89 protein-coding genes, 1 tRNA gene, 1 other RNA gene and 3 pseudogenes are annotated in these 104,080 nt (G+C 41.4%); 79 read left to right on the top strand and 15 right to left on the bottom strand.

The features are described 5' to 3' along the window. Positions 1–1,812 (top strand): DctP family TRAP transporter solute-binding subunit (locus tag I4V84_RS01635; protein WP_195991107.1); only part of this gene is annotated, 1,812 nt, incomplete at its 5' end. A gap of 119 nt (positions 1,813–1,931) precedes the next feature. Here I4V84_RS01635 and I4V84_RS01630 read toward each other — a convergent pair. Beyond that, a complete protein-coding gene (locus tag I4V84_RS01630; RefSeq protein ID WP_195991106.1) occupies positions 1,932–2,525 on the bottom strand; it encodes a LysE family transporter in 594 nt (197 codons plus the stop codon). Positions 2,526–2,832: 307 nt separating this feature from the next. Here I4V84_RS01630 and pap point away from each other — a divergent pair, with 307 nt between their 5' ends. Then, positions 2,833–4,308 carry a polyphosphate:AMP phosphotransferase gene (pap, locus tag I4V84_RS01625; protein ID WP_173736625.1) on the top strand — a complete coding sequence of 492 codons (1,476 nt, stop codon included), beginning with the start codon at positions 2,833–2,835 and terminating at the stop codon, positions 4,306–4,308. Between the two features lie 29 nt (positions 4,309–4,337). Here pap and I4V84_RS20240 read toward each other — a convergent pair. Then, a pseudogene (locus I4V84_RS20240) lies at positions 4,338–4,388 on the bottom strand (DUF6783 domain-containing protein); the annotation flags it as partial. Between I4V84_RS20240 and I4V84_RS20235 the strand changes: the two are divergent. Next, positions 4,365–4,472 (top strand): annotated as a pseudogene (locus tag I4V84_RS20235) (DUF6783 domain-containing protein); the annotation flags it as partial. The pseudogenes I4V84_RS20240 and I4V84_RS20235 overlap by 24 nt on opposite strands. A gap of 100 nt (positions 4,473–4,572) precedes the next feature. On the opposite strand, the gene sigG reads toward I4V84_RS20235, so the two are convergent. Then, a complete protein-coding gene (sigG, locus tag I4V84_RS01620; RefSeq protein ID WP_148461856.1) occupies positions 4,573–5,352 on the bottom strand; it encodes an RNA polymerase sporulation sigma factor SigG in 780 nt (259 codons plus the stop codon). Between the two features lie 144 nt (positions 5,353–5,496). Beyond that, entirely contained in the window at positions 5,497–5,754 is a 258-nt protein-coding gene (locus tag I4V84_RS01615) for a YlmC/YmxH family sporulation protein (RefSeq protein ID WP_118583926.1), read from the bottom strand. Positions 5,755–5,955: 201 nt separating this feature from the next. Between I4V84_RS01615 and nrdR the strand changes: the two genes are divergently transcribed. Continuing rightward, positions 5,956–6,405, top strand: coding sequence for a transcriptional regulator NrdR (gene nrdR, locus I4V84_RS01610; RefSeq protein ID WP_118583928.1), 450 nt, complete (start codon positions 5,956–5,958; stop codon positions 6,403–6,405). Between the two features lie 324 nt (positions 6,406–6,729). After that, positions 6,730–9,279, top strand: coding sequence for a leucine-rich repeat domain-containing protein (locus I4V84_RS01605; protein WP_173717101.1), 2,550 nt, complete (start codon positions 6,730–6,732; stop codon positions 9,277–9,279). A gap of 180 nt (positions 9,280–9,459) precedes the next feature. Here the strand turns inward: I4V84_RS01605 and I4V84_RS01600 are convergent. Together I4V84_RS01600 and gdhA are read right to left on the bottom strand one after the other, a co-directional pair. Next, positions 9,460–9,723, bottom strand: a pseudogene (locus tag I4V84_RS01600) (transposase); the annotation flags it as partial. 207 nt (positions 9,724–9,930) lie between these two features. Beyond that, positions 9,931–11,265: an NADP-specific glutamate dehydrogenase gene (gene gdhA, locus I4V84_RS01595; RefSeq protein WP_195991105.1), complete on the bottom strand. Its 1,335-nt coding sequence runs from the start codon at positions 11,263–11,265 to the stop codon at positions 9,931–9,933. 245 nt (positions 11,266–11,510) lie between these two features. On the opposite strand from gdhA, the gene I4V84_RS01590 reads away from it, so the two are divergent. The 25 genes from I4V84_RS01590 (at position 11,511) to I4V84_RS01470 (ending at position 33,791) form a co-directional block, all read left to right on the top strand. After that, on the top strand, positions 11,511–12,728 hold the full coding sequence (locus I4V84_RS01590; RefSeq protein ID WP_148461853.1) for an aminotransferase class I/II-fold pyridoxal phosphate-dependent enzyme: 1,218 nt from the start codon (positions 11,511–11,513) through the stop codon (positions 12,726–12,728). 140 nt (positions 12,729–12,868) lie between these two features. After that, positions 12,869–14,233 carry a citrate/2-methylcitrate synthase gene (locus I4V84_RS01585; RefSeq protein ID WP_195991104.1) on the top strand — a complete coding sequence of 455 codons (1,365 nt, stop codon included), beginning with the start codon at positions 12,869–12,871 and terminating at the stop codon, positions 14,231–14,233. Positions 14,234–14,235: 2 nt separating this feature from the next. After that, complete coding sequence (locus I4V84_RS01580) at positions 14,236–15,096, top strand: patatin family protein (RefSeq protein ID WP_148461851.1); 861 nt, start codon at positions 14,236–14,238, stop codon at positions 15,094–15,096. A 155-nt stretch (positions 15,097–15,251) separates the two neighbouring features. Further along, complete coding sequence (locus I4V84_RS01575; protein WP_173770260.1) at positions 15,252–15,755, top strand: YqeG family HAD IIIA-type phosphatase; 504 nt, start codon at positions 15,252–15,254, stop codon at positions 15,753–15,755. Then, on the top strand, positions 15,752–16,255 hold the full coding sequence (locus I4V84_RS01570) for a shikimate kinase (RefSeq protein ID WP_148461849.1): 504 nt from the start codon (positions 15,752–15,754) through the stop codon (positions 16,253–16,255). The genes I4V84_RS01575 and I4V84_RS01570 overlap by 4 nt, the downstream gene beginning before the upstream one ends. 136 nt (positions 16,256–16,391) lie before the next feature. After that, a complete protein-coding gene (gene efp, locus I4V84_RS01565) occupies positions 16,392–16,949 on the top strand; it encodes an elongation factor P (protein ID WP_118583940.1) in 558 nt (185 codons plus the stop codon). A gap of 245 nt (positions 16,950–17,194) precedes the next feature. Further along, positions 17,195–18,202 (top strand): aldo/keto reductase, encoded by a 1,008-nt coding sequence (locus I4V84_RS01560; RefSeq protein ID WP_173717105.1) that lies wholly within the window; start codon positions 17,195–17,197, stop codon positions 18,200–18,202. A gap of 216 nt (positions 18,203–18,418) precedes the next feature. Then, positions 18,419–19,411 carry a BMP family protein gene (locus I4V84_RS01555; protein ID WP_330602517.1) on the top strand — a complete coding sequence of 331 codons (993 nt, stop codon included), beginning with the start codon at positions 18,419–18,421 and terminating at the stop codon, positions 19,409–19,411. A 209-nt stretch (positions 19,412–19,620) separates the two neighbouring features. Then, positions 19,621–21,132 carry an ABC transporter ATP-binding protein gene (locus I4V84_RS01550; protein ID WP_331479196.1) on the top strand — a complete coding sequence of 504 codons (1,512 nt, stop codon included), beginning with the start codon at positions 19,621–19,623 and terminating at the stop codon, positions 21,130–21,132. After that, entirely contained in the window at positions 21,132–22,184 is a 1,053-nt protein-coding gene (locus tag I4V84_RS01545) for an ABC transporter permease (protein WP_187566159.1), read from the top strand. Before I4V84_RS01550 ends, I4V84_RS01545 begins: the two co-directional genes overlap by 1 nt. Beyond that, positions 22,184–23,125: an ABC transporter permease gene (locus I4V84_RS01540; protein WP_173719435.1), complete on the top strand. Its 942-nt coding sequence runs from the start codon at positions 22,184–22,186 to the stop codon at positions 23,123–23,125. Before I4V84_RS01545 ends, I4V84_RS01540 begins: the two co-directional genes overlap by 1 nt. Before the next feature lie 8 nt (positions 23,126–23,133). After that, entirely contained in the window at positions 23,134–23,889 is a 756-nt protein-coding gene (locus I4V84_RS01535) for a MerR family transcriptional regulator (protein ID WP_148461844.1), read from the top strand. A gap of 59 nt (positions 23,890–23,948) precedes the next feature. After that, the gene (locus I4V84_RS01530; protein ID WP_195991103.1) at positions 23,949–25,214 is read left to right on the top strand and encodes an amidohydrolase family protein; all 1,266 of its coding nucleotides are present in this window, start codon (positions 23,949–23,951) and stop codon (positions 25,212–25,214) included. Positions 25,215–25,355: 141 nt separating this feature from the next. Further along, positions 25,356–25,705, top strand: a transfer-messenger RNA (tmRNA) gene (gene ssrA / locus I4V84_RS01525). 215 nt (positions 25,706–25,920) lie between these two features. Next, complete coding sequence (locus I4V84_RS01520) at positions 25,921–26,058, top strand: hypothetical protein (protein ID WP_226855393.1); 138 nt, start codon at positions 25,921–25,923, stop codon at positions 26,056–26,058. Between the two features lie 6 nt (positions 26,059–26,064). Beyond that, positions 26,065–26,676 (top strand): VanZ family protein, encoded by a 612-nt coding sequence (locus I4V84_RS01515; RefSeq protein ID WP_118587503.1) that lies wholly within the window; start codon positions 26,065–26,067, stop codon positions 26,674–26,676. 96 nt (positions 26,677–26,772) lie between these two features. Further along, on the top strand, positions 26,773–28,065 hold the full coding sequence (locus I4V84_RS01510) for a hypothetical protein (RefSeq protein ID WP_195991102.1): 1,293 nt from the start codon (positions 26,773–26,775) through the stop codon (positions 28,063–28,065). Positions 28,066–28,130: 65 nt separating this feature from the next. Beyond that, positions 28,131–28,460, top strand: coding sequence for a hypothetical protein (locus I4V84_RS01505; protein ID WP_195991101.1), 330 nt, complete (start codon positions 28,131–28,133; stop codon positions 28,458–28,460). Between the two features lie 329 nt (positions 28,461–28,789). Further along, complete coding sequence (locus I4V84_RS01500) at positions 28,790–29,266, top strand: hypothetical protein (protein WP_195991100.1); 477 nt, start codon at positions 28,790–28,792, stop codon at positions 29,264–29,266. 204 nt (positions 29,267–29,470) lie between these two features. Then, on the top strand, positions 29,471–30,406 hold the full coding sequence (locus I4V84_RS01495; RefSeq protein WP_195991099.1) for a GTP pyrophosphokinase: 936 nt from the start codon (positions 29,471–29,473) through the stop codon (positions 30,404–30,406). Between the two features lie 10 nt (positions 30,407–30,416). Then, on the top strand, positions 30,417–30,638 hold the full coding sequence (locus tag I4V84_RS01490) for a hypothetical protein (protein WP_156331260.1): 222 nt from the start codon (positions 30,417–30,419) through the stop codon (positions 30,636–30,638). Continuing rightward, on the top strand, positions 30,631–31,164 hold the full coding sequence (locus I4V84_RS01485; protein WP_195991098.1) for a hypothetical protein: 534 nt from the start codon (positions 30,631–30,633) through the stop codon (positions 31,162–31,164). The genes I4V84_RS01490 and I4V84_RS01485 overlap by 8 nt, the downstream gene beginning before the upstream one ends. A gap of 62 nt (positions 31,165–31,226) precedes the next feature. Beyond that, positions 31,227–31,610, top strand: coding sequence for a VOC family protein (locus tag I4V84_RS01480; protein ID WP_195991097.1), 384 nt, complete (start codon positions 31,227–31,229; stop codon positions 31,608–31,610). Positions 31,611–32,091: 481 nt separating this feature from the next. Next, positions 32,092–32,835: an NB-ARC domain-containing protein gene (locus I4V84_RS01475; RefSeq protein ID WP_195991096.1), complete on the top strand. Its 744-nt coding sequence runs from the start codon at positions 32,092–32,094 to the stop codon at positions 32,833–32,835. Further along, positions 32,745–33,791 carry a hypothetical protein gene (locus I4V84_RS01470; RefSeq protein WP_207748607.1) on the top strand — a complete coding sequence of 349 codons (1,047 nt, stop codon included), beginning with the start codon at positions 32,745–32,747 and terminating at the stop codon, positions 33,789–33,791. Before I4V84_RS01475 ends, I4V84_RS01470 begins: the two co-directional genes overlap by 91 nt. A 61-nt stretch (positions 33,792–33,852) precedes the next feature. On the opposite strand, the gene I4V84_RS01465 is transcribed toward I4V84_RS01470, so the two are convergent. Then, entirely contained in the window at positions 33,853–34,212 is a 360-nt protein-coding gene (locus tag I4V84_RS01465) for a hypothetical protein (protein WP_195991094.1), read from the bottom strand. Between the two features lie 90 nt (positions 34,213–34,302). Continuing rightward, complete coding sequence (locus I4V84_RS01460) at positions 34,303–34,917, bottom strand: helix-turn-helix transcriptional regulator (protein WP_195991093.1); 615 nt, start codon at positions 34,915–34,917, stop codon at positions 34,303–34,305. Positions 34,918–35,198: 281 nt separating this feature from the next. On the opposite strand from I4V84_RS01460, the gene I4V84_RS01455 reads away from it, so the two are divergent. The 5 genes from I4V84_RS01455 to I4V84_RS01435 all read left to right on the top strand — a co-directional run bounded on the left by I4V84_RS01455 (position 35,199) and on the right by I4V84_RS01435 (position 41,896). Then, positions 35,199–37,046 (top strand): hypothetical protein, encoded by a 1,848-nt coding sequence (locus tag I4V84_RS01455; RefSeq protein WP_195991092.1) that lies wholly within the window; start codon positions 35,199–35,201, stop codon positions 37,044–37,046. A 17-nt stretch (positions 37,047–37,063) separates the two neighbouring features. Beyond that, complete coding sequence (locus I4V84_RS01450) at positions 37,064–37,498, top strand: hypothetical protein (RefSeq protein WP_195991091.1); 435 nt, start codon at positions 37,064–37,066, stop codon at positions 37,496–37,498. A 224-nt stretch (positions 37,499–37,722) separates the two neighbouring features. Then, complete coding sequence (locus I4V84_RS01445; RefSeq protein WP_195991090.1) at positions 37,723–39,459, top strand: leucine-rich repeat protein; 1,737 nt, start codon at positions 37,723–37,725, stop codon at positions 39,457–39,459. Positions 39,460–39,700: 241 nt separating this feature from the next. After that, the gene (locus I4V84_RS01440) at positions 39,701–41,164 is read left to right on the top strand and encodes an AAA family ATPase (protein ID WP_195991089.1); all 1,464 of its coding nucleotides are present in this window, start codon (positions 39,701–39,703) and stop codon (positions 41,162–41,164) included. A gap of 30 nt (positions 41,165–41,194) precedes the next feature. Then, positions 41,195–41,896, top strand: a complete 702-nt coding sequence (locus I4V84_RS01435) for a hypothetical protein (protein ID WP_195991088.1) — start codon at positions 41,195–41,197, stop codon at positions 41,894–41,896. 74 nt (positions 41,897–41,970) lie between these two features. On the opposite strand, the gene I4V84_RS01430 is transcribed toward I4V84_RS01435, so the two are convergent. Continuing rightward, positions 41,971–42,144 (bottom strand): helix-turn-helix transcriptional regulator, encoded by a 174-nt coding sequence (locus tag I4V84_RS01430; RefSeq protein WP_195991087.1) that lies wholly within the window; start codon positions 42,142–42,144, stop codon positions 41,971–41,973. 155 nt (positions 42,145–42,299) lie between these two features. Between I4V84_RS01430 and I4V84_RS01425 the strand changes: the two genes are divergently transcribed. Continuing rightward, positions 42,300–43,304: an MBL fold metallo-hydrolase gene (locus I4V84_RS01425; protein WP_195991086.1), complete on the top strand. Its 1,005-nt coding sequence runs from the start codon at positions 42,300–42,302 to the stop codon at positions 43,302–43,304. A gap of 51 nt (positions 43,305–43,355) precedes the next feature. Here I4V84_RS01425 and I4V84_RS01420 read toward each other — a convergent pair whose 3' ends face one another. After that, complete coding sequence (locus I4V84_RS01420; RefSeq protein ID WP_118584275.1) at positions 43,356–43,589, bottom strand: hypothetical protein; 234 nt, start codon at positions 43,587–43,589, stop codon at positions 43,356–43,358. A 197-nt stretch (positions 43,590–43,786) separates the two neighbouring features. Here I4V84_RS01420 and I4V84_RS01415 point away from each other — a divergent pair, with 197 nt between their 5' ends. The 6 genes from I4V84_RS01415 to I4V84_RS01390 all read left to right on the top strand — a co-directional run bounded on the left by I4V84_RS01415 (position 43,787) and on the right by I4V84_RS01390 (position 50,388). Further along, entirely contained in the window at positions 43,787–44,464 is a 678-nt protein-coding gene (locus tag I4V84_RS01415) for a response regulator transcription factor (RefSeq protein WP_195409831.1), read from the top strand. Further along, a complete protein-coding gene (locus I4V84_RS01410; protein ID WP_195991085.1) occupies positions 44,464–45,981 on the top strand; it encodes a HAMP domain-containing sensor histidine kinase in 1,518 nt (505 codons plus the stop codon). Before I4V84_RS01415 ends, I4V84_RS01410 begins: the two co-directional genes overlap by 1 nt. A 188-nt stretch (positions 45,982–46,169) precedes the next feature. Further along, positions 46,170–46,787 carry an imidazole glycerol phosphate synthase subunit HisH gene (hisH, locus tag I4V84_RS01405; RefSeq protein ID WP_195991084.1) on the top strand — a complete coding sequence of 206 codons (618 nt, stop codon included), beginning with the start codon at positions 46,170–46,172 and terminating at the stop codon, positions 46,785–46,787. A gap of 2 nt (positions 46,788–46,789) precedes the next feature. Next, positions 46,790–47,548 carry an imidazole glycerol phosphate synthase subunit HisF gene (hisF, locus tag I4V84_RS01400; protein WP_195991083.1) on the top strand — a complete coding sequence of 253 codons (759 nt, stop codon included), beginning with the start codon at positions 46,790–46,792 and terminating at the stop codon, positions 47,546–47,548. Between the two features lie 530 nt (positions 47,549–48,078). Continuing rightward, a complete protein-coding gene (gene ung / locus I4V84_RS01395; protein WP_195379442.1) occupies positions 48,079–48,765 on the top strand; it encodes a uracil-DNA glycosylase in 687 nt (228 codons plus the stop codon). 3 nt (positions 48,766–48,768) lie between these two features. Continuing rightward, positions 48,769–50,388, top strand: a complete 1,620-nt coding sequence (locus I4V84_RS01390; protein ID WP_148461838.1) for a polysaccharide biosynthesis protein — start codon at positions 48,769–48,771, stop codon at positions 50,386–50,388. A 177-nt stretch (positions 50,389–50,565) separates the two neighbouring features. On the opposite strand, the gene I4V84_RS01385 is transcribed toward I4V84_RS01390, so the two are convergent. Continuing rightward, a complete protein-coding gene (locus I4V84_RS01385) occupies positions 50,566–54,816 on the bottom strand; it encodes a 2-hydroxyacyl-CoA dehydratase (protein WP_195991082.1) in 4,251 nt (1,416 codons plus the stop codon). 453 nt (positions 54,817–55,269) lie between these two features. On the opposite strand from I4V84_RS01385, the gene tgt reads away from it, so the two are divergent. The 7 genes from tgt to I4V84_RS01350 all read left to right on the top strand — a co-directional run bounded on the left by tgt (position 55,270) and on the right by I4V84_RS01350 (position 63,936). Beyond that, positions 55,270–56,427, top strand: a complete 1,158-nt coding sequence (tgt, locus tag I4V84_RS01380) for a tRNA guanosine(34) transglycosylase Tgt (protein WP_173717455.1) — start codon at positions 55,270–55,272, stop codon at positions 56,425–56,427. Between the two features lie 117 nt (positions 56,428–56,544). Then, on the top strand, positions 56,545–56,844 hold the full coding sequence (gene yajC / locus I4V84_RS01375) for a preprotein translocase subunit YajC (RefSeq protein ID WP_118584184.1): 300 nt from the start codon (positions 56,545–56,547) through the stop codon (positions 56,842–56,844). 239 nt (positions 56,845–57,083) lie between these two features. Beyond that, positions 57,084–58,166 carry a 3-isopropylmalate dehydrogenase gene (leuB, locus tag I4V84_RS01370; RefSeq protein ID WP_195991081.1) on the top strand — a complete coding sequence of 361 codons (1,083 nt, stop codon included), beginning with the start codon at positions 57,084–57,086 and terminating at the stop codon, positions 58,164–58,166. Between the two features lie 68 nt (positions 58,167–58,234). Beyond that, positions 58,235–59,908 carry a dihydroxy-acid dehydratase gene (gene ilvD / locus I4V84_RS01365; RefSeq protein WP_195991080.1) on the top strand — a complete coding sequence of 558 codons (1,674 nt, stop codon included), beginning with the start codon at positions 58,235–58,237 and terminating at the stop codon, positions 59,906–59,908. Positions 59,909–60,011: 103 nt separating this feature from the next. Next, a complete protein-coding gene (gene ilvB / locus I4V84_RS01360; RefSeq protein WP_195991079.1) occupies positions 60,012–61,694 on the top strand; it encodes a biosynthetic-type acetolactate synthase large subunit in 1,683 nt (560 codons plus the stop codon). Continuing rightward, complete coding sequence (gene serC, locus I4V84_RS01355; protein ID WP_148461832.1) at positions 61,691–62,773, top strand: 3-phosphoserine/phosphohydroxythreonine transaminase; 1,083 nt, start codon at positions 61,691–61,693, stop codon at positions 62,771–62,773. The genes ilvB and serC overlap by 4 nt, the downstream gene beginning before the upstream one ends. Then, positions 62,773–63,936: a phosphoglycerate dehydrogenase gene (locus I4V84_RS01350; protein WP_118584301.1), complete on the top strand. Its 1,164-nt coding sequence runs from the start codon at positions 62,773–62,775 to the stop codon at positions 63,934–63,936. The genes serC and I4V84_RS01350 overlap by 1 nt, the downstream gene beginning before the upstream one ends. Before the next feature lie 491 nt (positions 63,937–64,427). Here I4V84_RS01350 and I4V84_RS01345 read toward each other — a convergent pair whose 3' ends face one another. Then, the gene (locus tag I4V84_RS01345) at positions 64,428–65,402 is read right to left on the bottom strand and encodes a carbohydrate kinase (protein WP_195991078.1); all 975 of its coding nucleotides are present in this window, start codon (positions 65,400–65,402) and stop codon (positions 64,428–64,430) included. A gap of 215 nt (positions 65,403–65,617) precedes the next feature. Here I4V84_RS01345 and glgB point away from each other — a divergent pair, with 215 nt between their 5' ends. Then, positions 65,618–67,945 carry a 1,4-alpha-glucan branching enzyme gene (gene glgB, locus I4V84_RS01340; RefSeq protein WP_195991077.1) on the top strand — a complete coding sequence of 776 codons (2,328 nt, stop codon included), beginning with the start codon at positions 65,618–65,620 and terminating at the stop codon, positions 67,943–67,945. A gap of 151 nt (positions 67,946–68,096) precedes the next feature. On the opposite strand, the gene I4V84_RS01335 is transcribed toward glgB, so the two are convergent. Then, a tRNA-Thr gene (locus tag I4V84_RS01335) sits at positions 68,097–68,169 on the bottom strand. A gap of 128 nt (positions 68,170–68,297) precedes the next feature. After that, positions 68,298–68,783, bottom strand: a complete 486-nt coding sequence (locus I4V84_RS01330; protein ID WP_118578965.1) for an ureidoglycolate lyase — start codon at positions 68,781–68,783, stop codon at positions 68,298–68,300. A 201-nt stretch (positions 68,784–68,984) separates the two neighbouring features. Here I4V84_RS01330 and I4V84_RS01325 point away from each other — a divergent pair, with 201 nt between their 5' ends. The 11 genes from I4V84_RS01325 (at position 68,985) to I4V84_RS01275 (ending at position 81,728) form a co-directional block, all read left to right on the top strand. After that, entirely contained in the window at positions 68,985–69,941 is a 957-nt protein-coding gene (locus I4V84_RS01325) for a hypothetical protein (protein WP_173718979.1), read from the top strand. Positions 69,942–70,388: 447 nt separating this feature from the next. Then, positions 70,389–71,537, top strand: coding sequence for an ABC transporter ATP-binding protein (locus tag I4V84_RS01320; protein WP_118578959.1), 1,149 nt, complete (start codon positions 70,389–70,391; stop codon positions 71,535–71,537). Beyond that, positions 71,537–72,514, top strand: coding sequence for an ABC transporter permease (locus tag I4V84_RS01315; protein WP_330634127.1), 978 nt, complete (start codon positions 71,537–71,539; stop codon positions 72,512–72,514). The genes I4V84_RS01320 and I4V84_RS01315 overlap by 1 nt, the downstream gene beginning before the upstream one ends. Next, entirely contained in the window at positions 72,511–73,416 is a 906-nt protein-coding gene (locus I4V84_RS01310) for an ABC transporter permease (RefSeq protein ID WP_330634128.1), read from the top strand. Before I4V84_RS01315 ends, I4V84_RS01310 begins: the two co-directional genes overlap by 4 nt. Before the next feature lie 107 nt (positions 73,417–73,523). Further along, the gene (gene potA, locus I4V84_RS01305) at positions 73,524–74,567 is read left to right on the top strand and encodes a spermidine/putrescine ABC transporter ATP-binding protein (protein WP_118578956.1); all 1,044 of its coding nucleotides are present in this window, start codon (positions 73,524–73,526) and stop codon (positions 74,565–74,567) included. Continuing rightward, positions 74,567–75,388: an ABC transporter permease gene (locus I4V84_RS01300; RefSeq protein ID WP_118578953.1), complete on the top strand. Its 822-nt coding sequence runs from the start codon at positions 74,567–74,569 to the stop codon at positions 75,386–75,388. Before potA ends, I4V84_RS01300 begins: the two co-directional genes overlap by 1 nt. A gap of 9 nt (positions 75,389–75,397) precedes the next feature. Beyond that, positions 75,398–77,245 carry an extracellular solute-binding protein gene (locus tag I4V84_RS01295; protein WP_195991076.1) on the top strand — a complete coding sequence of 616 codons (1,848 nt, stop codon included), beginning with the start codon at positions 75,398–75,400 and terminating at the stop codon, positions 77,243–77,245. Positions 77,246–77,318: 73 nt separating this feature from the next. Beyond that, positions 77,319–78,347 (top strand): spermidine/putrescine ABC transporter substrate-binding protein, encoded by a 1,029-nt coding sequence (locus I4V84_RS01290; RefSeq protein WP_173716826.1) that lies wholly within the window; start codon positions 77,319–77,321, stop codon positions 78,345–78,347. Between the two features lie 41 nt (positions 78,348–78,388). Beyond that, complete coding sequence (locus I4V84_RS01285; protein ID WP_118578947.1) at positions 78,389–78,604, top strand: hypothetical protein; 216 nt, start codon at positions 78,389–78,391, stop codon at positions 78,602–78,604. Positions 78,605–78,629: 25 nt separating this feature from the next. Next, on the top strand, positions 78,630–80,336 hold the full coding sequence (gene ptsP, locus I4V84_RS01280) for a phosphoenolpyruvate--protein phosphotransferase (protein WP_195991075.1): 1,707 nt from the start codon (positions 78,630–78,632) through the stop codon (positions 80,334–80,336). Between the two features lie 120 nt (positions 80,337–80,456). Continuing rightward, entirely contained in the window at positions 80,457–81,728 is a 1,272-nt protein-coding gene (locus tag I4V84_RS01275; RefSeq protein ID WP_243283992.1) for a DUF362 domain-containing protein, read from the top strand. 151 nt (positions 81,729–81,879) lie between these two features. Here the strand turns inward: I4V84_RS01275 and I4V84_RS01270 are convergent, their stop codons facing one another. After that, positions 81,880–82,761: a homocysteine S-methyltransferase family protein gene (locus tag I4V84_RS01270; protein ID WP_118578938.1), complete on the bottom strand. Its 882-nt coding sequence runs from the start codon at positions 82,759–82,761 to the stop codon at positions 81,880–81,882. A 315-nt stretch (positions 82,762–83,076) separates the two neighbouring features. Here I4V84_RS01270 and I4V84_RS01265 point away from each other — a divergent pair, with 315 nt between their 5' ends. The 18 genes from I4V84_RS01265 to I4V84_RS01180 all read left to right on the top strand — a co-directional run bounded on the left by I4V84_RS01265 (position 83,077) and on the right by I4V84_RS01180 (position 103,404). Continuing rightward, positions 83,077–84,723, top strand: a complete 1,647-nt coding sequence (locus I4V84_RS01265) for an LCP family protein (RefSeq protein WP_118578935.1) — start codon at positions 83,077–83,079, stop codon at positions 84,721–84,723. Between the two features lie 237 nt (positions 84,724–84,960). Continuing rightward, positions 84,961–85,281, top strand: a complete 321-nt coding sequence (locus I4V84_RS01260) for a hypothetical protein (protein WP_118578932.1) — start codon at positions 84,961–84,963, stop codon at positions 85,279–85,281. 380 nt (positions 85,282–85,661) lie between these two features. Continuing rightward, positions 85,662–86,804 (top strand): site-specific integrase, encoded by a 1,143-nt coding sequence (locus I4V84_RS01255; RefSeq protein WP_118578929.1) that lies wholly within the window; start codon positions 85,662–85,664, stop codon positions 86,802–86,804. A gap of 247 nt (positions 86,805–87,051) precedes the next feature. Next, positions 87,052–88,236 (top strand): transposase, encoded by a 1,185-nt coding sequence (locus I4V84_RS01250; RefSeq protein WP_195991074.1) that lies wholly within the window; start codon positions 87,052–87,054, stop codon positions 88,234–88,236. 261 nt (positions 88,237–88,497) lie between these two features. Then, the gene (locus I4V84_RS01245) at positions 88,498–90,567 is read left to right on the top strand and encodes a nucleoside-diphosphate sugar epimerase/dehydratase (protein WP_195991073.1); all 2,070 of its coding nucleotides are present in this window, start codon (positions 88,498–88,500) and stop codon (positions 90,565–90,567) included. A 45-nt stretch (positions 90,568–90,612) separates the two neighbouring features. Then, a complete protein-coding gene (locus tag I4V84_RS01240; protein WP_195991072.1) occupies positions 90,613–91,821 on the top strand; it encodes a DegT/DnrJ/EryC1/StrS family aminotransferase in 1,209 nt (402 codons plus the stop codon). Positions 91,822–91,843: 22 nt separating this feature from the next. Beyond that, the gene (locus I4V84_RS01235) at positions 91,844–92,536 is read left to right on the top strand and encodes a sugar transferase (RefSeq protein ID WP_334285982.1); all 693 of its coding nucleotides are present in this window, start codon (positions 91,844–91,846) and stop codon (positions 92,534–92,536) included. After that, entirely contained in the window at positions 92,536–93,498 is a 963-nt protein-coding gene (locus I4V84_RS01230; RefSeq protein WP_195991070.1) for a glycosyltransferase family 2 protein, read from the top strand. The genes I4V84_RS01235 and I4V84_RS01230 overlap by 1 nt, the downstream gene beginning before the upstream one ends. Before the next feature lie 12 nt (positions 93,499–93,510). Beyond that, a complete protein-coding gene (locus tag I4V84_RS01225; RefSeq protein ID WP_195991069.1) occupies positions 93,511–94,335 on the top strand; it encodes a glycosyltransferase in 825 nt (274 codons plus the stop codon). A 7-nt stretch (positions 94,336–94,342) separates the two neighbouring features. After that, positions 94,343–95,215: a glycosyltransferase family 2 protein gene (locus I4V84_RS01220; protein WP_195991068.1), complete on the top strand. Its 873-nt coding sequence runs from the start codon at positions 94,343–94,345 to the stop codon at positions 95,213–95,215. A 19-nt stretch (positions 95,216–95,234) separates the two neighbouring features. After that, on the top strand, positions 95,235–96,437 hold the full coding sequence (locus I4V84_RS01215; protein WP_195991067.1) for an O-antigen ligase family protein: 1,203 nt from the start codon (positions 95,235–95,237) through the stop codon (positions 96,435–96,437). 9 nt (positions 96,438–96,446) lie between these two features. Continuing rightward, complete coding sequence (locus I4V84_RS01210) at positions 96,447–97,499, top strand: glycosyltransferase family 2 protein (RefSeq protein WP_195991066.1); 1,053 nt, start codon at positions 96,447–96,449, stop codon at positions 97,497–97,499. Continuing rightward, positions 97,462–98,001 carry an acyltransferase gene (locus tag I4V84_RS20100; protein WP_270432621.1) on the top strand — a complete coding sequence of 180 codons (540 nt, stop codon included), beginning with the start codon at positions 97,462–97,464 and terminating at the stop codon, positions 97,999–98,001. Before I4V84_RS01210 ends, I4V84_RS20100 begins: the two co-directional genes overlap by 38 nt. Before the next feature lie 14 nt (positions 98,002–98,015). Further along, on the top strand, positions 98,016–99,458 hold the full coding sequence (locus tag I4V84_RS01200; RefSeq protein ID WP_195991065.1) for a lipopolysaccharide biosynthesis protein: 1,443 nt from the start codon (positions 98,016–98,018) through the stop codon (positions 99,456–99,458). Further along, complete coding sequence (locus I4V84_RS01195; protein WP_195991064.1) at positions 99,451–100,596, top strand: CDP-glycerol glycerophosphotransferase family protein; 1,146 nt, start codon at positions 99,451–99,453, stop codon at positions 100,594–100,596. The genes I4V84_RS01200 and I4V84_RS01195 overlap by 8 nt, the downstream gene beginning before the upstream one ends. A gap of 134 nt (positions 100,597–100,730) precedes the next feature. After that, positions 100,731–101,609 (top strand): LicD family protein, encoded by an 879-nt coding sequence (locus I4V84_RS01190; RefSeq protein WP_173736430.1) that lies wholly within the window; start codon positions 100,731–100,733, stop codon positions 101,607–101,609. An 18-nt stretch (positions 101,610–101,627) separates the two neighbouring features. Further along, positions 101,628–102,341 carry an IspD/TarI family cytidylyltransferase gene (locus I4V84_RS01185; protein ID WP_173736429.1) on the top strand — a complete coding sequence of 238 codons (714 nt, stop codon included), beginning with the start codon at positions 101,628–101,630 and terminating at the stop codon, positions 102,339–102,341. Between the two features lie 10 nt (positions 102,342–102,351). Further along, complete coding sequence (locus tag I4V84_RS01180; RefSeq protein WP_195991063.1) at positions 102,352–103,404, top strand: NAD-dependent epimerase/dehydratase family protein; 1,053 nt, start codon at positions 102,352–102,354, stop codon at positions 103,402–103,404. Positions 103,405–104,080: the final 676 nt, after the last annotated feature.

Below are 104,080 nucleotides of genomic sequence, written 5' to 3'. Positions count from 1 at the left end.
ACAGGAGGAAAAGTAAAAGTAAACATATATGCAGCAGACCAGCTGACAAACGGAAACCAGTCCGAGGGAATCCAGGCACTGATGAACGGAGACCCGGTACAGATTTCCATGCATTCCAACCTGATCTATTCTGCATTTGACCCAAGATTTAACGTAGTTTCCCTGCCGTTTATTTATGACTCTGTAGAAGATGCAGATGCTAAGTTTGACGGTGAGGCTGGTGAGAAATTAAAAGAAATTCTTGGTGAGTACGGACTCCATTGCATGGGTATTGCAGAGAACGGTTTCCGTGAACTGACCAACAGTGTCCGCGAAGTAAAATCTGTGGATGATATGAAAAACCTGAAAATCCGTGTTGCCGGTTCCAACCTTCTTATGGAATGCTATAAGAAATGGGGCGCAGATGCAACCAACCTGAACTGGTCTGAGACTTACACAGCCCTTCAGCAGAACACAGTTGAGGGTCAGGAGAACCCGCTTCCTGCAATTGACGCAGCCAGTGTACAGGAGGTTCAGCCATACTGCTCCATGTGGGATGCCATCTATGACTGCCTGTTCTTCTGTATCAACCAGGAGATTTATGATGGTCTTACACCGGAACAGCAGGCTGTTGTAGACGAGGCAGGACAGAAAGCCGTAGAGTACGAACGTTACATCAACCGCTCCGGTGATGAAGAGATCATGAACCGCTGGAAAGACAAAAACGGCGTTACCTTCACTGCAAAAGAGGATATGGACATTGAGTCCTTTAAGGAAGCTGTTGACGGTGTAGATGAGTGGTTCATTGAGGAATTGAAATCCCAGGGATACGAGGATGCAGAAGAGCTGGTAGAGGCATTTACCGGAATTGGCGATTACAGTGACCTTGGCTGGGAGGAGACTACCTGGAATTTTGCATGCTCCACAACTGAGACTTCTACCTGGGCTGATGGCGGCCGCAAGTTCGGCGAGCTGATGGAAAAAGCTACAGGAGGAAAAGTAAAAGTAAACATATATGCAGCAGACCAGCTGACAAACGGAAACCAGTCCGAGGGAATCCAGGCACTGATGAACGGAGACCCGGTACAGATTTCCATGCATTCCAACCTGATTTATTCTGCATTTGATCCGAGATTTAACGTAGTCTCCCTGCCGTTTATTTATGATTCTGTGGAAGACGCAGATACCAAGTTTGACGGTGAGGCAGGAGAGAAGATGAAGGAAATCCTCAGTGAGTATGGACTGCATTGCATGGGTATTGCGGAGAACGGCTTCCGTGAACTGACCAACAGTGTGCGTGAAGTAAAATCGGTGGACGATATGAAGAACCTGAAAGTCCGTGTTGCAGGCTCCAATCTTCTTATGGAATGCTATAAGAGATGGGGGGCAGATGCAACCAACCTGAACTGGTCCGAGACTTACACAGCCCTTCAGCAGAACACCGTAGAGGGAGAGGAGAATCCGCTTCCTGCAATCGACGCAGCCAGTGTACAGGAGGTTCAGCCATACTGCTCCATGTGGGATGCCATCTATGACTGTCTGTTCTTCTGTATCAATCAGGATATCTATGATGGCCTTACACCAGAGCAGCAGGCTGTTGTAGACAAGGCTGGAAGAATGGCTGTTGAGTATGAGCGTTACATCAACCGCTCCGGTGCCAATGAGATCATGAACCGCTGGGAAGAGAAAAATGGCGTTACCTTTACCGCAAAAGAGGATATGGATATTGATTCCTTTAAAGAGGCGGTAGAAGGCGTAGACCAGTGGTTTGTAGAAGAACTGAAAAACCAGGGATATGACGATGGTCAGGAACTGGTGGATGCATTTAAGTAAGACAGCATAAGCATGTATCAATTTGATACATGTGTCTCATAAATTGAACAGTGCCCTATAGAAAACACCTCCCGGAATGTGAGTAACCAACATATTCCGGGAGGTGTTTTTGGCCTGTCTTACAGTAATCCAGTGATCCTGAGAGAGCACCACACCAGCAGCAGGGCCATGATTCCATTCATCAGCTTATAATGACTGCTGTAAAATCTTTTCAGTACATTTCCCGCAAATGCCCAGATTAGATTTCCCAGGGCTCCAAGAAACATCAGATATACAGCGAAGCAAAACAGTATAGGAACCCTTTCCTCATAGGGCAGAATATAAGCGGAAAACATGGTCAGCCCATAGATGATGATCTTTACATTTATCAGCTGCAGGAAAAATCCCATCAGCCAGGTTGGCTTTTTGTCCTGGACATTGTCAGAGGGCGGAATCCTGCGCCAGGTCTGCCAGGCAAGATAGAGTACATAAGCTGCGCCTAGATATTTCATAACCGGCTGGATCCCTGGAATGATTTTCCCAAGAGTACTGCAGAACAGTCCGGAAAGACACATCAAAGTGAGAGATCCGCTCCAGATTCCGGTCATAAAGCGGATATTACCGGAAATGCCGTATTTGCTGGCTGTGGACAGCAAAAGAATATTATTGGGACCAGGCGACCAGACGGTAAGGATGGCAGACAGGGTCATTTCTATGAAGACAGATAAAGGCATGGGACTTCCTCCTTGGGTAAGTTTAAACATCTGAGCTACGAAAAGAAAGGCGCAACATACAAAACGCTATGTGTTCGTAAAACCTACACAAAATATGATTTTTAATAATAACACAAAAATATCGGATTGTATATAAGAGGATAACGATCGCAATCGAAATTCGGTTAAATGTTTGTTAAATTCGTGCAAAATGGGAATGATTATGTTATAATGCAGAAAATAATATAAATATAAAAAAATAGAATTTGCTTTTAACAGAAAAAATGCTTTAAGTTTGAAAATAATAGTACGTGAGGAGGACGTGTTTATGCTGAAAACCTGGATCCCGGAGGAGATTCCGGAAAAAGAGGAGTTGAAGAAACGGATTAAAGAAGCTGGCGAGAAGCTGTATCAGCAGCAGATGAAGCTGAAAGAACACAAGCTGCCTGTGCTGGTACTTTTTGAAGGCTGGGGTGCATCTGGCAAAGGTACCACAATCGGCAGAGTGATCAAATACATTGATCCCCGTTTCTTTAAAGTAGCAACCATGTCAAAGCCTACAGAGGATGAACTGCGCAGACCATTTCTGTACCGGTATTTCAATCAGATTCCGGAAGCCGGCAAATTTACCTTTCTGGATTCTGGCTGGATGGAGCAGACCTGCAAAGACTGTCTGAATGGTCTGGAAGAAGAGGATTATGCAAAGCGGATCGACAGCATCAAACATTTCGAGCGACAGCTCACAGACAACGGTTATCTGGTTCTGAAATTTTTCATGCAGATTGACAAAAAAGAGCAGACCAGACGTATTGAGAAGCTTAACAAAGAGCAGGATACAAAATGGCGTGTGGATGCCTTTGACAAGTGGCAGAACGAACATTACAAACATTGCCAGAAGGTTTTCGACCGCTATCTGACAGATACGAATACTTCTATTGCACCATGGTATATTATTGATGCAAAAGACCGCAACTTCGTAGAACTTCAGGTTCTTGAAATAATGGTAAATAACATTGAGGTAGCCTTGCAGAACAGCACACACAGCGCACCGCTTCTCCCAAACATTTTTCCGCTTGAGAAAATGCCGAAGCTTTCGGAAATCGAACTGACAGACAAGGTGATCGAGGATGAAGAATACAAGAAAGAGCTGAAGCATCTCCAGAAGAAGCTGGGCGAACTGCATAACCGTCTGTACCGCAAGCGTGTGCCGGTGATCATTACTTATGAAGGCTGGGACGCAGCCGGAAAAGGAGGCAATATTAAGCGGATCACAGAAGCCCTTGATCCCCGTGGCTTTGAGGTCCATCCAATCGCCAGCCCGGAACCTCACGAAAAGGCGCGTCATTACCTCTGGCGCTTCTGGACCAGATTGCCCAAAGACGGTCACATTGCCATCTTCGACCGCACCTGGTACGGCCGCGTAATGGTAGAGCGTCTGGAAGGCTTCTGCAGCGAGAACGACTGGAAACGTGCTTACAACGAGATTAATGAATTCGAGAAGGAGCTGTCCGACTGGGGTGCCGTGATCATCAAATTCTGGGTCCAGATCGACAAAGACACCCAGCTGGCCCGCTTCACCGACCGCCAGAACAACCCTGAAAAACAGTGGAAGATCACCGACGAAGACTGGCGCAACCGCGAAAAATGGGATGCTTATGAAGGGGCCGTAGATGAAATGCTTGCCAAGACAAGCACTGCCTATGCACCGTGGCATATCCTGGAATCTGTAGATAAGAAGTATGCGAGAATTAAAGCTCTTAAAATTGTAATAAAAGAATTGGAAAAGGCATTAGAGCGTACTTGAAAAATCATTCCCGCAATCTGCACGCCCCACTTTGCGGTATATTTTGCCCGAATTCGGTTGCCGTAGCCCGCTACGGCGCCCTCATCCGGACAAAATCTCCCACAAATTGTGACGCACATCTTGCAGAAGGCCTTTTTCAAACGTATTCTGGAATAGAAGCATAATAAGCAAAATCGCTGGCCAACAACCAGCGATTTTGCAATATATTCATACAGCAGACCATTTAAGGGGCGGATTTCGTGATGCCGGGATCCATGATTTCCGTCACGCTCTCAGATAATTCCGCATGGTTTTAAGTGCATTCTTTTCCAACCGGCTGACCTGTGCCTGGGAAATCCCGATTTCCTGGGCCACCTCCATCTGGGTTTTGCCCTCGTAAAAACGCAGATCAATAATATGCCGTTCCCGCTTATTCAGCCGGTTTATAGCTTCCCGGAGGGACAGATTTTCCACCCAGGTCTCCTCCTTGTTTTTCTTATCGCTGATTTGGTCCATCACATAAAGCGTATCCCCGCCTTCCGTATAAACCGGTTCAAAAAGTGACACCGGATTCTGTATCGCATCCATAGCATATACGATCATCTCTTTATTTATCCCTATTTCGCTGGCAATTTCCGCAATGGTAGGCTCCCTCAGATTTGTTTTCATATAGGTTTCTTTTGCATAAATTGCTCGATAAGCAATATCCCGCAGAGACCGGCTCACCCGGATACTGTTATTGTCACGAAGATACCTTCGTATCTCTCCAATGATCATAGGCACTGCATAAGTGGAAAATTTTACATTCAATGTAGTGTCAAAATTATCAATTGCTTTTATAAGCCCAATGCAGCCAATCTGAAAAAGATCGTCCATATTTTCGCTGCTGTTGGAAAAACGCTTGATCACGCTGAGAACCAGCCGCAGATTTCCTTTGATATAAAGTTCCCTGGCTTCTTCATCACCCTCCTTGATCCTGCGAAAAAGCTCTTCTTTTTCTTCTGCCTTCAGTACCGGAAGCTTCGATGTATTGACTCCGCAAATTTCAACTTTGTTAAGTGCCATTATTTGAATCCTCCTTTTGTGCATCGCGAAGCGTGCTGCTGAGAACGAAGTGAACAGTAACAATGATTCTCACGTGGGAGGATAAATATTCTTTTTTCGGGAAAATATAAAAATTATTGCCCCTTGACAATTGGGAAAATAGAATTAAGCCTTTTTACAGCAATACTTTTCATCAATTTCTACCAGGATAATGTCATCTCCGATCTGCCGGATACAATTCCATGGAATTATATATTCACTTCCGGCTCCCCAGAAACAAAAGCAGAAACTGCCAGGTCCGGGAACCACAAGGGCGGTAATACATCCGGTTTCACAGTTAAATTCCACATCCACCGGACAGCCAAGTGTACGGCAGGTACAGATATTGATCACTTCTTTTTGCTTTAATTCGCAAATACGCATGAAAAGCACCTGTTTTTTATGATATTATGCAAAAAGTCTGAAAATATGTATGGAGTTTATTGACATACTTTCTATGATTAAAGTATAATAAGAAATAAGTAATTCAGTCCGTTTTATGTTACTGAGCAAACAGAAAAGAGGAAAGTCTGCTGCCCGGATTGTATGGCAGAAGGGGAGACATGAGGAAGGGGAAATAAATACATGAGATGTCCATACTGTAATCAGGATAATACAAGAGTAGTAGATTCAAGACCAGTGGAAGAGACCAATTCCATAAGACGCAGAAGACTGTGCGATTCCTGTGGAAGAAGATTTACCACTTATGAGAACGTGGAGACAATCCCGTTAACCGTAATCAAGAAGAATCTGAACCGTGAGCAGTACGACCGCAATAAACTGATCAATGGTGTCCGCCGCGCCTGCTACAAACGTCCCATTGCCAGTGATAAGCTGGAAGCCATGATCGATGCCATAGAAGGCGACATCTTCAATGCCGAAGATAAAGAAATCTCCAGCACGAAAATCGGAGAAATCGTGATGAGCCATTTAAAAGATCTGGATTCGGTGGCGTATGTGCGATTCGCTTCTGTGTATCGGGAGTTTAAAGATGTCAGTACCTTTATGGATGAATTAAAGAAATTTTTAAATTAGAAAAATCCTCGCCAGAGAGCGGGGAAACCGGCTTCTGCTCCGGAATCGAAAATTATTCTAGGCATCTTTCCGGTCTTGAACCAGGACAGCCGCCCTATACACTTCTGGACTACTTTGGTGATGATTTCCTTCTTATTATTGATGAGTCTCACAAAACAGTTCCACAGGTAGGTGCCATGTCAGAAATCTCCATAAAAAATGTAGAATTGCTGTTTTTTACAGCTTTTCACTTTTTCTGCTGTAAACATTATCATTATGATTGCAACTCTACCCAAAACTTATTATAATAAGAATCATGAAAAGCAACACAGCAAGGAGAAACTTATGAAAAAGATCAAAAAACTGACATCCCTATTATTTTGCTGTCTGTTTTTATATCTGCTGGCATTTCCAGGACAGGTACAGGCAGCCTCTCTCACCCCTACTGCGCAAGATAACCTTAGTGTTAAATTAAGGCGTTCTTCTGACCTTATTTCTATTTCCAACGGCTATATGCGAGTATTCCGCAAAACAAACAGCGTCGGTATTGAATACTATGACAACAGCCTGCAGATTACAGACAAAAGAGAAATTCCCATGGAGCTTCCTTTATGGGGTGGTTTTTATGCAGGATCTGATGGATATTACCTGGTAGAGGGACAAAATAACACCGCCGAAGATAATTCCGCCGAGGTTATCCGTGTCATCCGATATGATACAAACTGGAATCGCAGCGGTGCGGCTTCCATTACAAGCAATCCGGATTTATTTGGAGGAGAGGTTCGTTATCCATTCGATTACGGATGTGTGGAAATGACAGAAACCAACGGAACTCTCTATATTGTAACCGGTCATGAAGGCTATGTAGATGAATCTGTTGGACAGGGACATCAGGGATTCCTTATGATTGCCGTTGACCAGGCTTCCATGACCGGAAAGATCGTAAGCTGTGATCTGTGGCACTCCTTTGCCCAGTATATCAAATCGCAGTCCTCTTATCTGTATGTTCTGGAGCAAAGCGAGGGTTCCCGCTGTACCCAACTTTCCAGATACGACAGTTCCACCCTTGATAAAAAAACTATCGAGCTTCTTCCTTATGGTGGTTCCCGTACTTCCGTATGGGCACTGAACTGCTACGCAAGCGTAGATGGTATGGCTGTTTCTGCTGACAGTGTACTGTGTATCGGAACGACCATCGACCAGTCCCAGTATGACAATGTGACAAGTGACACTCCTCATAATATTTACCTTACAATTACTCCTGTTTCCGATTTTTCAAAAGAAGCAACCTCTGTAAAATACCTTACCAACTACACTGGCAATGGAAAGAGTTTTATGGGGGTAAAGATCACTCCAATCACAGAAAACCGTTTCATGATTTCCTGGGAAGAATATGAAAATACAGACGATTCTTCGTCAGAAAATTACGCAGCTGCTGATGATTCGCTTTCTTCCAGTACTCTTCATTACCTCTTTGTTGATGGTAAGGGAAATGTACTTAGCAGGGAATACACCACTGCTGCGCCCGTATCCGACTGCCAGCCTGTCGTTAAAGATTCCAAGGTTGTTTACTACGCCTCCAATGCCAATACTGTTAATTTTTACTCTATTGATGCAAATGACGGCACAGCCTCCAAAAAGATTTACCGTACTGCAGGTGAAAATGCTACCTGGGATTTTGCAAATGGTGTTCTCACCATTTCCGGTCAGGGTGCACTTAATATCTCCACGGATGAAAACGATCGTTTCCCCGTTTCTTCCACTCAGGGCGGCTACAGTTTCTGGAGCGGCACGGCATGGAAGTCCATGAAAAATCAGGTAAAAAAAATAGTTATAAAATCCGGGATTACCAGTATTTCAGAAAATGCATTTAATTATCTGCCCAATCTGAAGGAAGTCGTAATTGAAAACGGTGTCCACACTATTGGAAAGGAAGCTTTTGCTTTCTGCTCTAATCTTGAAACAGTCACTCTGCCAGACAGCGTAATCAACATCGGGGATGACATTGTATGGGAAGGCTCCTACTGGTATTCCGGCGGTCATGTATACTACGCTACCATTTATGCCTCCCCTAACTCAGCTGCCATCACATATGCACGTAAGAACAACATTGGTTATGCCTGCGACCTTTCTCAGGCATCTGTAACCGGAGTTAAAGCGACTTATGCTTATACTGGAAAAGCTCTAAAACCAGTTCCAACTATTACTCTTGGAAAGCAAAAACTTATAGAAGGACAGGATTATAAAGTTACCTACAGCAATAACAAAAAAGTCGGAACTGCCACTGTAACCATTGCAGGCCAGAACAACTATTTTGGAACTATTACCTTAGATTTCCAGATTACCTCAAGTTCAAATAACAAAGATGATAAACCTCAGACTACAGTAGTGAAATCCTTCAGTGATTCTTACAATGTCTACACAGTTAATAAAAATGGTACCTCTGTTACTTTAAAGCGGTCAAAGTCCAAAGCCATCACGACTGCAGCAATTCCTTCCTCTGTGAAGGCAAACGGTCGGACCTATAAAGTCACAGCCATTGCTTCCGGAGCTTTCAAAAACTGCCGGAAGCTAAGACAAGTAACCATTGCCAGGAATATTTCTTCCATCGGCACCAGTGCTTTCCAGGGCTGCAGTGCTTTACGGACTGTAAAGATTGGCTCCAAAGTTTCTTCCATTGGCAAAAAAGCATTCTACGACTGCAAGGCCCTTACTTCTGTCAGCATTCAGTCCAAGAAGCTTACCTCCGGTACCGTAGGAAAAAGTGCTTTCACCAAAGCCGGCAGAAACAACTACAAGAAGCTGAAAGTAAAAGTACCAGCAAGCAAGCTTTCCGCCTACAAAAAGCTCTTCAAGAGTAAGGGACTTTCTGCAAAAGCAAAAATCAGTAAATAAGCCATTTTTCTTTATGAAGCAGCTGCCATATAACAAATGAAGCCGGTGTTTAAAAACACCGGCTCAGACTGTAGACAAACTTGGTGTTGGGGATTATGGCCAGCACCATTTTTCTTTTAAAACTTCTTTTCTTTTTATTTTCTTCAAAATCAACAAAAATCTGGCTGTGTTCCAACCTCGTTTTTCCAGAATCTTTGAAAAGATCTGCTCAAAAAGGTCTGTATCTTTGAAACGGCGGGTATAATTCTTTCCAAATGTAGAGAAATGAGGTACTGGATCTAACATGTCTAGTCCGAGAAACCAGCGGTATGCAACGTTTACCTCGATCTCTTTCATGGTCTGACGCATGCTTTTTATCCCATAGAGATACTGAATGAATGGTATCTTTATCAGCATGACGGTATCCATACTGGGACGACCGTTATCCGGACAGTATTTTTCGTCATCATAAAAAACACCGCCCTTCTGATATTCATTATAGCAGAAAAGCGGTTCCAACAATAGCAAAACCCTGCAAAAGCAGGGCTTTGTCTACAGTCTGAAATCCTCGCCAGAGAGCGGGGATTTTTTTCTGTATAAACAAGTATTAAATGGAATAAAAAAGACAGGCCGCAGCGGACCTGTCTTTTTGAAACTTCAGATGACAGAGAATCAGCAGATGCCCTGAGCTTTCATAGCATCTACAACTTTCTCAAATCCGGCGATGTTAGCACCGGCAACATAGTTGTCTTTCATACCATAACGCTTAGCAGCGTCATCAGCTTTGTGGAAGATGTCTACCATGATTCCATGAAGCTTCGCATCAACTTCCTCTGCTGTCCAGGAAAGTCTCATGGAGTTCTGGCTCATCTCAAGAGCAGAAGTAGCAACACCACCAGCGTTAGCTGCTTTACCAGGCATGAACAGAACACCGTTCTCTTGGAGATAAGTTGTAGCATCAAGAGTAGTAGGCATGTTCGCACCCTCAACTACATATTTGCAGCCGTTTGCAACAAGTGTCTTAGCACCATCAAGAGCAAGCTCGTTCTGGGTAGCACATGGAAGGTATACATCACATTTGATGTTCCAGATTCCGGTACCTTCTGTGTAAGAAGCACCCTCAACACGGTCTGCGTACTCTTTGATACGTCCACGTTTTACTTCTTTGATATCTTTCACAATGTCAAGCTTGATTCCTTCCGGATCATAAATATATCCGTTGGAGTCACACATAGCAACAACCTTGCCGCCAAGCTGCTGAGCTTTCTCTACAGCATAGATTGCAACGTTTCCGGATCCTGTTACGATGAATGTCTTTCCATCAATAGAATCGTTATGTGCTTTCATGATCTCATCAAGCATATAAACAACACCATATCCGGTAGCCTGTGTACGGATCAGAGATCCGCCGTAGGTAAGTCCTTTACCTGTGAGAACACCCTCGTATAATCCGCGGATTCTCTTGTACTGTCCGAATAAATAACCGATCTCACGTCCGCCTACACCGATATCACCAGCCGGAACATCAGTGTCAGCACCGATATATTTGGAAAGCTCTGTCATGAAGCTCTGGCAGAATGCCATAACCTCTCTGTCAGATTTGCCTTTCGGGTCAAAGTTGGAACCACCTTTACCACCACCGATTGGAAGTCCGGTAAGGGAGTTCTTAAATGTCTGCTCAAATCCAAGGAATTTTAAGATACCCTGGTTTACTGACGGATGGAAACGAAGACCACCCTTATAAGGTCCGATAGCGCTGTTAAACTGTACACGATATCCCTTGTTTACCTGAACAACGCCCTTGTCATCTACCCACGGAACGCGGAAGAAAATGATTCTTTCCGGCTCTACAAGACGCTCCAGAAGGGACATGCTGCGGTATTCTTCTTCATTTTTGTCAATTACGACCTTCAGGGAATCCAGAACTTCCTTTACTGCCTGGTGAAATTCAGGCTCACCTGGATTCTGTGCTACGACTCTTTCGTATACTTCTTCTGTGTAAGACATTGTAATTCCTCCTCATCCAGATAGGTGTAAAATTTTTTAACGACGCTATTATACACTAAAGTGCTAAAAATGAAAAGAGTTTTTTTCATATTTCCAAAAATTTCATTAAGGCTTGCGAAAATGAGCCAAATATGAGATGATAGATAGCAAGAAATACATTATGCCGGAGTAGGAAAAAGACAGATATAGATTTTTTTCCATATTAGATATGCCGGCCATAAGTAGTAAGATGAGGAGTGAAATAAATGAAAACATTCGAGAAGTCCAGTAAACTGGATAACGTACTTTATGATGTGCGAGGACCGGTAGTGGATGAAGCGGCCAGAATGGAAGAGGATGGAATGGAGATTCTGAAGCTGAATATCGGCAATCCATATCCATTTGGATTTTCTGCACCGCAGGAAGTAATTCTGGACATGCTGAGCAATATTCGTACCTCTCAGGGATATTCCGATTCCAAAGGAATCTTTTCCGCAAGAAAGGCCATTATGCAGTATGCCCAGCTTCGAGGAATTCCCGGGGTTACCATGAGTGATATTTATACAGGTAATGGTGTCAGTGAGCTGATCAATCTCTGTATGCAGGCACTTCTGGATAACGGGGATGAGATTCTGATCCCTGCACCGGATTATCCTTTGTGGACAGCTACTGCGACTCTGGCAGGTGGAAATGTAGTTCATTATATTTGTGATGAGCAGTCTGAATGGTATCCGGACATTGATGATATTAAGAGCAAGATCACAGACAAGACCAAAGCGATTGTTATCATTAATCCGAATAACCCTACAGGAGCAGTTTATCCCAAGGAGATCCTGGAGCAGATCGTGCAGATCGCAAGAGAGCACGAGCTGATCATTTTTTCAGATGAGATATACGACCGTCTGATCATGGATGGCTATAAGCATACTTCTATTGCATCCCTTGCACCAGACGTATTCTGCGTTACTTTTTCCGGACTTTCCAAGTCCCATATGATCGCTGGTTTCCGTATTGGATGGATGATCTTAAGTGGTGCCAAGAATAAGGCGAAGGGGTATATTGAAGGTATTAACATGCTTTCCTCCATGCGTCTTTGCTCCAATGTTCCGGCCCAGTCCATTGTACAGACTGCACTTGGTGGATACCAGAGTGTAAATGAGTACATTCAGCCAGGCGGAAGAGTTTATGAGCAGAGAGATTTTATCTACAAGGCACTCAATGACATTCCGGGAATCACAGCCGTAAAGCCCAAGGCTGCGTTCTATATTTTTCCGAAGATCGATACAGAAAAATTCAATATTCACAATGACGAGCAGTTTGCTCTTGATTTCTTACATGAGAAACAGGTGCTTCTGGTGCCGGGAAAGGGCTTTAACTGGAATTGTCCTGACCACTTCCGCGTAGTATATCTGCCGAATGTGCGTCAGCTGGAGAAGGCTATGGACAAGCTGAAGGATTTCTTGTCCACCTATAAACAGCGATAAGAAGATAATAAAACAATGGCAGTCACAGATTATCCATTTACAATGCCGGAGCAGAAGCATCCGCTTCTGACTCTGACAGCATTAATAATTGAGGGAGGAACGGATTATCGGACGGATTAAAAAGAAAGGAGTTTATTTGAATGACAGGATTTAAGATGAAAGTAACACCGGAAATAGAGAACCTGACAGAGGTTTGCAAGGAGCATTCCAGCCTGGATCTGTCTCTTTATCAGAAATACGATGTAAAGCGAGGGCTTCGCGATATCAATGGTAAGGGCGTCCTGGCGGGTCTGACGCAGATTTCCAATGTATGCGCCACGAAGGTGGTTGACGGCAAGGAAGTGCCCTGTGCGGGCAGTCTTTCCTACAGGGGATATGACATCAAGGAGTTGACCAGGGGATTTATTGAAGATGACAGATATGGCTTCGAAGAAACTACCTATCTTTTACTGTTCGGCAAGCTTCCGAATGGGGAGGAACTGGAGGATTTCACCAAGCTTCTGGCGAACCAGCGCTCCCTTCCTACGAATTTCGTAAGGGACGTTATCATGAAAGCACCGTCCAAGGACATTATGAATGCCCTGTCCAGAAGTGTGCTTACACTTTATTGCTATGACAAGGAGCCGGATGATATTTCCCTTCCGAATGTACTGAGACAGTGCCTGAATCTGATCAGTGTATTTCCTCTTTTATCTGTTTATGGATATCAGGCTTACAATCACTATGTATGCGGCAAGAGCCTTTATATTCACAATCCGAAGAAAGAACTTTCCACAGCGGAGAATATCCTCCGTATGCTTCGCCCGGATAAGAAATATTCTCATCTGGAGGCGAAGATCCTGGATCTTGCCCTGATCCTTCATATGGAGCACGGCGGTGGTAATAACTCTACATTTACTACACACGTTGTTTCCTCATCCGGAACAGACACCTATTCTGCAATCGCAGCAGCTCTCGGTTCTCTGAAAGGTCCGAAGCACGGTGGTGCCAATATTAAGGTTGTAAGTATGTTCCAGGATTTGAAGAAGAATGTGAAGGATATTTCTGACGAAAAGGAAGTAAGAGAGTATCTGAAGAAACTGCTTCACAAAGAAGCTTTTGATAAGAGAGGTCTTATTTATGGTATGGGACACGCGATCTATTCGGTATCGGATCCCCGTGCCCAGGTACTGAAAGGCTTTGTTGAGACTCTGGCCAGAGAAAAAGGCCGTATGAAAGAATACAATCTCTACGCGATGGTAGAGCAAATGGCTCCGGAGGTTATCGCCGAGGAGCGCCATATTTACAAGGGTGTCAGCGCAAACGTGGATTTTTACAGCGGTTTTGTTTACAGCATGTTGGATCTGCCTCTTGAGCTGTATACACCGATTTTTGCAGTGGCACGTATTGTGGGCTGGAGCGCCCACCGAATGGAAGAACTGATCAATACAGACAAAATCATCCGTCCGGCTTACAAGAACGTTCTGGCTCCGGCTGTATACGTACCGCTTAAGGAGCGTGAATAAGAATGACAGTGAAGCATCAGTCTTCCCTGGTCCTGGAGGGCGGGGGAAGCAGGGGAGTATTTACAGCAGGGGTTCTGGATTATCTTATGGAAAAAGAGGTGAAATTCCCATATGTGGTGGGTGTTTCCGCTGGTTCCTGCAATGCTCTTGATTATGTATCCTGGCAGCCTGGAAGGACCAGAGACTGCATGATCATAGAGGATAAGGCAAACAGCTATATTGCTACTAAGGAAGCTCTTAAGAAGCATGAGCTTTTTGACATGGATATGCTGTTTGACAAATATCCAAATGAATTGTTTCCGTTTGATTTTGATACTTTTTTTCAGTCAGATACGGAGTGTGAGCTGGTAGTGACCAACTGCCAGACTGGTGATGCGGAATATATGACTGAGAAGCATGACAGACGTCGCCTGATGGATATTGGAAGGGCTTCTTCCAGTATTCCCGTTGTAAGTCCCATGGTAGAGATTGACGGTGTTCCTTATCTGGATGGCGGCATTGCAGATTCGATTCCCCTGATCCATGCCATGGAGAAGGGATATCGAAAGAACGTGGTGATCCTTACCCGAAATATGGGTTACCGCAAGAAGAAACCGGGAAAGAGCACTCCGCTTTATGTGGCTGCATTTCGGCATTATCCGGAATTTTTGAACACTTTATATAATCGTTACCGCAGCTACAACCGGACTTTGGAGCTTCTGGAAAAATGGGAGAGGGAAGGACATATTTTTGTCATCCGCCCGGAAATTCCCACTGTGGGGCGTGCGGAGGCGAACAAAGAGAAGCTGATGGCGTTTTATCAGCATGGTTATGATGTGATGAAAGACCATTATGAGGAACTGCAGGCGTACCTAAGCAGGTGACGGGATCCTGACAGAACCTCTTGGAAAACAGGCGCGAGGTCATGTGAATACATGATTTCTGTGCATTGCAAAGCGCGTTGCCGGAGTCTGTTTGAAAAATCATTCCCGCAATCTGTATTACCATAGAAAATAAAAGAATTAAAGGATGTAACAGAATGTTTGAACGCTTTTTTCCAGATAAATATCTGGATTCAGCATATGTAGTCAACTATGAAAAACTATACCAGGAGGGATACAGGGGGATTTTGTTTGATATCGACAATACCCTGGTTCCTCATGGGGCACCGGCAGATCCGGAAGCTGTCCGGCTTTTTCAGCAGCTTCGCGACATTGGCTTTTCCTGCTGTCTGGTGTCAAACAACAGGAAAAAAAGGGTAGAACCATTTGCCGCTTCAGTAGGCGCTCAGTTCATTGAAATGGCTGCCAAGCCGTCCAGAAAAGGCTATGAAAGGGCCATGGAGAGACTTGGAACGAACACAGGGAATACGGTCTTTATCGGAGACCAGCTTTTTACCGATATATGGGGGGCTAAGAATGCTGGCCTTCGTAATATTCTGGTAAAGCCGATCAATCCCAAGGAAGAGATCCAGATCGTGCTGAAGCGCTATCTGGAGAAAATTGTATTACATTTTTATACCAAGGAGGAGAAGAATTCATGAACCATATTGTGGTGATCGGATTTATGGGTTCTGGCAAGACAAGAGTGGGGAAACGTCTGTCCAGTGACCTGGGACTGACATTTGTGGATGTGGACAAGGTGATCGTTAAGAAGATGAACATGTCCGTAAAGGAGATTTTACAGAAATTTGGAGAGCCATATTACCGTGCTCTGGAAACTATGACTGTGAAAGCTCTGATTGAAGATAAAGAAAGAAAAGTGATTTCTCTTGGCGCAGGTCTTCCGGTTCAGGAGCAGAATGAGCAGTATATTAAGCAGCTGGGTACAGTTGTTTACCTGAAGGGGTCTGCTGAGACTCTCCGCAAGAGGCTTGAGGGAAATAGCAATCCTCTTCTGGAAGGCGAAAATCAGGATGAAAAGATCAAAAAGCTTCTGAAACAGCGTGATCCGATTTATCATAAATTTGCAGATATTGAAGTTGTGACAGGAGTGAAGCCTTTTGAGGAGCTGATCAAGGAAATTGAAGGACAGCTTCCGTAAATACAAAAGTATTTTGCCATAATATATGGGAAAAACAGGAAAATTTGGCTGCATATGAAAAAAAGTAGTTGAAAAAATGGTACATATATAATAAAATATTTCTAGTCATAAGCACTATAAGGAGGAAAAATTAATTATGATTTCAGCAGGTGATTTCAGAAACGGTGTCACAGTAGAAATTGATGGCAACGTTTGTCAGATCGTAGAATTCCAGCACGTTAAACCGGGTAAGGGAGCTGCTTTCGTTAGAACCAAATACAAAAATATTATTACAGGATCCGTGTTAGAGAAATCTTTCCGTCCTACAGAGAAATTCCCTACAGCACGTATCGAGCGTGTTGATATGCAGTATCTCTACAGCGATGGCGGATTATATTACTTCATGAACGTAGAGACATTTGACCAGGTTGGTCTTACAGAAGAGCAGGTTGGCGATTCTCTTAAATTTGTAAAAGAGAATGAGATGGTTAAGATCTGTTCTCACAATGGCAATGTATTCGCTATTGAGCCTCCGTTATTCGTTGAGCTTGTAGTTACAGAGACAGAGCCAGGATTCGCTGGTAATACAGCTCAGGGTGCTACCAAACCGGCTATCGTTGAGACAGGAGCACAGGTAATGGTTCCGCTGTTCGTTAACCAGGGCGACAAGCTGAAAATCGACACCAGAACAGGCGAGTACCTGTCACGAGTATAAATAAATAACTGCGGAGCAGTTATTTATTTATGAGCAAGTAGCGGATGCGGATTGCGAATATCCGCTAGAATAACTGCGGAACAGTTATTTATTTATGAGCAAGTAGCGGAAGCGGATTGCGAATATCCGTTCTAAATCGCATAAGCTGTTTATTTATGTGCCATCGGCGTATGCCGGTGGCACATTTTGTTAATTTCAGACACATTTTATAAATTATTGTATACCAAAAATAAGGAGGAGCACAAATGGAATATACAACACTTGGAAAAACTGGTCTTAAGATTTCCCGTATGGGATTTGGCGGAATCCCCATCCAGAGAATTGACGCGGAAGGTACTAAGAAATTAATGCAGCAGCTGGCAGAAGAGGGGGTAAATTATATCGATACAGCCAGAGGCTACACGGTCAGCGAGGAGTATCTTGGTTATGCCCTTGAAGGAATTCGTGACAAATTTGTGATTGCCACCAAGAGTATGGCAAGAACCAGAGAAGCCATGGCAGCAGACATTGAGAAGAGCCTTGGCAATCTTCGAACCAATCACATTGACCTGTATCAGGTACATAACCCAAGCATGGAACAGCTGGACACTGTTATAGGTGAGGGCGGTGCCTTGGAGGCTTTATTGGAGGCGAAAGCAGCCGGTAAAATTGGTCATATCGGTCTGACTGCACATTCTACAGCTGTTTTTGAGCGCGCACTGAATCTGGACTGGGTGGAGACAATTATGTTTCCATATAATATCGTAGAAAACCAGGGCGACGAGCTGATCCGCAAATGTCAGGAGAAAAATGTGGGCTTTATTGCCATGAAGCCATTAGCAGGTGGTGCAATTGAGAATGGCAGTCTTGCACTTCGTTATGTCTGTTCTAACCAGGCTGTTACTGTGGTAATCCCGGGAATGGCAGAAGTATCTGAACTGGAAGAGAACATTAAGGCATGCTCTGACACAGCACCTCTTACAGAGGCAGAGCTTGCAGAAATGGAACAGATCCGCCATCAGCTGGGCACCAATTTCTGCCGTCGCTGCAATTACTGTGCGCCATGTACGGTTGGAATCAGCATCCCAAGCGCATTCCTTTTCGCAGGATATCTGGAACGCTACAATCTGGCTGACTGGGCGAAAGACCGCTACGGCAGCATGGCAGTGAAAGCTTCTGCATGTGTGGGATGCGGCAAGTGCGAGACAAGATGCCCATATCATCTGCCAATCCGGGAAATGCTGAAGAAGGTTGCAGAAGAATTTGGAGAATAATAAAAACTGCCCTGTGCGTCTTCAATGGTTTTTCAGATAATTTTGCAAAAAAAAGAAAAAATGTATTGACTCTATAGTAACTATATAGTTTACTATAAAGAAGCCTTAAGAAAACCTTATAGCAACTACAAAGTTGCGGATAAGAAAAATAAGCGATACTGGCCACGGAGTGAACAGTATCGAATACACGAAAACAGGATCTGATCAAGGAGGATTATGATGAAAAAACTGGTGGTTATGGGATTAGCAATGGCAATGACAGCGGCTATGGTAAATGGTGTATGTACTCAGCCGGTACAGGCAGCTGATGGAGAAGGACTGAAGGTAGCACTTTTACTTTCCGGAGCAGCAAATGACCAGGGCTGGAATCAGACAGCATACGAAGGAACACAGAAAGCCTGTGAGAAATACGGATACGAGCTGGCTTACACAGAGAACCTGGAAGTTGCTGATATTTCCGCTGCTTTTGCTGACTATGCAAGTGCAGGTTATGATGTGGTAATCGGTCACGGATATGAGTTCGGTGATCCTGCACTGGAAGTTGCAGAGACCTACCCAGACACCAAATTCATCTGCACAGAGGCTGACGCTTCCGCTGACAACGTAGCTTCCTACGTTATGGCATGTGAGCAGACCGCTTATGTAGAAGGAATCATTGCTGCTTCTACTTCTGAGTCTGGTAAGCTTGGCGCCATTGGACCGATCCCTGGAGATTCCCTTGTAAAGATCATTAACGGATATGAAGACGGAGCGAAATCCGTAAATCCTGATATCGAAGTTCAGACAGCCTGGACAAACTCTTTTGTTGATACACAGCTTGCACAGGAAGCTGCAAAAGCTATGATCGACAATGGCGTAGACGTAATCAAGCATTGTGCAAATGCTTGCGGAAACGGTGCAATGACAGCAGCTGTTGAGGCTGGAATCTGGTGCCAGGGCGATTCTTACGATCAGAGCTCTTTAGCACCTGACAATATTCTTGATTCTGCAATTTACAATCTTGATGTTGTAATTGATACTGCCCTTGGCAGCGTTGCAGACGGAAGCTTTGAGGGAGATGTTTACAACCTTGGTATGGCAGATGGCGCAGTAGAAGTTCTCCTTTCCGACAATCTTTCCGATGATGTGAAAGCAACTGCACAGGATGCAATTGATAAGATCGTTTCCGGCGAGCTTGAAGTTGAGCGCGACTACACAATGAGACAGTAAGAAATCGGATTTGTAACCGCGGATTGAGATATCTGTTTTTATAAAAATGGCTCGCAATCTGAAATCCGGCAACTGATTGTTCAAAGACAAATGAAGCTGAAATGGAGGAAAGTTATCAATCAGTCAGTGGAGATAACCTTCCGAAGTTTCAGCTTTTTAAAACACTTTAATTATACGAGAAAAAGGAGAAAACCATGTCTCTTCTTCAAATGAAACATATCTGTAAATCATTTTCCGGCGTATATGCAAATGAGGATATCAACCTGACAGTAGAAAAAGGTGAGATCCATGCTCTCCTCGGTGAGAACGGAGCCGGAAAGACCACACTTGTTAATATTATATTTGGTCTGTACACTGCAGACAGCGGTGAAATTTTGTGGAAAGACAAGCCAGCGGATTTTGCCTCTCCAAGGGAAGCTATCGATGCAGGCATTGGAATGGTCCAGCAGCATTTTTCCCTGGTAAATAAAATGACAGTTCTGGATAACATTGTCCTGAATCTGAAGGACAACTCCTTTTTCCTGGACAGAGCTGCTGCAAAAAAGAAGCTGACTGATCTGGCAGAAAAATACGGACTCTACGTGAACCCGGATGCTGTGATCAGTGATCTGTCAGTGGGAGAACAGCAGCGCGTGGAAATCCTGAAAGCATTATACAGAAATGTAGAACTTCTGATTCTGGATGAGCCTACTGGCGTACTCACCCCTCAGGAAACCACACAGTTTTTCGATGTTCTCCGCAATCTGAAAAAAGAAGGCTATGGAATCATTATCATCACCCATCGTATGAGCGAGATTATGGCAATCAGTGACAAGGTTACCATTCTTCGGGATGGCAGACAGGTGGCAGATCTTGTGACTGCAGACACCAATCCGGAAGAGCTGTCTGCCTATATGATCGGACGAGAGCTGAATGATGACTATCATATAGAAGGTTCTCCCAAAAAAGATATTATGCTGGAATTGAAAAATGTGTCCAATCATCACAGAAAACACAGCCGTCATAAGCTTGAGAATATCAGCCTTACCATTCACAAAGGGGAAATCCTTGGAATTGCCGGTGTGGAAGGAAACGGACAAAAAGAGCTTGCAGAGGTGATCACCGGAATTCAGAAAACCGGTGAGGGCGAAATTCTTCTGGACGGACAGAATCTGGCAGGAATCAATATCCGCGGACGTTATGAAGCAGGTGTTTCCTATATTTCAGAGGACAGATTGTCAGACAGTCTGATCACCGGAATGAACATTTCAGAAAACCTTGTTCTCCGGGAATATGGGAAGCCTCCATTTGCAAACCATTCTATTATAAACAAAGCAGCTATTCGTAAAAATGCAGCAGAAAAAATGAAACAATATCAGGTGCGCGCATCCGGAAAGTCGGGGATTGATACGCTTGTAAAGCTTTTGTCAGGTGGAAACCAGCAGAAGCTGATCATAGCCAGAGAGCTGAACGATCATGCAAAAGTGATCGTGGCAAGTCAGCCTACCAGAGGTCTTGACATCGGTGCTACAGAATTTGTCCGTCAGCAGCTTATAGATCAGAGAAATGCAGGAAAAGGTGTTATGCTGATATCCGCAGACCTGGAAGAAATTATGGCGTTAAGTGACAGGATCGCAGTGCTTTTTGGTGGAAAAATCGTGGGAATCCTGAATAGAGAAGAAGCTACTGTACAGAAAATCGGCCTTCTCATGGGCGGAATTTCAGAAGAGGAGGCAAGATAATGGAGAAGGAAAAAAGAACAAGAGGGATTACAGATGTACTTCTGATTCTTGTGATTACAATTCTGGCAGGTACGGTTTTGATCCTTGCATGCGGCGCAAGCCCGATGGAAGCATACGGTCTTTTCTTCCGTGGAATCTTTGGAACACCTGCAGGATTTGCAGAAATTTTTGTAAAAGCATGCCCGCTGATCCTTACAGGTCTTGGCTGCGCAGTAGCATATCGTACCGGCTTTTTCAACATTGGTGCAGAAGGACAGTTTTATGTAGGGGCAATGGCAACTACCATGGTAGCTCTGAACTGGACGGCTGTTCCGGGAATACCAAGAATTATCCTTTCCCTGGTAATCGGATTTCTGGCAGGTGGCGTGTGGGCGCTGATTGCAGCAGTGTGCAAAGCGAAATTCAATATTTCCGAAATTATTGTCACTATTATGCTGAATTATATTGCAATTAATTTTCTTGGCTATGCAGTCCGTTCTTTTTTGATGGACCCGGAAGGAAATGTTCCGCAGTCTGCGAAAATTGACAAAGCCGTACAGCTTGGAACCCTGATCCGGGCAACCCGTTTTCATGCAGGTATTCTGATCGCAATCATCTGTGTACTTGTAGTATGGTTTTTCCTGGAAAAAACAACTATGGGATACGAATTGAAGGCAGTTGGACTGAACAAACGTGGAAGCACCTGCAACGGTATTTCTGTTATGAAAAATATTGTGCTTTCTGCCTTTTTAAGCGGCGGACTTTCTGCAGTGGCAGGTGGAATCGAGGTTCTTGCCATTCAGAAAAAGCTTCTGGAGGGAATCTCCTCAAACTGTGGCTATACGGCTGTTTTGATCGCACTTGTGGCATTTAACAACCCTATTGGCGTATTCTTCGTGGCAGTGCTTTATGCAGCAATGCAGGTAGGTGCAAGCTCCATGCAAAGACAGCTTGGAGTACCGTCTGCAATCGTTAATATTTTGATCGGTCTGGTTGTTGTTTTGATCCTGGGAAGAGAACTGTTCCATTTCAAAAAGAGACAGGCAAAAGTTGGAAAAGGAGGAAATGCGTAATGCTTCAGCAGATTTTCAGTTTAAGCTTTATGACGGCTTTTCTGGCCGCAGCAGTTCGTCTGGCAGTGCCGCTTATGTATGGCGGAATTGGTGAGACCATTGCGGAAAAATCCGGTATTCTGAATATCGGAATGGAAGGTGTTATGCTCAGCGGTGCATTCTTTTCCTTTGCAGGTGCCTGGTATTCCGGCAATCTGTTTGTGGGACTTCTGTGCGGTATGGCAGGAGGACTTATAGTCAGTCTGCTTCATGGACTTCTTTCCATTACGCTGATCCAGAACCAGTCTGTTTCTGGTCTTGCCATCAACATGCTTATGCTTGGCGTCACCAGCTTTTTATTTAAATTAATGTCAAATGGACAGGGGTATCAGCAGATCGAGACCTTCCCAAACATTGCCATTCCAGGATTGTCAAAGATTCCGCTGATCGGAGATGCATTTTTTAACTGCGATTTTCTGACCTATATCCTTTATGTACTCCTGATCCTGACCTGGATTTTTTACAAAAAAACCAATCTGGGGCTGTCTTTTATGGCAGTGGGAGAGCACCCGCGTGCAGCAGAATCCGCCGGCATCCAGGTGAAAAAATACCGCTGGATCGTGATGGTGTTCAACGGAATCCTAGGAGGAATCGGCGGTGCATATCTGGTACTGGTACAGCTTGGCGTTTTTACGGAAAATATGATTTCCGGCCGTGGCTATATTGCTCTTGCAACTGTTATTCTTGGACGATATACACCTTTTGGAATGTTTGGAGCAGCTCTTTTGTTCGGAGCAGCCAATGCCCTGCAGATTCGTCTCCAGACCATAGGTGTATCCATCTCCCCGTTCCTTCTGGCAATTTTGCCATATGCGCTGACCCTTATTGCAATGCTTGGGGCTGCCGGAAAGAACAGTGAACCAGAAGCTCTTGCTAAGCCTTATGTAAAAGGCTCAAGATAGGAGTATATATGGCAAATAAAGAGTATCTGAATGTAAACGAGCTGGCGACCTTATTCGGATTGAACGTGCAGACCCTGCATTATTATGACAAGATCGGAATTCTGAAGCCCAGTTACAGAGACCCGAAAAACGGATATCGGAAATATCGTTTTGATCAGACTTATAAGCTTGCCTCCATCCGCTATATGCGAAAACTGGGCTATTCCATTGAGGCAGTCCGGGATTTTCAGGACACGAAAAGCCCTGATGAGGCGCTTAAAAGACTGAAGGAGCGTTCCGCGGCCATTCATGCCCAGTGGGAAGAGATGATGCGGATCGACCATGCGATTTTGCGAAAAATACAGTTTATTGAAGATTCGAAAGCAGGAATTGATTACGAAAATATCCAGGTGGTGAAATATCCAGAGCGAAAATATATTCCCATCGGAGCAGAAGAGGAGCTTTATGCAGGCGAATCCTTCTACTTTTATCCAACCATTGTATTTTATGGGGAAAATAGCAAGGAATTTGGAGCGCTTCTTACAGATGCCGTTCCAGAGGAAAATGCGGAGATACGCACGATTCCTGCAGGAACCTATGTTGTGGGGTATCACAAAGGGGCATATGAAGAGATTCAGGACAGCTTTAAAAGGATAAAGGAATGGGGACGGAATCTGAATCTGGAGGATACCATTCTGGCGCTGAATATCATCGACCAGTTTGTGGAACAGGATAATGATAATTATTCTACCAGGATCGAGGTCAGGATTGCAGATACAAAATAGAGGAAAAGCGATGCGAGAAAGAGAAAAAATGCAATGATTAAGAATGTGAGGGACAAAAAATGGCAGTAAAGATTTACCACGGAGATATTTTGTTTACACCGTCAGCAGACAGGTTAGAGATTCACGAAAACAGTTATATAATTGTAGAAGATGGAGTGGTTTCACAGATCTGTGAAAAGATTCCGGAGCAGTATCAGGGCGCAGAGGTTATAGATTACGGTGATAAGCTGATCATTCCGGCTTTTTCTGATCTTCATGTACACGGAGCACAGTATGTACAGCGCGGAATCGGTATGGACTGTCTGCTTTCCGACTGGCTGAATCATTATACATTTCCGCAGGAATCCCGTTTCCAGAATATGGAGTATGCAAAAAACTGCTACGATGCATTTGTAGATGATATGCTCCGCCATGGTACCTTCCATGCCAATGTTTTTGCAACCATTCACCGTGAGGCCACAAACTATCTCTTTGATAAAATGGAAGAGAAAGGCATGTATGGTTATGTGGGAAAGGTGAACATGGACTGCAATTCTCCGGAATTTCTCACCGAGACCACAGAGGATTCCCTGAAGGAAACAGAGAAGTATCTGGCAGAACATGAGGGCAGCAAAAAGGTGAAAACCATTCTGGCTCCCCGTTTTGCCCCGACCTGCAGCAAGCCGCTGATCGATGGTCTTGGCAAGCTGGCAGCAAAATATCATTGTGGTGTGCACACTCATCTGGTAGAGTCTCTGTGGGAGGCACAGGAAGCTCTGAATCTGTTTCCGGGCTATAGTTCTGACGCAGAAATTTATGAGCGCGCAGGTCTGATGGATCACGGTCCGTCTATTTTCGCCCATGTTATTTTCCCAACTGAGGAAGATAAGCGGATTCTGAAAAAACATGGAAGCTTTTCTGTTCACTGCCCGGATGCCACTGTGAATATTATTGCAGGAATTATGCCGCTGCAGCATATGGAGGCTGAGGGACTGAAAATTGCCATGGGAACTGACATTGCCGGTGGCCATGGAATCGGCATCTACCGCCAGGTTGCAAGAGCCGTGCAGTTATCCAAGCTGAAAGAATTCTACGAGCCACAGGAGAGTAAGACCATTACTATTACACAGGCATTCTACCATGCAACCAAAGAGTCTGGAAGTGTATTCGGTAAGGTTGGTTCTTTCGAAAAAGGGTATGCGTTTAATGCTCTTGTGATTGATAATATGGAAGATCCATGGACAAAAATGACGGCAGAGGAGAAACTGGAGCGTTTCTGCTACATCGGAGATGACCGGAATATTAAGGCCAGATATATTGATGGGGAATTACTGGTCACGGAGTGAACAGTAACGAGGGGGAGATGGTGTAAAAAGTTCAGTCACCATCTTGACAGCTGTGCACAAAATGCATATAATAATATCCTAGCGAAAGCACAATTACACAAACTTCGTCTGCGCACCAGCAATACCTATTATATACGATTAGGGCTTGTACTGGTTTCGACGGGGGTTTTGAAGTTGTGGAAGCCATCCGCAGTCTCCCGAACTGCGTAATAACGGGAAATTCTAAATATAAACGCTGACGATCAGTTAGTAATGGCAGCCTAAGTGCTGCCCGTCAGTCCTGTTGCACTCACACTTCAGGAGTCTGGCGTCGACCTTGTGAGAAACCTTGCCGGGTAAGCTTTGCCCCGGTAGATGTATCATGAAGCTACTGAAGCAGTAAGCCTGTCGGTGGGCGTGCTGTGGAGGGAATGTTAATACAGCGACTGTGATGGGAGATGCCGCAAGGGATAGACTTTCGGACGCGGGTTCAATTCCCGCCAGGTCCACTGAAAAGAATGGGGTGAACATTAGAGAAAAACTTTCTAATGTTTACCTTATTTTTTTGACAGAATTGTGTCAAATAGCGATAAAATTCGGTCTTTTTCGAGATTACCTTGACAAAGAGAACTGAAAAGGGTATCATTCCAATAAATGGATACATTTAGTATATTCATAATACAATCCAGGAGAAACATATGGAGAAAGACACGAAAGAAAATCAAAAATGTCCGTAAAGGTTCTGAAGACTAACGACACCTGGTATGGAATGACCTATCACGAAGATGTCGCAGCCGTAAAGGATAGCTTCAAAAAGATGTTGGAGAACGGTGTGTACAAGGCTGACCTGTTCAGTGATCTGTAAACGACGATGAAAGAAACGATTGATTTACTTGGAAAGATCATCACAAACATCTTGACTGCTCTGTATGAGCCATTCGGATTTTCACTCCTGCTTTCCTTCCTCGCCATGTTTTTCTATCTTTATGCTTATGAGCCAATACATGCAGGCAAAGGCTGGAAGAATGCCATAGTGACCTGGTATCAGAAGTTCAAAGAGAGCGTGTTCTTCAGAAAACTATTCTTCTTGGCCTTTGTGACTTCACTTATTCTGTTCCGAACCTTGTTAAACCGTCAGCTGTGGATGAATCCTTTATCCGATGTCATGGGTGGCTGGGGCATCTGGGAGACAGTGAACGGCGAACAGAAGCTGACAACCGAGTGCATCGAGAACGTGATCATGATGGTGCCGTTTTCAGCTATAGTGATGTGGACGTTCGGAAAGAAGATAGGAAACAGTTGGAAGAAGATACTGTGGTATAGCGGGAAGATAGCATTTATCTTTTCAATAAGCATTGAGATGCTACAATTATTGCTTCGCTTGGGTACATTTCAGCTATCAGACATCTTCTATAACACAGTCGGCGGAGTGCTAGGCGGATTGATGTATTGTGCGGTGATGAAGGCGAGAAAACGTCTGTAAAAAGGGTTGAAATTGTGATATACTGGGAGCGGTAGCTCCCTACGCTGCTCGTAATAATCACACACCTCTTCGTGGTGAGCAGCAGACAACGATTTTATGATCGGCGAAGATGTGATGAAAATGGAAAGGGAGACGGCGATGTATTTCAAATACAAAGATTTGGCTGAATTTGAGAAAGTGTACAATGATCCTGTGGCAATGCGGGAAATTACTGGCGCAGATTGTTCTTGTGGTGCACGCCGTGAAATGAAATTAGAAACGGTAACTGTTGATATTGGAAATTATCATATAGAAGTTGTTGATTGTCCCATAATGGGGTGCAACAATTGTGGAAGAAAATGCTTATGCCCAGATATTCCGCAAGAATTGTATAGAGCATATTTTCAACTGGAAAAAAGAAATCAGAATGCATGTCGAATCACGATGAAAGGTGATCACCGTTTTGAGTGGGCGGAAGATGCAGACTATAAATATGATTCACGAGATTTGAGTATTCCTGGATTGGGCATTGACCTTGATCCAACTCATCCAGAAGGCTTTTCCTGTCCTGTCTTTTTTGACAGAAAGGTTTTGGGCATATTTTATAATGATAGTGACTATGAACTGGATTTCTTTTCGGAAAGCTATGGAACCATAGCGGAAAAAGGAACTGGTGGGTATCAGTACGAGTGGAATGTTCCATTTGGAATTAATAAAAATGATAAGGTGATTCTATTCCTTGGAGATTTGGACGAAATTGACAAGGATGACAGAGCAGTATTATGGTTGAAATCATATAATATTCCATCAGACCATTGTATTGTTGATACGGAGTTATATCAGGCACAATTAAACTGTGTATTTAGTGAACCAATTATTGAAAAAAGAATTATATCCCTTAGAAATCTATTTTACCAAAGAGTAAAAAATATATATGGGATAGATTTATTCCATTTGGAAAATGAATGTGAGTCATCGGCAAATCGAATCCGAAAGCCGCTTAACTATTCTGAAAGTGAACTTCGTGAAAACATGATATTGTTAGATGGTTTGTTAAACGAGGGTATTAGTGGAGATGGATTGAGATCACTATATAAAAAGTTGAACGGAACATTACCGAATAATTCAACACAGACAAGAAAACTTTTACAGGGAATTATTGCTTGTGTTGAGGATGAAGAAAAAGCAAAAAAAATTATAGGCCCGTTGTACTCACTGAATGATTTAAGAATTTGCTTTGCGCATTTGCTACCGCAAGAAAATATTGAGCAGAGAAAGCAGAATATATTAAGCACATTTGGATTGACTGATTTTCAAGATTATCGACGGCTTTATGATACCGCATTAGAGCGATTATATGAACTATATAAATACTTAAATGTTATGGAATTGCCAGCGGCTCAACAGTAATATTGTATCCGTTATTCCACATAGTTCTATACTTAAACTATTAAAAAGGAAAGAGGTTATCACCTATGCCCAGAACAAAAGGCAGCAAAAACCGTCCCAAAACTACCCATACCGACTATGCATCTCAGATCGCGGAGAAGCAGGAATCTATCACTTCTCTGACTGCTGAGATTTCATCCATCATCGCCAACATTGACACTTTGAAGGCTGATCTGAAAGAGAAGAAGTCTGCTCTGAAGAAGGCCAAAAAAGAAGTGGCAATGCTAGAAGCGAAGAAGGCAAAGGCAGATGCTAAAGCAGCTGAAGAAGCTAAGAAGACCGAAGCGGAGGCTGTGCTGAAGAAGCTGCTGGCAAGCGGTATGAGTGTGGACGAGATCCTCGAAAAACTGAAATAAGATCGGCCGTGTGGACAAACTGAACTCCAGGAGTTCACAGGGTATTTTTGTGAACTTCCGAAAAATCTCCCCTAAACAAATTTTAGGGCTAATAAGGAATAAAAAAATATTGAAAATCCGGCATTTGCAGGCGATTTTGCTTGCAATCGACCGGATTTTATGGTTGTGAACTTCCATAATAAAGTGCAACTCAAGTGAATCATACGGATTGAGACTGCCCTGAAAATACTGAAAAAATAAGGAAAAACCTGCATTTTGTTGTTGCAGAAATGCATGTGTTATGCCATACTATTTAGTCGTAAATACAACTATAAAGAAGAGGGATGTTCATGTATCTGGATTATGTTGTTGATATACCTGATGTAAAAGGAAAAATCACATTTCGAACCAAAGGTAAGACACGTTATGTTTATTATGAATACAGCCGTGAGTACGATCCGTCCAAACAGTATACAAATGTAAAAAGGGTTACCATCGGCAAGGTTTTACCGGAAGATGAAAATAAAACGAGACCTAATGAAAATTTCAGGAAATATTTTCCGGAGGTTGAGCAGCCTGAGGAAAAAACAGTTTCATGCAGGAGCAGCTGTTTGAAGACAGGTGCATATATGATCATAGATAAAGCTGCAAAAGATCTTGAACTGGATACAAAACTGCAGGATTCATTTGGGGCAAAAGCAGCCGGGATCATGCTTGACCTGGCAGCTTATTCCATTATTACAGAAGGGAATGCTGCACAGTATTATCCCGATTATTTTTACAATCATCCAAAAGTTATAAAATGTGATAAAAAAGTTGTAAAATGAAAATATTTTAGATATAATAAAGCAATGGAGAATTTTTTGAGTTATATCTATATAGCTGCAAATTGAATAATAAGCATAGATGCTGTAGCGGATTAGACTACGAGGGGATTTATTTTATGACTTATCAGCATTCTTGTGAAGTATTGAACTTTGCAGGGATGTTTTTGTATATATAAGTATTGACTATGAGGGTGGGATTACCGATTGATTGCAAAAAATGAACTATTAAAGAAATATAATATTTCTGAAGATGAATTTGAGGTAGCTGATATTAAATGGGAAGAGCTTGAATATATTTATAAAGACTTTTCCGAAAAGAGAAGTTCATATGAACAGAAACTGGCTGAATTTCAGAAAGAGTTCTTGATGAACATTTCCGAAAATGGTATTCATTCTATAAGAACAAGAGTGAAGGATGCAGAACATTTAATTGTAAAGATTATCAGAAAGCGACAGGAGAATTATAAGAAGTATAGAACGCTGGATAAGTATAATTATGAAAAATTTCTTACAGACTTGATTGGAATTCGTTGTTTTATACTTTTTAAAGCTGATTGGAAGAAATTTCACGCATATCTTGAAGAAAAAATTGAAGATAATCCCCAGTACTATTTGGATGATTGCTTAAAGGATTTTGACGAGGATACAGAGCATACTTATATGGCGGAAATGCCGAAGGTTCATATTCGAGATGGTGATGCACGGGAGATATATGAAACTGTGCTTCCGCCTGATGCAATAAAAAATAAAAAGATATATCGATCAGTACATTATATCGTTAAATATCATGGTGTTTATATTGAGATTCAAGTGAGGACATTGTTTGAGGAAGGATGGGGTGAAATAGATCACCACATTGTTTATCCATATTATCAGGATGACATGTTATTTCAGCAATACACCAGTCTGCTGAATCGTTTAACGGGGCTGGCGGATGAAATGAGCAGCTTTTTTTGTGAAGTAAAGCGTTTGGAAGAAGAGCATTTGCAAAGAGTGAAGACAGAACCGGATGGAAATGAGTCTCAAAAAATAGTAGATGAAGAAGATGAAATTAGTAAGGCTTGTCCTGTTGAGGAGAAAGAACCTTTGTTAGATGATAATACTGCTGCAGCATGTATACAAAATGTATTATATGAATGAGAGGAAATTTATGATGTCAGAAAAAAATTATTATTCAAAAGAGACAGAAGATTTTGCCAATGAAAGTATGAGACAGATAAAGTCAGGTGCGGTAAGAAACCATAAATTGAAGAACAGTGCAAGAATTCATACTGGTGAAATGGAAGAGGTGGAATGTGATGCATTTTGTAACTTTCTGATGTCGAAAAATTATTTTCTGGTAGATGAATTACGAGGATGTGAGAATGCGTAATATTGAGAATATTTATACTGACTATAATGGTCTTGTTGATGAGATAACGGAAGAAGCAATTAAGAATCGCATAAAGCAGCTTCAAACAGAGATGCAAGCCTTTATTGATAGCAATAAATTGCAGGATAAGGTCTTTATTCACCAAATGGCACTGAATCACGCTGTTATGGACTATTATTCTGATATTCAAAGATTAAAGAGTTATCAGGAAATAGGTCACATTAATGAGGTGAAAATTAAGGCATACGAAACGTTCTGGCTTTTGAAAAGGCGGCCTCTGCAGTTAAAAGCCCAGCTTGAAGATGATAAATGGCTATATATAAATGAGAAATTTTTATTAGCTCGTATTGCTAGCTTTATATTAAGAGATAATATAAACATACCGCTTACAAAAGAAAAAAAGGAAGCATTCACGAATTTCTTAGACACATTGTATTATTATCTTAAATTTAGAAAAACTGATGCTCAGGCTATAGAATTGATGTTGCTTGGCTTTGATGCAGGCAGAATTATAGCTGGCAGGTAAAGGCTCCGTAAGGAGCCTTTGTGTGTTTGTTGTAAAATAAAAGAAATGGAGCGTAAGAGAAAATGAATTTATCAAAAATACATCACATCGCAATCATCGTATCTGACTACGAAGCTGCAAAGGATTTTTATGTAAACAAGCTAGGCTTCTCTGTTATTAGCGAAAGCTACCGACCAGAGCGTAAGGACTGGAAGCTGGATCTTTGTGTTAATGAACACACGGAACTGGAGATTTTCGCTGAGGAAAACCCGCCGAAGCGTGTAAACCGCCCGGAAGCCTGTGGTCTGCGTCACCTTGCGTTCTGCGTTGATAGCGTGGAACAGACAGTGAATGAGCTGGCAGCGGTCGGAATTGAATGTGAGCCGATTCGTGTGGATGATTATACCGGCAAGAAGATGACTTTCTTTCATGACCCAGACGGTTTGCCGTTGGAACTGCACGAATAATTATGGGAGAAAAAAGAGCGTATAAAGCTTAGAAGCCTGGCGGCTGGAAGAAGCTGAAACAAGGTACAGGATACTTTCGAGGAGTACCAAGAAATACAGAACTATAAAGAAGCAATGATGTTAGAGGTGGAATGGACTGTAATAAGTTGGTGGAGCGCTTCATGTACAGGTTTGCATAGAGTGTCGTTAATATGTGACTCCCCACACAGGATCAGGGTGAAATAGTTTACAGAGTCGTATCCATAGTTCGGTAGCATCTGTGCCATGCCGGGGCTGGAGGCAAAGAGTGGTGTTGATTGAAAAACAATTTACATGTAAAATATATACGAGTATAGTATAATACAACTATAGGAAACTGCTGAAACTAATGGAAAGTTACATAATGTTTGTATGATTGTTAACTGGTTTCAGAAGGGGGTACTATTAGATTGGCAGGTACTCGGTATTGAAAATAAAGGGGGAAAGTGGGGGCACTTATAGAATGGGGTTAACTCAAAATGGTAAAAACATTATAAATGGGGAATTTATAAATCTTTATATTCAAAAGGAAGGTCAAAAAAGACCTAATTTTGCAGCTGCAGACTGGGGAAAAAATTGGGGAAAAGGTTATCATCAGTTTGCATATAGAAATATGAGAATGCCATTTGTCGGGAGAGAAGAGGAGAAAAAGAAACTAATCAATTTTCTTGCCGGAGATCAAAAGTTTAAATGGCTGATTGTTACAGGGAGAGCTGGAAGTGGAAAGTCTACATTGGTATATAATGCATTGTATGAAAATGAAGAAATAAGAAAGAACTGGAAGATTTATGGACCAACCTATAAACAGCTGGAAGATTTTAATTATTTTAATATATGCCAGTCAGGGATAAAGAATATTGTATTTGTGCTTGACTATGTATTGATTCATGTGGCTGAGATTGGAGAATGGATAGAAAGTATCTATAGTGAATGTGAGCAGGGGGATATATATATCAGAATCATATTGATTGAGCGCTTTTTTGAGAAAAAGAATGAACCTTATTGGTATATTAAGTTAACGAAAGATAGTGGATTGGATGAAATACTGGAGAACGAGGATGAACCATATCACATTCAGCTGGAAAATTGTCTGATGAGAAATTACAGGCAATATTTATGCAGTATGTTCGAGAGAATGCAGAACGATATGAACAAATATATGGTAAAAAACTGGTTCCTTCATTTTGCCGGGCAGCTGCCAAATTGATTGTACAGAACCTGGATGAGAAATGCAAGCTTCCTCTCTATATATTGTATATAGCAGATGCGTGGATCACAGATTGTAATAGGTATGGATGTGGCTGGAATGAAGAAGAAACGTTAAAACATATTATAGAAAAAGAAGTGCAGAGAATTGCGAAAGTTTTTGATAACAAAAAAGAACCAGTAGAAGCAGTAAGAACAATACTTGCTTATGTAATGGCGCTTAAAGGACTGAATTTACAAAAGTGTGAGTTTTTACAGGACGAATTTGAAGCTGTAAGGAAGAATCTTAGGAATGCTAATATATATCTGAGAAATGTATTTAATGAAGTAGGGAATATATCGGACGGAAAAGAAAGAATTTTATATTCGCCGTTTCCAGATATTGTAAGTGAGTACTATTGTCTGGAATTTCTTGAAGAAAAGGATAAGGATGATTTTGATAAAAAATTTATTCTGCAATTTGTTGAGCAGTGTTGGAAGGCAGATCCGAATGCATTTTCTGGATTTTTATCCAGAGTTATAGCCGATTTTCACAATCATAGCATGGTCAGTTTTGAATATATTCTTAAAAGACCTGGGACTTTAGCAGGAGAGAATAAAAAATTGTATGCGGATATTCTTCAAGAGTATACATATTGGAATAATGATGTGTTGGAATATTACGATGAAATATGTGCACAATATGATTGGATTCTGAACCAGAAATGTGATGCTAAGGTTTTGGAAGCTGTTTATAGGGCTTATGCAGTTACTCTATTTAATATGGCATACTGGTATGAAAAAGAATCAAATGAGAACGAAAAATGGAAGAGTTACATGGACTTAATTTATAATCGTTCGCGAACAATAGAGCAAAGCAACGATGCAACAATACGAATGTCATATAATATGATTGAAAAAATAAGAGATGGAAAAATTAAGAAAAAAGGGAATGTTAAAACTAACATGTGTTTTTGAATTAACAGACGAAAGAAGACAGTGTATGTATTACACACTATCTTCTTTCGTCTGCAGGCAATCAATTTTTTTTATTAAGATGGCTCCTCGCTAACTCCAGTGTGAACCCGGAAATGCAGCTGTTAGCTGTTATTTCGTCTATCAGCTTAGGACACTGTTCCCGTAGTGCAGTCTGGATGTGGTTCAGTATCTCTGTCAATGAGAATGTTTGGTGAACCGGAACCCAAAGGACCACGCGGGAGTGGTTAGTATAAAAACCACACTGCAGATGCTGCGTAGTGTAATGTGGTTGCAAGTCCAATGCACAATGCAGCATCGGGAATGCTAAATACTCTAAAAGCTGTTCGTAGTAGAGTTTTGTCTTGATGTCTTTTAGATCGGCACCAGAGAGGTGTTCGGGGCGTTCGGTAATGGAATACATAGTGGACCTCCTTCATCTTTTTTCGCAGTATACTGTGGCAGGTCCCTGCGGCATAAGGCAGGAACTTTGAACGAAAGCGTAACAGAACCATTAGATACATTCTCCTTTCTGTGGTGTGAATTTGTTGGTTTCGTTTTGATTTTTTATTTCGTTATTGCCAGAAACGGAATGTGATAATGTACGTATGAATTTCTGGCAGTAGTCTTTAAAGTCCATAAAAATTCTTTGAAAAAGTCTTGTTTTTTCTGGTGCATTCTCTATGGAAGACTTTAAACGAACCCATTCTTTTAGCCATTCTATCGTTTCCCTGTCTGCAAGAAAATCTGGTGAAGACAAGATTAACAAAAGGGATGAATCGACTGTATAGATATTTCGGGCAATTTGATACAGGTCAATTTCATTTCCATTGTAATCGTAAAACTGCTCATGGTCACTTTTGTAATCTAAAATGCATTGGACCAGTAAGTAGTCTAGTGATACATTCAAGTGAGGAGCAATTCTAATCAAAGATTCTATCGGGATTTTTTTTCGGGCTCCTGTCTCCAGCTTGGAAATTTCAGCTGTGCTGAATGAAGAGAGTGTTCCTAGATCCGTTTGCGTTAGCTGGAGACTTTCGCGTAGAACGCGAATCGTATTCCCCAGGGCTTGTGCGTCGTAATGAGGCACAGTATTTGCCTTAGGGGTAGCATACTGTTCTTTTTTCAATCTTGTTTACCTCCTAAACTGTCAAAATATAATTCATTATCTGTTTTACATTATAATAGCTGCCTCCAAAACAGTCAATACAAAATCTGAAAATGGATAACAAATATTTAGAAAAATAACAAAAAAATAAACATAAATTGTGCATTATAACAAAAGGCGAAAATAAACACATAGAATCATATATCTTATATTTACAAAAAATAAATAATGTAGTATGATTAGAACATAAATAAAGGAAAATGAAAATTGATAATTAAGTTTCCAAAAAAGGAGATGGTGTAATGAAAAAAAGAATAAAAGATACACCTGTTTCACCAGAAACATACAGAAGCGAATTCGCGAATACCTATCGTAGAGCAATTGAATTTTATTTGGGTACTCCTAAAGAGGAATCTGTTTATGTAGAGGATCCTGAATTGGAAAGAGAATTAATGCGGCTGTTTCTTGACTGTGAAAGTAAGATTATTTATTTCCTAGGAAAAGAAGGAATTGGTAAAACTACTTTTTTAAAAAATGTATTTGGTCTGTCTGATAATGCAGTGGTTTTTGACGAAGCGAAAGATATTGCATGTATATCTATGAGTTTCCGGGGGGTATTGTTAGAAAAGGATGCAAATGAGTATATAATTAATAGTATTTCATGTGTATGTACCGCTTTAGAAGAAAGATATGGATTTAGAGAAAATTTCTATTCTATAGAAGGACATAATTTATTTTTTGATTATATAAAAGAAACGTATTGTTCATTGCTTGAGAATGTATCTTCTGTAGAATTGATTGGAAAAAGTGCGCAAGATATCAGATTATTGAAGCTACAGCGCGCAGAGCAGAAATATCCTTATGCTTATATGGTGTCGAAACTGAATTTCTATTTAAATTATTATTGTATGGCGATTCATAATATTGTTATTGTAATTGACAATACGGAGGTATTGAACAAGGAAATACGAGGGAAGATAGCCAAAAGTATTTTATCATTTTTCTCAGGTTTAATAAATGATAAATATATAGATTCTGCGAAAAAGAATTTGGCGGTAAATTTGATATTCAGTATGAGACCGTCAACATATGAAGAGCTAGTTAAGACAGAAGAAATAAAAGCATATCATCCGGTAACTGTTTTACATAAAGAAAAGCCAGTAGATATGGTGAAATACTTTTCATTGAAAAGAGATACGATTATTGATAAAAATGGAATGGAAGAAGTGTGGGATGATGCTTATGAAATCATAATGACTTTGGCAAATAAGTTCAACCATAAGTATTCGGATATGATTAGCAATTTATGTAATTATGATTTTGAAAGCATGAAGAAAATCTATAAAAAGATTTTGATGAATAAAGTATGGCTTTTAAGAGGGGAACGAAGAAGAGACTTTCTTAATATGTCAAAAACGGATTACCTGTTTAATAACATAAGCGTTTTGCGGGCAATAGCCTGTGGAAATAATGCTGTATATAGAGGTGAGAAAAGTGTAGTTGTCCCGAACGCAATGTTAAATGATGAGTTTAACGATGACAGTATGCTTAGTCTGTTGGTGATGAGTTTTTTTATGCGGGAAAGAAAGTTGATAATGGAGAAAAGATTATTTGATTATTTTGAAAGGATATTTGGCAGTGATCCTAGAATTAGGGAGTCTCTGGAACGAGTGGTAAAACATTTTTTGGATACAGAGATTTTGGAAGAAACCTATAATTGGAAAAATCCAATACAGAAAAGCAAATACTTGTATCTAACTAGCAGAGGAGAAGAAATTTGGCATCTATTTAAATCGGATAGTGTACTTCTGGAGATGTATCGTGAGGATTATTTTTTTGATGAGGAGGATGATGCCTGTGATTTTACTTCAAGTTTTCAGCTGATGAATACGGTCGGTCAGTATGAAATATTTATACAGCTTTTTCTTTACATTGATCTGCTCATCGAGAAAGAAAAAGAATTACACAGGAAAGTAAAAAGTAATGGAACATTAGGAGAGTACTATAGCTGTTTTGGAAGTAAGATTCAGGCCAAAAGATTGCTGGAAGGGGTGTTGAAGTCAATTGAGTATTCTGGAAATATGTATACATACGATATTCAGAATGAAATTACAAGGTTAGAGAACAAGATTAAAAATATTGATGCGTAAAGGATGGAGGATGAAATATGAATACAACGATTTTGATGGCGATTAGTGAATGGGCAGTTAAGAATTTAAAAATCAAAGAGTCTATAAAAAACGTAGGTACATCTGTACTTCAGAAGTGCTTATGGACTCCGCTGGAGAACAAGATCATTGATTATTTCTCATCTAAGGAAAATGCTTTGCAGTTTGTAGAACGGGTTTCTACGTTAGATGCAGTAAATATAAAGAAACCTGAACGAGATGTAGAAGACATTTATGAAGACCTGGAAGGAAAGGAAAAACCGAAGGAGCTGTTTAATGAGATTGTTGAGTTCCTAAATGAAAATCAAAGTCTGATTCAGCAGATAAACCAGAATGACAATAGAAATACCGGAACCGGCATCTATATTGGCAGCCAGAAAGCTGAAAAAATTATCAATAACAATAATCAAGGTGGAATGACGATTTATTTGTGAGGAATAGTATGAACGTACTTGCAATGTTCTTAATAGAATTTATAAGCTTTTCAATTATTGTAGGCATCTTTATAGACCTGATCACTGGTCACCGGCCACGGGCGGTGGTGATGGGAATTTTGATGGTGGTTATTTTGGTAATTGCATACATATATACAGCATATTATAGGTGAACTTTGATATAGCATTTATACGAAAGAAGAATTCAATGAGGTATATTGATTATGATAAAGAAATATGGAGCACGTTTTTCACCGATGTCTTTGATATATCTGTTAATAACAGGGGCTATACTGGGAATCGTCATAATCAGATCTGCTTCAGGTTTTGAAGTGCTAAAGGAATTTATGGTTACGCTTGTTGAAAATTTTGATATTCATTTGTCAATGGAGAATGTAATAGAGGTTGCAGATGGTGATGGATTTGAATTAGTTTTTTTCGTGTTATGTATGCTGCAGGTTACGTTCATCTCGCGTATAATTGGGATGTTTATAGAGGATGGAACTTATTTAGATGATATTTTTATGTTCCTGGGAAGCACATGCCTGTCTTGCTTTTTGAGCATATCATATAGCTTATATCCTATAAAATTATTAGAAAGTCCGATCAGTTATGTAACGATTGGAATTTGGGTCGGATTAAATTTTATATACGGTTTTGCAAAAGGCGTCCAGGGAGTGGCTGAGTATGAATGGGGTGCATATATCTTTGTATTCAGATGTATGTTGTATTTCTTTATAAACCCTTTTATGTTGGGATTTCTGTGTGTGCTGTTTCCTACATTATTGGGAGTCCAGCTGTATGCATGGCTGTATGATATTATTTTGTATAAGAATATAGTTCTATTGGTTATAACGGTTCTCCTTATATCATATCCGTTGAATAAACTTTGTGGGAAATTGATGGACTGGCTGCTTAATTTGGTTACAGTATCGTATGAGGGCGCTGTGGATATATTTTATGGCGTTTTTTCCTTAGTATTGATTGTAGGATGGTTTGTATTGATGATTTTTAAGACAGGATATACAGACATAACGTTTACCATTGATAATGAAAAATACGTCTACCAGGCTATAAAGACGGTTAACAGGGGAATAGAAGAAGATCTCTGGTGGGGATATTTTTCTGATGGAACCTTAGTGCTGGATGGCGAAGATGTAAGAATGAAGGATTATAATTTTGATAATTCTCCCTGGTATGAATATCGTGACGAAATAAACAGAATTGTTGTTTTGGATGGAATCAAATATATTGGTAATTGCAGCTTTTGCGGCATGTATAATGTTAAGGAAATATACATTTCAAAAGACGTTAATGAGATTTCTAATCTGGTATTTTTGGACTGTAAATCGCTGGAATCAATAAATGTTGATAAGGAAAATAAAGCTTATTCCAGTGTGGACGGTGTGCTTTTTGACAAAAACCAAACCAGGCTATTGACTTGCCCAGAAGCAAAAAAGACCATTGAAATCCCTGCTTCTGTAACGGAAATTGAGGAGGATTTTACATATGATCATATATTGGAAGAGATTAATGTCAGTGATGATAATAAATATTTTTCATCCAGGAACGGTGTTTTGTATAATAAAGCAGGCACGCAATTGATCAGATGTCCGATTGGCAAAAAGGGAGAATATTCTATAGACAATAATACGAAGAAAATAGAGGCTTGTGCATTTCAATATTGTAGGGGACTGGAGAAGGTTGTTTTATCAAACAAATTGGAAGAAATTGGAGATTCAGCATTTTCTGGTTGCAAAAAGCTTAAGGAAATGGTAATCCCGGAATCTGTAAAAAATGTAGAAGGTTATGCTTTTATGGATTGCGAAGATCTGGAAGAAGTGGTATTTGAGGGAAAGCTTGAAGAAATAGGCTATGATGTATTCTTGCGTTCAAATCCCCGGATTTCAGGGTTGAATTTGCCGTTGAAGAATAGCGGAGGGCATAGACATTCTTCTTAAATTCCGTTATAATATCTGTCTTTTTGAGTTGAATTACGCCCCGGGAAAATTTCTGGAAGTTCACAATTTTGAAAAGTATTTCTTTGTTGCTGTATGAAAGAAAATTATAAAGTGAAAATTTTGAAACTGGACAAAATGTATGGATTGATATATACTTTAAAAATAAAATGAATGAATAAAAAACCAAATGCATACAAATAATAGAAAAGCCGTAAATCTTATTGCAAAGGAAGCAAAGAATATGAGAGAAAAAAGATTAGTACGAATTATACAAAACGAACTGATAAATTTTAAGAACGTAGAGTATGGAAAAATTAAGTACATGAATTATAGCAGTGTGCAAAAAAACGCTTGTATTACAGAGAATGATATTGTAGGAATATATGGACAAAACGGATCTGGAAAAACAGCATTGGTTGAAGCTCTTGATATATTAAAACATGTACTTAGTGGAATGGAAATTCCATTTGATAGCTATGAAGGCTTGCTCAGCGACAAGGGAGATACTGCAATTAAAACAATCTTTTTTATTGAGAAAGGTAATATAAAATACAAAGCAGTATATGATGCTACTTTTGCAGTGGATACAGCAGAAAAGAAAATTTTGTTAAAAACAGAATCACTTTCCTTTGAAGAAAAAGGTTCTGGATGGAAAAATGAAAGAAGAGTACTGTTCTCGAATCCGTATTATGATAGTGATGCAATTATAAATAATGTGGAGCCGGATATTGAATCTAAAAGAATTGATTTCTTTGAAAAAATGGGTATGCTTAAAAATCTGGCTGTATATTGTGCACAGAAGAATGTATCTATTTTCTTTAACGATTTGATTTTGAAGAGTATGTTAGGAAATCAAAGCGGAGTAAATGGTGAAGAAGATTTTAGAAATATTATTCAAAGTTTAATTCATTTTGGAAGAGCTTGTTTTCAGGTGGTAAAGGTAAATCAATTAGGTGCCATAAATAGCAACGTCATTCCGCTTAATGTTCATCGGGAAAAGGGAAACATGATTACACAAGGATGTCTTCCGCTTGTAATGATGGGAAGGGGAGAAGTACCAGAAGAAATTTATGAACAACTGAAACCTGTCATTGCTTCTATTAATATTGCTATCAAATCTATTATTCCGAAATTATCTATAGAGTTATCGGTATGTAATGAGGAAATAAAATCAGATGGAAACAAATATCTGCAGGTGGAAGTATATTCAAACCGTGATGGGAAGAAATTTTTAACAAAATATGAATCAGAGGGAATCAAACGAATCATTTCTCTTTTACAGTATTTGATTGCATTATATAATTCACCAGAAGTATGTCTTGTAGTGGATGAACTTGATTCCGGGATTTTTGAGTATTTATTAGGAGAAATGCTGGGAATGTTGAATGAGGACGCAAAGGGACAATTGATATTCACTTCGCATAATCTTCGCATATTGGAAAAACTTCCAAATAAAAATATTGTATGCTCAACAATTAATCCTAAAAACAGGTATATCCGTCTGGTAGGAGTAGAAAAAAATCATAACAGAAGAGATTTTTATATTAGAACGATTACACTTGGTGGACAAAAAGAAGAACTGTACGATGAGACAGAACTTCAAGCCATGGGATATGCTTTCCGACGTGCAGCCCAGGGAGAGGCAGAGGTCGAAATAGAAATGTCAGATGCCTTTAAAAAGCTTTTGAATGAAGTTGATCTGTAATGAAAGCACAGTAGAGAGGGGATGATTCCTATGGCTAAAAAAACAACAAGGAAAGCAGTAATATTTGTTGTTGAAGGGAAATCGGATAAAAAAGCTTTAGAACATATTTTTCAGGTAATATATAAACATAAGAACGTTACGTTTGAATTTACCAGAGGAGATGTGACAAGTGACGAAACATTGACTTTAAATGAGGTAGTGCAGACTATCTACGAAAAAGTAGAATCCTATCGGAAAGAGAAAAAATTGAATAAAAACGATATATGGCAGATTGTACAGATTTTTGATACAGATGGAACTTACATTCCGGAAAGTGCAATTGTTACAGGTAAGACAAAAGAATTTTATTATACTACGGAAGAAATATCTTGCAAGGATACGGGAAAAGTGGTAAGAAGGAATGAATGGAAAAGTAGCATGATGAATGAGCTTTTGAAATTATCCGACATTAAAGGAATTCCTTATAAATGTTATTTTATGTCTTCCAATTTAGATCACGCACTTTATAATAAGCAGAATCTAACGGATGAGGAAAAAGAACTTTATTCAATCAAATTTTACGAAATGTTTGAAGGCCGCGAAAAGCTGTTTATAAAATATTTGGAGAGTGATGTGGTGAATGGGTGCCCAGATAGTTTCCCTGCTTCATGGAAATATATAAAAGAGGAACTTCATTCTCTGGAACGACATTCGAATTTACATATTTATTTTAAGGAAAATCCGTATTTGTAAGTTTCAAGAGGTCACCGGGATCCTGATAGATAGATTGCTGGAAAGCAAATAGAGGTTTCCCGGTGATTTTAATTTTATTTTGTCTTTATGAAATATACCTCACCGAGAGTCTGAAGTTGTTCTACGGAAGGCATGAATTCTCTATTTTCTGCACGTCCGATTATGGAGCGGTTAATACCGGTTATCTCTGCAAGTGCAGACTGGGAAAGATTTTTCTCTTTTCTTTTCGCAGAGATGGTCTCTGCCATGAGTTCTTTTAATATTTTTTCATTTGATCATCTGCTTGAATATAAATGCTATTTAAAGTAGTACTGTCTGTAACGTTATGAAAAAAACGAAATTAAATCGTGGCTTGTAAAATATAGGTTTTGACACTACCTTGACGGTATTGGAGGTATGAAAAATGGATATTAGGGGAAAGTTTTTTCCAGTTGGACTTGGTTTGACGTATGCATTTAAAATAAGCGACGTAATTGGTGTGAATGATGTACATTTATTGTATGATATAAATAGAAAATGCGATATGAAGGAATTAGAAATTTTTTATGGAAATAAAGAGATTGATTATTTGATTTTGTCGCATTTACATGCAGATCATGTGAACGGTGTAGATAAATTATGCAAAGCTGGATTTAGAGTTAGGAAAATATACATTCCATATCTGAATGATGATGAAAGAATATTTGTTGAGTTGAAGTGGCTGTTTAAAACCGGAAACTACCAGAGCTATACAAGAATTGTTGATCGATTGAGAGAAATACTGGAAAATGTTGATGTTATAGAAGTTGGTGTAGAGCGGGGCGATGGACAGATAAGCTTTACTGTAGGGAAAAAGTTATGGCAGTTTAATATATTTCAGAATAAAGGAAATTCGGCAGCTGCTATGAATGATATAAAAACACGTTTGCAAAGGATGGGTATAAGTAATAATACCAGTATACAAAATGTGAACATAAAAGACCTTAGAAAAGCTTATAATAAGTCAATGGGAAAACATAATTTCAAATTAAACGAGACAAGCATTTTTTTGGAACATGGTCCATTGATGAAACAAATAAAAATTATAGGTATAAATGGTTATGATTTTTTTACAGGAACAAATGGAAACATGTTTGAAATTGGAACGCATTCGTTGATCACCGGAGATATGAACCTGAATGAAAAGAGAAATGAACGTGTTGTAAGTAATTATTATAATATATTAGGAGTTGTCTTAGTGCCACATCATTCGGGCGTTCATGAGTGGAGTGCGTATGTTTGCCAAAATATGCATTATGCGGTGTGGGTAGTCGGGATTAGCGGAATAGGAGTTCGGCCATATGGAAAAGTTGTTAAGGACATATATGGTAATGGGCAGAAACTGTATATATGTGATAAGAATTATTCATTTGAATATGTTTACGGATAGAAGTGAGAATCAGTCAGGGCCCCTTTTGGGGGAGCCCTTGACTAAGTACAGCTATTCCTCAAATTCCGCGATCACCACATACCCACTAAGCGGTGCCTTTTCCACACTTACAATGGTTCCTTCCTTTGCCTTGATTCTCTGTGAGTTCGGATAGCAGCCGGACATGGCTACAGCAGGCTCAATGATATAGCTGTAGTTCATGTAGGACTGGTATTCTGTGATCTGAATCTTATCTCCTGGTTTCACCAGTCCCGGACGCTCCATTTTAAAACTTTCCTGACGCATGTGAATTCCCTCTTTTCAAAAATTGATTTATATTTTACACTGTACTTAGAATAGCACAAAACAGAAAAAAAGTCATCTGTCAGAAAATGTGCTAGCGTTCACAAAATCATCATAAGCCTGTGTTAAGATACAGGTAAATCGTACAAAAAAGTAAAAACATGCGATAAATGAGGTTGACCAAAAAGGGAGGACAAAATATGGATACATTAAAAATCCTTGTAGTGGATGATGAAAGCCGAATGAGAAAGCTTGTAAAAGACTTTTTAACAAAGAAGAATTTTCAGGTGCTGGAAGCAGGAGATGGAGAGGAAGCCATGGATATCTTTTATAAAGAAAAAGATATTGCCCTGATCATCCTGGATGTAATGATGCCAAAGATGGACGGCTGGGAAGTATGCCGTGAGGTGCGCAAGAATTCCAAAGTGCCGATCATTATGCTGACAGCAAGAGGAGATGAGCGTGATGAGCTTCTTGGTTTTGACCTGGGTGTGGATGAGTATATTTCCAAGCCATTCAGCCCGAAGATCTTGGTAGCCAGAGTAGAAGCTATCCTTCGCCGTACCGGACAGACCGGAGCGGAAGATGTGCTCAGCGCAGGGGGAATTGTGATCGATAAGGCTGCCCATCTTGCAACAGTCGATAACAAGCCTATGGATCTTAGCTTTAAGGAATTTGAGCTTCTTACTTACTTTTTGGAAAATCAGGGAATTGCTCTTTCCAGGGAAAAAATCCTTAATTCTGTTTGGAATTATGATTATTTCGGAGATGCCAGAACCATTGACACACATGTGAAGAAATTAAGAAGTAAAATGGGGGATAAAGGTGAGTACATCAAGACCGTATGGGGAATGGGTTACAAGTTTGAGGTAGAGTGATGAAGAAATCAAAGAAGCCAAAGAAAATCCGCTCCATAAAGCACCAGATCACGTTTACATTTATAGGTCTTTTATTCCTTTCCATTCTCACGATTTCCATGATCAACGGAGCATTTCTGGAAAAATATTATGTGTCAAAAAAGACGGAAACTCTTCTGGAAGCAAGGGAAGTGCTGAGTCAGATCAACACGGATTCTATGACAGAGGACGATGTGGAAAGCGAGCAGGAAGAATTGTCTTCTGAGATCATTCAGGAAAGCTCCAGGAATAATCTGACCTGGGTGGTTGTCAATGAGGATAATACGAAATATCTGTGCTGGCCGGAGAATGAAGATCAGCTTAGAAGCAAGCTGTTTTTTGGCTATGCCAGTGATCTTGATATGGATAACGGAAAAGGCACAATTCTGAAACAGACAGAAAACTGTGTGGTTCAGCAGGTACATGACCGTTTCGTTGGCATGGATTATGTAGAGTGCTGGGGAAAGTTTGACAACGGCAATTATTTCCTGATCCGAAGCCCTTTGGAAAGTATTCAGGAAAGCGCCAATATTTCCAATAAGTTTTATTTTTTTGTAGGAATTGTCATTATTGTTATAAGTGGAATGTGTATTATGGCAGTAACCAGAAAGCTGACCAGACCTATTTCCGAACTGACGGAGCTTTCCCGTAAGATGACAGATCTTGATTTTGAGGCAAGATATAAGAGTAAAGCAGGCAATGAGATCGATGTGCTGGGAGATAATTTTAACAAAATGTCCAGCCAGCTGGAGCACACCATTTCCGAGCTGAAATCTGCCAACAATGAACTACAAAAAGACATTGAGGATAAAGTAAAGATCGATGAAATGCGAAAAGAATTTCTGGACAATGTTTCCCATGAACTGAAAACACCAATCGCTCTTGTACAAGGATACGCAGAGGGACTGAAAGAGAATATCAATGATGATCCTGAAAGCATGGATTTTTACTGTGACGTCATTATTGATGAAGCCTCCAAGATGAACAAGCTGGTAAAAAATCTTCTTACGCTGAACCAGCTGGAATCAGGAAAAGACGCAGCTGTTATGGAACGTTTTGATCTGACTGCATTGATCAAAGGCGTTCTTTCCACCATGGATATCATGATCAGGCAGAAAGAAGCCCGGGTAATTTTTAATGAGACAGAGCCTCTTTATGTCTGGGCAGATGAGTTTAAGACAGAGGAAGTTGTGACGAATTATGTAAGCAATGCCCTGCATCATCTGGATGGAGAAAAAATTGTGGAGATCAAAGTCCAGAAACAGGAAGACAGAGTGAAAGTAACGGTATTTAATACCGGAACCCCAATCCCGGAGGCCGATCTCCCGAATTTGTGGAACAAGTTCTACAAGGTAGACAAAGCCCGCACCAGAGAGTATGGCGGAAGCGGAATCGGACTTTCTATTGTAAAGGCTATTATGGAAGGTATGAATCAACAGTACGGTGTTCAGAATTTTGATAACGGGGTGGAATTCTGGTTTACCCTGGATCGGAAATAATTGTTTTATTTAGCTCTTTGCAACCGCCTGTTTTTGCGTTATACTGTAAGAATATGAAAGTGGATGTTCAGCAATATTGTGCTTTGAGAAGGCAGTATTTGCTGATTAAAAGCATTTATATGATGGCAGAAAATGCTGAACACAATAGACGCAGTATTGACGAAAAACAGACAACAGGAGGAGCCCGAATGATAGCAATAATTGACTATGATGCAGGTAATATAAAGAGTGTGGAAAAAGCCCTTCATTACCTTGGAGAGGAAACTGTAGTTTCCAGAGATCCTCAGGTATTACTGAGTGCAGATAAAGTAATTCTTCCAGGGGTTGGAAGCTTTGGAGATGCCATGAATAATCTGAATAAATTCGGACTTGTACCTGTGATCAAGAAGATTACAGAGAAAGGAACTCCATTCCTTGGAATCTGTCTGGGGTTGCAACTCCTTTTTGAGTCCAGCGATGAAACTCCGGGAGTGGAAGGGCTGGGACTACTGAAGGGGAAAATTGTGAAAATTCCTCCGGCTCCAGGACTTAAGATTCCTCATATGGGTTGGAACTCCCTTCATCTTCAGAATGATGGCCGCCTGTTTAAAGGAATCCCGGAAGAGACTTACGTCTACTTCGTTCATTCCTACTACCTTCAGGCAGAAGAGCCGGAGATTGTGAAAGCCACCACCCAGTATGGTGTAACCATCCATGCTTCCGTCGAAAAAGATAACATATTCGCCTGCCAGTTTCATCCGGAGAAGAGCAGTAAATATGGTCTGAAAATACTGGAGAATTTTGCAAAGCTTGGGAAGGAGGCATGATCATGTTTACAAAACGAATTATTCCCTGTCTGGATGTAAATAATGGACGTGTGGTAAAAGGTGTTAATTTCGTAGATCTGAAAGACGCCGGAGATCCGGTAGAGATTGCGAAAGCATACGATGCGGCAGGAGCTGACGAAGTAGTATTTCTTGACATTACAGCCTCCTGCGAACAGCGCGACACTGTAGTAGATATGGTTCGAAAAGTAGCAGCCAACGTATTCATTCCATTTACAGTTGGCGGCGGAATCCGTACTGTAGATGATTTCAAGAGACTGCTCCGCGAGGGTGCAGACAAGATTTCTGTAAACTCCGCAGCCATTGACCGTCCGGAGCTGATCCGTGAGGCAGCAGACAAATTCGGCAGCCAGTGTGTAGTAGTTGCCATTGACGCCAAGCGTCGTCCTGATGGCGGCTGGAATATCTATAAGCATGGCGGTCGTCTGGATACAGGAATTGATGCCATTGAGTGGGCGAAGAAAGTGGAAGCTCTTGGCGCTGGAGAAATCCTTCTCACCAGCATGGATTGTGACGGAACCAAAGCTGGCTACGACATCCCTTTAACCCGTGCCGTATCCGATGCCGTCTCCATCCCGGTCATCGCTTCCGGTGGTGCCGGTACTCTGGAGCACTTCTACGAAGGCCTTACCGATGGCGGTGCCGATGCAGTTCTGGCAGCTTCCCTGTTCCACTATAAAGAACTGGAAATTTCTCAGGTGAAGGATTACCTGGCTGAAAAAGGTGTTCCGGTAAGACGATAGAATATATAATTGCTATTTAATTGGTTGGTCGTTATCCCGGACGCGATTTCACAATGTATATTCACCGCCGCGCGTCGCAACGTTCCGGCAAGCTAATGACTAACTACGACTAAGACGCTCAGGAGAGCCTTCGCGCCTAAGTCTCCGTAAGTCATGGATCTCGCCTCCACTAAAACCGCTCCTGAAATGCGCGGCTTGCGAATATACATTGCAAAATCGCTGGATGCTGGAAAGGGAAGATCTTCATTAAAAGTTCTTATCAACCAGCAAGTCTCAGCCAGTGCACAGCATTTGGGCAATGTGTATTACTCCAGCGAGCCATTTCAGGCGCGCTCTTAGCGTAAGCGAAATCCAGCGCTTACGGAGACTTATGCGTGAGGGCTCTCCCGAACGCATTAGTCGCAGTTAGCGATTAGTTCGCTGGAGCGTTGCGCCGGCGAGTGAGTAATACACATTGTCCAAATGCGTCCGCATTGAAGAACTTTTAATCAACTAAATAGTAAAATACAAAAGATGAGGTGGCAATTAAAATGGGTCAGATATCAGGAGACTGGCAGGTCGCGCTGAAGAATGAATTTCATCAGCCCTATTATGCCAAACTATATAAAACAATAATGGAAGAATACCGCACCAGGAAAGTATTCCCACCGCCCCAGGATATGTTTAATGCTTTCGAATACACACCGTTAAACGATGTAAAAGTAGTTATTCTGGGTCAGGATCCCTATCATAACGATGGACAGGCCAACGGCCTTTGCTTCTCTGTAAGAGAAGATATAGACATTCCCCCATCTCTGGTAAACATTTATAAAGAACTTCACAGTGACCTGGGCTGTTATATTCCTGACAACGGCTGCCTGGAAAAATGGGCAAAACAAGGCGTATTTCTTCTGAATACAGTACTGACCGTCCGCGCCCACCAGGCGTTTTCACACAGAGGAATCGGCTGGGAACAGTTTACCGATGCGGTTATCCAGACCCTGAATGATCAGGACCGCCCGATCGTATATCTTCTCTGGGGAAGACCTGCCCAGATGAAAAAGGCAATGCTGAACAATCCGAAGCAGCTGGTACTCACCGCTGCACATCCAAGCCCGCTGTCTGCGTCAAGAGGATTTTTCGGATGCAGGCATTTCAGCCAGACCAATGAATTTCTGGAGAAAAACGGGCTTGCCCCCATTGACTGGCAGATTGAAAATATCAAAAAGGAACAATAAGAAATGGGGAAAAAGAACGATAACACACTTGTAAAAAATGCTTCATTCCTGATGATCGCGGCATTGATCTCCAAGATCATCGGAATGCTCTATAAAAGTCCGCTTTCCAATACTCTTGGAAATAACAGTATGGGTCTTTTCAATTATGCCCAGAATGTTTACTTTATCCTGCTGATGATCGCTTCTTTCAGCATTCCGCAGGCAGTATCCAAGATTATGGCAGAAAAGTTGGCTTTTAAACGTTACAGAGACGCCCAGAAGGTATTTCACTGTGCGCTGTTATATGTAATCATAATGGGAGGTGTAGTAGCACTTTTTTGTCTTTTCGGTTCGTCCATTCTGGTGCCGGAATCCATGTCCGGAGCCAGACTTGCACTGAAAATGCTGGCACCAACCATTTTCCTGTCAGGAATTCTTGGTACCTTCCGAGGTTATTTTCAGGCATATCGAAACATGCTCCCTACCTCATTGTCCCAGATTGTGGAACAGTGTTTTGTAGCGGTTTTTGCAATCCTGATGTCTACTGTCATGCTGAATAAATTCAGTAGTGCGGAGGAATCTGTACGAAATGCCTGGGGGGCTGCCGGAGCTACTATGGGAACCGGTGCCGGAGTTGCATCAGCATTACTTTTCATGCTTTTTGTATATTGGGTAAACCGAAAGAATATCAAAAAGAGACTGGCAAGGGATACCCATTCCCGTGATGAGGCCACCGGTGAGGTTATGAAGAATATCGTTCTCATCGTAATGCCGATCATCCTCAGCTCTTTTATTTACAATGTAAACGGCTTTATTAACAGTTATATGTATTCCGGTATTCAGGGCTTTAAGGGAATTGACCATGACACTATTACAAGCCTTTATGCGGAATATGGTTATTATATGACCCTGATCAATATTCCCCTTACGCTTGCAAGCACAGCCCCCACATCCATGATTCCGGAGGTTTCTGCCCAGTATGCCAAGAGGGACATGGACAGTGCCAGAGACAAGATTGACCGCGCAACCTGGATCAGTATGTTTATTTCCATTCCATGTGCAGTTGGACTTGCAGTTCTTGCCGGCCCGATCACAAGACTTCTGTTTCCGCGAACAGAGGGGGCAGCAGCTCAGCTGATGATGCTTGGTGTCATTACCATCATCCTCAATGGAAATTCCAATATTTCCAATGGTGTGCTGCAGGGAATCGGAAAGCCCAATATCCCCATGATCAATGCGGCAATTGCCCTGGTGGTGGATGTGATCGCCATGGCAATTCTGCTGTTTGCAACTGACCTTGGCGTATATGCCATTGTAGTGGCTATGATTATTTATGCGGTTGTTATGTGTCTGCTGAACGAGCGGGCGATGAAACAGTATATGCAGTACAAAAATCCATGGAGAAGTGCTTATCTGAATCCACTTCTGGCATCTGTGCCTATGGCTGTAGTGGCTGGATTTTCCTATTATGGAATTTATAAGCTGATCCATTCCAATTTTATCAGCCTTGGAATCGCAGTGGTTCTTGGAATGGCTGCCTATTTTATTGTATATCTGGCAGTGAGCAAGCCATCTGATGAGCAGTTTGCCATGATGCCAGGCGGAGCCTACCTGAAGAAAATTGCAGGGAAACTGCCGTTTTAGAACATGGTTTTTAAATATGCTATTAAAATTATAATATATTGACTTTTAGATATGCATAGGTTATAATGCCATTCGGCAAGAAAGAAGCGATATGTTCAATGTATGCAGCACGAAAGCCCTCAGAGCGGCAACTCTGAGGGCTTTCTTTTTGTATTTTTTTCGGAATACGAACCGAGGTTAGTTGTTATTCTTCGTCTCTTCTGCCTTCAAATTCTTCTGTGCAGTAGAAAGCATCAGTTTAATTCGGTTCAGCTGGTTTACTTCACTTGCACCCGGGTCGTAGTCGATGGCTGCAATGTTTGCCTTCGGATACTGACGGCGGATCTCTTTGATAACACCCTTACCAACAATGTGGTTCGGCAGGCAGCCGAACGGCTGGATACAAACAATATTCGGAACATCATCATGGATCAGTTCCATCATTTCACCGGTCAGGAACCATCCCTCGCCAGTCTGGTTACCCTCGGAAACAATGGGGCGTGCCATATTTGCCAGGTCGCGAATGTCCGCAGTCGGATGGAAATGACGGCTTTCCGCAAGTGCCTCATTTGCAGTCTTACGAACCCAGTCGATTGCCTTAATACCTATATTTCCAAAGAATGCCTTGGATTTCTTAAATCCAAGATTGTCGACCTTGAAATTCTGATTGTAGAAGCAGTAAGACATAAAGTCGATCAGATCCGGTACCACAGGCTCAGCCCCTTCGGCTTCCAGAAGCTCTGCAAGGTGATTGTTTGCAGCCGGAAGGAATTTAACCAGGATCTCACCTACAATACCAACACGAGGCTTCTTCTCATCACTGATCGGGATGGTATCGAAATCGTGAACCATTTCCCGGCACATTTTCTTAAACTGGCTGTGGCTTAATGAGCTGCCGGTAAGAAATGCAATCACACGTTTTTCCCAGATCTTGTGCTTGCGGTTTACAATGTCCTTCTCCAGTTCATATGGGCGCATGCGGTAAATACATTTCATAAGAATATCACCAAACACAGCGGCATACACAACAGCCTTCACCAGCGGAAGAGTAAGCTTAAATCCAGGGTTGCTCTCCAGACCGCTAAGGTTAAGGGAGATAACCGGAACCTGTTCCATTCCCGCTTTCTTAAGGGCACGGCGGATAAAAGCAATATAGTTGGATGCACGGCATCCACCGCCTGTCTGGGACATGATAACTGCAGTCTTGTTCAGGTCGTATTTGCCTGATAAAAGAGCGTCCATAATCTGTCCCACAACGATCAGGGAAGGATAGCAGGCATCATTATTTACATATTTCAGACCTACGTCTACGGCATGCTTGTTGTCATTTGGAAGCACCTCCAGATGATAACCGTTTGCATTAAAAGCGGCTTCCAATAAGGAAAAGTGCACCGGTGACATCTGCGGGCAGAGGATGGTGTAATCCTTGCGCATCTCCTTAGTAAACGAAACCTTCTCGATAGAAGATGGTTTAATGGTGCGCTCCCTTTTCTGAGCATCCTTTGCACGGAGGGCTGCAAGAAGGGATCTGACACGGATCCTTGCGGCACCAAGGTTGTTAACCTCATCAATTTTCAGGCAGGTATAAATCTTGCCGCTGCCATCCAGAATTTCATAAACCTCATCGGTGGTGACCGCGTCAAGTCCGCAGCCAAAGGAGTTCAGCTGGATCAGATCCAGATCATCACGGGTTTTCACAAAGTTTGCTGCTGCATACAGTCTGGAGTGGTACATCCACTGGTCATTGACACGGATCGGGCGCTCAACAGGTACCAGATGGGAAACAGAATCCTCAGTGAGGACTGCCACACCATAGCTGTTGATCAGATCCGGGATACCGTGATGAATCTCAGGGTCAATATGGTAAGGACGACCAGCCAGAACGATGCCCCGGCGGCCTGTCTCCTTCAGGTACTGAAGTGTCTCCTCACCTTTTTTCTCAATGTCCTTATGTACGGCAGCCATTTCCTCCCATGCCTTGTGAGCGGCTTCCTTCACCTCAGATTCCGGGATATCCGGGAAAATCTCAGTCAGTCTCTTTGTAACGATCTCTTCAGAGGTCAGGGCCAGGAACGGATTCATAAAGGTAATGGACGGATCGTGAAGCTCGTCCACATTGTTCTTAATATTCTCTGCATAAGAGGTAACGATAGGGCAGTTGTAATGGTTGACTGCATCCGGGAATTCATTTCGCTCGTAAGGGATACACGGATAGAAAATGAATTTCACACCATTTTTGATCAGCCAGGTCACATGTCCGTGGGCAAGCTTGGCTGGATAGCACTCGGATTCGCTTGGAATGGATTCAATGCCCAGCTCATAAATCTTTCTAGTAGAGGTAGGAGAAAGCACTACCTGATATTTCAGCTTAGTAAAGAAGGTATACCAGAAAGGATAATTCTCAAACATATTTAAAACTCGCGGAATACCAACTTTTCCCCGGGGAGCTTTATCCGGAGAAAGAGGCGGATAGGAGAAAAGCCGTTTGTACTTGTATTCATAAAGGTTGGGGATATGATCCTTATTCTTCTCCTTACCAATACCGCGCTCACAGCGGTTACCGCTTACGAACTGACGCCCGCCAGTGAATTTGTTGATGGTAAGACGACAGTTATTGGTACATCCGTGGCAGTTGGCCATGGAGGTGGTATATTTCAGCTCGTTGATCTTGTCAATGGAAAGCATGGTGGTTTCACGGCCTTCTGCGTGGTAGCGCTCCTTGGCAATGAGGGCAGCACCGAAAGCCCCCATAATACCGGCAATGTCAGGACGAATAGCTTCACAGCCTGCTATACGCTCAAAGCTTCGAAGTACACCGTCGTTGTAGAAGGTTCCACCCTGTACCACAATATGACGTCCCAGCTCTTTGGCATCGGAAACCTTGATAACCTTGTAAAGCGCATTCTTAATAACAGAGTATGCAAGACCTGCAGAAATATCAGCTACGGATGCGCCTTCCTTCTGGGCCTGCTTTACTTTGGAGTTCATAAATACAGTACATCTTGTTCCAAGGTCAATGGGGTGCTCTGCAAACAGGGCAGCCTTGGCAAAATCCTGTACGGAGTAATTCAGAGACTTGGCAAAGGTTTCGATAAAGGAACCACAGCCAGAGGAACATGCCTCGTTCAGCTGTACGCTGTCTACGGTCTGATTACGGATCTTGATGCATTTCATATCCTGTCCGCCGATATCTACAATACAGTCAACCTCCGGGTCAAAGAAAGCAGCCGCATAGTAGTGGGAAACGGTCTCAACTTCCCCCTCATCCAGCAGCAGAGCAGCCTTCATCAGCGCCTCGCCGTAACCTGTGGAACAGGAAAACGCAATGTGTGCATCTTCAGGAAGAATGCTGTAGATCTCCTGGATAGAACGGATGGCTGTCTTAAGCGGGCTTCCGTTATTATTGCTGTAGAAGGAGTAAAGCAGGGTTCCGTCCTCACCTACAAGAGCAGTCTTGGTGGTGGTGGAACCTGCATCAATACCCAGATAGCAGTTGCCGTGATACTGGGAAAGGTCACCCTTCTTTACCTGATAGGCACTCTGACGCTTGTTAAATGCCTCATAGTCTTCCTCCGTGGCAAACAGAGGCTCCATACGTTCCACCTCGAAATCCAGTTTGATGGAGTTCTTCAGGCGGTTTGTCATATCTGTAAGGGAAACGGTTACCTCATCCTTCGCATTCATAGCAGAACCCATAGCTGCGAAAAGATGGGAATTCTCAGGTGTGATAGCGTGCTCGTCATCCAGCTTCAGGGTACGGATAAAGGCAGCCTTCAGCTGATCCAGAAAGTGAAGGGGACCGCCGAGAAATGCAACATGACCGCGGATCGGCTTGCCGCAGGCAAGACCGGAAATGGTCTGGTTTACAACTGCCTGGAAAATGGAAGCGGAAAGATCCTCCTTGGTGGCGCCGTCGTTGATCAGAGGCTGGATGTCAGTCTTGGCAAATACGCCGCAGCGAGCTGCGATGGGATAAAGCGCCTTGTAATTCTTCGCATATTCATTCAGTCCGGTGGCATCTGTCTGAAGCAGGGAAGCCATCTGATCAATGAAAGAACCGGTACCGCCTGCGCAGATACCATTCATACGCTGTTCAATATTGCCGCCCTCGAAGTAGATGATCTTGGCATCCTCACCGCCAAGCTCGATGGCAACATCAGTCTGGGGCGCAATTTTCTGAAGAGAAGTGGATACCGCAATTACCTCCTGTACAAAAGGAACGCCAAGGTGGTTGGCGAGGGTAAGTCCGCCGGAGCCTGTGATTACCGGATGAAGGGTAAGTTCTCCAAGTTTGCCATAAGCTTTCGCCAGAAGCTCTGCCAGTGTTTCCTGGATGTTGGCGAAATGACGCTGGTAATCTGCGAAAAGCAGGGTGTCGTTTTCATCAAGTATTGCAATTTTGACAGTGGTGGAACCAATGTCAATTCCTAATGTGTATTTGTTGCTCATGTAAAGAATATGCCTCCTCATCTGTTGCATATGTGCTTAAATCGTTACTGTTCACTTCGTTTACAGTAACACGCTTCGCGATGCACAGAAATCATGCTTTGCATGATTTCGCGCCGCAACTCTCGGGTTTTCTGTGAACTTTGTTCACAAAAAACACCTCGCGGAATGTTACCAGTGAACAGTAACCTTAAATCTTCTTATTTATATGTGAAAAATTCAAATGCAAATATTCCGTAATATTATACGATACCCCGGCTTAAATGACAATGTAAAAGTTTAACAAGGATTCTTTGCACAAGTGTTGAATTTTCGGTTATTTCGGGCTATAATATATGAAGTTTTCTGCCGTGGTTTTACACTCTTTTGTAAGTGTAAAAAGAAAAATGTCTTTGCAGGGCAGCAGAAACAGAAATTTTTTTGAAGATAAAGACTTAAAAAAGAAAGGATTCATATATGGCAAAATATACACTTATGAAAACAGAAGGCCGTGCCAAGCGTGCCCAGTTTGAGACAGTACATGGAACTATCCAGACACCTGTGTTTATGAACGTGGGAACTGTTGGAGCCATCAAGGGTGCAGTATCCACCATGGATCTGAAGGATATCGGAACCCAGGTTGAGCTTTCCAATACCTATCATCTCCATGTAAGAACAGGAGACAAGCTGATCAAGGAATTTGGCGGACTTCACAAATTTATGGTCTGGGACAGACCGATTCTCACTGATTCCGGCGGCTTTCAGGTGTTTTCCCTGGCAGGACTTCGTAAGATCAAGGAAGAGGGGGTCTATTTCCAGTCCCACATTGACGGTCATAAGATTTTTATGGGACCAGAGGAGAGTATGCAGATCCAGTCTAATCTGGGTTCCACCATTGCCATGGCATTTGACGAATGTCCAAGCAGCGTGGCAAGCAGAGAATATGTACAGGCTTCTGTAGACCGCACTACCAGATGGCTGGAGCGCTGCAAGGCAGAGATGTCCAGACTGAACGGACTGCCGGATACAGTGAATAAAGAGCAGCTGCTTTTCGGAATCAATCAGGGAGCTATCTATGCAGATATCCGTATTGCGCATGCAGATACCATTTCCAAACTGGATCTGGACGGCTACGCAGTTGGCGGTCTTGCAGTTGGGGAAACTCATGAGCAGATGTATCATATTCTGGACGAAGTCGTGCCTCACCTTCCGCAGAACAAACCTACCTATCTGATGGGAGTAGGTACTCCTGCTAATATTCTGGAAGGAGTCGCAAGAGGAATCGACTTCTTTGACTGTGTATATCCAAGCCGTAACGGACGTCATGGACATGTTTACACCAATCGCGGCAAGCTGAATCTGTTTAATGCGAAATATGAATTGGATCCGTCCCCAATCGAAGAGGGATGTCAGTGTCCTGCCTGTCAGCATTACAGCAGAGCCTATATCCGCCACCTTCTGAAAGCGAAAGAAATGTTGGGAATGCGCCTTTGCGTGCTTCACAATCTTTACTTCTACAATCACCTGATGGAGGAAATCAGGGATGCACTGGATCAGGGCAATTTTGCAGAATATAAAGAAATGCGACTGGCTGGTTTTGAAGAGGGAAAAATTAACAGCAGATATAGTAAATGAAATTAATATAAAAAATCGGAAAAATACTTGAAGAATCAAATTATTTTGTGTATTATATACTATAATGCGCTGGTGAAAAAGACAGGGCGTGATAGTAAGATACAGGAGGAATAGCAAATGGACGCATCAAGCGGAATGAGTATGGGATTTACCATCGTATGGCTGGTTGTACTTTTCGGTATTATGTATTTTCTGATGATCAGACCTCAGAAGAAAGAGCAGAAGAGAGTACAGGCGATGCTCAGCGATATGGCTGTAGGTGACAGTATTGTAACTACAAGCGGCTTCTACGGTGTCATCATCGACATGACAGAAGAAGACGTGATCGTAGAGTTCGGTAACAATAAGAACTGCCGTATCCCTATGAGGAAACAGGCAATTGCCGAAGTTGAGAAAGCAGAGCAGGCTTCTGCATAATCAGATTCATCCGAATATGACAGAAACTAAGAACAGGCTTCATTCCATAAAGGGATGGGGCCTTTTTTCTTCCGTGAATGTTTTTTGAGAATGGGAAAAAAGGCAGTTTTTTGACAGTTTTTTACTTTAACATGTTGAAATATTAAAGAAAGTGCGTTATTATAATAACAATTATCCATTGGTGTCAGGCGAGAGGTGATTTTCCGCTGGCATTCAGAAACGAAGGAGAGGAAATTATTATGAATTACAACATTTCACTGATCCCCGGAGACGGAATCGGTCCGGAAATCGTTGCAGAAGCAAAAAAAGTTCTGGACAAAGTATGTGAGAAATATGGACATACTTTTTCTTATTCTGAAGTACTTTTAGGCGGAGCTTCCATTGATGTACATGGAGTACCGCTTACAGACGAGGCAATCGCTACAGCGAAAGCTTCTGATGCAGTTCTTATGGGCTCTATCGGTGGAGATGCCAAGACATCCCCATGGTATAAGCTGGAGCCATCCAAACGCCCGGAGGCAGGACTTCTTGCCATTCGTAAGGCACTGAATCTTTTTGCAAACCTTCGCCCTGCATATTTATACAACGAACTTCGTGCAGCATGCCCTCTTCGCGATGAGATCATTGGAGACGGATTTGACATGATCATCGTACGAGAGCTTACAGGCGGTCTTTATTTTGGCGAAAGAAAAACAGTAGAAGAGAACGGTGTAAAGAAAGCCATCGATACCCTTTCCTACAACGAAAACGAGATTCGCAGAATTGCCATCAAGGCATTTGACATTGCCATGAAACGCCGCAAAAAAGTAACAAGCGTTGACAAGGCAAATGTTCTGGATTCCTCCAGACTTTGGAGAAAAGTAGTAGAAGAGGTAGCGAAGGATTACCCGGAAGTTACTCTTGAGCATATGCTGGTTGACAACTGTGCAATGCAGCTGGTGAGAGATCCCAAGCAGTTTGATGTTATTCTCACTGAGAATATGTTCGGCGATATTCTTTCTGATGAGGCCAGCATGGTGACAGGATCTATCGGAATGCTTTCCTCTGCCAGCCTGAACGAGACAAAATTTGGTCTTTATGAGCCAAGCCATGGCTCTGCACCTGATATTGCAGGTCAGAATAAGGCCAACCCGATCGCAACCATCCTTTCCGCAGCCATGATGCTTCGTTTTTCCCTGGATCTGGATGAGGAAGCAAATGTAGTTGAGACTGCTGTACAGAAGGTTCTGACTGCCGGATACCGTACCGGTGACATTATGTCTGAGGGATGCACTCTGGTTGGAACGAAAGAGATGGGTGACCTGATCGCTAAGGAAATTTAGAATTCGAAATAAACAAAAAGCAAATGGATCATTTTTCCCGGCTATGAAGCAAAAAGGAGATACAAGTTATGAGAAGTGACGCAGTAAAAACAGGCACACAGCAGGCACCTCACCGTTCCCTGTTCAATGCCCTTGGAATGACAAAAGAAGAAATGGAGCGTCCATTAGTAGGAATCGTTTGTTCCTATAATGAGATCGTACCAGGCCACATGAACCTGGATAAAATCGCACAGGCCGTAAAGCTTGGCGTGGCAATGGCTGGAGGAACTCCGGTCATGTTCCCTGCAATCGCTGTCTGTGACGGTATTGCAATGGGACATATCGGTATGAAATATTCTCTTGTAACAAGAGACCTGATCGCAGATTCCACAGAGGCCATGGCATTGGCTCACCAGTTTGATGCTCTTGTTATGATCCCGAACTGTGACAAGAACGTACCGGGACTTCTGATGGCAGCAGCCAGAATCAACGTTCCTACCGTATTCGTAAGCGGAGGCCCGATGCTGGCTGGTCACTTAAACGGACACAAGACAAGTCTATCCAGCATGTTTGAGGCTGTTGGTGCTTACGCAGCAGGCAAGCTTACAGAGGAAGGCCTGATTGAGTGTGAGAACAAAACATGTCCGACCTGCGGTTCCTGTTCCGGTATGTACACTGCAAACAGTATGAACTGCCTTACTGAGGTTCTTGGTATGGGACTGAAAGGAAACGGAACCATCCCGGCTGTATATTCCGAGCGTATCCGTCTTGCAAAGCATGCAGGAATGCAGGTTATGGAAATGTACCGCCGCAACATCCGTCCAAGAGATATTATGACAAAAGAGGCACTTCTGAATGCCCTTACGGTAGATATGGCTCTTGGCTGTTCCACAAACAGTATGCTTCATCTTCCGGCAATTGCACATGAGATTGGCTGGGATTTCGATATCAGCTTTGCAAATGAAATCAGTGCAAAGACTCCGAATATCTGCCACCTTGCACCTGCAGGCCCTACCTACATGGAAGACCTGAACGAAGCAGGCGGCGTATACGCAGTTATGAACGAGCTGAATAAGAAGGGACTCCTTCACACAGAATGCATGACTGTAACCGGAAAAACAGTAGGCGAGAATATCAAGGACTGTGTAAACCTGAACCCGGAAGTAATCCGCCCGATCGACAATCCATACAGCACCACAGGCGGACTTGCTGTACTTCGGGGCAATCTTGCACCAGACGGAAGCGTTGTAAAACGTTCTGCAGTTGTTGCGGAGATGATGGTTCATGAAGGACCTGCAAGAGTTTTTGACTGCGAGGAAGACGCAATCGCAGCAATCAAAGGCGGCAAGATCGTAGAAGGTGACGTTGTTGTCATCCGTTATGAAGGACCGAAGGGTGGTCCTGGAATGAGAGAAATGCTGAATCCTACCTCTGCAATCGCAGGTATGGGACTTGGCTCTTCTGTAGCCCTTATTACAGATGGACGTTTCAGTGGTGCATCCAGAGGCGCTTCCATCGGACATGTTTCACCAGAGGCAGCAGTAGGCGGTCCCATCGCCCTTGTTGAGGAAGGGGATATCATCAGCATCAATATTCCGGAACTGAAGCTGGAACTGAAGGTTTCTGATGAAGAGCTTGCAGCAAGAAAAGCAAAATGGCAGCCGAGAGAGCCGAAGGTTACAACCGGATACCTGGCAAGATATGCAGCAATGGTTACTTCCGGAAACCGCGGTGCGATCCTCGAGGTTCCGAAAGCGAAATAATAAGATTCTTATCCGGACATGTGAATGGAATTATGGTTCATGAAAGCATGGTTCTTTCATAGCAAATGTCCGGGATTTTTACAGTATAATATACCAGGAGGAAATGAAATTGCAGCTTACAGGAGCGGAGATCATCATAGAATGTTTGCTGGAGCAAAGTGTGGATACTGTTTTCGGATATCCAGGCGGAGCTATTCTGAACGTTTATGACGCCCTTTACCGATACAGTGATAAAATTAAACATGTACTTACTTCCCATGAGCAGGGAGCTTCCCACACGGCAGACGGTTACGCCCGTGCGACAGGAAAGGTCGGCGTGTGTCTGGCAACTTCCGGCCCAGGTGCAACCAACCTGGTAACCGGAATTGCCACCGCGTGTATGGACTCTGTTCCTGTGGTAGCAATTACCTGTAATGTTGGAACTGCCCTTCTTGGAAAAGATTCCTTCCAGGAAGTTGATATCGCAGGCATTGTAATGCCTGTGACAAAACACAGCTATATTGTCAAAGATGTAACAAAACTTGCAGACACCATCCGCAAAGCTTTTATCATCGCCAAAAGCGGTCGTCCTGGTCCGGTACTCGTAGATGTGCCAAAGGACGTAACCGCAGCAAAATGTGAATATATCCGTCACACCATCACAGCCGTAGAGCCGAAGGTTGACACCATCCGTCCGAAGGATGTGGATACAGCAGCCCAGATGATCGCAGCAGCGAAAAAGCCATTTATTTTTGTTGGCGGCGGTGCTGTGATCGCAGATGCATCTGAAGAAGTCCGTGCACTTGCCCACAAGATCCAGGCTCCGGTCTGCGACAGCCTTATGGGAAAAGGGGCTTTTTCCGGAGAGGATGAGCTTTACACAGGTCCGGTTGGAATGCATGGAACCAAAACTTCCAACTACGCAATGTGCGAGTGTGACCTTCTGATCACTCTTGGTGCACGCTTCAGCGACCGTGTGACAGGAGATACAAAGACCTTCGCACCGAAGGCAAAGATCCTGCAGATTGATGTAGATGCAGCGGAAATCAACAAGAATATTGCAGTTGATGCCTCCGTGATCGGAGATCTGAGGGAAGTGCTGAAGCTTCTCCTTGAGAAAATCCCGGAGAAGCGCCATGATGAATGGGTACAGCATATTCAGGATATGAAAGCTAAGTATCCGCTGAATTACGATCATTCCCAGCTTACCGGACCCTACGTGATCCAGAAGCTTTATGAACTGACAGATGGAGATGCAATCGTTTCCACAGATGTAGGACAGCACCAGATGTGGGCTGCCCAGTATTTCAAATTTAAGGAGCCGAGAACCTTCCTGACATCAGGAGGGCTTGGCACCATGGGTTACGGCCTTGGCGCAGCAATCGGAGCAAAGATGGGCTGCCCGGACAAAACCGTGGTAAATATAGCAGGAGACGGCTGTTTCCGTATGAACATGAACGAGATCGCCACGGCAGTTCGCTGCGGCAAACCTCTTGTCCAGATTATTCTGAACAATCATGTTCTGGGAATGGTACGTCAGTGGCAGACTCTGTTCTATGAACAAAGATATTCTCAGACCATCTTAAATGATGGTGTGGACTTCGTGAAAGTTTCTGAAGCAATGGGAGCAAAAGCAATCCGTGTTACGAAGATGGAAGAAGTAGAGCCTGCACTTAAGATGGCGCTTTCATCAGAGGGTCCGGTAGTTCTCGATTGCTGGATCGACCAGGATTTAAGCGTATATCCTATGGTTCCTGCAGGAGCAAGTTTAGACGAGGTATTTGATGAGGAGGATGTGAAGAAATGAGCAGAGTGTACAATTTTTCCGCAGGACCGGCGGTCCTTCCAGAAGAGGTGTTGAAAGAAGTCGCAGATGAAATGATGGATTACAATGGTACCGGCATGTCCGTTATGGAAATGAGCCACAGAAGTGCTGCATTCCAGGAAATCATTGACACAGCTGAGAAGGATCTTCGTGAGCTGATGAATATTCCGGACAACTATAAGGTACTTTTCCTTCAGGGCGGCGCTTCCCAGCAGTTTGCCATGATCCCAATGAACCTTATGAAAAATAAGGTGGCTGACTACATTGTAACCGGTCAGTGGGCAAAGAAAGCATACCAGGAAGCACAGAAATACGGAAAAGCAAACAAGATTGCTTCTTCCGAGGATAAGACTTTCTCTTACATTCCGGATTGCAGCGATCTGCCGATCAGCCCGGATGCAGACTATGTTTATATCTGTGAGAACAACACCATTTATGGAACCAAGTTCAAAGAGCTTCCAAATACAAAGGGCAAAACACTTGTGGCAGATGTATCCTCCTGTTTCCTTTCCGAGCCGGTTGATGTAAGCAAATATGGTATTATCTATGGCGGCGTTCAGAAGAACATCGGACCTGCAGGTATGGTAATCGCCATTATCCGCGAGGATCTGATCACAGAAGATGTTCTTCCGGGAACACCTACCATGCTTACCTATAAGACACATGCAGACGCTGGTTCCCTTTATAATACACCGAATGCATATTGCATCTACGTATGCGGTAAAGTTTTCAAATGGCTGAAAAAAATGGGCGGTCTGGAAGAGATGAAGAAACGCAACGAGGAGAAAGCAAAGATCCTTTACGATTTCCTTGATTCCAGCAAGCTTTTCCATGGCACCGTTGTTCCGAAAGACCGTTCTCTTATGAATGTTCCTTTTGTAACAGGAGATAAAGAGATGGATGCGAAATTCGTTGCTGAGGCTGCCAAGGCAGGTCTTGTGAACCTGAAAGGCCACAGAACCGTTGGCGGTATGAGAGCAAGTATTTATAACGCAATGCCAAAGGCTGGTGTGGAAGCGCTGGTTGCATTCATGAAAAAGTTTGAGGAGGAAAATGCCTGATGTTTCAGTATCATTGTCTGAATCCTATTGCCCAGAAAGGCCTGGACATTTTTGATGATAATTATAAAAAAGCAGATACTCTGGATGACTGCCAGGCAGTTCTTGTAAGAAGTGCCAAGATGCATGACATGGAGTTGCCGGAGAGTGTTGCTGTGATCGCACGTGCCGGAGCCGGAGTCAATAACATTCCGGTGAAAGAGTGTGCAGAGAAAGGCATCGTCGTATTTAATACTCCTGGAGCCAATGCAAATGGTGTAAAGGAGCTGGTTCTTGCCGGTATGCTTCTTGCTTCCCGTGACATTGTGGGAGGTATTGAGTGGGTACAGAGAGAAAAAGACCAGGAAGATATTGATAAGCTTGCTGAGAAACAGAAGAAACAGTTTGCAGGCTGTGAGATCATGGGCAAAAAGCTTGGTATCATCGGTCTTGGTGCTATCGGAAGCATGGTGGCAAATGCAGCAGCTTCCCTTGGTATGGAGGTTTATGGATATGATCCATACATTTCCATCGATGCAGCATGGAACCTTTCCCGTACTATTAAGCACAGCAAGAGCCTAGATGAGATTTACAGCAAGTGTGATTATATTACTGTACATGTACCGCTTCTGGATTCCACAAAGAAGATGATCAACAAAGAAGCTTTCGAGAAGATGAAAGACGGTGTTGTACTTTTGAACTTTGCCCGTGACCTTCTGGTTGATGAGGATGCACTGATTGAGGCGCTGAACAGCGGCAAGGTGAAAAAGTATGTAACAGACTTTGCCAACCATACAGTTGCAGGTCATGAGGGCATTCTGGTAACTCCTCATCTTGGAGCATCCACAGAGGAATCTGAGGAGAACTGTGCAGTTATGGCTGTGAAGGAGGTTCGTGATTTCCTTGAGAATGGTAATATCAAAAACTCCGTAAACTTCCCGAACTGTGATATGGGTACCTGCGTAGCAGTTGGACGTATTGCCATTACACATAAGAACATTCCTAACATGATCAGCCAGCTGACCAAAATTCTTGGTGCTGAGGGCCTGAACATTGCAGATATGACAAACAAGAGTAAAGGTGAGTATGCGTATACTCTGATCGATCTGGAGAGTGCGGCTTCCGCAGAGGCACTGGATGCACTGAAGGCTATTGAGGGTGTTTCAAAGGTTCGCGTGGTGAAATAAATTCGAATATAGATAATTGACATTAAGACAACAGAATGTTAATATAAGTATAGAAAAAGAGTGTTGCCGATAGACGGTTAGCCCATATACTGGTTAGCAAAAATTGCCGCTTAGTTTACAGACAGGGCGGCTATTTTTGTGTATTATTTACATCTTTACCCAATGTGTATCCTATTGTAAAGCAGGTTAAGCCGAAGCTTACAACTGCTATAAAGTCAATAATACTCATTGGCCTAGCCCTCCTTTCCACTGAATTCCCTTTCAGGGTTTCTATGTAATCAGAGGGTCACAGTCCCTCTGTTGAAGGACTAACCGCCTACCGTTATGGCAACACCCATACGATGATTATAACAGTTATGATAGAAGAACACAACTGAGAAATTTAACAATAATATATAAAATATTCTAATAATAAAACAGGAACCACTAAATTTCAGATTAGCGATTCCTGTTTTTGCTTTAATTAAAAATTGCGATTCAAAGCTACATATTTATCTGCCGCTCTTTGCAATAAATTCCTTAACTTCTTCGCGAGTTGGCATGACACGGAGAGCACCCTTGCGGGTAGTAATAAGGGAAGCGCCTGCGTTAGCAAAGGTAAGCATTTCCATAAGATTCTCATCTGTAAGATCCTTAAGACCGTGCTCCAGAACATAGTTCAGGATGCTGGCACAGAAGGTGTCTCCGGCACCTGTGGTCTCAATGGTGTGCTCCTGAAGGAATGGAGCGCATTCTACGCGGCGTCCCTTGTAATAAGCACGGCTTCCGTCTTTACCCATGGTGATAAGAACCAGCGGAATGTGATATTTCTCTTCGATCAGTGCAGCACCCTTGTCATAGTCTGTAGTATCGAAAAGGAATTCCACTTCGTTGTCAGAAATCTTCAGAACGTCACATTTGGTAAGACCGTATTCAATCTCGACGCGGGCATCCTCAAGGGATTTCCAGAGTGGCGGGCGCAGATTGGGGTCAAAGGTGATGATACAGCCGGCTTCTTTTGCTACCTCAATGGCATGACGTGTAGCTTCACGTACGCCCTCATGGGTAGAAGAGAGAGTTCCGAAATGGAAAATGCGGGAATCGCGGATCAGGTCGTCTGGAACCTCATCCATAGTCAGCATCATGTCAGCACCTGGATTACGATAGAAAGAGAAGTCTCTGTCTCCATCCGGATAGGTGTGGACAAATGCCAGTGTGGTATGTACTTCTTCATCCATAATAAGAGCTCTTGTATCAATTCCAACTTCTTCAACAGCAGCCTTCAGCTGGTTTCCGAACATATCCTTTCCAACTTTTCCGATAAAAGCGGTCTTCTTGCCAAGGCGCTCAAGCATAGCCAGAACATTACATGGAGCTCCGCCCGGGTTCGCTTCCATGATCGGGTTGCCCTGCGCGCTGGTTCCATTCTCTGTGAAATCGATGAGAAGCTCGCCAAGTGAAGTTACGTCGTAGTTTCGATTACTCATTGAAAAATCCTCCTTAGGTGTTTTCAAAATCATATACCAATAATTTAACGCAGAGGGGTGTATTTGTCAAACAAATTTCTTTCTTTTTCCCGCTTAAAATGGTAAAATAGAAATATCAAAATTATGGTCGGATCGATGGGAAAAATATAACAATATTAACATATTTTCCGGAAATCCGACAGTCCGTGAAAATTGGCGGGGAAATGGAGAGACTTATGAGCAAAACAGTATATGATTATATGGACTGGCCAGAAATTGAAGCGGTTGTATACGGGGAAGAGACAGCGCCAAGAGATGTGATGGGACCGAGACTGACACCGGATGGTGTGCTGATACAGGGCTTTTTTCCGGAAGCCAGAGCTGCGGCAGTGGTTACAGGGCGCACGAAATATGAAATGGAGCTGGAGGACGAGGCTGGCTATTATGCAGTGCTGATCCCAGGCAGAAGAATTCCGGATTATGAATTTCAGGTAGAGTTTGAGAAGGAGACGAAGAACTTTAAGGATGCCTACGCATTTGGCGGACTTCTCACAGAAGAGGATGAAAGAGCCTTCCTTGGCGGCGTATATTATGAAGCCTATAAGAAAATGGGCGCACATCCCATGGTGATGAATGGGGTAGCAGGCACTCATTTCGCAGTGTGGGCACCCAATGCAGTTCGGGTAAGTGTGGTTGGCGAATTCAATAATTGGGATGGCAGAGCACTCCCCATGCACAAGATGCCCATGTCAGGCCTTTTTGAACTTTTTATCCCGGGAGTAAAGGCGGGAGATGCCTATCGTTATGAAATTAAGGCGAAAGGGGATGTGCTCCTTCAGAAGGCAGATCCTTATGGAAACAGAACCCAGCCTGCACCGTTGTGGAATTCTGTTGTGGCAGATGTTTCTGATTTTACATGGAACGACAGCAGCTGGATGGCTGAACGTAAGAAATACGACGACCGCAGGCAGCCGGTTTCCATTTATGAGACAAGTCTGGGACAGTGGAAATCAGGAAAAGAGCTGGTGGCTTTTGCGAAAGAAAAGGGATATACTCATGTGGAACTTCATCCGGTTATGGAATTTCTGGAGGATGGCTCAGACGGATACCCTACATCTGCATACTTTGCAGTCAGCACACGTTATGGCACACCAGCAGAATTTGCAGCGCTGGTAGATGAGCTTCATCAGGTGGGAATAGGCGTGATCCTTGACTGGTCACCGGCTCAGTTCCCGAGATACGCAGGCGGTCTGGAGAAATTTGACGGAACGCCCCTTTATGAAGTGAAAGACCCGGAAATGGCAGTCCACCCGATGTGGGGCACCATGCTTTATAATTATGACAGCCCTATGGTAATGGATTTCCTGATTTCCAATGCCTGTTTCTGGCTGGAGGTTTTCCATGTGGACGGTCTTCGTATGGATGATGTGGATGCCATGCTTTATCTGGATTATGGAAGAAAGGATGGATGGACGCCGAATATGTATGGCTCCAATGAGAATCTTCAAGCCATTGAATTTCTGAAGCATCTGAATTCTATTTTGAAGAAGCGTGATCCAGGGGCACTTCTGATCGCACAGGAGGATGGTCTGTGGCCAGAGCTGACTGACAGTGTGGAAAGTGATCACATTGGATTTGATTATAAGTGGAGTGGCGGATGGACAAGAGATTTCCTCTTTTATCTGTCTGTGGATCCGATTTTGCGGAAGAATTATCATGACCAGCTGACTTTGTCCACCTTATATGCATATTCTGAGCATTATATTCTGACTCTTGGAAACAGAGATGTGGGAAGCCTGAATGAGTTTATGGCGAAACTTCCGGGAGATGAGAAGCAGAAGCTGGCACAGGTGAGAGAGGCTTATTCTTATATGATGGTGCATCCTGGCTGTAAAATGATGGCACCGGGGACTGATATGCCGGAGGGACTTGCCAAATGCATTCAGGCGTTGAATACCCTTTATAAGAGTTCGCCTGCTCTTTATCAGATGGATGATGAGTATGACGGATTTGAGTGGGTTCAGCTGATGAAATACGAGGAGAATGTGATCACTTTCCTGCGTAAGACAGAGAAACCAGAGGAAACGCTGCTTGTAATCTGTAATTTCGCCGCAATACCCTACGAGAATTACCAGGTGGGCGTGCCTTTTGCAGGAAAATATAAAGAAATCTTTAATAGCGATGTAGTAGAATTCGGCGGAGAGGGTGTAGTGAATTCTCGTGTGAAGACAGCAAAAGCAGAAGAGTGCGATGAACGGGAGTATTCTATTAAGGTGAAGCTGCCGGCACTTGGTGTGAGCATTTACAGCTGCACTCCCGGGAAAGCCCCAGCCAGGAAGAAAGTGACCGCAGCGAAAACTGCGAAAGATAAGACTGCGAAAGATAAGACTGCAGGAAAACTGGTAAGGACTGTGAAGGCAAAAACTCCAGCAAAGAAGTCAGTAAAGGAAGAAAAAGCTACGAAAGTAGAAGAAGCTGTCAAGGCAGAGAAAAAGGCAGAAATAGTGAAGAAAAGAGCCACAGTAAAAAATGACAATAACAAAGCAGACAGAAATAGCAAATGAGAAATAAATAGCCAATAAGTAATAAAATAGCAAAAAAGACTGTATTTACATATCTGAATTTCAGATGTGAGGAATGCAGTCTTTTTGAATCTTTTTACAATAAGCAAGTAGCGAAGCAGATCAGAAATATCCGATTGATGCAAATAAAAAAAGCTGGAAATGAGACTCGAACTCACGACCCCTTCATTACGAGTGAAGTGCTCTACCGACTGAGCTATTCCAGCTTATGGAATGATAAGTGTATAAAAATTTATACACTTATCAGACACAAAAGATATTTTAAGTTATAAGCAGCCATTTGTCAAGAAAATCTTGGGTAAAAATTCTGATTTATCGTGGGTGAAAATTCTGATTATACGATTTTAAACCAGTCTTTTTCCTCAAACTCAACTACCGTACAGTCATTGGCATAAGTACATTCCGGTAAAATGATCATTGCATGAAGGACATCGTTGTTTACTGGCAGAGGACATAAATGCCAGATAGCGGCATTGATCTTTACCATACATCCTTTGGGAACAAGGAAGGCCTTTGTAAGTTCCGGGACTGGCGTACCGGCAGATGCAGGAGCAACATGAATGATCATATCATCATCCAGAGCTACAATGCCTTCCCAGGTGGTTGTGTGGTATTCTGCCATCTTAACGATTCGCTCATCTTTGCGTACGGCAATGGGAGAAAATCCCATACTTCCCATACAGGTACCTGAGATACGATCCGGATAAAATTTGTGGATTTCGCCCTGTAAAGGATAACCTTCCGGTTCAGTCATGGAACAGTAGGTGCCAAAGGGCGCAAAATCTGTTGGATTAATTTTTACAGCTGTAATTTCTTTCATGGTAAACCTCCTCAAATGTAGTAAAAACCCTTGAAGCTATTGTATCATGGTGTTGGAAAAAGCTCAATAAATATCTTTAAATGGATAGTGTGAATAAAGAAAGGCAGTTAATATTTTTAATAAAAGTTTTATAGATTTAAGAACGCAGTATGTGTTATTATAAAAATGTAGATAAAGTTCATAAAGAAAGGCTTGTGGTGAATGAAAGTACCAAACAAATTGTCAAAAATGCTTTCTACCGCAGGAGAAAAGGCAGCGTATGATAACGCATGTAAGAAATTATTGTCAAACAAGATTATTCTTGCATGGATTATGAAAAGCTGTCTGCAGGAGTACAGGGAGTGTGCAATACAGGAAATTGCAGAGAAATACATAGAAGGAGATTTGTATGTTTCTGAAATCCCAGTATATCCGGATGAAGAAACTCCCGAATTGATAAAAGGACTATCTACTGAAGATACGACCATAGCGGAAGGAACAGTAACCTATGATATTCGCTTTAGTGCATTGATACCAGGCACTGACAATCGATTGAGTCTGATCATTAATGTGGAACCTCAGAATAATTATTATCCTGGGTATCCCATCATTAAGCGTAGCATTTATTATTGTTGTAGGATGGTTTCTTCACAGTATGGAACGGTTTTTACAAACTCACATTACGAAAAGATAAAGAAGGTATATAACGTATTCATATGTATAAATCCTCCAAATTACCGAAAAAATACAATTAATCGGTATTCTCTAAAAGAGGAAAATATGATAGGAAATGTACATGAAAAAGAAGAAAATTACGATCTTCTGACAAATGTGATTATATGCCTTGGGGATGCATATGATAAAGAAGCGTCTGGCATCCTGCGAATGTTGGAAGTTTTACTTTCAGATAAACGGAATGCTTCAGAGAAAAGGATGATTTTGCAGGACGATTTTGGAATCCAAATGGAAATGGATTTAGAAAGTGAGGTAACAGATGTGGGACATGTTCTTGACGATGTAGCACAGAGAAATTATGAAAAAGGAGTTTGCGAGAGTTTGGTTTCTTCAATTAAAACTCTTACAGAAACAATGAACTGGTCTGTGGATCAGGCTATGGATGCACTTAAAATTTCTGAAGAAGATAAAGAAGAAATACGTAAAAAATATAATATTGGATAACATTTTGCAAGGGAGCAGAGCCAATTTGGTTCTGCTCCTGATCTGTTAAATGAAAATGAAAAAATATGTTATCAATGGGAAAATAACTGTTTTCAAATGATTCATTCTATGATAGAATACACCTTGATTGCAAACAAAGGAGATGAGGTACATGTCAGGTTATTCCGCCCCAGGCTTTTTAGAAAAGTTGTACCTTTTTTTGAAGAATTATATGGGAATACGGGTTACCGATATAGCAATATACAGTAATGGCGCTATATAAACATGCACCGTGTTTATATAGAGATTTTCTGAATGTATGGCTATAGGGGTATCCCGTATTTTTTTCGTACTTCACTTAACATTACAGCCGAGCGTGTTAAAAAAGGCTTTCTTCAAAATGCGTGTCACAATTTGTGGAAGTCTGCAGGAATAATTTTCAAACACGCTCCAGAAAGGAGGAGACAAATGTCTGACTCATTTCTTGAATTAAGAAATCTGAAAAAAAGTTTTACATCAGAAGAATATGTTCTACAGGGAATCAATCTGCAAATTGATCAGGGGGAATTCGTCACCTTGCTGGGTGCTTCCGGCTGCGGCAAGACGACCACTCTTCGCATCATCGCAGGACTTGAGCAGCCGGACAGCGGAAGTGTATGGCTGGAGGGGAAAGATGTGACGAATCTGGAGCCAAACCAGAGAGATGTGAACACGGTATTTCAGAATTATGCCCTTTTTCCCCATATGAACGTGGCGGATAACATCGGGTATGGTCTGAAAATACGAAAAGTACCAAAAGCGGATATAAAGAAAAAGGTTAAGGAAATGCTGGAGCTGGTTCAGCTGGAAGGCTTCGAGAAACGAAAACCTGCGGAGCTCTCCGGCGGACAGAAGCAGCGTGTAGCCATTGCAAGAGCATTGGCAAATAATCCACGTGTACTGCTTCTGGACGAGCCTCTCGGAGCTCTGGATCTGCAGCTTCGGCGGACGATGCAATTGGAACTGAAGCGACTGCAGAAGAAGCTTGGAATTACCTTTATCTATATCACCCACGACCAGGAAGAGGCCATTAATATGTCCGACCGGATCGTGGTAATGAATCAGGGGCAATTTGAGCAGATCGGCACTCCGGATGAGATTTACAACCATCCGAAGACAAGTTATGTGGCAACCTTTGTGGGAAATGCCAATATTTTAAAAGGAAAAGTTGTAGAAATAAATGGTTCTTATGCACAGGTTCAAATAGGTAATGACACTGTTTCCGTTTATACAGAAGAGATTGTAAAGGTGGGAGAGCAGCTTACCCTGGCTGTGAGAAGCGAAAATATTCTGCTGGATGAAGCTGAAATGGAAAATGTAGTTGAGCAAAATGAAGCTGAGGGAACTGGCAGACATCTTCACGCAACTGTGAAGGAGAAGAATTTCGCTGCAGGTCAGCTGCGAGTTCTGCTTGCTTTGTCTGACGGCACAGAACTCACAGCCAGCCGGTTTGGCATGAATGCAAACATTCAGCCAGGTCAGCAGATAAAATGGTATTTTGATCCGCGAAATGCAGTTGTAGTAAATCGGGAGTTTAAGACGAAAGAGCCTGCTGATATGTCAGGAGGAAATCAGTGATGGGCGGTCTCAGTAACAGCCGTGGCAACAGCCGGAAATCTGCACCTGTAAAGAACAGCCACGGCAACAGCCAGGAATCTGCACCTGCAAAGAATATCCGCGGCAATAGCAAGAGCGCTGCATTCACCAGGCACACCCGTGCCACCATCTGGATGATCCTGCCATTATATATTTTCACTTTGATCTTCGTGGCATGCCCTCTTATCTATATGGTAGCTTTAAGCTTTGCCACCCCGGGAGAAGTCCACGGCGTGCAGTGGATCTTTACCCTGGATAATTACCGGAAGCTCCTGGAACCAGTGTATCTGGACACCTTTGTCCAGTCCTTCCAGCTGGCCATTACAAGTACTGTTTTTATCACCCTGATCGGGTATCCCTTTGGCTATTTTATGGCGAAATTACCAGCAGGCGGTAAAAAGAAATCTATGCTTCTTCTTATGCTTCCCTTCTGGGTAAATTCCCTGATCAGACTTTACGGCTGGATCATCATCCTTCAGAAAAAAGGCGTTCTGAATTTTGTGCTGAAAAAGCTTGGCCTGATCGAGAAGCCGCTGAAAATCATGTACAGCTACCCGGCAATCGTCATTGGTATGATATATGTGTTATTGCCATTTATGATTCTGTCAGTATATTCCAGTGCGGAAAAACTGGACTGGTCACTGGTAGAAGCCGCTCGTGATCTGGGGGCAGGTAAGGTGAAGGCCTTCTGGACAGTCAGCTTTAAGCTGACCCTGCCAGGACTTTTGTCCGGCGTAATCCTAACCTTTATTCCATCTATGGGACTGTTTTTCATAGCGGATATCCTGGGCGGAAACAAAGTTGTGCTGGTGGGAAGTCTGATCCAGGATCAGATGACCCGGGGAAATAACTGGCCCTTTGCGGCTGCACTGGCGGTGATCATGATGATCCTTACCACTTTGATGATCCTTCTATACCGTAAGGTTACCAATGCGAAAGAAGTGGAGGGGCTGGGATGATAAAAACACAAAATAATGAAATAGAAGTGCTGGATCCGAAAATGCAAGGTGAAGACGCCGAGGCTAAAAACGGTACATTAGTTAAAAAGTTTGGAAAGAAGAGAAATACAGGCTCTGGCATGAAACGGAGCACCCGCTTTGAGAAGATATACCTTGGTATCATTTTCTTCTTAATGTACCTCCCAGTAGCCGTAGTCATCATTTTCTCCTTCAACGAATCCAAGCTTCCCGTACGTCTCACCGGATTTTCCCTCCAGTGGTACGAGAAATTATTCGCAGACAGCGCCATGATGGAAGCCCTGGTAAACAGCCTGATCCTGGGCGTGGCAAGCTGTGTAGTTTCTGCTGTCATCGGAACGCTGGGGGCGGTAGGTCTGTCACGGATTCACTGGAAAACAAAAGGCGCATTGGAGTACATTTCTATTTTGCCCCTTATGATACCGGAAATTATTCTGGGTATGGTGCTGATGGCATTTTTCTATATGCTGAATCTGCCCTTCGGAATGCTTACCCTGCTGATCGGACATACGGTGTTTTGCGTTCCCTATATATTGATGGAAGTAAAAGCAAGGCTGGTGGGCCTGGATCCTTCCCTTGAGGAAGCTGCCCGGGATCTTGGAGCTACTTCCATGAGAGCCTTTCTCGACGTTACGCTGCCACTGATCATGCCAGCTGTTGCGTCCGGCTCATTGCTTGCCTTTGCCATGTCCATGGATGACGTGGTAATCAGTATTTTTATTAACGGTCCGAGATTGTCTACCTTGCCAATTAAGGTGTACACTCAGATCAAAACCGGTGTCACGCCGGAAATCAATGCCCTGTGTACGATTATGCTGGCTTTTACAGTGGTGATCCTTCTTGTTTACTCTCTTATAAAGAAGTTAAAGAGGAAGTATAAGTAGTCTGCTCACAGGAATCAGCGAAGAAAATCACCTGATAAAAGCCGGTTTTTTCACGGCATGAGGAAATATATGGATATTTCCACTTAGGGACGGAAAGGAGCACACGAATGAACAAACTCATAGAGTTGAAAAACCTCACAAAAAATTTTGATGACCAGCAGGTTCTCCGCGGAATCAATCTGGACATCTATGAGAACGAGTTTCTCACCCTTCTGGGACCAAGTGGCTGTGGAAAGACCACAACCCTTCGTATTATTGCAGGCTTCGAGGAGCCAAGCGGCGGCGAAGTATTGTTTAACGGAATTGAGATTTCCAAGTTGCCTCCATATAAGAGAGAGGTAAATACCGTTTTCCAGAAATATGCCCTTTTTCCCCATCTGAATGTGGCAGAGAACATTGGATTCGGTCTGAATCTGAAAAAAGTGGACAAGGACGTGATCGCCCAGAAAGTCACCAAAATGCTGAAAATGGTAGGTCTGGAGGGTTTCGAAAAAAGAGATGTCACCCTGCTCTCCGGCGGACAGCAGCAGCGAGTTGCCATTGCCCGTGCGCTGGTAAATGAGCCGAAAATCCTTCTTCTTGACGAGCCTCTTGGCGCCCTGGATGCGAAAATACGAAAACAGATGCAGATTGAGCTGAAAAAAATCCAACGGGAGGTTGGAATTACCTTCATTTACGTTACGCATGACCAGGAGGAAGCCCTTTCCATGTCTGATACTGTGGTCGTTATGAATAACGGTGAAATTCAGCAGATCGGTTCTCCAACCGATATTTACAACGAGCCCGAAAACCGTTTCGTAGCAGGCTTCATTGGAGAGTCCAATATTATAGAAGGAATTATGATCAGAGATTATCTGGTTCAGTTCGACGGATTTGAATTCGAATGTGTGGACAAAGGCTTTGAGGATAATGAAGAAATCGAGGTTGTGCTTCGTCCTGAGGACCTTGACATTGTGGAACCATCTCAGGCGAAAATCAGCGGTGTTGTCCGAAACGTCACCTTCAAAGGCGTTCATTACGAAATTCTCGTAGAAACAGAACTGCGCACCTATAAAGTTCAGACCACCGATTATGCGGAAGTGGGCCGCCAGGTAGGACTGAAATTCGGACCGGAAGACATTCACGTCATGTACAGAATGGGAGCTTATTGATGAAACAGTTTAAGCGCCTGATTATTCCTTACTTTATCTGGGCAATTGTTATCCTTGTGATCCCACTGTTTCTCATTGCCCTGTATGCGTTCACCACAGAAGGAAATGAAGTAATGACACTTTCCTTCACCTGGGGAAATTTTGCCAAATTCCTGGAAACTACCTACCTGAATGTGATCCTGAAATCCTTCTGGCTGGGACTTCTCACCACCTTTATCTGTCTGGTGCTTGGCTATCCCCTTGCCCTGATCATTGCGAGGTGCTCTGAGAAAATCCAGGGACTTCTCATTATGCTGGTAACCATTCCAATGTGGATCAACATGCTTCTTCGTACCTATGCGTGGATGAATCTTCTTGCAGATAACGGAATCATCAATAACCTTCTGGCAAAAATCGGACTGGGACCTATCAGCATGATGTATACGGATTTTTCCGTAATGGTAGGCCTGATCTGCAACTTTATGCCCTTTATGATCATTCCTATCCATACATCCTTAAATAAAATGGACAAATCCCTGATCGAGGCAGCCTACGATCTGGGAGCCAACCGTTTCCAGACCTTCTGGAAGGTAATCTGGAAGCTGTCCCTGCCAGGGGTGGTAAATGGTATTATGATGGTTTTCCTTCTTGCCATTTCCTCCTTCGTTATCCCGAAGCTTCTGGGCGGCGGACAGTATATGCTCATCGGTAACCTGATCGAGTCCCAGTTTATCTCAGTTGGAGACTGGAATTTCGGAAGTGCCATTTCCATGATTCTGGCGGTGATCATTTTGATCTCCATGAGTCTGATGAAGCGGATGGACAAGGAAAAAGGAGAATAGGAGGATAGCATGCAGAAAAAAACAAGCTTTTTTCAGAGATTTTATGTGGCCATCTGTCTGGTATTCTTTTACCTGCCAATCCTGGTGACCATGATTTTTTCCTTTAATTCCTCCAAATCCCTGACCAGGTTTACGGGATTCTCCGTGAGATGGTATACAGAGCTGCTGCACAATACAGAAGTCAGCAAAGCGGTTTACGTGTCTGTGACCATCGCCATCCTGGCAACTGTGATCTCCACAGTGCTGGGAACCATCACTGCAATTGGTCTTTCCAAGTCCAGGAAGGTGTTAAAGGAAACACTTTTAAATATCAACAACCTGCCCATTTTGAACCCGGATATTGTTACCGCAATCGGACTGATGCTTCTGTTTTCTTCACTGGGCTTCCGGAAAGGGTACTTTACCATGCTGCTGGCGCACATTTCCTTTTGTACGCCATATGTGATCACCAGTGTTTATCCCAAGGTGCGAAGCCTTGACCCGAACCTGGCAAATGCAGCCATGGATCTTGGAGCAACCCCGTTCCAGGCGTTGACCAAGGTAATCGTGCCCATGATTAAGGATGGTATTTTCGCCGGTGCGCTGCTGGCATTTACCATGTCCTTTGACGATTTCGTAATTTCGTACTTTGTATCCGGAAACGGTGTAAAGAATATTTCCATTGTGGTCTATAATATGACCAAGCGAATCAACCCTACCATCAACGCCCTGTCTACAATTGTAATCCTGGTCATTGTGCTTGTCATGGTTTTTGCCAACGTGCTTCCGAAGATCCTGGAAAAGCATGCCAGCAAGCATGCGAAAAAGATTCAGCGCGTAATCGCCCTTCTGCTGGTTTTTGCCCTTGGCTTCGGACTGATCAAGTGCGGAGGCAGTGCAGCGGAGAACCATGTCCTGAAGGTTTATAATGCAGGAGAATATATGGATCTGGATCTTCTGACACAGTTTGAGCAGGAATATAATTGTACAGTAGTTTACGAAACCTTCGAATCCAACGAAATGATGTACACCAAGCTTTCCGGCGGTGAGTCCTATGACGTGCTGATCCCTTCGGATTACATGATCGAGCGTCTGATTAAAGAGGATTACTTACAGTATATTGACTGGGATCTGATCCCGAATAAGGGCAGCCTGATGGATGAGGTCATGAATAAAAGCTATGATCCGGGAAATCGTTATTCCTGCCCATATTTCTGGGGAACGGTTGGTATTCTTTATGATACGACTGTGGTTGATCCGGCAGATCTTCAGGAGGGTTGGGATCTTCTCAGGGATACCAAATATAAAGGAAATATTTACATGTATGATTCTGAGCGGGATTCCTTTATGATAGCACTGAAGGCTCTTGGATATTCCATGAATACTACAGATGAGAATCAGATTCAGGAAGCTTACCAGTGGCTGGTTGACCAGAGAAATACCATGGGTCCGATTTACGCCGGTGATGACGTCATTGACAATATGATTTCCGGAAACAAGGCTATGGCAGTTGTTTATTCCGGAGATGCTTCTTATATTATAAGCGAAAATCCGAATATGGATTACTTCACACCGAGCCAGGGAACCAATAACTGGTATGATGCAATGGTTATCACAAGGGACTGCAGTGAGACAGAGCTTGCCCATCAGTTTATTAATTTTATGCTAAATGAAGAATCTGCTCTTTCCAATACGGAAGAAGTAGGTTATACTTCTCCTGTAAAGAGTGTTTACGAAACTATGATCACCGGAGAGTATGAGGGCGTTTCCTCCTACATCCCGGATTTTGAAAATCCAAACAGCGAGATCTTCCGTTATCAGGAACCGAAAATCAAGCAGAAATATGCGGAGCTGTGGACGAAGATCAAGGCAGAGTAAACATGGAAATTTATAAAAACGGAAACGTGGCTGGCAGAAGCCGGCTGTGTTTTTGAAGAAGAGGAGAATGATTATGAAGAAAAAGGTATTTGCGGTAATTCTTGCTGCAGCAGCAATCTGTGGCAGTCTGTCACCTGTATACGCAGCTGACTCCGAGCTGGTCCTTTATACCTGGGAAGGAATGTTCCCGCAGGAGGTTCTGGACGGATTTGAGGAAGAAACCGGCTGTAAGATCGTATATTCCAACTTTGACACTGACGAGACCATGCTGGAGAAGGTTTCCATGGCAAAAGGCGGAGACTATGATGTGGTAATCGCAGATGACTACATTCTCGAGAAAATCGTGGAAGAGGGTCTTGCCACCAAGCTTGACAAAGACAAAATCTCCAATTGGGGAAACATCAATCCTCTTTATCAGGGACAGTTTTATGATGAGAAGGACGAGTACACCGTACCATATGGTGCAGGTATTCCGCTGATCGTATACGATCCGGAGGAGGTTGATCTTGACATTAAGGGCTATTCTGATCTGTGGGATCCGTCTCTGGAGGACAGCATAGCGCTGATTGGCAACTACCGTGTGATCAACGGCATTACTCTTCTCACCATGGGTAAGAGTATGAATGAAGAAGATGTGGATGCCATTGCAGAAGCTGGTGAAAAGCTGGTAGAGCTGGCACCCAATGTGCGTATGATCCAGGATGACAACACCCAGAATGCACTGCTGAACGGAGAGGCTTCTGTAGCGTTCCTTTACACCTCCCAGGTAACTGCAGCTCTGGCAGAGAACCCGGATCTGAAAGTGGTTTATCCGGAGGAAGGTCTTGGCTTCGGTGTTATGGGAATGTTTATTCCAAGCGAGGCTCCCAATGCAGATGCAGCTTACCAGTTTGTAGATTACATTTTAAGACCGGAGGTTGCTGCACAGTGCTTCAATTATATCGGTTACTACTGCACCAACAAGGCAGCAGACGAGCTGGTAGACGAGAGCCTGGTGGTTCCGGACAGTGTAACAAGCGGTGAGAGTATTAAGAATGTAAGTCAGGAAGCTGAGGAACAGTATAATAAGAACTGGACTGAGTTTAAGGCTGCCTGCGATTAATTGAATTAATTCAGTAAAAGGATAACATCAGGAAAGAGCCTGTGAGTGAACCATTCGGGAGAAAAACGGATAAATCACTGTGCAGGCTCTTTTTTTATGTAATAGAAAAGTCCTACCGGGCAGGATTGCACTGCGGAGAAAGGAGAGAGGTCGCTGGAGGTGGAGAATGCTTGCACATATATGTTTCCGGGGCCAGAGAAAACAACACTGATATTGACAAAGTTTCGCCAGTGTGTGATTATTATTTACAGAAATAAATGAGTTTTTTAGAGGAGAAACAAAATGGAAATATACAAGGGAGCTTCCGCCTTTGCGGGGATTGCCATTGGGAAAATCAGGTTTTATCGGAAAGGTGAATATCAGATCCGACAGCATCAGGCAGATGATGTAAAAAAGGAACTGAAGAATTTTGATGTGGCTCGTCGGCATGTGATGCAGACCTTGAAGGAAGAGTATGACAGAATGTCAGAAAAACAAATGGACACAGCTGATCCTGAATTGGATATGGAACCCCAACCTTTGGATAGAATTGTGAAAGTGAATGGGGAAAATGGAACAAACCAGATCCTGGAGCAGGCAGAGCTTCTGGGCTCTGGCAGCTTTCTCCGTGCGGTACAGAGTATGATCACAGGGGAAAAGGTGACTGCTGCTTATGCAGTGCAGACCACAAGAGATGAGATGCAGAGTACTTTTTCCAGGCTGAACGATCCGACCATAAAGGAACGAATCCACAATGTAAGCCGCATCTCCAGTCTCCTTCTGGAAATTCTCGGGGAAGATGAGAACAAAATTGATCTGGGAGAGGAACCAGTCATTCTGGCAGCAGATGCCCTTTCTCTTGCAGAACTGATGGAAATGGATAAGGAGAAGCTTCTGGGTATTGTCACCCGCAAAGGTTCTGCTACCTCTCACGCTGCGATCCTTGCGAAAAATATGGATATTCCCTGTGTTACAGGTATTGGGATTCCACAGTCAGAAGAAGAGTGGGAAGACAGCATTGCCATTATTGACGGATATACGGGAACCATCTATCTGGAACCGGATAATGAGGTACGAAAAGAATACGAGATTCGCCGAAAAGCAGATCTGGTAGAGCGGGAATCCCTTTTGAAGCTGAAAGACAAGGGCGATATTACGAAAGATGGACGTGAAGTGGGAATCTACGCGAATATTGGCAGTCTAGATGATTTAAACAGTGCCCTTTATTATGGGGCAAAGGGAATCGGACTGCTGCGAAGCGAGTTCCAGTATCTTGGCAGGGAGAATTATCCCGGGGAAGAAGAACTTTTTCAGGCATATAAAAAAACTGCTGAGACTATGGGCGACCGCCTGGTAGTTATCCGCACCGCCGATCTCGGGGCTGATAAGCAGGCTTCCTACCTTGAAATTCCGGTAGAAACCAACCCTCTCATGGGTAATCGCGGAATCCGTCTCAGTCTGGACCGGAAGAACCTGTTTAAAACCCAGATCCGTGCCATTTACCGCGCGAGCTGGTATGGCAATCTGGGGATGATGTACCCTATGATCTGTTCGGAAGAGGAAATGGATGAGGTTGAAGCTCTGGTGTTGGAAGTAAAAGAAGAGCTGAAGGCAGCAGGTATACCCTTTAAGAAAATCCGGACTGGAATTATGATGGAGACTCCGGCAGCAGTGATGATTGGGGAAGAGCTGGCGAAACGTGTGGACTTTCTGGGAATCGGAACCAATGACCTGACCCAGTACACCTTGGCCATGGATCGTCAGAATCCGCTTTTACAGAAGAAATATGATGATCATCACCCTGCAATTTTGAAAATGATAAAGATGATTGTAGATGCAGGACACGCGCAGAATTGCAAAGTATGTCTCTGTGGGGAACTGGCGGCAGATACCAGATTGACGGAGACATTTTTGCAGATGGGGGTAGATGCATTGTCTGTGGTACCGGCATGTATATTACCAGTGAGGAAGGCACTGAGGGCGGTTTTCATCGCAGAAATGAGATCTTAGCTTATCCTCTGCGACTGTATTGAGGCGTGCATGTATATGTGAAGAATTGCAGAATAATTACAAAATAAAACGAGAGCACCAGACATGCAGATCCAGATTACAGGCTGTATGTTTGAAAATATGGGTAGAAACATGAACACAAAAAGCAAAGTAATTGTACTTCCTTGTAAAGCTTATGACGAAGAACGAATTTATACATTTATGAAAGAAGGTATGGCTCAGCTGGGCGGTCTGGACAACCTTATAGATAAAGGAGAAAAAATCCTTTTGAAGCCTAACCTTTTGAAAAAAGCAGAAGTGGAGAAAGCGGTCATCACTCATCCGGTTGTGGTGGGTGCCTTTGCCAGGATTCTACGTGAGGAAGGTTATAAGAATATTGTGCTTGCAGATTCCTGTGGCCACGGAACTACGAAACAGGTGATCCAGGGCACCGGAATGGACACTTATCTGGAAAAATACCAGATTCCGGCTATTGATTATACGAAAGGCGTTCGTGTGGAAAATCCGGATGGTGTCCAGGCGAAGGAATTTATCCTTCCGAAAGAACTGCTGGAGGCAGAGTGTGTGATTTCTCTTTCCAAAATGAAAACCCACGCTCTGGAGCGAATTACAGGAGCAGTGAAGAACAGCTATGGATTTGTATATGGGAAAAATAAGGCCATTGGTCATACTAAATATCCCAGCGCGGACAGCTTCGCCCGGATGCTTATTGATCTGAACCAGTATGTAAAGCCAAGACTTTATATTATGGATGGAATCACTGCAATGGAGGGAAATGGACCGGGCTCCGGAGACCCGGTAGCCATGAACCTGATTCTGATGTCCACAGATCCGGTGGCACTGGACAGTGTGTTTGCAAGACTGGTTTATCTGAAACCGGAGATGGTTCCTACCAATTACCATGGGGAGAAGATGGGACTGGGAAATTGCAGGGAAGAAAATATTGAGGTTGTGGTAGTTGAGGAGAATCCTTCGACATCAGCAGTGCGTGATGAAGGAAGTGAAATAACTGGGCGAGAGAAGCAACACCAGAATGCAAATGTCTCTGTAGATAAAAAGCAGATTGGTATTGATGTGGTTTGTAATGTAATTTCGATGGAAGCCTTAATAGAAAAATACGGCAATCCCAATTTCAACGTAGACCGCACGAAAGTACGAAACAATGTCTGGACAAAGCTTGCCAAGGCTCTGAATATTTTCCAGAAGAAACCATACATTGAGCCTGACAAATGTATCCGTTGTGGAATCTGTGTAAACAGCTGTCCCGTGCCTGGAAAAGCAGTAGATTTTCGAAATGGCAAAAATAATCCGCCTGTTTATGATTATAAGAAGTGTATTCGTTGCTTCTGCTGTCAGGAAATGTGCCCGAAGAAGGCAATTAAGGTGAAGTGAGTGTAAAATACTCCGAAGGGAACATCGGAGAAACATCGGAGAAACATCGGAGAAAATATCGGAGAAACATCAGAAGAATTTCGGAGATAAAGAAGAAAAGCCACTACCGAGCGTCAACTAAGTTGTGACGTTCTACAGTGGCTTATGTATTTTATCGTCCGATCATCTTCGCCACTTCCCTGATATATTCTGGTGTGGTACCGCAGCAGCCCCCTACAATACCGGCACCTGCATCAATCAGAGCTTTCACATGTCTGGCAAAATCCGGCGCATTCATGGAATAAATGGCGTTTCCATTATCATCAATGAACGGCATACCGGCATTCGGCTTGGCAATGACCGGAATGGAAACATTTTCCTTAATATTGCGGATAACAGAAACCAGCTGATCGGGACCAACAGAGCAGTTCACGCCCACAGCATCTGCACCAGCAGCCTCCAGAGAAACAGCAGCCTCGATAGCATTTCCACCGCTGAAAATACTTCCGTCTGCGTCTACCGTCATGGTACACATAATCGGCAGCTCGCAAACTGTAGAAGCAGCATCCACAGCTGCCAGAGTCTCTTCAATATTGATCATGGTCTCAGCAACGATCAGATCCACGCCGGAATCCTTCAGAATTCCAATCTGCTCCTGATACATTTCGAAAGCTGCCTCATAGGTCATCTCCCCGGCAGGAGCCATCATTTTACCACTGGTGGTAATATCCGCAGCAACGTAAACCTTATGGTCTGCCGCATCAGCGACTTCTCTTGAATAGGAAACCAGAGTGCGGTTGATCTCCTCCATACGGTCCTGCAGACCATGCATGGTAAGACTTACACGGTTGCCGCCAAAAGTAGGAGCGTAGATAATATTGCTTCCCGCTTCGATATAAGCTCTCTGAAGATTCTGGATCACATCCTTATGCGCCAGCACCCATTCCTCTGTGCATACACCCTTCGGCATACCGGCTGCCATCAGGTTGGAACCTGTAGCGCCGTCCAGAAGAACAATATTCTGTGCCAGTTCCTGAAACTCTTGTTTTGTCATATTGTAATTCCTCCTTAAATTGGCAGAATATTGCATTCAAATGATATTTGCATAACATGCCGCCCATTGTGGTCTGCAACCATCTGGCGAACATTTATCCTGCCGGATACGGTTGATTTCGTCATATTCCTGTCCGCGTCCTGGAAGTTATAACGTTTTCATAAAAAAATTTTATAAATCTTTCGTATTATAACACTATTTAACTTGATTTTCCAGTTGTCAGCGTATAAAATATAAGATATGCTTTTGATAGGTGCTGACTATAAAGTGAACAGCAGCCCTTAATGACAAAAGAAATAAAAAAGGAGCTAAAAGATGAGTAGAAGGAGAAGAAGAAACGACTGGATACCAGGCGCGGTGATCACCATCATCGTCATTATGCTTTCTGTTGTTTTTATGGGACTTCTGGCAATGACCAAGATGATCCCGACCATTTATATGCTGATCATCGGCATTGTACTTGCGGTGATCGCAGCCATTATCTGGCTGTTGGTATGGCATACCAGATACACAGGCCGCTTTATTGGCGGAACTGTTTTGGCAGTGATCATGATTGCCATTCTGGCATTCGGCGGTTTCTATATTAATAAGACAAGATCCGCCATCAGCAATATTTCCGGTGAGACTACAGAGGTCACACAGATGGCTGTTTACGTAAAGAGCGATGATGCCGCTGATTCTGTAGAGGCAACTGCCGGATATACTTATGGTATTCTTTCCTCACTTGACCGTGAGAATACAGATGGCGCTGTAGCACATCTGAACAGTCAGTTTGGTACAGAAGTACAGACTAAGGAATACGCAGGTCTGACAGAGCTTGCTGACGGAATCCTGAACGGTGAAGTAAATGCCATGCTGCTGAACAGCGGATATCTCAGTGTATACGAGGATATGGACGGATATACAGATTTCAGCACCAAGATAAAAGAGGTTGGAACGGTAGATGTTGAATCCACAATTCAGTCTGCGGAAGAGTCCACCCCTGTAGAGCCAATCACTACATCCAATGGCGGTAAGATTTACACCATCTATCTCAGCGGTATTGATACCAGAGGTGAGATGACAGCCAAGAGCCGAAGCGATGTTAACATCATTGCTACTATTAATACAGATACACATGAGGTTCTGCTGGTTTCCACACCTCGTGATTACTATGTACCGCTTTCCATTTCAGGTGGAGTACCGGATAAGCTGACACATGCCGGTATTTATGGTATTGATGTGTGCATGGACACTCTTGGAATGCTGTATGACATTGATATTAACTATTACTTCAGAATCAACTTCGGTGGATTTGTGAAAGTAATTGATGCACTTGGTGGAATTACAGTTTATTCTGATTATGACTTTAATTCCGGAAATATTACAGGATATCATTTCAACCAGGGTGAGAACTATTTGAATGGTGAGCAGGCTCTTGTATTTGCAAGAGAGAGATATGCGTTCCAGGAGGGTGACCGCCAGAGAGGTAAGAACCAGATGGCAGTTATCCGTGGTGTTATAAAGAAGGCACTTTCTCCGGAAATCCTTACCAGCTATTCCTCCATTCTTTCCAGTCTGGATGGATGCTTCGGTACTAACATCACATATGAAGAGATCGCACAGATCCTTCAGCAGCAGCTTACCAACGGCGGCGACTGGACAATCGTTTCCTACAGTGTAGACGGAACCGGTGCTACTGAGAAGCCATATTCCATGAGCCAGAAGGCATACGTTATGGTTCCGAATTACGACACAGTAAATAAGGCGAAGAGCCTTATGGAAAAGGTTCGCAACGGTGAGGTGGTTACCCAGGAGGAAGCTGACGCACCAGTTAGTGGAAGCACAAGCACTGACAGCACCTCCACAGAAACTGTGACTGAGCCAGGTACAGTAGCATCTGAGACACAGGCTGCGACAGATACCACTGCAGCAGATGGAACTACAACCGAAGGCGCAGCTGATACTATTACACAGCAGTAAAGAGAATGAGATTCCTCTGGTGAGAGGAATCTAAATATAGAAAGAAGCAAATCATTATATAACGTGGTTTGCTTCTTTTTTTGATGAATTTATAAACTTTTAAGATGATTTTTATATTACATTGTGATAAAATGTTGATATAGCAGAAGGAAAGGCGGGTGAATCTGAGCTTACATTCTTGGATTTTACAGAAGATGACATCGCACAGCTTAGTATGACACCACTTATGGGGGCCAGATGAGCCGTAAGGATAAGATTAAAGAAGGAATTCTAATAGCGAAAGAAGAGCATAATGATATGGCGGATAAAGTGATGGCTATGTTGTATACTCTGGCAGATAAATTTCTGGATGGAATAGAGCTTGATGAGATTAAGGAGGCGATGGTTATGACGAGACTGGGACAGATGATAGAGAAAGATGGACGTGAAAAGGAGCGTATAGCCTTAAATACGCTGAATAAAAAATTACTTTCTTCCAATCGTATTGAAGATTGTATAAAAGCTACAGAAGATGAAGAATATCAGAAAAAACTCATGAAAGAATTTGGTATAAAATAAATAAAACCTGGCCGGGACATCACTTACCTGATCGTTCCCGGCCCTAACTATGTTAAATGGGTAGTTTAAAAGCAAATTTGCATAACCCACCACCCAACCGGAAACAATAAAAAAAGATGACCTCCAAGTCGCATTATTTCAGTAATGCGACGGTCATCCAGGCAGTTTTTCTGCTTTCTTTCCCATCGTCGTTTTACATTCTATCGCGAATAACAGGGAAAGTCAACCAATTATAGCGACTATAGACTCTTTTTGTCGAATTATACCATAATTTATTCCAAATTCACCTTTTCCCATTAGTTTTTCAAAGGGATTTTTTCGATATAAAATAATTGAGTGGTCATATAATTGGTACATACTTATAGAATAAGGAGGCAGCTATGTGCAGAAAAGGTGAAAACATACGCAAACGCAAGGACGGACGCTGGGAAGCCCGTTATATCAAATACCGTGATCCGGAGGGAAAAATCCACTACGGTTCCCTCTATGGCAAAACATATGGCGAAGTAAAGGACAAACGAAACAAAAAAATTGCAGAGGTACCAAGCTATGGACATCTGGTGCGAAATCCTGGCATTTTAAATTACCAGACTACCTTCGAAACAGCCGCAGAACATTGGAAACAGGAAATCCGCTATACCATCAAGGACAGTACTTTTTCCAATTATGAAGCGATTCTGAAGAATCAGCTTCTTCCGGAGCTTGGCAGCACCCAGATACGGAAAATCAGCAATTCTCAGATCACGCAGCTTATTCATAAGAAAAAAGAGCTGGCATTGTCTGCAGGAACCATTCATGTAATTTTAAGCGTACTCCGCAGCATTTTGAACTTTACATCAAAGGGAGGCGTCTATACCAGTGAACCAATCCGCTACCCCCATTTGGCTGGCACCAGCCAGGAGGTGCAGATTATGAAGCTTGCAAACTATAACCAGCTGGAGAAATTTCTTATTGACAATATCAGCGATTTCCATTTCGGTCTGCTGCTTTGCATGCATACCGGCATCCGTGTAGGCGAACTCAGCGGCCTGCGCTGGGAAGATGTGGATTTCACCCAGCACAAAATCCGCATACAGCGTACTGTGATCCGCATCAAAAATCTAGATCAGACCGCTAATCCGGACACTGGAAAAATTCCAAAAACCATTCTGTATATCGGTCCGCCGAAGACAGAGCATTCCAACAGGGAAATTCCATTGCCAGACAAGCTGCTGTTTTATGCGAAACGTTTTCGCAAAGATGGCTCCGCATATATTTTGTCTGGAACTGCCAGATGCATGGAGCCACGGGTAATCCAGCGCAGATATGCAGCACTGCTGAAAACATGTGGAATTCCCCCCATTAAAATCCATGCTCTCCGGCATCAGTTTTCCTGTCGCTGGGTAGAGCATGGCTTCGATACCAAGTCCCTGTCCGAAATACTTGGACATACTTCCGTGCGAACCACACTAGATCTGTATGTGCATATCCAGGCGGAAACGAAACGGCAGTATATGAATCAGATGATGGAGCAGGCAATATAACAGAATGAACAATTTCAGAAAAGGCAGTTATGCCAGAGAATTCTCTTTTGAGAGACCTCTGGTGTGACTGTCTTTTTTTGCTGTCTGGAAAAGGTGACCGGATACTGAAAAATCTCAATTTCCAAAATAAGGGGTCTTTATTCGTGGTCGATAGTCCAAATTGTACTGATTTTCTGCTTGTTTGCAGCGCAAATCCGCATTACTGAAATATTACGAAAGAAACCAGCAGAAATCACAGACAAAATTTATGAAAACAGGATACAGCATCCGAACCTGGCGCATGCGCCTGGTTTGTCCGGAGCCTATATGGCTGGACAGAACAGAAGAATATTTTCAGAACGTGGTGGAGTTTTACTACCACCTTCTGAGACAGCATGAAGAACTGTGGAACAGCAGCCTCTTCGACATCCAGCGCAGCCTGGAGCTCCTGACCCTGGCCGGTCGGGACGGCAGACAGCCCACCAACCCCTTACCAATGGGAAAAGTACCTGTCTACCTGAGACGTGCTGCCATCAACAAAGCATCTGCCACAGTGAAAAGCACCCAGGAACTTCAGTCCGGATTCCCTGAGAAGCTGGAAGCCAAGGTTACTTTTTTCAAAGGAATGTATTCCGACCTCACCGACAGATCCATTTGCCTGAAGCTGTGGAACGGTGAGAAATGGATCTGGACAGACTGCAAGCTGAAAGGACGCCCCTTTCCCCAAGATGGTCAGCTGATGTCGCCCACCCTGGTAAAGGAGGGCAGGCGCTACCTGCTGAATATCCCGGTGAAACAGGAGAACAGCGACGCCCGCACTGCCAAAGAACGAATGGCAGAAGGCACGAACCTGTGCAGTGTACGCTTTACAAACACAGACACCTTCGCAGTGTGCTGCATTCTGGATGAGCAGGGAAAACAGCTGGCTGTACATACCTGCCGGGGCGGAGATGCGTACCGTCACCGCTGCAAGCTGCTGGAGACCAGAATACAGAAATCCAGACCAAACACAGTGGGAGACAATAGTCCCCAGCCCAACCGGAAGTACTACATGCACCTGAAGAACCTGTCCGAGCACTATGCCCACCAGGTCAGCCGTGAGATCCTGAACTTCTGCAAAGAGAATCAGGCAGGAATCATTGTCCTCCCCGATTACGACCAGAACTTCACCCGGATGGCAATGGTAAAAAGCGGCAATTTTTCCCCGCTTCACTTAAGCAGTAAGATCCGGACCAACCTGCAGTACAAAGCCTGGGCAGAAGGAATTCTGGTACTGGAAACCAGAACTGACGGCCTGAAAGACAAATGCGCCATCTGCGGTGGCAAGGTTCGCCGGAAGGGCAATGAATTCCTCTGTGAAAATGGTCATCAGGGAAACCGCTTCCTGAATGATGCCAGAAATCTTGGCAGGAAATGCCAGGACAGTTTTTTTCGCGGAAGTAGAACAAAATAATTATTGACAACAAAGATAAAAATGATAATAAGCAGCGTTACGAACGCTCTTATCTATAAAACCGGGTAACCGGGCAAAGAGGCTGCGCCAGTGACGCAGGCTTTTCGGCAGACCACCGCCGGTGCGGGTTCCGGACTTCCCCAAGATATCCTGGGAGTCGCCGAAGCACCAGACAGGAAGCTATCTGGTAAGTGGTCAAAGTTATGAAAAAATGGGAGGAAAGGACTGGGGGGGGGGTAACTCCGTCCATATGATTAAGAAATGACAACAAAAAAACAAAAAAACGAACGCAAAAAAAGAAAGTTGGAGCATTGGCAGGTAATCGCACTTTACCTGATGATTTATGATGTGATCGCCGTAAACGCCGCATACTTTCTCGGACTGTGGTTCCGCTTTGATTGTACATACTCCGCAATACCCGGAGAATATTTGTCTGCCTATCTGAAATTTGCACCATGGTATACAGTATTCTCTGTTTTTGTCTTTTGGGCATTGCGTCTCTATAACAGCGTATGGCGCTTCGCAAGCTATAGTGAGCTGTTAAGAATTTGCTTATCTACTGTAATTACATTCCTGTTCCAGATAATTGGAATCACATTTGTCATTCAGAGAATGCCAATGTCCTATTATCTCTTCGGAACCATTATTCAATTTTGCCTGATTACAGGAATTCGTTTTTCATACAGATTTATCCTTCTGGAAAGAACACGGAAACAGAAGGAAGAGGAAGGTCCGCTGCATCACATTATGCTGATCGGTGCCGGCCAGGCAGGACAGATCATTCTACGCGACGTGGAACGTGCCAAAGAGCCGAAAGGAAAGGTCTGCTGTATTATTGACGATAACCCCAACAAATGGGGACGCTATATGGAGAGTGTGCCCATTGTAGGCGGTCGTGATGACATTCTCGCAAGTGCAAAGAAATATAAAATCGATCAGATCCTTCTGGCAATTCCAAGCGCAAGTGCGGCAGAGCGAAGAGATATCCTGAACATCTGTAAAGAAACCAAATGTGAAATGAAGATTCTTCCAGGTGTGTATCAGTTCGTCACCGGAGAGGTGTCCCTCAGCAAAATGAAAGACGTGGCAGTGGAAGACCTTCTTGGAAGAGATCCTATCAAAGTAAATATGGATGAAATTTTCCGCTACATCAGTGGAAAAACCATTCTGGTAACTGGTGGCGGCGGTTCCATCGGGAGTGAGCTTTGCCGTCAGATTGCAGCCCACGCTCCGAAACGATTGGTGATCTTCGATGTCTATGAGAACAATGCCTACGACATTGAACAGGAGCTTCGCTCCAAATATCCCCATCTGGATCTGGTGGTACTGATCGGTTCCGTGCGCGATACCAGAAAGATCAACAACGTATTTGAAACATACAAACCAGATATTGTTTACCATGCAGCTGCCCATAAGCATGTACCTCTTATGGAGACAAGCCCCTGTGAGGCAATCAAGAACAATGTGATGGGAACCTATAAAACAGCTCACGCAGCTTTGAAAAATGGCTGCCAGCGTTTCGTACTGATCAGTACAGACAAAGCTGTGAATCCAACCAACATTATGGGAGCCAGCAAACGTCTCTGTGAGATGGTTATCCAGACTATGGATAAGATCAGCAGAACCGGAAGAGAAGATCTGCTTCCATTACTGGGAAGCCACTATGAAGACAGCGAGGAAGCACTTGCTCAGGTGGCAGCAACTTGTGAAAATCCAGGGGCAAATGGTGAGAGAAAATACAGGACTGAGTTTGTGGCAGTGCGTTTCGGCAATGTGCTGGGAAGTAATGGATCTGTTATTCCGCTGTTTAAGAAACAGATTGCCAAAGGTGGTCCGGTAACGGTTACCCATCCGGACATTATCCGTTACTTTATGACCATTCCGGAGGCAGTAAGTCTGGTGCTTCAGGCTGGAACCTATGCCAAGGGCGGAGAAATCTTTGTACTTGATATGGGAGCTCCGGTGAAGATTGATACGCTGGCAAGAAACCTGATCAAGATGTCAGGACTGACACCGGATGTGGATATTAAAGTGGAATACACCGGGCTGAGACCTGGGGAGAAGCTTTATGAAGAAAAGCTGATGGCAGAGGAAGGGCTGACGAAGACAGATAATGATCTGATTCATATTGGAAAGCCGATTCCGTTTGATACGGATGAGTTCTTACATCAGCTTGAGAATCTGGCTGTTGTGGCATATGGAAATGATCCAGATATTAGAAGCTATGTGGAAGAAATTGTGCCGACTTATCATGCGGCGAAGGATGATTTGAATCTGCATGGGGAGACATATAAGAAATTATTCAATAAAGCAACTGAAAATAATCATTAATTCATTTGAACATATATTATTAAATTTTAAGAGAGGCAGAGAACAATGAAAATACCATTTTCACCACCAGATATTACAGATGCAGAGGTTGAACAGGTTGCAGAAGCACTTCGTTCCGGTTGGATTACTACCGGACCGAAAACAAAAGAATTAGAGCGTGAAGTTGCGGATTTTTGTGGCGTTAACAGAGCAGTATGTTTGAATTCACAGACAGCTTGTGCGGAAATGACACTGAGAGTTTTAGGAGTAGGAGAAGGTGATGAAGTAATTACCTGCGCTTATACCTATACAGCAAGTGCATCTGTAGTATGCCATGTAGGTGCAAAACTTGTATTAATCGATACACAAAAAGATTCTCTTGAAATGGACTATGAGAAACTTGCAGATGCAATTACAGAAAAAACTAAGGTAATTATTCCTATTGATCTTGGTGGTGTACCATGCGATTATGACAGAATCTTTTCTATAGTTGAAAGTAAGAAACATCTGTTCCATCCGTCAAACGATATTCAAAAAGCAATAGGAAGAATTATTGTAATGACTGATGCAGCTCATGCGTTTGGAGCAGAGTGGCATGGCAAAAAGGTTGGAAGTATTGCTGATTTTAGTAACTTTAGTTTTCATGCAGTGAAAAATTTTACAACTGCAGAAGGTGGAGCTGCTACATGGAAAGATATTGAGGGAATTGATAATGAAGAATTATATCATAAATATCAATTGCTTTCCCTTCACGGACAGTCAAAAGACGCTCTTGCTAAAACTCAGCTTGGTGCATGGGAATATGATATTGTTGGTCCATGGTATAAATGCAATATGACAGATGTTGTTGCAGGAATTGGTCTTGCACAGATGAAACGTTATAAAGGCTTACTTGCCAGAAGAAAAGAAATAATTGGAAGATATGATGATGCATTTAAGCCATTAGGAATTGAAGTCCTGAATCACTATGCAGATGAACATCAGTCATCAGGTCATCTTTATATTACAAGAATTCCAGGGATTACTCTGGAACAGAGACATGAGATTATTGTAAAAATGGCGGAAAAAGGAATTGCATGTAATGTACATTATAAGCCATTGCCAATGATGACTGCATACAAGAATCTTGGGTTTGATATTAAAGATTATCCAAATGCTTATAAGAGATTTGAAAATGAAATTACACTGCCACTTCACACTAAATTGACTGACGAAGAAGTGGAATATGTAATTGAAAATTATTGTGAAATTGTAAAGAACTATATTGGAAAATAATTAGGAGAAGTAATTAATGATTTTGAAAAAATGGGATGACCTTCCTGAATTTATGAAATGTGATGAGGTAAAGGTATACTATGATATTTTATCACGAAAGAAAGGAAGTCTGGTTCTGAAACGGATTTTTGATATTGTAGTGGGGGTTATCCTGTTGATTCTCCTGGCTATACCTATGCTGATTATTGCTGTGATGATAAAAATGGACTCTAAAGGACCTGCTTTTTATCGTCAGGAGCGTGTAACCAGATATGGTAAAAGGTTTAGAATACATAAATTTCGTACTATGGTCAATAATGCCGATAAGATTGGATCTGCTGTAACAGTAGGTGGTGATTCAAGAATCACCAAAGTGGGAGCAAAAATTCGGGATTATCGGTTAGATGAGTTGCCCCAGGTTTTTGATGTACTAAGTGGAGATATGAGCTTTGTGGGAACGAGACCTGAGGCAACTAAGTATGTAGAAAAATATAGTAATGAAATGTTGGCCACACTTTTATTGCCGGCAGGAATAACTAGTGAGGCTAGTATTCGATACAAAGATGAGGCAGAACTTTTGGATTCAGCAGATGATGTGGATCGGGTATATATTGAGAAAGTGCTACCGGAGAAGATGAAATATAATTTGCAAAGTATCAAAAATTTCTGTTTTGTTATTGATGTTTATGTCATGATAAAAACATTATGTGCAGTACTGGGAAAAGAGAAAAATTGATGAGTAAAATAAGTGTTATAATTCCATGCTATAATGCGGAAAAATATATAAAGAAATGTTTTGATGGCTTAGAAAAGCAAATTTTTAAAGAATTTGATGTAATTGTTATAGATGATTTTTCAACAGATAATTCTCTTAATATTTTATACAAGATAAAGCAAAAATCGAAGCTGAAAATAAAAGTTATTGAAATGAAGCAGAATGTTGGTCCTGGAGAAGCAAGAAATGTGGGAATTAAAGCATCTGATTCAGAGTATCTTGCTTTTTGTGATAGTGATGATTATTATGAGGAGAATTTTTTATATTGCTTATATAATAAAGCTGTAGAACAAAGCGCTGATGTAGTAATGTGTAATAGCAAGCTGAAATTGCAAAATGGGTCATTTAGAAATAATAGCTACACTAATATTTTTAAATTATATAATACTAAATCTGACTATATAGCGTTATCCAGAACTTCGCTATGTTATTTACTATTAAGAAGAAATTTGTTTGAAGATTTGCCAATTCCATCATTAAGAAATGGAGAGGATATGGCTATTATCCCATTGCTATTGGCAAAGGCAAAAATTATTACACATATAGATAATGCATTATATGTATATTGCGTTCGAAAGGAATCTGCATCTGTTAGTGTTTCTGCGAATAGTTTTTGGGATTTGCTTAAATGTCAGCAGATAATAGAGAAATCTTGGAATAAAGAATATCAGGAGGCTTTACAATTTATAGGCATAAAAAATGTATTGTATTCTGCTGTGTTGATTGGTATAAAGGCAAAAGTAAATACGAAAGTGATAAAAGATACGATTCGTAAATTTGAAAGAGAACATAATAAGTGGTATTTGAATTCTTATATTAAAACTTTGGATTTTAGACATCGCTTTTTTTTGAAAACTATAAAATATAGATGTCTTGTCTTGACAAAAGCTTATGTATTTTTACATTCATTATTAATGAAATAGGTGGGAAATTATATGGAATATAGTGTTTTGATATCTGTATATTATAAGGAAAAAGCAGAGTATTTGATAGAATGTTTAGAAAGCATGGTACATCAGACGGTTGAGCCGAGTGAGATAGTAATTGTTAAAGATGGAAAGTTGACTGTAGAATTGGAAGATGTTTTGACAGAATATAAAACAAAGTATCAGAGACTTTTTAAATTTGTATGTTTGGAGAAAAATGTTGGATTAGGCTTAGCACTTGCAGAAGGAATTAAAAATTGCAGTTATGAGTTAATTGCTAGAATGGATTCGGATGATATTTCTATACCCAATAGATGTGAGTTACAATTGAGAGAGTTTGCCCAAGATCCATTATTGGATGTTTGTGGGGGATATATTAAAGAGTTTTGTGATTCAAAAGAGGGGGTTGTGTCTATTAGAAAGGTCCCATTGGTGGATAGTGAAATAAAAGAATACCAAAAAAGAAGAGATGCTGTAAATCACGTTACGGTAATGTTTAAAAAGTCTAAAGTTTTGGAGGCTGGGAATTATCAACATGCCTTGCTTATGGAAGATAGTCTACTATGGACGAATATGATATTACATGGTGCAACGTTTAAAAATATTGCTGATTATTTAGTGTATGTAAGAACAGGTGCTGATATGTTTAAAAGAAGAGGAGGATTAAAGTATTTTAAAAAATATAAAAATGGTAGAAAAATAATATTACAGACAGGGTATATTTCAAAATGGGATTATTATTATACATTGTTGGTTCAGCTAATTTTTTCAATTTTACCAAATTCTGTTCGGGAATTTGTATATGAAAAATTGCTTAGGAGTAATAAGGAGTGATAATTAAATGAAAATATCCGTAATGATAATTACATATAATCGAAAACGGGAAATACTCAGAGCTTTAGAATCTTGTGTGTGTAATAAGATTGAAGAAATGGAATTTGTTATTGTAGATAATAATTCAAGTGATGGTACACAAGAAGCAGTAGAAAAATTTTTTTGTGAAAATAATATAAAATATAAATATTATTATTCTAGTGAAAATTTAGGTATTTCAAATGGAAGAAATAAAGCATTTGAAATGTGTACAGGAGAATATATTGTTTGTTTAGATGATGATGCTGTGGTAATAACAAAAGATTTTTTTGCGAAAATATATTCTGAAATGAAAAAACATGATGCAGTGGCTGCAGCATTAAAGATATATGAACCTCAAAATGATAGGTTTTTAAAAGGGTTTGTATACGAAGAAAATAATGAATTATTAGCTCTATCATACATTGGAGCGGGACATGTTTTGAGACGTGATTTTTTTGAAAGCAGTAAATTATATCCTGGTACGTTACGATTTGGTTCTGAAGAATATTATGTCGCATATAGAATAAGAAAGTATAAAAAGAAAATGATATATTTAGAAAATGTTGAAATTCATCATTTACCTAGTAATGTAGCACGAGTGTATGGCGACGAGCGTGATGTAAATATTATTGCAAATAATTACGTTATAAGAAAAATGTGTTATCCTATTTTTTGCATACCTATTTTAAAATTAATGCTATTTTTGAGAATGTTGAAGCACGAATATTACTTTAATGGTTATTCAAAAAAAATCAATAAAATGATTAAGGAAAGATATTCAGTAGAATATGTTGATAGAATGGGGATAAGTACAATGATAAAAATGCTAAAAGATGTGGGAATTGCGCAAGTTTTTTGATGAGTAAAAGGATAGATCAATGAGAAAAAAAATTAAAATTAGTACTGACTTATATTCGTTATTTTCATATATGGTTGCGTTGTTATTAGTTTTTATGTTTAGAAACAATGATAGTTATTTTAACATTAATAACTATAAGATGGGCTTAATAGTTATTATTTGCTTTGGAATATTTATTTTACTATATACATGGGTAATTAAAGGTTATAAGTTAACAATATCTCAAATACTGATTCTTTTTTCATGGATAAGTTTAATGATTTCTAAGTATGTTTTAGATAAGCAAGCGGAACCTTACTATATTCTTTTTGTTAGCTTCTTGTTATTATTTTTATTATGTATGTCGGAAATGCAATTTAGGCAAAGAAATATAAAATTCTTAATTGATTCTTATATTGTATCTGCTGTTCTCATGAGTTTATTAATTATAGTGCAACATCGTACACCGTATGCACAATATGGAATATTTAGATTAGCATTATTTTTTAATTCAAAAGAATATTACGATGTAAATTTTACCTCGCTTTATTTACTTTTACCAACACTTTTAGCTTTTTATGGAGCAATAAAGGGAAAAAAGAAAAACAAAATTTGGTATATGGGAGCTACGGGTATTAATATTATTGGTATATTGCTGCTTGGCTCTAGAGGAACGTTTTTACCGGTAGCTGCAATAATGCTTTTTCTTATTCTTAAAGACAAGAAAATATCTTTTACTAAAATTCTTATTATAATGATAGCTGTTTTTGCAATAGTGTATTTATTACCTGAAGATACTTTTACTAGATTGCTTAAAACGGATTATATGGGAAGTGAACATAAAAGATACATAGACTGGGCGTATGGCTTGAGAGTATTTGGAAATTCACCTATCTGGGGAAATGGAATGAGAGCACCGAAAAGCTTGGTAAATGAAATTGGTGGTGGCGTAATGAATTATACAATACACAACACTTATATCGTATATTTAGCCCAATTAGGAATTTTAGGGGCGCTTCCGTTTTTTGGTATTTTAATTTATCCGTTAGTTATGTTAGTGAGAAAATGTAGAGAAATTTATTTGGTATTATCATATTGTGGGGTTCTATTTGCATGTATGATGATAGAGGCAAATTATTCGTATGTATTATTTGTTCCTCTTGCGATGATTTACATGATTATAAATGTTTCTATACGTGAAGGTGGAAATAAAAAATATATATTGGATAATATATTTGGATAAGGTGATAGTATGGATAAACCCAAAATTAGTATTTTAATATCAGCATATAATGCTGAAAAATATTTAGCTGAATGTATTCAATCTGTTTTGAATCAAAATTATGATAGTTACGAATTGATAATTGTTAATGATGGTTCAACAGATGGTACATTGGATATTTGTAAAAATTATGAGGAGACAAACTCACATGTACGAGTTTTTAGTTGGGAAAATAAAGGCTTGATTTTAGCGAGAAGAAAGGGAATTGAGTTATCACGTGGAGAATATATTTTATTTCTTGATGCTGATGATTGTTATGAAAAAGATGCATTTAATAATATTAATATGCTTCTGGAAGACAATCCAGATGTTGTGGTTTTTCGATTCAATTTTTGGCATGGGGAAGAAGACTATAAGCCATCGAAAATATTAGAAACCGAAATTTATACTTCACTTAAAGATAAACAGCTTTTTTTTGAAAAATTTATTGGGAATTATGAGTATAATCATTTATGGTCGAAAGTTATAAAAAGAGAATTATTGATAAAAGATAATTTTGATTACGAGAAGCTAAAAGATATACGACTGGGGGAAGATTTATTACAATCTATTCAAATTTATGCTTTAGCAAAAAAAATAATTGTTTCTGATAAGGTTATTTATAATTATAGAGTATTAGAGCAAAGTATGTCACATGGGTTTAATGAAAAACAAGTCGAAGATATTACTAAGGTTTATATGATATTAAAGCAGTATCTTCAAAATGTTGAATGGGATACGGAAAATTGTCTCGAAATTGCTAATTTAGAATATACGATTAAAATGTCTAGCTTGTTAAGAGATTTGTGGGACAGTAATTTAGACATGAAATATAAAAAGAACACTTCATCTAAAATAGTTAATATTAATAATGGTATGATAAATTCTACAACAATTATAATTCAAAATAGAATTTTATGGGAACTGTGTAAAAAGAAATGCTGGATATTAAGTCTGATATATTGTAGATTATTAAAAGTTTTAAGTAAAAGAAGGAGATCCTCAAGTGAAAATAGGTTATTTGAGAAAAAAAATAGCGTGTAAAATATTGCATCTATCAGGAGAAAAAAGTTGTGAATACATAAACAGTTATTTTAGAAAATGTGGAGCGATTGTAGGAAAGAATTGTAGAATATATTCAGATATTACTACATCTGAATCGTATCTAATATATATTGGTAATAATGTAACAATATCAAATGATGTACAAATTTTAACCCATGATAACTCTGTTATAAAAGTTATTCCAGATTGTACGGATATATTTGGAATGGTTAGAATTGGTAATAATACATTTGTAGGTGCTAGAGCATTAATACTGCCAGGAGTGAATATTGGAGATAATTGTATTGTTGGTGCGGGGAGTGTAGTAACAAAAAGTGTTCCTAATGGATCTATAATTGCTGGAAATCCAGCTCGTGTTGTGAAAAAAATTGAAGAATATAAAAGCAATATTAGAGATAATGTTTTTGATATAACAGGGTTAAGTCAAGTAGAAAAAAAGGAAATGCTTATTAAACAAAAAAGTAAATGGATAAATAAATAGCAAGGATTGTATATATGAAAAAAGAAAGAAATATATTAACAACTAGTTTTATATGGAAATTTGGAGAAAGATTTTTAGCTCAAATTGTTTCTTTTATTGTTTCAATTGTATTAGCGCGTATATTGGTACCAGAGGATTATGGTGTGGTATCATTAATTTTGGTATTTATTGCTTTTGCAGACGTTTTTGTTACATCCGGATTTTCAACATCCTTAATTCAAAAGAGGGATGCCACAGATGTTGATTTTTCGACCATATTTTATTGTAGTTTATTTGTTTCTATTATTATTTATGTTATTTTATTTTTTTCAGCACCATATATAGCTACTTTTTTTGGAATGCCTGCGCTATCTAGTATTTTAAGAGCTTTTTCATTGCGCATTCCTATAAGTGCATTTAATTCTGTACAGCATGCGTATGTGTCAAGAAATATGTTGTTTAGAAAGTTCTTTTTTTCAACGTTATGGGGGACTTTACTTTCAGGTGTATTAGGAATTGTAGCTGCTTATTTGGGCATGGGGGCATGGGCGCTGATTATTCAGTATATGTCTAATACAATTGTTGATACAATTGTGTTGTCGTTTACTATCAAATGGCGTCCTAAACTTGTTTTTTCAATTACATCGGCAAAAAAATTAATGCAGTATGGTTGGAAGATTCTTTTAGCTGATTTATCTGGTACATTTTTTGAACAATTGAGGTCTTTGATTATTGGAAAAGTTTATACAACTAGTGATTTGGCTTATTACAATAGGGGAAAAAGTTTTTCGTCTTTAGTGATGGATAATATAAGTACTGCTATGATGTCAGTCCTATTTCCGGATTTGGCAAATAAGAGTGATGATTTAGAAAAGGTAAAATTAACTTTAAGAAAATCCTTAAGTGTTATGCTATATATAATATTTCCGTTGATTGGAGGATTAGTGGTTATTGCAAAACCACTGGTAAATGTCTTATTGACGGAAAAGTGGAAACAAGCTATTCCTTTTTTACAATTATTGGCTGTTTCATCTGGTATTGGCTTAATTGGGAATATTAGCTTACAGTCAATTAAAGCAATAGGAAGAAGCGATATTGTTTTGAAACTCGAATTAATAAAAAAGCCAATATATTTAATTTTGTTAATTATAGGAATAAAAATTAGCCCAATAGCCATAGCCGCTACGATGGTAATATATTCTTTTTATAGTTCGATAGCAAATGCTATGCCCTTAAAAAAGGAATTAAATTATACCTACAAGCAGCAAATTAGTGATATTCTACCGTCTTTAGTTGCGACTGTAATTATGTGTATAGTAATAGCACCGTTTAGGGCTGTTATAAAAAATGATGTAATTTTATTGTTTATACAGGTTATTTGTGGTGGATTCATATATGCTATGGAATCTATAATCTTTAAGATAAGTGCATTTCAGTATATTAAAAAAATTGTATTTAAAGGAAGGTCAAATGAATAAAGTAAAACTAGGAAAAAAACAGCTGTTATATTATTCTTTTATGAAATGTTTTAGAATATTTCCTATTGATAGAAAAAAAATAGTTGTATCTAATTTTAGAGGAAAGGGATATGGAGATAACCCTAAGTATATTATTGAAAATTTAAGAAAAAGAAAAGAAATATATAAGATATATTGGCTGGTTGAAGATAAAAATGAAAAAATGCCTGAAGGAATTCATGTAGTAAAAATTAATTCTATTGCATCTTTATATCATTTAAGTACAGCAAAAATTTGGATTGATAATTGCAGAAAATCTCCCTATATAACAAAAAGAAAAAAACAATATTATATACAGACATGGCATGGAGCTATTGGTTTTAAGAAAATAGAAAAAGAAGCCCCTGGTTTGACTGAAGAGTATAGACTTGCAAGTTTAAATGATTCTAAAATGATAGACATACTATTATCCGGATCTCAATGGTGTACAGAAATGCTTCAAAGATCATTTTGGTACTGTGGAAAAGTATTAGAAGTTGGATCACCGCGTAACGATATTTTTTTTCTTGATAATGATGAATTAAAACTCTGTATAAGGAAAAAAATTAATTTGTCAAACGAATTTATTATTATGTATGCACCTACGTTTAGACAAACTATTTCATTTGATGTTTTTAATAATAATTATGAAAAATGGATTTCAGCATTTGAGAAAAAGACTGGTAGGAAGTGTAAACTGCTTTTTAGACTTCATCCTAATATTGCATCTTTATATAAAAATATTCAAATTGGAGAAAATATTATAAATGTTTCAGATTATCCAGATATGCAGGAACTATTGTTAATAACAGATGCTTTGATTACTGATTATTCAAGTTCGGCATTTGAAGCTGCATTAGGATACAAACCGGTTTTTCTTTTGTGTAATGATTATTATGAATTTATAACGCAAGAAAGAGAATTGTTTTTTAATATGGAAGAATTACCTTTTGAATTTGCAATAAATGAAGATGAGTTATTTCATAAAATTGCCGAGTTTAAATATGAAGAATATATAGAAAATGTTAATGCATTTTATGCTAAAATTGGAAGTTTTGAGAATGGTAAGGCTTCAGAAAAGGTTGCTGAAATAATAGAGAACGTTTGTAAAATGCAATAATAAGAAGCGTAGAATTTTATTAAATTGATTTTTATAATATGTGCTATTCCAAAGTTTTTATGTGAAAATATTATAATTGAAATAAAGTCGTTAGAGTAAAAATAATAAAATACAAGAAGTGAGTGGTATATGGTATGAAATCAAGTAAAGGTTTATATTCATCGTGTTTTCCAGAATATGCTTTAAGTGATTGTGATTTGAAAAAATTACAGAATTCTCTTTTAACAATGTTAGTCGATGTTTGTAAAGTATTTGATAAATATAATATAGATTATATGTTATCTGGAGGAACTCTATTAGGTGCCATTAGGCATAAAGGATTTATTCCATGGGATGATGATGTTGATATAATGATGACTCGAAAACAGTATGAAAAGTTTCTTGAGCATGTTGCTGAATTGGATAAAAAATATATTTTAGTACAACCTTTGACGGACAAATATTTTTGTAAAAATCCTAAGATATTTAAAGTTAATACTCAATATATTGAAATATCAAATGCAGGAGTGGAGAGCTTTTCTATGCTGTTTATTGATGTTTTTATTATTGAAAATATGCCTGTATCAAGACTTAAGAGGAAGATCCTAGGAAAAATTTATGACTTTTCCTATAAAGGTGCAAGTGTTTGTGTGGATTATTTGTATCCATCACCACCAATTTTACAAAAGTCAAAAGAGAACATAGAATTGAGAAAGTATTATAAATTGAGAAGAAGAATTGGTTTTCTTTTTTGTCATTTAGGTGGTTTGAAATTTTATCTTAAATTAGTGGATAAAATAGCTAATAAAAGTAAAGAAACTGGTTTCTATGGTGTTCCGTCTGCAATTAGCTATGAAAGAGAAGTATTTGAAAAAGAAATGTTTGAAGATATTATTAAAGTTGATTTTTGCGGTTACCGTTTTAAAGCACCAGCAAATTATGATCATTATTTAAAAAATTTATATGGAGATTACATGGAGATTCCACCTTTAGAAAAGAGAGAATTACATGTAGCTTATAAAATAACTTTTTGATATACGGAGGATAAGCAAATGGCAAATATTGCATTACTAATTGCTGGAGGATCTGGCAATCGAATGGGACAAAGTATACCTAAACAATTTCTTACGGTGAATGAGCGACCGGTTATTGTATATACTCTAGAAGCATTTCAGCGACACCCAGAAATTGATTCAATAGCAGTGGTTTGCATTGATGGATGGCAGTCGGTATTGCAGGCATATGCAAACCAGTTTAATATTACAAAATTACAATATATAGTTTCTGGTGGGAAAAATGGGCAGGATTCTATTCGTAATGGGGTGTATGAATTGGAGCGGCATTTTAAATCCGATGATATAGTATTAATTCATGATGCTATTCGTCCAATGATTTCTGCGGATATTATTTCAGACTGCATAAGGATTACAAAAGAAAAAGGAAATGCAACTACAGTTATTCCTTGCGCTGAGGCTATGTTAAAAACTGAAAATGGAGAGAACTCAACAGGCAGTTACCCTAGAGATTTTTTGAAAAGAACGCAAACACCGCAGGGGTTCCATGTAGGGGATATTTGTGACTTGCATAGAAGGGCTCTCGCCGCTGGAATAACAAATTCTGTTGCTTCTTGCACTTTAATGATTGAGCTAGGAGAAAAGGTGTATTTTTCTGTTGGATCTGAAAAAAATATTAAATTGACTACAGTTGAAGATATAGATATTTTTAAGGCCCTTCTTATAGCAAAAAGATCCGACTGGTTAAAATAGAGGTGAAGGAATGGCATTACAAGATAGTATTACATATTTAAATGACTTAGATCTCGCAATACAGCATACGGTTGGAATTGAACAACTTAAAGGGACTACAATTTTGGTTACAGGGGCAACTGGGACAATAGGCTCATTTGTTGCAGATATGTTGTTAAGATATAATCAAACAAATAATGCTTGCATTACTGTGTGTGTAGCAGGGAGAAATCTTGAAAAAATGCACAAACGATATGAAAGCTGGAAAGATAATAATCTTAAAATTTTTAAATATGATGTGCTAAAAGCTATTATATTTGATTATGAAGTGGATTATGTAATACATGCTGCTGGAAATGCGCATCCACTTGCATTTAATAGTGATCCTGTTGGAACAATTATAGGTAACATTGAAGGAACCTATAATTTACTTGAGTATACTAAGGCGCATGGTGGAAAGAGATTTTTATTTGTTTCATCTGGGGAAGTGTATGGAAATGGAGATTTATCTCTTGATGAATTTAAAGAGGAGTATTTAGGAGCCATAGATATTACTTCGCCAAGATCGTGTTATCCGCAAAGTAAACGAGCTGTTGAAAATTTGTGTGCATCGTACAGTAGTCAGTATGAACTTGAAACCGTTGTTGTAAGACCGTGTCATACTTATGGTCCTGGGATTACGGAAACCGATAGTCGGGCAAATGCTCAATTTATAAGGAATGCATTAAATAATGAAGATATAATAATGAAAAGTGCTGGTAATCAATTAAGAAGTTATAATTATATTGCAGATTGTGCATCTGGACTTATAACGGTTCTTATTAATGGAAAATCAGGAACACCGTACAATATTGCAAATCCAAATGTGCGTATTACTATTGCTAAATTAGCAGAAATTATAGCCAAGACAGTAAATAAAAAAGTGATTTTTGCTGATCCGTCAGTATTAGATATCGCAAATAGGACGCCTATTGCCAAACAAGTTTTAAGTAGTAAAAAATTAGAAAATCTTGGATGGGTTCCGATGTTTAATGCGAATGAAGGTGTTGAACATACAATAAAAATATTAAAAGAATGTGAATAACAATTATTAGACGTAATTGATAGTCGTCCCTATACAGGCAATGTGAATTTTCTAAAAGCTTTTCAGTGTATTAAATAATTTTTATATTTTTCCCAAAAAGGACACAGTATGCTATCATATATATCGTAAGAGTTTTAAACCTACATAAACTTTTCTGAAAAACAAATCGTAGAAGGTGATAAAATCCATGGGAAGAAAGGATGTCATCATAAAAGAGTTGATAGAGGAGATGATTGGAATGAAGATAGAAAAGGAAGCCGAGGAAGAAAAGGTGAAGATTCGTGAAACACTTTAGGGTATCGAGGAAAGGGGAAGAATCGTTGGGTTAGCGGAATGTATGAGATAAAAGGGGTCTGTCCCCATAAATGCTGAGTGAAATTCCTTAAAGTTCTCTAAAAAACTTATTAAATAAAATTCATACTTTTCCAATATATTTTCCTTCCAGAAAAGGAAACGGTATGCTATCCTATATACATCATTAGAGTTTCAAACCTACATAAGCTCTTCTGAAAAACAAATCATAGAAGGTGGTGAAGTCCATGGGAAGAAAGGATGTCATCACAAAAGAGTACATGGAGGACACTGAAGTATTTGCGGATGTGTTCAACCATATGATTTACAAAGGAGAAAAGGTCATTGACCCTAAGAATTTGAAGGAACTGGATACGGCGAATGT

The organism is Ruminococcus sp. 1001713B170207_170306_F1 (assembly GCF_015668065.1).
Lineage (GTDB): Bacteria > Bacillota > Clostridia > Lachnospirales > Lachnospiraceae > Blautia_A > Blautia_A faecis.
The sequence above is the reverse complement of the archived record's forward strand: the minus strand, read 5'-3'. Positions and strand labels throughout refer to the sequence as shown.

Excerpts from the sequence above, each read along its gene's own strand:
- I4V84_RS01535 (WP_148461844.1), top strand. The coding sequence starts at position 23,134 with ATGGCAAATAAAGAGTATCTGAATGTAAACGAGCTGGCGACCTTATTC.
- I4V84_RS01420 (WP_118584275.1), bottom strand. The coding sequence starts at position 43,589 with ATGCGTCAGGAAAGTTTTAAAATGGAGCGTCCGGGACTGGTGAAACCA.
- pap (WP_173736625.1), top strand. The coding sequence starts at position 2,833 with ATGCTGAAAACCTGGATCCCGGAGGAGATTCCGGAAAAAGAGGAGTTG.
- I4V84_RS01615 (WP_118583926.1), bottom strand. The coding sequence starts at position 5,754 with ATGCGTATTTGCGAATTAAAGCAAAAAGAAGTGATCAATATCTGTACC.
- I4V84_RS01180 (WP_195991063.1), top strand. The coding sequence starts at position 102,352 with ATGGCATTACAAGATAGTATTACATATTTAAATGACTTAGATCTCGCA.
- I4V84_RS01430 (WP_195991087.1), bottom strand. The coding sequence starts at position 42,144 with ATGGCAGAGACCATCTCTGCGAAAAGAAAAGAGAAAAATCTTTCCCAG.
- I4V84_RS01575 (WP_173770260.1), top strand. The coding sequence starts at position 15,252 with ATGTTTGAACGCTTTTTTCCAGATAAATATCTGGATTCAGCATATGTA.
- I4V84_RS01510 (WP_195991102.1), top strand. The coding sequence starts at position 26,773 with ATGATCGGCGAAGATGTGATGAAAATGGAAAGGGAGACGGCGATGTAT.
- I4V84_RS01530 (WP_195991103.1), top strand. The coding sequence starts at position 23,949 with ATGGCAGTAAAGATTTACCACGGAGATATTTTGTTTACACCGTCAGCA.
- I4V84_RS01585 (WP_195991104.1), top strand. The coding sequence starts at position 12,869 with ATGACAGGATTTAAGATGAAAGTAACACCGGAAATAGAGAACCTGACA.
- I4V84_RS01415 (WP_195409831.1), top strand. The coding sequence starts at position 43,787 with ATGGATACATTAAAAATCCTTGTAGTGGATGATGAAAGCCGAATGAGA.
- glgB (WP_195991077.1), top strand. The coding sequence starts at position 65,618 with ATGAGCAAAACAGTATATGATTATATGGACTGGCCAGAAATTGAAGCG.
- I4V84_RS01290 (WP_173716826.1), top strand. The coding sequence starts at position 77,319 with ATGAAGAAAAAGGTATTTGCGGTAATTCTTGCTGCAGCAGCAATCTGT.
- I4V84_RS01265 (WP_118578935.1), top strand. The coding sequence starts at position 83,077 with ATGAGTAGAAGGAGAAGAAGAAACGACTGGATACCAGGCGCGGTGATC.
- I4V84_RS01255 (WP_118578929.1), top strand. The coding sequence starts at position 85,662 with ATGTGCAGAAAAGGTGAAAACATACGCAAACGCAAGGACGGACGCTGG.
- I4V84_RS01310 (WP_330634128.1), top strand. The coding sequence starts at position 72,511 with ATGATAAAAACACAAAATAATGAAATAGAAGTGCTGGATCCGAAAATG.
- ilvD (WP_195991080.1), top strand. The coding sequence starts at position 58,235 with ATGAGAAGTGACGCAGTAAAAACAGGCACACAGCAGGCACCTCACCGT.
- I4V84_RS01345 (WP_195991078.1), bottom strand. The coding sequence starts at position 65,402 with ATGAGTAATCGAAACTACGACGTAACTTCACTTGGCGAGCTTCTCATC.
- I4V84_RS01185 (WP_173736429.1), top strand. The coding sequence starts at position 101,628 with ATGGCAAATATTGCATTACTAATTGCTGGAGGATCTGGCAATCGAATG.
- I4V84_RS01390 (WP_148461838.1), top strand. The coding sequence starts at position 48,769 with ATGGGGAAAAAGAACGATAACACACTTGTAAAAAATGCTTCATTCCTG.
- I4V84_RS01300 (WP_118578953.1), top strand. The coding sequence starts at position 74,567 with ATGAAACAGTTTAAGCGCCTGATTATTCCTTACTTTATCTGGGCAATT.
- I4V84_RS01230 (WP_195991070.1), top strand. The coding sequence starts at position 92,536 with ATGAGTAAAATAAGTGTTATAATTCCATGCTATAATGCGGAAAAATAT.
- I4V84_RS01200 (WP_195991065.1), top strand. The coding sequence starts at position 98,016 with ATGAAAAAAGAAAGAAATATATTAACAACTAGTTTTATATGGAAATTT.
- gdhA (WP_195991105.1), bottom strand. The coding sequence starts at position 11,265 with ATGTCTTACACAGAAGAAGTATACGAAAGAGTCGTAGCACAGAATCCA.
- I4V84_RS01545 (WP_187566159.1), top strand. The coding sequence starts at position 21,132 with ATGGAGAAGGAAAAAAGAACAAGAGGGATTACAGATGTACTTCTGATT.
- I4V84_RS01520 (WP_226855393.1), top strand. The coding sequence starts at position 25,921 with ATGTCCGTAAAGGTTCTGAAGACTAACGACACCTGGTATGGAATGACC.
- serC (WP_148461832.1), top strand. The coding sequence starts at position 61,691 with ATGAGCAGAGTGTACAATTTTTCCGCAGGACCGGCGGTCCTTCCAGAA.
- I4V84_RS01330 (WP_118578965.1), bottom strand. The coding sequence starts at position 68,783 with ATGAAAGAAATTACAGCTGTAAAAATTAATCCAACAGATTTTGCGCCC.
- I4V84_RS01385 (WP_195991082.1), bottom strand. The coding sequence starts at position 54,816 with ATGAGCAACAAATACACATTAGGAATTGACATTGGTTCCACCACTGTC.
- I4V84_RS01320 (WP_118578959.1), top strand. The coding sequence starts at position 70,389 with ATGTCTGACTCATTTCTTGAATTAAGAAATCTGAAAAAAAGTTTTACA.
- I4V84_RS01270 (WP_118578938.1), bottom strand. The coding sequence starts at position 82,761 with ATGACAAAACAAGAGTTTCAGGAACTGGCACAGAATATTGTTCTTCTG.
- I4V84_RS01570 (WP_148461849.1), top strand. The coding sequence starts at position 15,752 with ATGAACCATATTGTGGTGATCGGATTTATGGGTTCTGGCAAGACAAGA.
- I4V84_RS01515 (WP_118587503.1), top strand. The coding sequence starts at position 26,065 with ATGAAAGAAACGATTGATTTACTTGGAAAGATCATCACAAACATCTTG.
- leuB (WP_195991081.1), top strand. The coding sequence starts at position 57,084 with ATGAATTACAACATTTCACTGATCCCCGGAGACGGAATCGGTCCGGAA.
- I4V84_RS01225 (WP_195991069.1), top strand. The coding sequence starts at position 93,511 with ATGGAATATAGTGTTTTGATATCTGTATATTATAAGGAAAAAGCAGAG.
- nrdR (WP_118583928.1), top strand. The coding sequence starts at position 5,956 with ATGAGATGTCCATACTGTAATCAGGATAATACAAGAGTAGTAGATTCA.
- I4V84_RS01350 (WP_118584301.1), top strand. The coding sequence starts at position 62,773 with ATGTTTCAGTATCATTGTCTGAATCCTATTGCCCAGAAAGGCCTGGAC.
- I4V84_RS01240 (WP_195991072.1), top strand. The coding sequence starts at position 90,613 with ATGAAAATACCATTTTCACCACCAGATATTACAGATGCAGAGGTTGAA.
- I4V84_RS01580 (WP_148461851.1), top strand. The coding sequence starts at position 14,236 with ATGACAGTGAAGCATCAGTCTTCCCTGGTCCTGGAGGGCGGGGGAAGC.
- I4V84_RS01485 (WP_195991098.1), top strand. The coding sequence starts at position 30,631 with ATGCGTAATATTGAGAATATTTATACTGACTATAATGGTCTTGTTGAT.
- I4V84_RS01325 (WP_173718979.1), top strand. The coding sequence starts at position 68,985 with ATGAAAGTACCAAACAAATTGTCAAAAATGCTTTCTACCGCAGGAGAA.
- I4V84_RS01220 (WP_195991068.1), top strand. The coding sequence starts at position 94,343 with ATGAAAATATCCGTAATGATAATTACATATAATCGAAAACGGGAAATA.
- I4V84_RS01455 (WP_195991092.1), top strand. The coding sequence starts at position 35,199 with ATGAAAAAAAGAATAAAAGATACACCTGTTTCACCAGAAACATACAGA.
- potA (WP_118578956.1), top strand. The coding sequence starts at position 73,524 with ATGAACAAACTCATAGAGTTGAAAAACCTCACAAAAAATTTTGATGAC.
- I4V84_RS01215 (WP_195991067.1), top strand. The coding sequence starts at position 95,235 with ATGAGAAAAAAAATTAAAATTAGTACTGACTTATATTCGTTATTTTCA.
- I4V84_RS01605 (WP_173717101.1), top strand. The coding sequence starts at position 6,730 with ATGAAAAAGATCAAAAAACTGACATCCCTATTATTTTGCTGTCTGTTT.
- I4V84_RS01560 (WP_173717105.1), top strand. The coding sequence starts at position 17,195 with ATGGAATATACAACACTTGGAAAAACTGGTCTTAAGATTTCCCGTATG.
- I4V84_RS01445 (WP_195991090.1), top strand. The coding sequence starts at position 37,723 with ATGATAAAGAAATATGGAGCACGTTTTTCACCGATGTCTTTGATATAT.
- yajC (WP_118584184.1), top strand. The coding sequence starts at position 56,545 with ATGGACGCATCAAGCGGAATGAGTATGGGATTTACCATCGTATGGCTG.
- I4V84_RS01630 (WP_195991106.1), bottom strand. The coding sequence starts at position 2,525 with ATGCCTTTATCTGTCTTCATAGAAATGACCCTGTCTGCCATCCTTACC.
- hisH (WP_195991084.1), top strand. The coding sequence starts at position 46,170 with ATGATAGCAATAATTGACTATGATGCAGGTAATATAAAGAGTGTGGAA.
- I4V84_RS01190 (WP_173736430.1), top strand. The coding sequence starts at position 100,731 with ATGAAATCAAGTAAAGGTTTATATTCATCGTGTTTTCCAGAATATGCT.
- I4V84_RS01195 (WP_195991064.1), top strand. The coding sequence starts at position 99,451 with ATGAATAAAGTAAAACTAGGAAAAAAACAGCTGTTATATTATTCTTTT.
- I4V84_RS01435 (WP_195991088.1), top strand. The coding sequence starts at position 41,195 with ATGGCTAAAAAAACAACAAGGAAAGCAGTAATATTTGTTGTTGAAGGG.
- I4V84_RS01490 (WP_156331260.1), top strand. The coding sequence starts at position 30,417 with ATGATGTCAGAAAAAAATTATTATTCAAAAGAGACAGAAGATTTTGCC.
- sigG (WP_148461856.1), bottom strand. The coding sequence starts at position 5,352 with ATGGCACTTAACAAAGTTGAAATTTGCGGAGTCAATACATCGAAGCTT.
- I4V84_RS01210 (WP_195991066.1), top strand. The coding sequence starts at position 96,447 with ATGGATAAACCCAAAATTAGTATTTTAATATCAGCATATAATGCTGAA.
- ilvB (WP_195991079.1), top strand. The coding sequence starts at position 60,012 with ATGAAATTGCAGCTTACAGGAGCGGAGATCATCATAGAATGTTTGCTG.
- I4V84_RS01470 (WP_207748607.1), top strand. The coding sequence starts at position 32,745 with ATGCAGTATGTTCGAGAGAATGCAGAACGATATGAACAAATATATGGT.
- I4V84_RS01440 (WP_195991089.1), top strand. The coding sequence starts at position 39,701 with ATGAGAGAAAAAAGATTAGTACGAATTATACAAAACGAACTGATAAAT.
- I4V84_RS01315 (WP_330634127.1), top strand. The coding sequence starts at position 71,537 with ATGGGCGGTCTCAGTAACAGCCGTGGCAACAGCCGGAAATCTGCACCT.
- I4V84_RS01590 (WP_148461853.1), top strand. The coding sequence starts at position 11,511 with ATGAAAACATTCGAGAAGTCCAGTAAACTGGATAACGTACTTTATGAT.
- I4V84_RS01260 (WP_118578932.1), top strand. The coding sequence starts at position 84,961 with ATGAGCCGTAAGGATAAGATTAAAGAAGGAATTCTAATAGCGAAAGAA.
- I4V84_RS01425 (WP_195991086.1), top strand. The coding sequence starts at position 42,300 with ATGGATATTAGGGGAAAGTTTTTTCCAGTTGGACTTGGTTTGACGTAT.
- I4V84_RS01500 (WP_195991100.1), top strand. The coding sequence starts at position 28,790 with ATGTATCTGGATTATGTTGTTGATATACCTGATGTAAAAGGAAAAATC.
- I4V84_RS01540 (WP_173719435.1), top strand. The coding sequence starts at position 22,184 with ATGCTTCAGCAGATTTTCAGTTTAAGCTTTATGACGGCTTTTCTGGCC.
- ung (WP_195379442.1), top strand. The coding sequence starts at position 48,079 with ATGGGTCAGATATCAGGAGACTGGCAGGTCGCGCTGAAGAATGAATTT.
- hisF (WP_195991083.1), top strand. The coding sequence starts at position 46,790 with ATGTTTACAAAACGAATTATTCCCTGTCTGGATGTAAATAATGGACGT.
- I4V84_RS01550 (WP_331479196.1), top strand. The coding sequence starts at position 19,621 with ATGAAACATATCTGTAAATCATTTTCCGGCGTATATGCAAATGAGGAT.
- I4V84_RS01475 (WP_195991096.1), top strand. The coding sequence starts at position 32,092 with ATGGGGTTAACTCAAAATGGTAAAAACATTATAAATGGGGAATTTATA.
- I4V84_RS01450 (WP_195991091.1), top strand. The coding sequence starts at position 37,064 with ATGAATACAACGATTTTGATGGCGATTAGTGAATGGGCAGTTAAGAAT.
- ptsP (WP_195991075.1), top strand. The coding sequence starts at position 78,630 with ATGGAAATATACAAGGGAGCTTCCGCCTTTGCGGGGATTGCCATTGGG.
- efp (WP_118583940.1), top strand. The coding sequence starts at position 16,392 with ATGATTTCAGCAGGTGATTTCAGAAACGGTGTCACAGTAGAAATTGAT.
- I4V84_RS01555 (WP_330602517.1), top strand. The coding sequence starts at position 18,419 with ATGATGAAAAAACTGGTGGTTATGGGATTAGCAATGGCAATGACAGCG.
- I4V84_RS01410 (WP_195991085.1), top strand. The coding sequence starts at position 44,464 with ATGAAGAAATCAAAGAAGCCAAAGAAAATCCGCTCCATAAAGCACCAG.
- I4V84_RS01295 (WP_195991076.1), top strand. The coding sequence starts at position 75,398 with ATGCAGAAAAAAACAAGCTTTTTTCAGAGATTTTATGTGGCCATCTGT.
- tgt (WP_173717455.1), top strand. The coding sequence starts at position 55,270 with ATGGCAAAATATACACTTATGAAAACAGAAGGCCGTGCCAAGCGTGCC.
- I4V84_RS01250 (WP_195991074.1), top strand. The coding sequence starts at position 87,052 with ATGAAAACAGGATACAGCATCCGAACCTGGCGCATGCGCCTGGTTTGT.
- I4V84_RS01245 (WP_195991073.1), top strand. The coding sequence starts at position 88,498 with ATGACAACAAAAAAACAAAAAAACGAACGCAAAAAAAGAAAGTTGGAG.
- I4V84_RS01275 (WP_243283992.1), top strand. The coding sequence starts at position 80,457 with ATGGGTAGAAACATGAACACAAAAAGCAAAGTAATTGTACTTCCTTGT.
- I4V84_RS01480 (WP_195991097.1), top strand. The coding sequence starts at position 31,227 with ATGAATTTATCAAAAATACATCACATCGCAATCATCGTATCTGACTAC.
- I4V84_RS01505 (WP_195991101.1), top strand. The coding sequence starts at position 28,131 with ATGCCCAGAACAAAAGGCAGCAAAAACCGTCCCAAAACTACCCATACC.
- I4V84_RS01465 (WP_195991094.1), bottom strand. The coding sequence starts at position 34,212 with ATGTATTCCATTACCGAACGCCCCGAACACCTCTCTGGTGCCGATCTA.